Consider the following 115343-nt stretch of genomic DNA (forward strand, 5'->3'; position numbering starts at 1 on the left):
TTGATCGTCACGCACAACATCAACATCGCCCGGACCGTGCCGGACAACATCGGCATGCTGTTCCGCAAGCACCTGGTCATGTTCGGCCCCCGTGAGGTGCTGCTGACCTCGGATGAGCCGGTGGTCAAGCAGTTCCTCAACGGTCGCCGCATCGGTCCGATCGGCATGTCCGAGGAGAAGGACGAAGCGACGATGGCCGAAGAGGCCGCGCAGATCGAGGCCGGTCACCATGACGGTGGTGTCGAGGAAATCGAAGGTGTGCCGCCGCAGGTCACCCCGACGCCGGGGATGCCGTTCCGGGATGCGGTGCGGCGCCGTCAGGAACGCGTGCGCGGGATCCTGCACACCCTGCCACCGGCTGCGCAGGAAGCCATCCGCGACGATCTCGAAGGCACCCACAAGTACAAGGCTCACGAGCCGGGCTACGACGAGCCCAGCACGGCGCCGCAGCGCGTGCACGAGGAAGACGCTCCCACCGGAGCGATCCCCGCGCAGCGCGAGGCGTAAACAGCAACTCCGCTTTGTCACGGCGACGCCGCCGACCGCACTCACTTCCCGCGGTCGGCGGTTTTCGTTGTGTAGCACCCCAGAGTTGCGGCAACAGGGCCGTTCCGATGGACGCCCCCAGCAACACCGCACACCCGCAGCGCGCGGACATCTTGGTTACCTTTTCAAGTTCGTTGCTCCCGGTTCAGTTAGCTGATGTTGCCGACGTCCATCGGTGCCCATGGCGAACCGGGCACCCGTGAACTGGCCGAATAACGAAGACGCAGGCGCTTTTCGGCTGTGACGAAGTTGGCTACTTGATCTTTTAATTAATGAGTCAAGTAGCTGGCTATCCGTCGCCGACCGTGATTTGGTCGCCTGGTGAACTGGAATGGCAAATGGTGGCTGACCGCCGCGGTCGTGTCCGGCGGGGTGGGCCTGGCGTTGACGTTCGGAGCCGGCGCGGCGAGCGCCGAGACCAGAAAATCGGATACTGGCACGAGTTCGTCCTCGTCGACCTCATCGGAACGCTCCGATACGCCTCGTGCCGACCGACCCCGAACCTCGGCGCGTGATTCCGCGCCGAAGCGCGAGACGAGACCGACCCGCGCCGACGACGACACCACCGAGCGGTCGGCTGCGATGGCGCCCCGGCGTACGGCCGAGAGGACGGTCCTCGTCCAGCTCGCGCCGGCTGCCGAAGACGACAGGCGTGCGCGCGCGTCGGTCAGCGCGCGTGATGAGGAACGGCTCGCACGCGACACAGGCGGTGCTCCCGCCGCCGTGGCCGCGCCCGCCGTCACCGTCGGCACTTCCGATCTTCGGCTGACCGCGGGCGTGAACGTCAACGCCGATTGGTATTTCCCGACCGCCGGCACGGAACCCAGGGGCATCGTCTACCTCAACCACGGCAACTTCCGCACCAACAACAACATGGAGGCGTTGGCGAACGCGCTGGCCCGCGATACCAACAGCATCGTGGTCGCGCCCTCGGTGTCGACCAACGCCTTCAATTCGTATCGCATCACCGCACCGCGCACATTCAGCGCCGTCGCGGGACTCTTCGGCACGGACCGAACGGCCCTCACAACAAGCGCTGTCGCGGCCGGGTACACCGGAGGCAGCCTGCCGACGAACTTCGTGCTGGCCGGGCATTCCTTCGGCGGCAACCTGGTGACCGCCGCGGGCGGGATCATCGGGTCGAGCGCCACCCTGAAGGGCATCCTGCTGCTGGACGCGGTGAACAACGGCAGTGACATGGCCACCGGTCTGAGCAGACTGGGCGCCGGCGTGCCGGTCTACCAGATCGCCGCCGAGCCCCGCCTGATCAACGGATTCGGCTCCACCACAGCGCTGCTGGTCCGATCGCGGCCGGAGGAGTTCGTCGGGGTGCGCATTGCCGGCGGAAGCCACGTCGACGCCGAGGGCGCCAGCAGCGATCTGCTGGGCGGCCTCACCGGTGGATTCTCCAAAGCGCGCGACGCCGCTGCACTGCAGAGCATTGCGGCGGGCTGGGTGGTCGACATGTTCGACGAGACCGGTATCGGCAAGGGCTCCGGGTTGTATCCCTTCACGGGGCAGTCGGTCTCGGTGGGCGGCGCGGCGGTCGTCGGACTGGGGTGAGTGCCCGGCGTGCCCTGGGGAATTGTGCAAATATGTTGTCCCGCAGTTGAATACGTGACACCAATAATTCAAATTTGCCGAGGTCTTTCTGCGGAGAAACCATGCGGGCAACCGCGACGGGCCTACCGTTGTGAATGATCACAGTCGAGCGAATGCCCTTGTGGCTGACCGCGAGTGCGGGTGCGGCCAGCATCGGGGCGGCAATGTTCGTCGGCGGGGGCGTGGCGTCCGCCGACACCGAAACCAGTCCTGCGTCGGCCACGTCGCAGTCCTCGGAAAGTTCCGATACCTCACGGGATCAGTCGACGAAACCAGCTGCCGCTGAACAAGATCGAACGAATTCATCGAAGCGCGCAAAATCCGACGCAGTAAGCACCCGGGAGGAGCCGTCGAAGAAAACGCGACGGTTCGGCTCGGAACCCACCCGCCGCCAGCCAGCCCTGGATCCGATCGCAGGAACGGAGCGCATGCGCGAGGTCCCGGTGCGGGAGACCGTCCGGGTCGTCACTCCGTCGGACAAGGTGCCCGCCGCACCGCTGCGCGCACGCACTGCGCATGTGTCGCGCGAGAGCGTGCCGGCCTGGGAGCCGGCGGTGGCGCCACCTCCGGCCGAAACCCTGGCGGCCCAGGTGGTGTCCGCGGCTGCACTGCCCGCACCCGTGTCGGTGACGGTCAGGGACTCGTCCCTCAAGCTGGCCACCAACGTCACGGTCGATGCCGACTGGTTCATCCCGGCGGTGACCAACCCTGCCGGCGTCGTCTTCCTGCAGCACGGATACACACGCGACAACGTGGACATCAGCGCCCTGGCCAAGGCTGTGGCCAGCCAGACCGGCAGTCTTGTGGTGGCGCCCTTGATTTCGAGTTCCTCCAGCAATCCGTACTGGATCAGGGGTACCGCCGCCCCGGGGGCTATCGCTGCGTTGTTCGGCGCCAACATCGCCGCGCTCACCGCCAGCGCGGCAGCGGCCGGCTACACCCGGCCCTTGCCCTCGAAATTCGTGCTGGCCGGACATTCGGCGGGCGGGAATCTGGTGAGCCTGGCCGGTGGCGCGGCGGCGGCGAATACCGGTCTCAAGGGAGTTCTGCTGCTCGATGCATTCAACTACAACACCGATATGGTGACCGGGCTGAGCAAGATACCCAGTGCGGTGCCGGTGTACACGATCTCCGCCGAGCCCTGTCCATGCAACGGATCCGACTCCGGGACAAAGGCTTTGCTCCAGGTTCGGCGCGGTCAGTTCGTCGGGGTGCGGATGGTCCGTGGCGAACACATCGACGCCGAGGGCAGCAGCGGCGATCTGATCGGGAAGCTGGCGTGCGGGTTCCCCCGGTCCGGCTACCCGGCTGCGCTGCAGACCATCGCCGCCGGCTACGTCTTCGATATGTTCGCGGGTCTGGGACCCGACAGCCCCGGGAGGACGGGTATCTACCCCGCCCCGGGCGTCACGGTCCAAGTCGGCACGGCGCCCGTGGTGAGGCTGGGGTAACGCCTTGGCTCTGCGCTCACCGGGCCGACGTGTGACGCCGAGTCAACGCAAAAAGACCCGCCGGACCAGCGGTAGTGGTTACCGTCGTCGGGTGAACTCGGTCGGGCGGCTGCGGTGGTGGTTGTGCGCTGGGGCGGTGGCGGCCGGCGTCGGTCTGTTCGGTGGGGCTGGAGTGGCGGCTGCCGATACCACTGCGGACTCCGGCTCGGAATCCACCTCGGAATCCGCCGATCGGCCGTCGAAGTCGACGGAGCGGCAGTCCTATTCGAGCGAGCGCGCCGAGCGCAGGGCGGCGCGCACCGCCGAGCGCGAGGACACTCCGTCTCCTGACCCCACGGACGATTCGGCGGAAAAGTCCCGGGACGACGACACCCGAACGTCGGTCTCGACGAAGCGGGTCAAGTCCGATGAACCAGCGCGCCGATTCGGCGCAACAGTGCGCGAAACCGAACGCACCGAAGAACCCGAACGCACCCCGTCGCAGATCGTGCTGCGGGTGCTGCGCGATGTCGGGCTGTGGCGCAACACCGCGCCGGAGGCGGACGTCGTCGACGTTCCCGATCCGACCGAGCAGACCGCCACGGGCGTCATCACCGGTACCGACCGCGAAGGCGATGCACTGACCTACACCGTGGTGCGGCAGCCCGACGCCGGTACCGTCAACGTCGACTCCGTGAGCGGAGAGTTCACCTACACCCCGGGAAGCACAGGCGAGCAGGCGGATTCGTTCGCCGTCGGTGTCGACGACGGACTGGCCGGCGGTGTGCGGGTGATCGTGGTGAGCGTCAACCTGGCCAGCGCACCCATTGCCCGGAAAGTCGGCGTGACGGTCGGGCGCTCCAGTGTCGACATCCCGCGCGGTGACGGCAACCTCGTCGCGCCGGCCGACTGGTACTTCCCGACCAGCGACGAGCCGCCCAACGGCATCATCTGGCTACAGCACGGCTTCCTGCTCGACAAGGCGTTCTACCCGGCGCTGGCCACCACACTGGCCGAGCAGACCAACAGCATCGTCGTCTCACCCAGTTTCACGTCGAATTTCCTGATGCCCGACAACTATTGGCTCAACGGGCGGCCGCTGCAGAAGGCCGTCGCCGACCTGTTCACCGGTGACCGCACCGCCCTGGCCGCCAGCGCGGCCGCGGCAGGCTACACCGGAACCCTGCCGCAGGAGTTCGTCCTTGCCGGGCACTCGGCGGGCGGGGGCTTTGCGGCCACCGTCGCCGGATACACCGTCGACAACGGGGCCGCCCAACACCTCGCCGGAGTGGTGATGCTGGACGGGGTGGCACTCAACGAGGCCTTGCCCGACGCGCTGGCCAAGCTGGGCGACATCCCGGTGTATCAGATCGCGGCGCCGTCGCAGTTGTGGAATGCCTTCGACCGCGGCACCGATCAACTGCTGGCGGCGCGACCGGACCGGTTCAACGGGGTGGTGCTCGTCGGTGGATCGCACGCCGACGCCATGCTGGGGGTCAACCCGCTGTTCGACATCGCGGTGCAGCTGGTCACGCAGATCTCACCGCCGGGGCACACTCAGGCGGTCGGTACGGTGGCGGCCGGCTGGATCAACGACTTCTACACCGGCGAACAGCTGGGCTTGTACGGGACTCCCGGCCAAGAGCTGGTGGTGGACCACGTGACGGTGTCGGTTCTGGGCGCGCCCGGCGAACTGAACCAGTTCGAGTTGCTGCTCAAGACGGTCACCAATGTGGCGATGCGAATACTGTTCGACCGCGGCGGGGAAGAGCCGGCAGGTGTGCGCGTCGGCCACTCCGGTCTCGACCTCGCCGACGGCGTCTCGGTGAACGCCGACTGGTACTTCCCCGAGGGCGAGCCCACCGGCGTCATCTACCTGCAGCACGGCTTCTTCCGCAACAGCGGCAATGTCAGCGCCCTGGCCGCCGCTCTGGCGCGCCAGACCAACACCGTGGTCGTGGCACCCAGTTTGTCGTCGAATTTCCTAGGCTCTGACCCGTATTGGATCAACGGATCGGAGACCCAGGAGGCGGTGGCCGCCTTGTTCGCTGATCGCGCAGCGCTGAACGCCAGCGCTGCTGCCGCCGGATACACCGGAGAGTTGCCGCAGGACTACGTGCTGGCCGGGCATTCGGCCGGGGGCAATCTGGTGACCGCGGCCGGTGGCCTGCTCGGCGACGACCCCTATCTGAAGGGCATCGTCCTGCTCGACGCCGTGGACCGCGACGGCGACATGGCCGAAGGTTTGCAGAACCTGGACGGTGTGCCGGTGTACCAGATCGCCGCGGAACCTTGCCTGTGCAACAACTTCGGCTCGGGCACAACGGTTCTGGAGACGCAGCGGCCGGGCGAGTTCGTCGGTGTCCGCCTGGCCGCGGGAACTCACGTCGACGCTGAAGGCGTCAGTACCGATCTGCTGAGCAGCCTGGCGTGCGGGTTCTCCCAGCCGGGAAACCCCACCGCGGTGCAGCGGATCGCCGCCGGCTGGATCACGGACATGTTCGCGGGAACGGACGACGGTGTGTACCCGACGGCGGGGGAGTCGGTGCAGCTGGGGCGGGCGACGGCGGTCGGATTGGGCACGGTGAATGTTCCGCTGCACGTGGCACTGACGTAGGGAGTTGCGGGACCGTTTCCGTGCGGTGCAGGGACCTCGAGGGCTTGGTCCACTGACCGCACCGTGGCGCATCGTCAGAATCCAAGGGTGACAGGCCTGGCCTACAGGTATATATTTCATACCCTTAGACCTGGAGGTGGTCGCCATCACACACATTCCCACGCGGGCCGCGCTCGGAACGCCCGCGATCACCCTGCTTGTTGTGGCCGCCGCTGCGCCCCTGACCGTCATGGGCGGCGCCGTGCCGGTGGGCCTGCTGCTCGGCAACGGAATCGGCTTTCCGGCGATGTTCGTGGTGTCCGCCGCGATCCTGCTGCTCTTCGCGGTCGGCATGATCAAGATGAGTCGCGAAGTGCCCCACACCTCGTCGTTCTTCGGCTTCATCGCCCACGGATTGAGTGCCGCCGCGGGCACGGGTGCGGCCTGGCTGGCGGTCATGTGTTACTCCGCCGTGCAATTCGCCGTCTTCACCTACCTCGGTGACGCTGTCAGCGCGGCACTGGCGAGCGTCGGCGGGCCGAGTCTGCCGTGGTGGCTGTTCTCCCTGGCTGCCGTCGTGGCGGTCGGTCTGCTGAGTTACCGTCGGATCGAGTTCAGTTCCCGGGTGCTCGGCGTGGTGCTGATCGCGGAGATGGCCATCGTGGTGGCGCTGGCTGTCGCGGTGATCGCCCGGGGCGGCGCCGACGGGTTGTCCTTGGCTCCCTTTACGCCGGCCGAGATACTCAGCGGCTCACCCGCATTGGGGCTGATGTTTGCACTGGCGGGTTTCATCGGTTTCGAGTCCACCGTGGTGTTCCGCAGCGAGGCCAAGAACCCCGACCAGACCATCCGGCGCGCGACCATGGCCGCGGCCATGATCATCGGGCTGTTCTACGCCTTCGGTTCCTGGGCGATCGTGATGGCCTGGGGTACCAATTCGGTGATCGATGTCGCGGCCGAGGAACCCGCTCTGCTGCTGTCGCGCACCGCTGAGGACTACCTGGGGCCGGTGGGCTCGGTGCTGGTCACCGTCCTGCTCCTGGGCAGCATGTTCGCCTGTGTGCTGGGGCTCAACACGGTGGTGGCGCGGTATCTGAAGTCCATGTCCTCCAGCGGGCTGCTGCCCAAACAGCTTGCAGCACTGCACCCGCGGCACGGCGGACCCAGCATCGCCTCGACGGTCCAGGCGGCGGTGGCCGGTCTGCTCATCGTGATCGGCGCCCTGTCGGGAACCCCCGCCGCGCTGTTGTTCGCGTGGTTCGCCGGGGTGGGCACCCTGATCATCGTGGTCCTGATGGTGACCACCTCGGTGGCCGTGATGCGTTACTTCCTGGTGCACCGGCGGGGCGTGGTGGGGCCGGGGACCTACGTGTGCACGGTGGTGGCGGCGATCGCCCTCACGCTGTCAGCCGTGCTGATCGCCGCCAACTTCCCCCTGCTGGTCGGTGACGTCGACGACTCCGGCACACCGACATTCGGAATCCTCAGCGTCGCACTGCTGGTCATGATCGTGGTGGTGGGCATCGGCGGCATGGTGCAGGCGCTGGTCCTGAGATCGCGCCGGCCCGAGGCTTACCGGGCGATCACCCGGGCGCTCGACCTGAGCGCAGAGGATTCTGACCGGAGTTCAGCCACCCCGACCGGCTGAGTGCATTGGGTTGCCGTACGGTGCCCAGTGTTCTTGGAATGCCCGGCTTGGAGCGACGGTTCAGCGACGGGGGTGTCGCTGGGACGTCGCTGCCAGGCGGGCGGGTGGGTGAATGGTCTTGACGGGGTGAATGTCTCGACGAGTGCTCGCATGGCCTTGACGGGTACGTCGGTGTCTCGACGAGTCCTCAAACAGCCTTGACGGGTACGAGCGGCGTCGACACGGGCGCCGCGGTCTCAGTTGTCACGTCAGTCCCTGGGGATTTGTGTTGTTGCGGTGCCCGGCTTGGAGCGACGATTCAGCGACGGGCACCGTCTGTCGGAGGGCCATGCCATGGTCGGCCATGAGCAATTTACTGCCGGTCCGCGGCATCGAGCTACGTTATCTGCTGACCACGTACCTCTTCGACAACACACAGGCGACGGTGGAGGAACTCGTGGACTCACTGGCCGTGCAGGGTTTCGACGTGGGCGACCCTGCATCGAAAAGAGTATCCGACGCGTTGCGGTGGGAGGTGCAGCGCGGCAGAGTCTTTCGATCTGCACGAGGCGTCTATGTCAAGGGCCTCATGCCGCGCAGCACGGAGCGTCGCATCGATCAGCGCGTCCTGGATCTCAGGCGTCGAGTCGCTGAACTGTCGCGTGGAGGCGGGCACGCCGCCTAGCGATATCCGGGGAGACCGGCCGTGTCGGGTCGCAGTCGCTGGTTTGTCGCTGCAAGGCGGGCGGCGAGGTGTGCAGTTTTTCTGGTGTAAGGCGGGCGGCGAGGTGCGCAGAGGCTGGAAAAGCTGCGTCCGGAGTGTGCCCGGCGACGGTGCGCTACAGCGGCGGGCCCACGAGGTCGACGCCCGCCACTTGTTTCCCGGAATAGAACTGCAGGACGTCGCGGTCGCCGTGGCCGCCGATGCCGCTGAGCCCGAAAAAGCTCTGGGCGGACTCCTCGGACATGTCCAACACACTGGTGCCGTTGAGCTTGCACTCACCGCCGTACAGAGCGCCGGTGAGTGCCAGGCCGCGGTCGACGTCGCGGCTGAACACGTAGGCAGCCAGACCACCGGCGACCTGATTGGCCCGTGCCACCGCCTCGCGCTCGGACGGGCACGATTCCACCACCAGCATCGGGCCGAACACCTCCTCGCCGAGGTCCGCGCCGGCCCCGTCGAGGATTGTCGGGCCGAAGAAGGCGCCGGACGGGGGCACCCCGACCGTGGCGACGGCGCGGCGCCCCGATGTGACAAGTTGCGCGCGTTGACGTTCCAGCTCGGTACGGCGAGCAGGGTAAGCCATCGGGCCGACTGCCGTCGCCTCGTCCAGACTGGAGCCCACCGACATCTGTGACACCAGTGCCGACAGAGCTTCGACGAGATCGTGGTGCACGGACTGATCAACGAACACCGACCTGGGCGCCTCGCACCACTGCCCGTTGAGCTTGACCATGCCGTCGCAGAGACTCTGCGCGGCCAAGGCCAGATCGGCATCCGCGCACACCACCACCGGATTGGTGGACCCCAGCTCGAGGCGCAACCGGGTGAGATTGTCCGCGGCTGCCCGTGCGATCGCCCTGCCCGTGTTCGTCGCACCCGTCATCGAGATCGCCTTGATGCGGGGGTCGGCGCACAGTCGGGCCCCCAGTTCGCCGTCACCGAGCACCACACCCACTACACCGGGCGGCAGCGCCGCGGCTGCGGCCTCGGCGATCACCTGCGCGCTCCACGGCGCGAACGGCGACGGCTTCACGATCACGGGTGCGCCCGCCGCCAGAGCGAACGCCATCTTCTTCACCATGATCGCCGACGGCGCATTCCACGGAATGATCAACGCCGTTGGGCCCCAAGCCACCCGGCGCAGCCGCACCGGACCCTGCTGCGCGGGCAGAGCGACTTCATCACCGAGTTCGACCGCCAGTGCGGCCGCCTGCCGAACAGTGCCGGCCAAGGAGGCGCTGAACATCCGCGTCACGCTCACCGGCACGCCGGTGTTCACCGCATCGAGAACCGCGATGTTCTCGCATCGTTGGGCCAGGGCGTCGGCGAAACGTTCCAGCGCGCCGGCCCGCGCCGCCACCCCGCCGGTGCGCCACCAGCCGTCCCGGTGAACACCCTCGGCCACGGCGATGGCCCGGTCCAGCTGCTCGAAGGACGAGGCCTCCAGCCGCTGCAGGTCCTGGCCGGTGTTGGGATCGGCCAGCATTGTCTCGGTGGGCAGTGCACTCTGTTCGCCTAGGCCGTTGATCCAGGTGAGCTGGTCCGGCGGTGTGTACATGGTGGCTCAGATCCGATCGAAGTAGCGGTCGAGGTCCCAGCCACTGACCACACCGAGGAACGAGTCCCATTCGAAGTCGGTGAGGGTGGCGAAGTGATCGACGAGGGAATCGCCGAGCTGGGCGCGTAGGAACGCCGAATTACGCAGGGCCGCGGCGGCATCCCCGAGATGACGGGGGAAGGTGGGGTCGACGGCCGTGGCGTAACCGTTGCCGGTTGTCATCTCCGGCGGTTCGACCGAGTTCTGCACCCCGTCGCGCACCGACGCCAGGAGTGCGGCGAGGGTGAGATAGGGATTGGTATCGGCACCGGGCAGCCGGAACTCCAATCGCAGGTCCTGCGGGCGGCGTCCGACGATCCGCACCGACGTGGTGCGGTTGTCCATACCCCACGTCAGTCCCCAGCCCGCGACCTCGTGTGAGTTGATCCGCCGGTAGGAGTTCACCGTCGGCGCGTACCAGGCCATGTAGTCGGTGGTGTGGGCCAGCACCCCGCCGACGGCGTGGGTCATCGTCGGCGTCATGGACACCGGAGACGAACCATCGGAGAACACCGGTGTGCCGTCATCGTCTACCAGGGACAGGTGCACGTGACAGGACGACCCGGGCTGGCCGTTGAGCGGCCGCGCCATGAAAGTCGCACTCATCCCGGCCGCAGTGGCGTAGTCACGCACGGCCAGCTTGTACAGCAGGTGGCGGTCGGCCATCTCGAGGGGATCGCCGTAGCGGAACGTCATCTCCCATTGCCCTGTGCCCCACTCCGATTGGGCGGCTTCGACCTCGATGCCCGATTGGTACAGCGCGGTGCGCAGCCCCCGGAAGAACGGTTCGAAGGTGTTGCCTTCGTGGATCTGGAAATCCGCAGGAATGGCGGTGGTGGGCCGCAGGCCGGCGAACCCGGCGTCGCGCAGTTCGCGTGGCGCGTTGTGGAAGAGATAGAACTCGAGTTCGGTGCCGGTCTTGGCATGCAAACCCAGCTCTTTCAGCCGGGCGATCTCCTGCTTGAGGATGGTGCGCGGTGACAGCGGAAGGAACTCGTCGCTGCGTGGGTCATAGGGATCGGCAAGACACACCGCGACGCCGTCGAGCCAGGCGGCGCGGCGCAGGGTGGACAGATCCGGCTGGAAGGTGACGTCCGGAATGCCGTTGGCGGTGCTGCACATCTCCAGCACGTCGCTCTCGATGAGGTCAAGTCCTTGGGTGACGTCCCAGGCGTAGACGGCGGTGCAGACCTCGACGCCTTCCTCGGCGACCCGGTCGAAGGACTCGACGGGCACCCGCCGGCCCACCAGCCTGCCCTGCAGATCAGGGGAGCCGACGATGACCGTGTGGATACCATTGGCGCCCAGTTCTTTCGGGTCCAGTAGGTAGTCCTTCATCGGGTCAGCCATCCACCGTCGACCGGCAACTGGATGCCGGTGATGTAAGACGCCTGGTCGGAGAGCAGGAAGTTGGCCGCGTTGGCGATGTCGTCGGGCTGGCCGACCCGGCCGAGCAGCACCCGCTGCTTGAGGAACTCCAGGCCGGCCGCCGAGGTCACCAGGTCGTAGTCGAAGAAGTTGGTGGCGATGGGTCCGGGGGCGATGCAATTTACCCGAATGTTGTTGGGCGCCAACTCCAGTGCCATGGCCTTGGTCAGCATCGGCACACCGGCCTTGCTGGCGTTGTAGTGCGGCTGGGAGGTGCCGCCGGAGGTCACCACCACTGACGCCTCCACCGTCGAGAGGTTGACCACCGCGCCACCGCCGGAGTCGGCGATCCGGCGGGTGACCTCCTGAGACACCAGGAACTGGCCTTTGAGGTTGATGTCGAGCACCGTATCCCAGGCCTCCTCGGTCAGGTCCCAGAACGAATGGGGCGTGACCACTCCGGCGTTGTTGACGAGCAGGTGCAATGCGCCCCAGGTGCTGATCGCCAGGTCGGCGGCCGCACTGATCTCGGCGCGGTCCCGGACGTCGACCCGGGCGGGTACCGCCGCACCGCCGGCGTCGCGCAACAGGTCTGCGGTGGCTGTCGCCGCGTCGAGGTCGACGTCGGTGACCACCACCTTGGCGCCCTCGGCGGCCAGTCGCGTGGCGATGGCGCGGCCTATGCCCGAACCGGCGCCGGTCACGAACGCGACCTTGTCCTGGTGTGTGTTCATGCTGCATCCTGTCTGTCGGTGTTCTGGATCCGGCTGACGTCGACGAGCCAGCCGAAGGCCGGATCGACGTCGAAACATTCGGGGTGCCACTGCAATCCGAGGACGGGGGCGCCCTCGATTTCGATGGCCTCGACCACGCCGTCGGCGGCGCGGCCGGTGATGGCTATGCCGGTGCCGGCCCGGTCCACCGCCTGATGGTGAAACGAGTTGACCGCGATGCGAGGACCGTAGAGGCGGTGGCTCAGCGATCCGTCTTCGAACCGCACCTCGTGGCGACGATGGGTGCGCGGATAGGCGTAGGACGCGTGCGAGTCGCCCTGGCCGATGGTCAGGTCTGGCATCAGGGTGCCGCCGCATACGACGTTGATCAGCTGTGCGCCGCGGCAGATGCCCAGGACCGGTTTCTGCAGGGCCAGCGCCGCTTCCAGCAGCGCGATCTCGAACTCGTCGCGCGCCGGGTCGACGACGGTGGTGGCCGGGGTGATGGCACCGCCGTAGCGCACCGGGTCCACATCCTCGCCGCCGCTGAAGACGAAGCCGTCGCAGCGCTGCGCCAGCTCTCGCGGGTCGGCGGTCATCGGAGTGTGCACGGGCAGGCCGCCGGCGGCGGTCACCGACTGCGCGTACTCGCTGAAGTACGCGTCGATCGGGGCATCGGCCCAGCCGTGGGGGACACCGAGAACCAGCGCCGGCACCCGGCGTCCGGTCAGGCCGATGAGCGGCGGCGAGCTGTGGCCTCGCCGAGCGTCCTGCATGCGTCGAACCTCCTCGGTGGGAAACATCGGTGAAGTAGGTATGAAGTGTAGACCTATAGACCCTGGTGCGGAAGATACTAGAGTGCGGTCATGACGTCTCGGGTTCACGTGCCCACCGCCTACAGCGTGGTGCTCACGCATCTGCATCGCGAGATCCGGCTGGGTCGGCTGACCCCGGGGGAGCGGCTACCACCGGAACGCGAATACGCCGAACAACTCGGGGTGTCACGCGTGACGCTGCGCGAGGCGCTGCGCGTCCTCGAAGGCGAAGGCGCCATCGAGATCAGGCGGGGCCCAGGGGGCGGTGCCTTCGTCAAACGCCCGGAGCACGGAGCCCACTACCGGCCCAGCTTGAGTCACGAACAGGCGCTGGCGCTGCAGGAGTTTCGGATGGCGGTCGAACCGCTGGCCGCCCGGCGCGCGGCCAGCCGCATCTCGGCCGACGCCATGGCCGTACTGCAGGCCGATCTGGACCGTCTGACCGAGGTCAGCGACGTCGGGGCCTTCCGGTCCATCGACTCACGGTTTCACCTGACGCTGGCGGAGTGGGCCGACTGCCCACCACTGCTCGAAGCGGTGGAGAGCTCCCGGATCGCCATGTTCGACACCCTCGACCTGTTGAACTTCGAACTGGTGGTGCCCTCGACGCACTCCGGGCACGAAGCGGTGCTCAATGCCATTGCCGCAGCGGACCCCGACGGCGCCGAAGAGGCCATGCGCACGCATATCGCCACCGCTACCGGGGAGATCGACCACTTCTACGCGTCATTGGGCTGACGTCTCGACACCCAACTCCTGCAGCCGGGCCCGGTAACGCTCGACACTGCGCAGCTTGACGTCCTCGTAGCCGCGGATCAGGTCGGCGGCCTCCGCGATCGAGGTGGCCCGCTGGTAGGTGTCGGCGGTCAGCGTCGCGGCCGCCTCGGACAGCAACGACCGGTACTGCTCCAGCAGGGCCCGCTCGAGGCGCCGCATGCGGGTGTAACCGAACGGATCGAATGGTGTTCCGCGCAGCCGCTTTCCGTGCTTGAGCACCCGCAGTGCAACATGGGATCTGGGGCCGAATCCGACCTTGTGATCGCGGCCCAGCGCTTTGAGGGTGGGCGGGTGCAACTTGTAGGTGAGGTTCTGCGCCCCGGGAACCTCGGCCCGTACGGTGTCGAGGAAAGCCGGATCGGTCAACAGCCGGGCGACCTCGTACTCGTCTTTGTACGCGGCGAGTTTGTGCAGTCCACGAGCCGCCGCCTCACTGAAGGCCGTGGCATCGCCGACGGAACGCTCGGCACGCCAGACTTTTTCGACCTCACGCAGATAGTCGGCCGCCACGCGCCGGCCCTGGTAGGCGATGAGCTCGGCCGCGCGGCGAGCGGCCAGCACCGCCGTGTCGCCGGTCAACGGTGAGTTGCGCAGCAACGGGTGATCCGGTGCCAGCGTCCGCGGCGCCGCGACGGGTGTCGAGGTGGCCGCCGCGAAGGTGGTCGGGTCGGCCACCGCCACCCGTCCCCACTGGAATGCGGCGACGTTGGCGGCAACCGCGACGCCGTTGAATTCGATGGCGCCGATGATGAACTGTTCCGGAATCGGTAGCGCGCCAGCCTGATACGCGGCGCCGACCAACAGGAAGTTGGCCACCATGGTGTTGCCGAACAGTATCTCTGCCGCCGCGAGGGCGTCCATGGTGACAGTGTTGCGGGACACCGGCTCCAGCCGGCCGAGCAGTTCAGCGTCGGCGGGATAAGCGACGGTCGGGTCGTAGACCATGGCCCCCGTGGGGGTGCGGCTGGTCGAGACCACAGTGGTGGTGCGCTGCGCCGACGCCAGCGCCACGTTCTTGGGTTCCGCCGCGGTCAGCAGATCAAAAGCCAGCACACAATCCGCGGAGTCGAGACCGATACGGTTGGACGTCGGTGTCGGCGTCGGGCTGATCCGCAGGTGTGAGGTGACGGGCCCGGCTTTCTGGCTCAACCCGGTCTGATCGAGCCCCTGCACGTGCAGGCCGGCACGCAGCGCCGCGGTGCCCAGCACCTGGTTGACCGTGACGATGCCGGTGCCGCCGATTCCGGCCAGGAACACGTTGTAAGGCGAATGCACCTGCCGCAGTTCGGGTTCGGTGACGGTTGGCGGGGTGGGTGGAGTGCGCGTTGCCGAGACCGGCTCCTCGGGTACCTCGACGGTGACGAACGACGGGCACTCGCCGTCGAGGCAGCTGTAGTCGGTGTTGCAGCCGGTCTGATCGATGCGGGTCTTGCGGCCGAACTCGGTGTCGACGGGCTGCACCGACAGACAGTTGGACTTCACACCGCAGTCACCGCAGCCCTCGCAGACCGCTTCGTTGATGATCACCCGGGTGCGTCGCACCGGGAGTTTTCCGCGCTTGCGCTTGCGTCGGGCTTCCGCCGCACACTGCTGGTCATAGATCAACACGGTGACGCCGGGGACGTCGCGCAGAATGCGCTGGGCCTCGTCGAGGCGGTCCCGGTGCCAGAGCACCGTGCCTGCAGCAAACTGGGAGCCGGCATGGCGTTCCGGCTCGTCGGCGCAGACGATGATCTTCGCGACGCCCTCGGCGGTCAGCTTGTGGGTGAGGTCCGCGACGGGCAATCCGCCCTCGGCGTCCTGGGCGCCCGTCATCGCGACTGCGCTGTTGTAGAGGATCTTGTAGGTGATGTTCACCCCCGCGGCGATGCACGCTTGCACCGCCAGCTGGCCGGAGTGGAAATAAGTGCCGTCACCGACGTTCTGGAAGATGTGCCCGACATCGGTGAAGGGGGCCTGCCCGATCCACTGGCTGCCCTCACCGCCCATCTGGGTGAGCCCGGTGACCTGCGAATCGGTGCGCCCCGACATCGTCACCAGGGTGTGGCAGCCGATCCCGCCGCCGGCCAGCGAGCCGGCCGGAACCGCCGTCGACCTGTTGTGGGGACAGCCGGAGCAGAAGTACGGAGTGCGCGTGGTCGGCAGCACCGTCAGGGGGATCGGTCCGCGGGTGGCCGAGGGCAACTCGACGCGGCCGCGCAGGACCCGTCGCAGCGGCGCCATCAGGCGCGCGGCCGTCAGTTCACCGTCGGCGGGAACCAGGAGGCTGCCGTCGTGGTCGCGCTTGCCCAGCAGCGCGGGAGCGGATGCCGTCCCGTACAGGATGTCTTTGACCTGCGATTCGACGAATGCGGTCTTGTCCTCGACCACCAGCACCGTCTCCACTCCGCGGGCGAGCTCACGGATCTTGCGCCGACCCAGGGGGTAGGGCATGCCGACCCGCATGAGGCGGATACCGGCGGCCGCCAGGGTGTCCTCGTCGAGGCCCAGGTCGGCCAGCGCCCCGCGCAGCGCGTCGTGTGCGGTGCCCACGGCGACGATGCCCAACCAGGCGTGCGGCGGGTCGATCTCGATGCTGTCGAGATCGTTGGCGTCGTTGAACGCGTGCACCATCTCCCATCGGGGGCCGTACAGGTCGGCCTCGGCCAGCACGCTGTCGGGGGGCGAGGCCATGACCCGCTGCCGGTAGGTCCACGGCGTGCCCTGCCAGGTGATGGCGGGAACGGTGATGGGCAGTGCGCTGACATCGTGATCGAAGGTCCACAGTCCGTCGGCGACATCGGCCACCAGCTTCATCGCGACCGCGCAGCCCGACGCCCGCGACAGCGCGATGGCGTGCAACCCGAAGCTGACGACCTCTTCGGCGTTGCGCGGGAACACAATCGGCATGTTCAGCGCGGCCAGAGTCCGTTCGCTGGCGGCCGGAACGGTGGACGACTTGGCCGCAGGGTCGTCGCCCACCAGGGCCAGCACCCCACCCTTGGGGTGGATTCCGTAGGTGTTCATGTGCCGCATGGCATCACCGGCCCGGTCCAGACCCGGCCCCTTGCCGTACCAGACGCCGATGACGCCGTCGTGGGTGCAGTTCCCGGCCGGCAGCTCGAGCTGGCTGCCCCACACCGATGTCGCGGCCAACTCCTCGTTGAGACCGGGCACCATGCGGACGTCGTGATCGGTGCGCAGTGCCGGGATGCCGGCCAGCAGGGTGTCCAGGCCGGCCAGAGGGCTGCCCTGGTAGCCGGAGACGAAGGTGGCCGACCGCATGTCCTGCCTGCGGTCGCGCTCGTGCTGTTCGACGAGCAGTCGCGCGATCGCCTGGACGCCGGTCAGCAGCACCGGTCCGGAATCCGCGCGGTAGCGATGGTCGGCGTGCAGGGGCGCTCGCCTCACGTCATCGATGGTGCTCATGGGCCGCCAACCTCACATCCGAAACATCGAATTGCCGATTTGGACACTTCAACCCTCGCCGCGAGGAAAGATTTGTTCAACTATTGCGACTACAACTGTGCGAAATGATCAGTTAGTGATGTCCATCACGTTACGAGGTGACCGCAATGCTCAACATCGACCGGCTCGACGCGCGACTGCTGGAAGCGTTGTCACGCGACGCCCGGGTGGGCATCGGCGACTTGGCGTCGGCGCTCGGGGTGGCCCGCAACACCGTTCAGGCCCGGTTGCGGAGGCTGACCGAAGCGACGGTGCTGCGTGGATTCCAGCCCGACATCGATCTGGCCGCGGTGGGGGTCGCGGTCCAGGCGTTCGTGGCGCTCGAAGTCCGCCAGAGTGAACTGTCGGCGATCGCGCGCAGTATGGCCGACATCCCGGAAGTGCTGGAAGTGCACGCCACCACCGGCCGGGAGGATCTGCTGGTGCGGGTGGCCACCGTGAGTCAGGCCGACCTGCAACACCTGGTGGAGCAGATCGTGTCACTGCCCGGCGTCCGGCATTCCAGCACGACGCTGGCGCTGACGACGCCGCTGCCGTACCGGATCACTCCGTTGTTGCGGGCGCTGACGGAGCGCTCCGGGTGGGGCAGGGCCACGCCGGCGCCCGAGGTCTGATGTGCGCATGACGCGACAGTTGGTCTGCGGTGGTGGCATGGACACGGACGGCTCCGACACCGACCAACATGTTCCACGCAGTGGAGAAGTTCGTGGCCGAACACCTCGGCGGTCGACCATGGTCACGCCTCGATAAGGGTGTCCAAAGCCACTTCGATCATCGTGTCGAGAGTGTTCTGACGCTCGCCGGCATCGAGATCGATCTGGTGGTCCACCCCGTCGGTCACCGTCAACAAGGTCAGTGCGCGCGCACCGTGCGCCGCGGCCACCAGGTAGAGGGCCGCCGCTTCCATGTCCACGGCGAGCACTCCGTATTTCTCGAGCAGGGCAGTGACCTGCGGGTCACCGCCGTAGAAGTTGTCGGTGGAGTAGACGCTGCCGACGCGGGCCGGAACGGACAGTTCACGGCACCTGCGCCACGCCGTCTGCGCCAAGGCGAAATCTGCTGCCGGCGCGTAGTGAACGGGGCCGAAGATGTTGGCCGCCATGGCCGAATCGGTGTGGGCAGCGGTGCCGATGATGACTTCTCTGAGCGGCAGACCCGGTTGTATGGCACCGCAGGTGCCCACCCGAATGGCGGTTGTGACGCCGTAGTACCGGAACAATTCGGTGGCGTACAAGGCAATCGAGGGCATACCCATACCGGTGCCCTGCACCGATATCCGTTCCCCCCGATATACCCCGGTGAACCCGGACATGTTGCGCACCCGGTTGTAACAGCTCGCGTCGTCGAGGAAACGCTGCGCGATGTATTCGGCACGACGGGGATCCCCCGGCAGGAGCACGCGCTCCGAGATGGCACCGCGAACGGCTTCGATGTGAGCTGTCGGTGCGGCCATCACACCTCCTGGAACAGCCGGCCGGATACGGCGTCCTCCAGTGCGTGGAACTCGGGGCTGCGCAAGAGCTCTGGTGTCCTGGGGCGCGGCAGGTCTACGGGTATGACTGCATTGACGCGGCCGGGCCGCGCGGACATCACCACGATGGTGTCGGACAGGAACACCGCCTCACTGATGCCGTGGGTGACCAACAGCGTAGTCAGTTCACGCTCGGACCAGATGCGCATGAGTTCGAGGTTGAGCCGCCGGCGGGTGAGGTCGTCCAGAGCCCCGAAGGGCTCGTCGAGTAGCAAGGTTCGCGGCTCGGTGATCAGCGCCCGCGCAATTGCCACACGCTGTCGCATGCCACCGGAGAGCTGAGCGGGTTTGGCGGATTCGAACCCCGTCAATCCGACGAGATCGATGATGTCGGCGACGGCCGCCTTGTCTGTCTGCTTCCCGGTGATCTCCAGCGCCAAGGCGATGTTGGCGGTGACGCTGCGCCACGGCAGCAGCGCGGCGTCCTGGAACGCGATGGACAGGTGATGCCGCGCGCGTGCCTCCTCGGGTGCCTCACCGCCGACGAGGGCGCGTCCCGATGTCGGCGCCTCGAGGCCGCCCAGGATGCGCAGGGCGGTGGACTTGCCGCAGCCGGAGGGCCCCACCAGGGACACCAGTGACCCTGGTTTGACATGCACCGAAACATGGTCGAGCGCTACAATTTCCGACCCCTTAAGCCGGAACGTCTTGGTGACGTCTTCCAGGATCAAGCCGGTGTCTTCCACGGTGCTCACAACCGGTTCTGCCCGTCGTAGATCTCACTGAGCAGGTCTGTCGTCACGATGTCGGCGACCTGCACATCGAGCTTGGCCTGGTCGATCACCTGTTGTGAGGACTTGATGGATTCGTCGGACATCCACAACAGGCCGTGCTGGTCGGTGGTTGGTGTAGAGATGTACGGGATGAGCGCCTTGAGGCTCTCGGTTTGAGTGGCCAGATCCAAACCCAGGTTCTTGCCGTATTCGTTGACGGTGAGCGCCGCCCCTTCGTCGATGGCGTTGTTGTACACGACATCCTGCCAGCCAAGGATCTCGCCGCGCAGGAACGCGCTGACCTGTTCGCGCTGTGCCGGGTCCTCGAGTGACTCGGCGCGCACAACGTAGCCGGCCGACACCGGGTTGTAGCCGAAGTCGGCCAACAGCATCACCACCGGATCGACGCCGTGTGAACGCAGCGTGGTCAGCTCACCGCCTGCGTACCCCTGGAAACCGTCCACCTCCTCGGAGATCAACGGGGTGACGTCGAATTGGACGGGCACCTCCGTGATCGTCGCGCGGTCCACGCCGTTGAGATCCAGGAACAGCGACCAGGCGGGGTCGTTGGACGGGAACACGCCGATCCGCTTGCCTTCCAGGTCCTTCGGTGACCGGATCGGCATGTTCTGGCGGGAGAGAATGTTCAGACCGTTCTTCTGGAACAGCGCACCCACTACCTTGAGTGCGATGCCTTCTTCGGCAACCATCTTGGCGACATTGCTGACCTGGTCGCTGGCGATCATCGCCTGCCCGGCGGCCAGTGATTGCAGTGACTGGGTGGACGGTCCGCCGGCGAGCAGTTCCACCGTCAAGTCCTGGTCACGCCAATACCCTTTCGAGTCGGCGATGTAACTGCCCGCAAACTCGTAATCCTTGGTCCAGGACAGCTGATAGGGGAACGACGAGGTGGGCTGGGTGCCCTGCGACGCCGACGAGCAGGCGCTCAGAGCGGCCGCGGAACCGCCGAGCAGGGCCAGCCCGCCCGCCAGCCTGGCGGTGCCGGTGAGCACTTGTCGACGGGAAAGCTGTTTGTTCGCAACGGACTTCATGGTCGTACTCCTCACGATTGTGCGGTAGTGAAGGACTAGTCGGTGCGCAGGCGCTCGGGTGCGAATCTGCCCAGCGCGACGGTTTCGGCGGCGGTGACGAGGGCGTACCAGACCATGGTGAAGGCGGTCGTCAGCGCGACGGCAGCCCAGAGCTTGCTGTAACCGCCCACGCCGGCTGCCGCCCCGGTCATCAGATAGCCCAAACCGTTACCGGTCGCCAACCACTCGGAGACGATGGCCCCGAACATCGCGCTGGGCACGCTGACCCTGGTTGCGGCGAACAGGCTCGGCACCGCCGAGGGGATCCGCAGTCGCAGCAGGATCTGGGCGGGAGAAGCGTTGAGGCTGGCGAAGTAGTCGAGATGCGCCGATCGCGGGCTGCGCAGCCCCTGGGTAACCATGACGAACATCGGGAAGAACACTGCCAGCGTCGTGATCACGATCGTGACCACGAGTCCACGCCCGAGGATCAGGATGAACAGCGGCAGGACGGCCAGGATCGGCACCGCCTGAGTGAGCAGCAGCAGCGGAATCACGGGGCGTTGCAATGCCGGTACCGCCACCAGGGCCAGCGCCAACGCGATACCCACCGCAGTCCCGGCGGCGAAGCCGGCAACGGCGTGAAAAGCCGTCTGGCCCAGCGCCGTGGTCAGCTCGGCGCGGTGCTCCGCTGCCGCCGGCACGGTGAACAGGTAGGCGAGGACGTCGCCGGCGGACTTGGTGCCGAACGAATCGAGGCTCAATGCCCGGACGGTTATTTCCCACAGCAGGCCGATCAGCACGAACGTTGCTGCGAGCCAACCAAAGGTGCCGGCGATCTTGGCGGCAACCTGTGCTGCCACCGATGCACGGTTGTCGGCGACGGCCCCGGCGGCGGTCATGCCGGGTTCCGCGTGCTGTCGATGTACCACCGATTCACCAGGATGTTGAAGACGCCGACGGCCGCGTATCCGACCAACGTCAGGCACACGCAGACAACACAGGAGGCCCATACCCTGGCCGTGTTGAGGTAACCGAGTGCGTTGACCATGAACACTCCGAGGCCGACGTCGGCCCCCAGCCATTCGCTGGCGATCGCGCCCAGGAGAGCGCCGGGAACCGCCACCCGCATGCCGTCACACAGGTACGGAATTGACCATCGCAGGCGCACTTTCACCAGCGCGGTCCACCTCGAACCGCCCAGCGAACGCACCAGGTCGATGGTGTCGCGGCCGGGGGAGCGAAGGCCGGTGGTGACGCTGACGAGAGTCGGGAAGAACGCGACGAGCGCGGCGACGGTGATCTTCGTGTTCTCGGGTCCGAGCAGGAACGTCAGGATCGGTGCGAGCACGAGCGTGGGTAGGGCGTACAGGGCAACGGTGAACTGCGCGAGAACCCTCTCGGCGGTGCGGGACAGCACGAACACGATCGCCAGAGCGAAAGCCACCAGATTGCCGAGGGCGAAGCCGAGGACGGCGACTCGCACCGTCGCGACGGTGTTGGTGATCAGGAGCTGCCGGTCGTCCCACAGTGCCCGTGCCACGTCCTGCGGCGGTATGAGCGCAGGTGAATCGGGGAGAAGAAGCGTCGTGGTGAACTGCCACATCCCCAGCAACACAAGCACGGTCAGCAGCAAGCTACGTCCTGGCAGTGCGCCGAGGGCCCGGAGCAGGGTGCCCTTGCCCCGCCGCGACGGTGCGTCGCCGCGGCTGGCCCGTCGCTCGGATGCCGCGGCGGCAGGCTCACCGGCGTGGCCCATACGGGGACCTGATGCGGGGACGGCACGCGGCATGCTGAGTGCCCTTTCGCGAAAGAGGCGGTCCGGCGCCGATCGCTGGCGGACCACGGTGAGATTGTTCGACACTGTTGCGACAGCGCTGTTTGGCAACACTTTCGGTAGGTCGATGAAAACGAGTCAAGCAGCGGTGGTGCACTGCGTCAATCTGAGTAACACGATCGTCATGCAGGTCGATCATCTGTCACATTGCCGACGTTCGTGTCTGTCGTGTGATGCGGTGCAGGCAACACTCTGAGCTCGGGAATCGCCCTATGACGTCACGCTTCTGTTGTGTTCAGTGGTCTCACCAGTGGCCGGCGTGCAGGACCACCCGGGCGTAACGGACGATCTCGACGGCAGCTACGCCGGGCACCGCACATACCGCGAGGTAACTGGATCTGAGGTGGGCCTCATCGAAGCAGAGCAACTCCATGCGGAGGATCGCCGGACCCGTGGACTCCATGATGTAGGTGACGTGCGGGAGTCCGGCCAGTCGCTGCGCGGCGAGCGAGCTGTCGCAATCGATGAAGATGTTGAGGCGGATTGGCATAATCTTGTCGGACAAGGGATCTGGCCGGATACGGATCCGGGCGGTGCCGTTGGCCAACAGCTTCATCAGCCGCTGACGGGTGGCGGGGACCGAGAGCCCGACCCGCTCGGTCATCGCCGTCACCGTCATGCGCGCGTCGACCTCGAGGCATTCCAGTAGTCCGCGGTCGATGTCGTCGACGCACGCATAGTCGTCATTTCCGGCCCACGGTGCTTCTTCGCCGGAAGGCTCCGATGGCACCGGTATCGGCGAGCCTGCGTAAAGGAACGTCGGTGACCAGCTCCTCAGCTGGATCGAGCTGCAGATGGATCCGACCCCCGGTACGGGGCGGACCCGTTTGTTGAGCAACGTCACCAAGGTCGCGTTGCTTGCGGTGCTGAGCTGAGCGTAAATCGTCTGATAGTCCAAACCGATGGCCAACCAAGCGATTTCGTCGATGTTACGTAGCTCGTCCACCACCTGCTCTGCCTCGCCGGCGGTCCTGATCTCGAGGTGGCTGACCACCCCGCGGCCCAATCGCGCGGGATCGACAAGGGCCACCGCGCGGATGTAACCCTCTCTGGCCAGCCGCTCATGGCGCTGCCGCACCGTGGCCACCGCAGATCCCAGCGCCTGGGCCATCCGGGCGAAGGAGGCGCGACCGTCCCGCTGGAGCAGCGCGATGATCCGGAAGTCCAATTCGTCAAGCCCCGGCCATGTGGGGGTTACGATTGTGTTGCTCAAGTTGACGCTCGCAATCAATTCGCCAATACTCAAACCGTCGGTGATGGCCGTAATGTTGCCAGACTTTCGCGCCGACACAACTTCTGAACCGAATTTCCGGTCCCCTGAGGGCGTCCAGCAGGCGTCGTCATGTCGTGGCCGGGCCGAAAGGACGCCGGGATCGCATGATTCCTGTAATCGACATCCGTGACGCCATCACAGGGTCGGCAAAGCAGTCCACCGTCGACGCCATCCGGCATGCCGCCGTCGACGTGGGCTTCTTCCAGATCATCGGACATGGTGTGCCCGCCGACCTGATCAACGCTGCCTACCGCAGCGCCGACGAGCTGATGGCCCTACCCGAGGGCACCAAAACACAATGGACACACCCACATCCGTTTCGCGGCTGGGAACGCCGGCCCCGATCCGGTGACCTCGTGATCCAGCAGCGGCTGCAGGTGTGCGACATCGGCTCGGCCGAAGATGCCGCAGCCCGAGGCATCGACGCCAGATACCACGGGTACTTTCAGACCAATGTGTGGCCGGAGGTGCCGGGCCTGCGCGCCTCACTCGAAGCGCTGATCGAGGCGGAGAAACGCCTTGGGCTGACACTGATGTCGCTGTTCGCCCAAGCACTCGACCTGCCCGCCGACCACTTCACCCCGTTCTTCGAACACCAGGTCAGCACCTTTGCGATCAACCACTACGAAGGCGGACATATTCACGGCGACAACACAATTGCGCTGCGCGAGCACAAAGACTCGGGAACGCTGACCATCCTGCACCAGCGCGGTGAGTACGACGGACTGGAAGTGCTCCGCACGGACGGGCACTTCATGACCGTGCCCGTGCGCGACGACGCCTTCGTCATCAACATCGGTGAGCTGATGGAGAGGTGGACCAACGACCGCTTCATCGCCACCCGGCACCGGGTACTGCTGCCCGAACAGAAGGGGACCCGGCGTACCTCGCTCACGCTGTTCCAGGGGCCCTCCATCGACACCATCATCGAACCGCTCAGCACATGCACCGGCGGCGAACCTCCGCGCTATCCGCCCACCACGCCGTTCGAGTGGGAGTCCCAGTACTTCGCGAAGTACGACCTCGCGATCGAAGCCTGACCCAGACAGGAGGAACCGATGCCGTCCACCCGCGACCCCGGAGAAACCGAGGACCGCACCCCGATGGAGCCCGACGACGAACTACGCCTGCTCGCTCGTCGTGTGCCAAAAGCTGAGATGCACATGCACCACATGGGCTCGCTGTCGCCGGCCCAGATGGCGGCGTTGTCGGCACGCCGCGGCCGTCCGCAGACTGAGGCGGAACGTCGAAGCGCCTATGACAATCGCGGAGTCGGGAAGTTCTTCGACGACCTCGACAAAGCGGTCAGCCTGTGGGGCGACGCCGCCACGGTGACGCTCGGCGCGCTGCACATGATCGCGGCCGCCTACGACCGCGGCGTGCGCCACCTGGAACTGCTGTGCACGCCCGACCTGCACCGCCAGCAGATCGGCATGGAACCCGACGTGATGCTGCGGGCTGTCGGTGAAGCGTTCGCCACCGCCGCCGGCGAACTCGGGCTCACCGGCGGAATCATCGTCGAACTGCATCGGTTCGACGGCCCGGATGTCGCGATGCAGCTCGTCGAGCAGACCGTGGGCTTGCGCGAACAAGGTGTGCCGATCCTGGGCTACGGCAACGACGGCGACCATCGCAGCGTGCCTTTCGAAGCGCTGGCGCCGGCCTATCAGCGCGCTCGTGACGAGGGCTTTCTGCTCACCGGCCACGCCGACGTCATCGAAGACGTGACCGCTGCACTCGACATCGGGCTGGACCGGATCGACCACGGGTGGATGGCCGTCGACGACGGCGCGATCCTGTCGCGGCTGGCAGCGGCCGGGACGCCCCTGACCTTCACCCCGGACAGTTACGCGCTGGGTGGATTGCACGCCGGTATCCCATACACGCAGGCGTGGACGATGTTGAACGACGCGGGTGTGCCGATGGCGATCGGAACCGACGACCCGGAGCTCCATCACACCGATCTGGCGCAGTGCTACACCAACCTCGCGGCCAAGCTGAGCTGGTCCAAGCAGGATCTGGCGGCGGCCGCCAGGGCGTCCTTCGACATCGCCTGGCTGCCCGACGAGTCAGCCAGCACTGTCCGAGAATCCTGGTTCGCGGAGATCGATGCGCTGACCGCGGACCCACGCAGCCCGGTACGGGACGAGGTGGCGGCCCTGCGCTGACTGCCAGGTAGCCTCCGCAGATCTCGCAACCTCGGCGTCGAGCTGAGCCCGTTCGCGACAAACCCCGTGATCAGATCCGCACGGCGCTGTTGATCATCCAGGGCGCCAACGAGTCTCGCGTCCTCACACCTGAGTGGTGGCTGTGATGGCGGCGCAGAGAATGAGGTGGTCTCGCATTGCAAGGTGAGACTGCGCCGAGTGCCTCCGCCACGACCATCAGGCCGAACGGGTCCTGGTGATCCCTGGCGGCAGGCAAGAATCAGTCCGCAGCGTCGAGGGTCGGTTGCGATGTCTGAACAGGCCTACATCAGGCGCTCCCCGGTCCAGACGAGTCAGCGGTGTCTCGCAGGGGCAGAGAGTGCTGTCCTCCGGAGAGCTCACAAACCATAGGAAGGCATTGGTGTCCAGCAGCACGGCGGTGCCGCCGGTGTCTACGCCCGGCCTTCGCGCTCCGCCAGTTGCTCGTCCGGTGCAGGGTCGTCGAACGTCTCCAGAACCCGGAGGCCTTCGACTATCCGGCGGGTGAACCAGGTGCGGACGGTGGTGACATCGACGAGCTCGACGAACCGGTTCATCACCGGGGCGAACGCCGGGTCGTGGTCGCGCACCCGCTCCCAGGCCGCCCAGTCGCGCACGTGCATCACCTCCACGACGTCGGCGCGGCCGCCGTCGGGTGCCGAGGTGACGCGGTAGGCCTCAAACGACTCCACGACGTCGCACGCCAGGCACGTCGGCTGGTCGAGGTACACCGAGAAGCGGTCGAAGTCGGCCCAGTCGACACCGGGGCGCAGCGAGAACATGGTGATCGCCACCACGTCACCGTCAGGGGCACTCATGAGGCCAAGGATCGCAGCAGTGATGGCGTGCGGGTGGCGCTTAGCCAACGCGACACCGAACGCCGCGTAGCGCTGGCGTTTCGGGAACAACCGGTGTTCACGGCGGAATTCTCTGACACGCGCGTCACCTCTTGACGGAAACGGCTGAAGGGGTCACTCTGTTTCGCAGCATGTTTGCAACAGCGGATACGAGCGCCAGCCAGCGTTTGAATTACTTTGCATGGGCTAGTTGAGGAATGTGCGGTCGTGCGCTATCGTTGGACGTTGCGCTGGCTGCCTCCTGCCCACTCACCGCCTCCGACCGCAGTAACTAGCCTGAGTTCTGCTCAGTGATCTAGTCGCGTGCCGTGCGTCTGTGATCCGGACAGGCTGTCACCAGCCCAAACCGAAGCAGATAACGCGGCGAGAAACCCGGTCCAGGCCGGCCTCTGCTCGTCGCATGAGGTGCCTGGAAGGACGCATCTTGGCAGTCTCCCGCCAGAACATTAGCTCTAATTCCTCCGTACCCGGTGCTCCAAACCGCGTTTCTTTCGCCAAGCTCCGTGAGCCTCTCGAGGTTCCGGGGCTTCTCGACGTGCAAACGGCATCGTTCGAGTGGCTGGTCGGCTCCGACCAGTGGCGTGAGAAAGCGGTCGAGCGAGGCGAGCTGGATCCCAAGGGTGGCCTCGAAGAGGTCCTCGAGGAGCTCTCGCCCATCGAGGACTTCTCCGGCTCGATGTCGCTGTCCTTCTCGGACCCGCGCTTCGACGAGGTGAAGGCCCCGGTCGACGAGTGCAAAGACAAGGACATGACGTACGCGGCTCCGCTGTTCGTCACGGCCGAGTTCATCAACAACAACACCGGCGAGATCAAGAGCCAGACGGTCTTCATGGGTGACTTCCCGATGATGACCGAAAAGGGCACCTTCATCATCAACGGCACCGAGCGCGTCGTCGTGTCGCAGCTCGTCCGTTCGCCGGGTGTGTACTTCGACCACACCGTCGACAAGGGCACCGAGAAGGACCTGCACTCGGTCAAGGTCATCCCGGGCCGCGGCGCGTGGCTCGAGTTCGACGTCGACAAGCGCGACACCGTTGGTGTGCGTATCGACCGCAAGCGCCGCCAGCCCGTCACGGTGCTGCTGAAGGCGCTCGGCTGGACCAACGAGCAGATCACGGAGCGCTTCAACTTCTCCGAGATCATGATGTCGACGCTGGAGAAGGACAACACCGCCGGCACCGACGAGGCGCTGCTCGACATCTACCGCAAGCTGCGGCCGGGCGAGCCCCCCACCAAGGAATCCGCGCAGACCCTGCTGGAGAACCTGTTCTTCAAGGAGAAGCGCTACGACCTGGCCCGGGTGGGTCGCTACAAGGTGAACAAGAAGCTGGGCCTCAACGCGGGCCAGCCGATCACCAGCTCGACGCTGACCGAAGAGGACATCGTCGCGACCATCGAATACCTGGTGCGCCTGCACGAGGGCCAGACCACGATGACCGCCCCCGGCGGCGTCGAGGTCCCGGTCGAGGTCGACGACATCGATCACTTCGGCAACCGTCGTCTGCGCACCGTGGGTGAGCTGATCCAGAATCAGATCCGCGTCGGCCTCTCGCGTATGGAGCGCGTCGTCCGCGAGCGGATGACCACCCAGGACGTCGAGGCCATCACGCCGCAGACCCTGATCAACATCCGTCCCGTCGTGGCGGCGATCAAGGAGTTCTTCGGCACCTCGCAGCTGTCGCAGTTCATGGACCAGAACAACCCGCTGTCGGGTCTGACCCACAAGCGTCGCCTGTCGGCGCTGGGCCCCGGCGGTCTGTCCCGTGAGCGCGCCGGCCTCGAGGTCCGTGACGTGCACTCGTCGCACTACGGCCGCATGTGTCCGATCGAGACCCCTGAGGGCCCGAACATCGGTCTGATCGGCTCGCTGTCGGTGTACGCGCGGGTCAACCCGTTCGGTTTCATCGAGACGCCGTACCGCAAGGTCATCGATGGCAAGGTCACCGACCAGATCGATTACCTGACCGCCGACGAGGAGGACCGCCACGTCGTGGCGCAGGCCAACTCGCCGACCAACGACGACGGTGGCTTCACCGAGGACCGCATCCTGGTCCGTCGTAAAGGTGGCGAGGTCGAGTTCGTCTCGGCCACCGAGGTGGACTACATGGACGTCTCACCGCGCCAGATGGTGTCGGTGGCCACGGCCATGATCCCGTTCCTCGAGCACGACGACGCCAACCGTGCCCTGATGGGTGCCAACATGCAGCGCCAGGCGGTTCCGCTGGTGCGCAGCGAGGCACCGCTGGTGGGTACCGGTATGGAGCTGCGTGCGGCCATCGATGCCGGTGACGTCGCCGTCGCCGAGAAGGCCGGTGTCATCGAAGAGGTCTCCGCCGACTACGTGACGGTGATGGCCGACGACGGCACTCGCCAGACCTACCGGATGCGCAAGTTCGCCCGCTCCAACCACGGCACGTGCGCCAACCAGCGCCCGATCGTGGACGCCGGGCAGCGTGTCGAGGCCGGCCAGGTCATCGCCGACGGACCGTGCACCGAGAACGGTGAGATGGCCCTGGGCAAGAACCTGCTCGTGGCGATCATGCCGTGGGAGGGCCACAACTACGAGGACGCCATCATCCTCTCGCAGCGCCTGGTGGAGGAGGACGTCCTGACGTCCATCCACATCGAGGAGCACGAGATCGACGCCCGCGACACCAAGCTGGGCGCCGAGGAGATCACCCGGGACATCCCGAACGTCTCCGATGAGGTGCTGGCCGATCTCGACGAGCGCGGCATCATCCGCATCGGCGCCGAGGTCCGCGACGGCGACATCCTGGTCGGCAAGGTCACCCCGAAGGGCGAGACCGAGCTGACCCCGGAAGAGCGCCTGCTGCGTGCCATCTTCGGTGAGAAGGCCCGTGAGGTCCGCGACACCTCGCTGAAGGTGCCGCACGGTGAGTCCGGCAAGGTCATCGGCATCCGCGTGTTCTCTCGCGAGGATGACGACGAGCTGCCCGCCGGTGTCAACGAGCTGGTCCGCGTCTACGTGGCCCAGAAGCGCAAGATCTCCGACGGCGACAAGCTCGCCGGACGCCACGGCAACAAGGGCGTCATCGGCAAGATCCTGCCGATCGAGGACATGCCGTTCCTCCCGGACGGCACCCCGGTGGACATCATCCTGAACACCCACGGTGTGCCGCGTCGTATGAACATCGGCCAGATCCTGGAGACCCACCTCGGGTGGATCGCCAAGACCGGCTGGAACATCGACGTCGCCACAGGTGTCCCGGAATGGGCGAGCAACCTGCCCGAGGATCTCTACAGCGCGCCCGCCGACACGAACACGGCCACGCCGGTGTTCGACGGTGCCCGCGAAGGAGAGCTGTCGGGTCTGCTCGGCTCGACGCTGCCCAACCGTGACGGCGAAGTGATGGTCGACGCCGACGGCAAGGCCACCCTGTTCGACGGCCGCAGTGGCGAACCGTTCCCGTACCCGGTGACGGTCGGCTACATGTACATCCTGAAGCTGCACCACCTGGTGGACGACAAGATCCACGCCCGCTCAACCGGTCCGTACTCGATGATCACCCAGCAGCCGCTCGGTGGTAAGGCGCAGTTCGGTGGTCAGCGGTTCGGCGAGATGGAGTGCTGGGCCATGCAGGCCTACGGCGCCGCCTACACGCTGCAGGAGCTGCTCACCATCAAGTCCGACGACACGGTGGGTCGCGTCAAGGTGTACGAGGCCATCGTCAAGGGCGAGAACATCCCCGAACCCGGTATCCCCGAGTCGTTCAAGGTGCTTCTCAAAGAGCTGCAGTCGTTGTGCCTCAACGTTGAGGTGTTGTCTTCGGACGGCGCCGCGATCGAGATGCGTGACGGTGACGACGAGGATCTGGAGCGCGCTGCTGCCAACCTCGGAATCAACCTGTCGCGCAACGAATCCGCGTCTGTCGAAGATCTCGCCTAACTATCAGTTTCAACACCCGCAAGGGGAAAGGAAGTTTGCGTGCTAGACGTCAACTTCTTCGATGAACTCCGAATCGGTCTCGCGACCGCGGACGACATCCGTAATTGGTCCTACGGCGAGGTCAAGAAGCCGGAGACCATCAACTACCGCACGCTCAAGCCCGAGAAGGACGGCCTGTTCTGCGAGAAGATCTTCGGACCGACTCGCGACTGGGAGTGCTACTGCGGCAAGTACAAGCGCGTCCGGTTCAAGGGCATCATCTGCGAGCGCTGCGGCGTCGAGGTGACCCGTGCCAAGGTGCGTCGTGAGCGGATGGGCCACATCGAGCTGGCCGCGCCCGTCACGCACATCTGGTACTTCAAGGGTGTGCCGAGCCGTCTCGGCTACCTGCTGGACCTGGCGCCGAAGGATCTCGAGAAGATCATCTACTTCGCCGCCTACGTGATCACCAGCGTCGACGAAGAGATGCGTCACAACGAGCTCTCGACCCTCGAGGCCGAGATGGTCGTCGAGAAGAAGTCCGTCGCCGATCAGCGTGACGCCGACCTCGAGGCCCGCGCCCAGAAGCTGGAAGCGGACCTCAAGGAACTCGAGGAAGAGGGCGCCAAGTCCGACGTGCGCCGCAAGGTGCGCGACGGTGGCGAGCGCGAGATGCGTCAGCTCCGCGACCGGGCCCAGCGTGAGCTGGACCGGCTCGACGAGATCTGGACCACCTTCACCAAGCTGGCCGTCAAGCAGCTGATCGTCGACGAGAACCTCTACCGCGAGCTCGTCGACCGCTACGGCGAGTACTTCACCGGCGCCATGGGTGCGGAGTCGATCCAGAAGCTCATCGAGAACTTCGACATCGACGCCGAAGCCGAGTCGCTGCGCGACACCATCAAGAACGGCAAGGGCCAGAAGAAGCTGCGTGCGCTCAAGCGACTGAAGGTCGTCGCGGCGTTCCAGACCAACCGCAACTCGCCGATGGGCATGGTGCTCAACGCTGTTCCGGTGATCCCGCCGGAGCTGCGTCCGATGGTCCAGCTCGACGGTGGCCGCTTCGCCACCTCCGACCTGAACGACCTGTACCGCCGCGTCATCAACCGCAACAACCGGTTGAAGCGACTCATCGATCTGGGCGCGCCCGAGATCATCGTCAACAACGAGAAGCGCATGCTTCAGGAGTCCGTCGACGCGCTGTTCGACAACGGCCGCCGCGGCCGTCCGGTCACCGGACCGGGCAACCGTCCGCTGAAGTCGCTGTCTGATCTGCTCAAGGGCAAGCAGGGCCGGTTCCGTCAGAACCTGCTCGGCAAGCGCGTCGACTACTCCGGCCGTTCGGTCATCGTGGTCGGCCCGCAGCTCAAGCTGCACCAGTGCGGTCTGCCCAAGCTGATGGCACTCGAGCTGTTCAAGCCGTTCGTGATGAAGCGACTGGTGGACCTCAACCACGCGCAGAACATCAAGAGCGCCAAGCGCATGGTCGAGCGTCAGCGTCCGCAGGTGTGGGACGTCCTCGAAGAGGTCATCGGCGAGCACCCGGTGCTGCTGAACCGCGCACCCACGCTGCACCGCCTCGGTATCCAGGCCTTCGAGCCGCAGCTGGTCGAAGGCAAGGCCATCCAGCTGCACCCGCTGGTCTGCGAGGCGTTCAACGCGGACTTCGACGGTGACCAGATGGCCGTGCACCTTCCGCTGTCGGCGGAGGCGCAGGCCGAGGCCCGCATCCTGATGCTGTCGTCCAACAACATCCTGTCCCCGGCGTCGGGCCGGCCGCTGGCCATGCCCCGTCTGGACATGGTGACCGGTCTGTACTTCCTGACCACCGAGGTCCCCGGCGACAAGGGTGAGTTCACCCCCGCCGCAACCGACGCCCCGGAGACCGGTACGTACAGCTCGCCCGCCGAGGCCATCATGGCCATGGACCGCGGTGCGCTGAGTGTCCGCGCCAAGATCAAGGTCCGGATGACGCGTCTGCGTCCGCCGGCCGAGCTCGAGGCCGAGCTGTTCCCGGAGGGCTGGAAGCCGGGCGACGCCTGGACCGCGCACACCACGCTGGGCCGCGTGCTGTTCAACGAGCTGCTGCCGCAGGGCTATCCGTTCGTGGACAAGCAGATGCACAAGAAGGTGCAGGCCGCGATCATCAACGATCTGGCCGAGCGCTACCCGATGATCGTCGTCGCGCAGACCGTCGACAAGCTCAAGGACGCCGGCTTCTACTGGGCCACGCGTTCGGGCGTCACGGTCTCGATGGCCGACGTGCTGGTGCCGCCGCAGAAGGCTGCCATTCTCGACCGCTACGAAGGCGAAGCCGACGGCATCGAGAAGAAGTACCAGCGTGGTGCTCTGACGGCCGACGAGCGGCGTGAATCGCTGGTCAAGATCTGGCAGGAAGCCACCGATGAGGTCGGTAAGGCGCTGGAGGAGTACTACCCGGCGGACAACCCGATCACCTTGCTGCCCAAGTCGGGTGCCACCGGCAACATGACGCAGGTGCGCAACCTGGCCGGCATGAAGGGTCTGGTGACCAACCCGAAGGGTGAGTACATCCCGCGTCCCATCAAGTCCTCGTTCCGCGAGGGCCTGACGGTGTTGGAGTACTTCATCAACACCCACGGTGCCCGTAAGGGTCTGGCCGACACCGCCCTGCGTACCGCCGACTCGGGTTACCTGACCCGTCGTCTGGTGGACGTGTCGCAGGACGTCATCGTCCGCGAGACCGACTGCGGCACCGAGCGCGGCATCGTGGTGTCCATCGCCGAGAAGACCGACGACGGCGCCCTGATCCGGGATCCGCACGTGGAAACCTCCGCGTTCGCCCGGACGCTGGCCGCCGATGCGGTCGACGCCAACGGCAACGTGGTGGTCGAGCGTGGACATGACCTGGGCGACCCGGCCATCGACGCGCTGCTGGCTGCCGGCATCACCGACGTCAAGGTGCGTTCGGTGCTGACCTGCACCACCGGCACCGGCGTGTGCGCCACCTGCTACGGCCGCTCCATGGCCACCGGCAAGCTCGTCGACATCGGTGAGGCCGTCGGTATCGTGGCCGCGCAGTCGATCGGTGAGCCCGGTACGCAGCTGACCATGCGTACGTTCCACCAGGGTGGCGTCGGTGGCGACATCACCGGTGGTCTGCCCCGCGTGCAGGAGCTGTTCGAGGCCCGCATTCCGCGGAACCGGGCCCCGATCGCCGATGTCACCGGGCGGGTGCGCTTGGAGGAGACCGACAAGTTCTACAAGATCACCATCGTTCCCGACGATGGTGGCGAGGAAGTCGTCTACGACAAGCTGCCGCGTCGTCAGCGCCTGCGGGTGTTCAAGCACGAGGACGGATCCGAGCGTCCGTTGGCTGAGGGTGACCACATCGAGGTCGGCCAGCAGCTGATGGAAGGCTCGGCCGACCCGCACGAGGTTCTTCGTGTCCAGGGTCCGCGTCAGGTCCAGGTGCACCTCGTCAACGAGGTGCAAGAGGTCTACCGCGCCCAGGGTGTGTCGATCCACGACAAGCACATCGAGGTGATCGTCCGGCAGATGCTGCGCCGCGTGACCATCATCGATTCCGGCGCAACGGAATTCCTGCCCGGATCGCTGACCGAGCGCAGCGAGTTCGAGTCGGAGAACCGTCGGGTTGTCGCGGAGGGCAACGAGCCCGCCGCCGGCCGTCCGGTGCTGATGGGTATCACCAAGGCGTCGTTGGCCACCGATTCGTGGCTGTCGGCGGCGTCGTTCCAGGAGACCACTCGCGTGCTCACCGATGCGGCGATCAACTGCCGCAGCGACAAGCTGCAGGGTCTGAAGGAGAACGTGATCATCGGCAAGCTGATCCCGGCCGGTACCGGTATCAACCGCTACCGCAACATCCAGGTGCAGCCCACCGAAGAAGCTCGCGCTGCGGCGTACACGATCCCGTCCTACGAGGATCAGTACTACAGCCCGGACTTCGGCCAGGCGACCGGTGCTGCGGTGCCGCTGGACGATTACGGCTACAGCGACTACCGGTAGTTCGACGACCGATGCGGGGTGAGGTACGAGCCCGCTGAGGAGCCGGCAGTAGTTCGCTTTGACGGGAAGGGCCCTCGCTTTCGAGCGGGGGCCCTTTTCGTATGTCTTGGCTTCGTATGTCTTGGCGCTGTTTTTGGCGACATATATGTGCTGGGCGCCGCGACACGCCGTGATGCGGTAGTGGGGGACATATATGTGGGCGCGGTGGGGCCTGGCCGCCGGCACATATATGTGCTGAGAGCCGCGACACGCCGTGACACGGTAGTGGTGGACATATATGTGGGCGCGGCGGGGGCCCTGTGGATAGTGGACATCGTGGCGCCGCGGAAACCGCCAGAGTTCAGGGATGGAGCCGTTCTTGGCAGCGGAGGCGGTGGCCGCTGGAGAGCTGACGTTCCGCGAGCTCGAGCGGAACTTCGTGGAGGTCTTCCCCGGTGTATTCGTGGATGTCTGCGCGGACCTGTCCATGGTCGGGTACAGCAAGGCTGGGTGGCTGTGGTCGCGGCGCAAGGCAATTCTGGCCGGCCTGTCGGCTGCAGCGGCGTTGGGCTCCAAGTGGATTGACGCAAACACACCTGTCGAGTTGATCCACTCCAACCGCCGGCAGCCCGTGGGAGTAGTCATCCATGCAGACAGCCTGCTGCCCGGTGAGACGACGATCGCGAAAGGTCTGCCCGTCACCACTGCCGCTCGTACGGCTTATGACCTCGGCCGTCGACTCGACCTCGAGAACGGGGTCCTGCGCATCGACGCACTGATGAACGCCACCGATGTCAAGGTTCTCGACGTCGAGGCAATCGCGCGTCGGCACCCGCGGGCACGAGGACTCGTTCAGCTCCGGGATACGTTGGCGCTGGTCGACGGAGGAGCGGAGTCGCCGTACGAATCGCGGACACGGCTGTTGTTGGTGCAGAACAACTTTCCGGTACCCGAAACGCAGCTCACGGTGCTCGATGGCAGCGGGTTCGTCGTCGCGCGCATCGACATGGGGTGGCGCGAATACAAGGTCGGCGTCGACTTCGAAGGAGCGCAGCACTGGACCGAGCCGAAGCAGTTCAGCAAGGACGTCGAGCGGTACGCGGTACTGCCGGAGTTGGGTTGGACCGACATCCGATTGACCAGTGGAATACTGCACAACCGTCCGCAGGTGTTTCTGGGCAGGGTCAGCGATGCGCTGACTTCTCGCGGTTGCCCGCGGACGTGGCCGAGAGACGGCGAGTGGGTTCTGCCAGACACGCTCATCGGCGACGCGCGGGGGTGAGGTGATCGTGTTGCCCCCTTTTCCGGCACATATATGTCCACGGCTACGCCGCAACGGCGTGTCGCGTCCCTCCGCACATATATGTCCCCGAAAAGGGGCCAACCGGTGAAGTCAGGCGACGTACACCTTCCGCAGGGTCTCGGTGACGGTCCACGTCGTCTCCGATCCGGCCGCCAGACGCACCACGTCGCCGGGACCGAGCTGCAGAGAGGGGCTGCCGTCGGCGAATTCGACTGTCGCTGAACCGGAGAGCACCACGAAAAGCTCGTCGGCTTCGACGTCGGTCATCACGCCGACGCTCATCTCCCAGACACCGACCTCGAAGCCGCTGAATTCGCCCACCGCGGTGGTGCCGGTGGTGGGCGAGCCGCCGACGGATTGGTCGGCCGGTACGGACTCGTGGGTCAGATCGACGGTGGCGGCATGGACGACGGTGTTGGGTTCCATGCAATCAGTATCAGGTAGTGATTTACTCATGCCTTAAGCGAGGACGCGAACCTACGCTCCTGCGCATGACCACCATCACGGACCGTCCACCGACCGCACTGGTTCGGCCCGTCGGCGGCCCGGTGTGGGTGGCGTGGCGGGAGGGCACCCTGACGCGGGCTTACGAACTCGAGACCCTGTGCGATTGGTTGGTGTCCACGGACTCCGGTGGTGACCAGGGGGCGCTCGCCAAGGCGGTCCGGTGCCATCTGAACGCGGCGCGGCAAGCGGCGCGGGCCGACAAGACCAATCCTCGCCGACGATTTGTGATGCTGCGTAACGGCTCGCTCATCGAAAGGGCGACGAGCAATCTCGATGCCGCAGAGGCGCAACTGCTGAACCTCGCGCCGCCCAGATATGTTCTCGGGCAGATGCCGTCGTTGCTGCGGCACGTGCAGCGGCACTTGCGACCGACCGACCCCGGACGTCAGGAATTCGAGCGGATCGCCCGCAGCGTGGGCATCGCGAATCCGGATTCTGCCGGCCTGGTGAACGGCGAGCAGAAGCGGGCCGTGGACACCGTCGATCAGGAACGCGGCAAGATCGTCACCACCGTGCGGGCCGCCAGTTCGGAAGCGCTGCGAGAACACGTGCGGCTACGCAGTTTCCGCAACATCGTCGTCATCACGACCGTCCTGCTGGGGCTGCTCGTGGCGGGCGTGGGCCTGACCGGGTTCTTCCGCCCGGCGTTGGTCCCGTTGTGCTTCGCGCCCGAGGGCTCGGGCCGGATGACGGTGGTGTGCCCGATCAATCAGGAGGAGTTCACACCGGCGCAGGGGATCGGCCAACCGCTGGCGCAGGACATCGACGACGTGGTGGCCCGGACCGTCACGGGGTGGGATCTCATCGTGGTGGAACTCGTCGGTTTGACCGCCGCGGCCATTGCGGCGGCGACGGCGATCAGGCGCATCAAGGGTTCCTCGGAGCGGCACGGGATACCTGTCGCGCTCGCGGCGCTCAAGCTACCGACCGGCGCTCTGACGGCGTTCCTGGGCTTGATGCTCATGCGCGGCCAGTTCGTGCCCGGTCTCAGCGCACTGGACACCTCGGCGCAGATCTTGGCGTGGGCCTTGGTGTTCGGCTACGCCCAGGAGTTGTTCACCCGCCTCGTTGATCAACAGGGGCAGAGCGTGCTCAACAGCGTGCGGTCTGCCGATCAGCCACCCGCGAAGTAGTATTACGACTATTGTGCGACTGTCGTGAAACTGTAATATGGCGATCATGTCCGACACGCATGTCGTCACCAACCAGGTGCCACCCCTGGAGAACCACAACCCCGCGACCTCCCCGGTGCTGATCGAGGCGCTGATCCGCGAGGGCGGCGAGTGGGGCCTCGATGAAGTGACCGAGCTCGGCGCGCTGTCGGGTACCCGGCAGGCGCAACGGTGGGGCGAGTTGGCCGACCGCAACGTGCCGATCTTGCACACCCATGACCGCTACGGCCACCGCGTCGACGAGGTCGAGTACGACCCCGCCTATCACGAGCTGATGACCGTCGCCGTGGGCCACGGTCTGCACGCCGCGCCCTGGGCTGACGACCGGGCGGGTTCGCATGTGGTCCGGGCCGCGAAGAACTCGGTGTGGACACCCGAGCCGGGACATATATGTCCCATTTCGATGACGTACGCGGTGGTGCCCGCGCTGCGTGCCAATCCTGACCTGGCGGCGATCTACGAACCGCTGCTGACCAGCCGCGTCTACGACCCCGAACTGAAAGTGCCGTCCGCCAAAGCCGGTATAACCGCGGGGATGTCGATGACCGAGAAGCAGGGCGGCTCCGACGTCCGCGCAGGCACCACCCAGGCCACCCCCAATGGGGACGGAACCTACCGGCTGACCGGGCACAAGTGGTTCACCTCGGCACCGATGAGCGATATCTTCCTGGTGCTCGCGCAGGCGCCCGGCGGGCTCAGCTGTTTCTTCCTGCCCCGAGTACTGCCGGACGGCACTCGCAACCGGATGTTCCTGCAGCGGCTCAAAGACAAGCTGGGCAACCACGCCAACGCCTCCAGCGAGGTTGAATACGACAGCGCCACAGCGTGGTTGGTGGGCGAGGAAGGTCGCGGCGTCCCGACCATCATCGAGATGGTGAACCTGACCCGCCTGGACTGCACGCTGGGCAGCGCCACCAGCATGCGTACCGGGCTGACCCGCGCCATCCACCATGCCCAGCACCGAAAGGCGTTCGGGGAGTATCTGATCGACCAGCCGCTGATGCGTAACGTGCTGGCCGACCTGGCGGTGGAGTCCGAGGCCGCCACCATGGTGGCCATGCGGATGGCCGGCGCCACCGACAAGGCGGTGCGCGGCGATCAGCGCGAGGCGATGCTGCGGCGCATCGGGTTGGCGGCCAGTAAGTACTGGGTGTGCAAGCGCGCCACCGGTCATGCGGCCGAGGCGATGGAATGCCTGGGCGGCAACGGCTACGCCGAGGAATCCGGCATGCCGCGGCTCTACCGTGAGGCGCCGCTGATGGGCATCTGGGAAGGATCGGGCAACGTCAGCGCACTGGACACGTTGCGCGCCAAGGCAACTCGGCCGGAGTGCGTCGAGGTGCTGTTCGACGAACTTTCGCAGACCGCCGAGCCCCGGTTGGATGCCCACGTCGCCGGATTGAAGGCGCAGCTGAGCGATCTGGACAACATCCAGTACCGCGCCCGCCAGATCGCCGAGGACATCGGCCTGGCGCTGCAGGGCTCGCTGCTGGTGCGACACGGTCATCCGGCGGTGGCCGAGGCGTTCCTGGCCACCCGGATGGAAGGACGGTGGGGCGGCGCGTACGGCACCCTGCCGACGGGCCTGGACCTGGCGCCGATCATCGAGCGGGCGCTGGTCAAGGGATGAGTTCCATCGACGAGCGCGCGCAAATGACCGGAATCGCCCGGTGTGTTGTGTACAGACACGCGCGCTCGGCAGAGGTGGGGGTGGCGCGGTGACGCACGCCATCAGGCCCGTCGACTTCGACGACCTCAAGACCATGACCTACGAGGTCACCGACCGGGTTGCCCGCATCACGTTCAACCGGCCGGAAAAGGGCAACGCGATTGTCGCCGACACCCCACTGGAACTTTCGGCGCTGGTCGAGCGCGCCGACCTCGACCCGAACGTCCACGTCATCCTGATCTCGGGTAGGGGAGAAGGGTTCTGCGCCGGGTTCGACCTGTCCGCCTATGCCGAAGGTTCGTCGTCGGCCGGTGGCGGCAGCCCCTACCGCGACACGGTGTTGTCCGGGAAAACCCAAGCCATCAACCATCTTCCGGATCAGCCCTGGGATCCGATGATCGATTACCAGATGATGAGCCGCTTCGTGCGCGGCTTCTCCAGCCTGATGCGCGCCGACAAGCCCACGGTGGTCAAGATCCACGGCTACTGCGTGGCCGGCGGCACCGACATCGCGCTGCATGCCGACCAGATCATCACCGCCGCCGACGCGAAGATCGGGTACCCGCCGATGCGGGTGTGGGGAGTGCCCGCGGCCGGGCTGTGGGCCCACCGTCTCGGTGACCAGCGGGCCAAGCGGTTGCTGTTCACCGGCGATTGCATCAGCGGAAAGCAGGCCGCCGAGTGGGGCCTGGCCGTCGAGGCGCCCGAACCCGAGGATCTCGACGAGCGCACCGAACGGCTGGTGCAGCGTATCGCCTCGATGCCGGTGAACCAGCTCATCATGGCGAAGCTGGCGCTGAATTCGGCTCTGCTGCAACAGGGTGTCGCCACCAGTCAGATGGTGAGCACGATCTTCGACGGCGTGGCCCGGCATACCCCGGAAGGGCATGCGTTCGTGGCCGAAGCCCGCGAACACGGTTTCCGCGAGGCGGTGCGCCGCCGCGACGAACCGCGCGGTGACCACGGACGTCGAACCTCGGACGTATGAAACCGCTGACCGCCAGATCGGTGGTGTTGTCGGTATTGCTGGGCGCGCACCCCGCCTGGGCCACCGCCGCCGAACTGATCCGGCTGACGGCCGACTTCGGCATCAACGACAATGCCCTGCGGGTTGCACTCACCCGGATGGTCTCCGCCGGGGACCTGGTCCGCTCTGCCGACGGGTACCGCCTCTCCGACCGCCTGCTGGTGCGACAACGCCGTCAGGACGACGCGTTGACGCCGCGGGTGCAGGAGTGGAACGGCGGTTGGGTGACACTGGTGATCACCACGGTGGGGATCGACGCCCGAACCCGGTCATTGCTGCGGAAGCTACTGCAGGAGAACAGGTTCGGTGAGCTTCGTGAAGGTGTGTGGTTGCGGCCGGACAACCTGGGCCTCGAACTGCCCGCCGATGTCACCGACCGGGTGCGGATCTTGCGCTGTCGTGACGACGCGCCGGTGGAGCTGGCCGGGCAGTTGTGGGACCTGCCGACGTGGAGTGCGACGGGTCATCGCCTGCTCGACGAGATGGCCACCGCCGACGGGGTGCCGGGCCGGTTCGTTGCCGCTGCGGGCATGGTGCGGCACCTGTTGACCGACCCGCTGCTGCCGGGGGAGTTGCTGCCGCCGGGGTGGCCAGGCGACGACGTACGGTCGGCGTATTCCGACTTCGCGGCCGAACTGATCGGCCGCCGAGATCGCGTGGAGGCGACATGAGTGGCGGAGTACGAGTCGAACGCAGTGGGCCGGTGACCACGGTGATCATGAACCGGCCCCAGGCCCGCAACGCGGTCAACGGACCTGCGGCCGCGGAGCTATACGAGGCGTTCGACGAGTTCGACCGTGATGACACCGCCTCGGTGGCGGTGCTGTGGGGCGACAACGGAACCTTCTGCGCCGGAGCCGATCTCAAAGCGTTCGGAACCCCGGACGCCAACAAGGTGCATCGCAGCGGCCCCGGCCCGATGGGCCCGACCCGGATGAGGCTGGCCAAACCGGTGATCGCGGCGGTCAGCGGTTACGCCGTCGCCGGTGGGCTGGAGCTGGCGTTGTGGTGCGATCTGCGGGTCGCCGAGGAGGACGCGGTGTTCGGGGTGTTCTGCCGGCGGTGGGGGGTTCCGTTGATCGACGGCGGCACCGTGCGGTTACCGCGGCTGATCGGCCACAGCCGGGCCATGGACTTGATCCTCACCGGCCGGGCCGTCGACGCCGCCGAGGCGTTGCAGATCGGGCTGGTCAACCGCGTGGTACCGAACGGGCAGGCGCGGGAGAAGGCCGAGGAACTGGCGGCTGAGCTCGCGGCGTTACCGCAACAGTGTCTCCGCGCCGACCGGCTCTCGGCCCTGCATCAATGGGGTGTCTCCGAGGAAGAGGCCATGGACGTCGAGTTCGGCAGCATGGCGCGCGTCAAACACGAATCACTCTCGGGCGCACGACGTTTCGCCGACGGTGCGGGGCGGCACGGCCAGAAGGCCTGACTAGGGCTGAGCGCACGAGTTGGTACGAGACACGCCGGACCACAGCGTACAAACACGCGCGGTCGCGCTGGTGGGGGGCAGCGGGAAGGGTCAGCCCTTCTCGATCTTGTTGCCGGAGCCGAGGTTGTCCACCTTGGGGTCACCGGCGACGTAGGTGACGGTGTTGTTGATACCGACGACGGAGAGCTCCTTGTCGATGGTGTCGAACGTGATCCGGTTGTCGGCACCGCCGACGTTCACCGACGCGCAGACACCCGTGACGGTCAAGGTGTTGTTGGAGCCACCCACATTGAGGGATTTGCCGTCGGCGCAGTCGATCTCGGCGGTGGTGCCGAACGACCCGTAGTTGATGGTGTTGCCCACCTCCACCTGCGCGCCGGATGTCCCGGCGGTCACGGTGGGGCTGGTGGTGTCCGAGCTCTCCGAACCGCATCCCACCACACCGGCAGCAGCGGCGGCGGCGAACAGGACGAGCCAACGACGGCTGAGCATGAGTTCTCGATCCTCCGGAATCAGGCGGGAACGCGGGCGATGCGGTTGGTCATCCCCAGTTCGCGGCCACGGTCGATGATGGCCGGCGCGCCGTTCTTGAAGTAGGCCGTCTGTTCGAATCCGTACACGGTGATGTCGTTGACGACGTTGTCGGCCACCACGGTGTTGTAGGACCCCTGCATGGTGATGGCCCAGCAGTTGCCCAGCGCGGTGATCATGTTGTTGGAGCCGTTGATCAACAGCAGCGAGTCGTTGCAGTCCACGGTCTGGGTGACGCCGACACCGGTGATGTGGGTGTCGCCGTTCTTGGCTCCCGCCGCCGGCGCACCGGCAAGCAGGCCGGCCGACAGCACGGCACAGCCGAGCAGGGCGCTGATCCCAGACGTCCGATTCACTGTGACCCTCTCACTCGGAGCGCTCATCTGTGAGTCCTGAGCCTACGTGTATCGCAGGCGGTGCTGAGGGTATTCGAATCACCATGTCGAGTTGGCTCGCCGCGAGCCAGGCGGATCAGTACGGTGATGGGCGGTGAAAAGGCACGTTTTGTTGATGGCAGTCGCCGCTGGGCTAGCGGTGACCGGGTGTTCGCATACCGTCGAGGGCACCGCGCAGTTGGCCGAGACGCAGCCGGAGGAGTCCGGCCGCAACTTCGGGTACATCGACAACAGCTGCGGCAGGCTGGCCGACACGACCGTGCAGGAGACCGTCGAAGCCGATGAGGTGGTCCGCCCGTACAGCGGCGCGGTGTGTCAGTACGTCCTGAGCCGCGGTGACACGACCATCGACGCCACCTTCTCCTGGTTCGACACCGGCACCATCGAGCGCGAACGGTCCGTGGCCGAAGAACGCGGCGCGGAGATCACCGACAAGGTGGTCCAGCGGTATCCGGCCTTCTTCGCCCGCACGTCGACCATCGGTGTCGCGTGCTCGGCGACCACCTCAGCCAACCCCGGCGTTCTCAGCTGGTGGGTGCAGTACCGCAACGAGCAGGATGGTGATCCGTGCGCGGACGCCGAGAAGCTGCTGGCCGCCACCCTGTCGTCGGAGATGTAGTCAGAGATGTTCAAGGCTCGTTCGGTACTCGTGTTGTTGGCCGCTGCCCTCACGGCGTGTGGCTCCCCGTCGGAACCCGCCCCGACGTCGGCGGAACCGCCACCGGGGGGTTTCCGCAGCGGCGAGTGCAATAGCGTCACCGACGACGAAGTGGAGGAGGCCGCCGGGACGGCGATCTTCCAGAAGGTGCTCGACAGCGAGACCGGCTGCTTCTGGCAGGAACAGACCATGCTGGGGTCTGTCGGCGCAGGCATGGGCATCTCCACCTGGTGGTACCGCGGCAGCGACCTGGACGTCGAGCGCCAGCTCGAGCAGGAGGCAGGCCGCACCATCACCGAACTCGAGATGTCGGGCAACCAGGGCTTCAAAGCCGAGGACGTCAACGCGTGCAGCATCTACATCGACAAGGGTGACGACGTGATCGCCTGGTCGATCCAGACGCTCAACCCGGCCAGCCTGCCCGATCTGTGCGGAATCACCGAAGAGCTGGCGCAGTTGTCGCAGGACCGCGTCAACTAGAGTTCTTCGGCGAGCCGAATTCGGTTCTAGAACATTCGAGGGGCATTCTCATGGCATCACGGCCTGACCCGTCATCGACGGGTGTGCGGCCGCGCGCAGGTGCCCGGCCCGCCAAACTCAGCCGGGAGATCATCGTCAACGCGGCGTTGAATTTCCTGGACCGCGAGGGTTGGGACGCGCTGACCATCAACGCGCTGGCCAACCACCTCGGCACCAAGGGCCCGTCGCTCTACAACCACGTCGACAGCCTCGAAGACCTGCGGCGCACGGTCCGGATGCGGGTGATCGGCGACATCATCGGCATGCTCAACACCGTCGGCGAGGGGCGGGTGCGTGAGGACGCGGTGCTGGTGATGGCCGGCGCCTACCGCAGTTACGCCCACCACCACCCGGGGCGGTACTCGGCGTTCACCCGGATGCCGTTCGGGGGGGACGACCCGGAGTACTCGGCGGCCACCAAAGAAGCCGCCGGGCCGGTGATCAACGTGCTGATGTCCTACGGCCTGGAAGGGGAGGACGCCTACTACGCCGCCCTGGAGTTCTGGTCGGCGCTGCACGGGTTCGTGCTCCTGGAGATGACGGGCGTGATGGACGACATCGACCAGGACGCGGTGTTCTCCGACATGGTGCTGCGGCTGACCACCGGCCTGGAACGTCGCGAGTAGGGAAAAACGCCCGGTAGGCTGAGCCGGTAAGGCCCTGCGCGCCTGCTTCCGGCGGTTTTGTCGGTATGGCCGCCCCTGGTATCGTGGTAGCTCGTGCCTGGCCCAGATGGGCGCATGCGGCCGCTTCGACGGTAGGTGTGCGCGCACGCCGGGCCAATTCGCATGTCTACAGGCATCGGGTGATCGCAAGATCGTCACTTGTGCTGAGCGCGTGCGACACGCCCGGCCGCGGGGTAACGAGGCTGGACGAAACCGCAGTACAGAGACTTAAAGAGACGCTGAAGAACACGTCAGCAACAAACGAAGAGCAACACAGCACTACATAGGAAGCCGGTAAATGCCAACCATTCAGCAGCTGGTCCGCAAGGGTCGCCGCGACAAGATCGCCAAGGTCAAGACCGCGGCCCTCAAGGGCAGCCCGCAGCGCCGCGGCGTGTGCACCCGCGTGTACACGACCACCCCGAAGAAGCCGAACTCGGCGCTTCGCAAGGTGGCGCGCGTGCGGCTGACCAGCGCGGTTGAGGTCACCGCCTACATCCCGGGTGAAGGCCACAACCTGCAGGAGCACTCGATGGTGCTGGTGCGCGGCGGTCGTGTGAAGGACCTCCCCGGTGTGCGTTACAAGATCATCCGCGGCTCGCTGGACACCCAGGGTGTCAAGAACCGCAAGCAGGCCCGCAGCCGTTACGGCGCGAAGAAGGAGAAGAGCTGATGCCGCGCAAGGGTCCCGCGCCGAAGCGCCCGTTGGTCAACGATCCGGTCTACGGATCCCAGCTGGTCACCCAGCTGGTCAACAAAGTCCTGCTGGACGGGAAGAAATCGCTGGCTGAACGCATTGTTTATGGTGCGCTCGAACAGGCCCGCGACAAGACCGGCACCGATCCGGTCGTCACCCTCAAGCGCGCCCTCGACAACGTGAAGCCGGCCCTCGAGGTCCGCAGCCGTCGCGTCGGTGGCGCCACCTACCAGGTGCCCGTCGAGGTTCGTCCCGATCGTTCGGTCACCCTGGCGCTGCGCTGGCTGGTCAGCTTCTCCAAGGCCCGCCGCGAAAAGACCATGGTCGAGCGTCTGGCCAACGAGATCCTCGATGCCAGCAATGGCCTGGGTGCTGCCGTCAAGCGACGGGAAGACACCCACAAGATGGCCGAGGCGAACCGGGCCTTCGCGCACTACCGCTGGTGATGTCACGCCGGCGGGGCGTGCTGACCGCCGGGCGCACCGAATACACCTTTAGCAAGCGAAAGTTGGGAATCTAGCCGTGGCACAGGACGTGCTCACCGACCTCACCAAGGTCCGCAACATCGGCATCATGGCGCACATCGATGCCGGCAAGACGACGACCACCGAACGCATCCTCTTCTACACCGGTATCAGCTACAAGATCGGTGAGGTGCACGACGGTGCCGCCACGATGGACTGGATGGAGCAGGAGCAGGAGCGGGGTATCACCATCACCTCGGCTGCCACCACCTGCTTCTGGAACAACAACCAGATCAACATCATCGACACCCCCGGCCACGTCGACTTCACCGTCGAGGTGGAGCGCAGCCTGCGCGTGCTCGATGGCGCCGTCGCCGTGTTCGACGGCAAGGAAGGCGTGGAGCCGCAGTCCGAGCAGGTCTGGCGGCAGGCCGACAAGTACGACGTGCCCCGCATCTGCTTCGTCAACAAGATGGACAAGCTGGGCGCCGACTTCTACTTCTCGGTGCAGACCATGAAGGACCGCCTCGGCGCCAACGTCATCCCGATCCAGCTTCCGATCGGCTCCGAAGGTGACTTCGAAGGCGTCGTCGACCTGGTCGAGATGAAGGCCAAGGTGTGGCGCGGCGAGACCAAGCTCGGCGAGAAGTACGACGTCGTCGACATCCCGGCCGACCTGCAGGAAAAGGCCGAGGAATACCGCACCGCCATGATCGAGGCCGTCGCCGAGGCCGACGACGAACTCATGGAGAAGTACCTGGGCGGCGAAGAGCTGACGATCGAGGAGATCAAGTCAGGCCTGCGCAAGCTGACCGTCAGCAGCACGGCCTACCCGGTGCTGTGCGGTAGCGCGTTCAAGAACAAGGGCGTGCAGCCCATGCTCGACGCGGTCATCGACTACCTGCCGACCCCGCTGGACGTCGCGGCCGCCGAAGGCCACGTCCCGGGCAAGGAAGACGAGATCATCTCTCGTAAGCCGTCGGCCGACGAGCCCTTCTCCGGCTTGGCGTTCAAGGTGGCCACGCACCCGTTCTTCGGCAAGCTGACCTACGTCCGCGTCTACTCCGGCAAGGTCGATTCCGGCTCGCAGGTGATCAACTCGACCAAGGGCAAGAAGGAGCGGCTGGGCAAGCTGTTCCAGATGCACTCCAACAAGGAGAACCCGGTCGAGACCGCTTCCGCCGGCCACATCTACGCGGTCATCGGCCTGAAGGACACCACCACCGGTGACACCCTCAGCGATCCGAACCAGCAGATCGTGCTCGAGTCGATGACCTTCCCCGATCCCGTGATCGAGGTGGCCATCGAGCCCAAGACCAAGAGCGACCAGGAGAAGCTGGGCACCGCCATCCAGAAGCTGGCGGAAGAGGACCCGACCTTCAAGGTGCACCTGGACCAGGAGACCGGCCAGACCGTCATCGGCGGCATGGGCGAGCTTCACCTGGACATCCTGGTGGACCGCATGCGTCGCGAGTTCAAGGTCGAGGCGAACGTCGGCAAGCCGCAGGTGGCCTACCGCGAGACCATCCGCCGGGCCGTCAACAACGTCGAGTTCACCCACAAGAAGCAGACCGGTGGCTCCGGCCAGTTCGCGAAGGTCATCATCAACCTCGAGCCGTTCGTCGGCGAGGACGGTGCGACCTACGAGTTCGAGAACAAGGTCACCGGTGGACGCATCCCCCGCGAGTACATCCCGTCGGTGGACGCCGGCGCCCAGGACGCCATGCAGTACGGCGTGCTGGCCGGCTACCCGCTGGTGAATGTGAAGGTCACGCTGCTCGACGGCGCCTACCACGACGTCGACTCGTCGGAAATGGCCTTCAAGATCGCCGGTTCCCAGGTGCTGAAGAAGGCTGCCGGACAGGCCCAGCCGGCCATCCTGGAACCGATCATGGCCGTCGAAGTCACCACCCCTGAGGACTACATGGGTGACGTGATCGGCGACCTGAACTCCCGCCGTGGTCAGATCCAGGCCATGGAGGAGCGCAGTGGTGCCCGTGTCGTCAAGGCGCAGGTTCCGCTGTCGGAGATGTTCGGCTACGTCGGCGACCTCCGGTCGAAGACCCAGGGCCGGGCGAACTACTCCATGGTGTTCGACTCGTACGCTGAAGTTCCGGCGAACGTGTCGAAGGAGATCATCGCGAAGGCGACGGGCGAGTGAGCGCCAGCGAGCGAGCACGGAGCCGAGCGCTCAGCAGCGCGAAGGCGACCGGAGAATAAGTTTCCGGTCCCTTCGGACCACACAACTGAATTGTCAACACTGCTTTAACCGAAGCACCAACAAGTCCAGGAGGACACAGAAGTGGCGAAGGCGAAGTTCGAGCGGACGAAGCCGCACGTCAACATCGGGACCATCGGTCACGTTGACCACGGCAAGACCACGCTGACTGCAGCAATCACCAAGGTTCTGCACGACAAGTACCCCGATTTGAACGAGTCGCGCGCATTCGACCAGATCGACAATGCGCCCGAAGAGCGTCAGCGTGGTATCACCATCAACATCTCCCACGTGGAGTACCAGACCGACAAGCGTCACTACGCACACGTCGACGCCCCCGGTCACGCTGACTACATCAAGAACATGATCACCGGTGCCGCCCAGATGGACGGCGCAATCCTGGTGGTCGCCGCCACCGATGGCCCCATGCCGCAGACTCGCGAGCACGTGCTGCTCGCCCGCCAGGTCGGCGTGCCCTACATCCTGGTTGCCCTGAACAAGGCCGATATGGTCGACGACGAGGAGCTCATCGAGCTCGTCGAGATGGAGGTCCGCGAACTGCTGGCCGCCCAGGACTTCGACGAGGAAGCCCCCGTCATCAAGGTGTCGGCGCTCAAGGCTCTCGAGGGCGACGAGAAGTGGGTCAAGTCCGTCGAGGAACTCATGGAGGCCGTCGACGAGTCCATCCCGGACCCGGTTCGCGAGACCGACAAGCCGTTCCTGATGCCCGTCGAGGACGTCTTCACGATCACCGGTCGTGGCACCGTCGTCACCGGTCGTGTCGAGCGTGGCGTGATCAATGTGAACGAGGAAGTCGAGATCGTCGGCATCCGTCCCGGCACCACCAAGACCACGGTCACCGGTGTCGAGATGTTCCGCAAGCTGCTCGACCAGGGCCAGGCCGGCGACAACGTTGGTCTGCTGGTCCGCGGTGTGAAGCGTGAGGACGTCGAGCGTGGCCAGGTTGTGGTCAAGCCCGGCACCACCACCCCGCACACCGACTTCGAGGGCAGCGTCTACATCCTGTCCAAGGACGAGGGCGGCCGCCACACGCCGTTCTTCAACAACTACCGCCCGCAGTTCTACTTCCGTACCACGGACGTGACCGGCGTGGTGACCCTCCCCGAGGGCACCGAGATGGTGATGCCCGGTGACAACACCGACATCTCCGTCAAGCTGATCCAGCCGGTGGCCATGGACGAAGGCCTGCGCTTCGCGATCCGCGAGGGTGGCCGTACCGTCGGCGCCGGCCGCGTCACCAAGATCCTGAAGTGATTTCGATCCTCCAGTGATCTAGCTTCTGACGCTCGACAGCGGCGCTCACCCGAAAGGGTGGGCGCCGCTTTCGTATTGGGGGCCGGACGCCACCGGGGGCGTTAGTCTGACATTCGCTGTTCAGGACCGAGGAGCCGGCGCATGGTGTGGCGTTACGTGAAAGCTCAACTGTGGGTGTTGCTGTGCGGCGGCCTGGTCGGGCCGATCTTCCTGGCGGTGTTCTTCGGCACCGGACGGGATCCGTTGCTCAAGTGGATGTTCTGGGCCGGGCTGGTGGTGACGGCCGTCGACGTGCTGATCGCGTTGGCGATGGCCGGCTACGGCGCCCGAGCGGCCGCCAGGTCGCAATATCTCGAGCACCAGGGCGTGCTGGCGGTGGCCGAGGTGACCGGGATCCAGGAAAGCGGCGCCCGGGTCAACGACCAGCCGCTGGTGACCCTCGACCTGCGCATCTCCGGGGAGGGCATCGCTCCGTTCACCGCCCAGGACCGGGTGCTGGCGTCGATGGAACGGACCCCGATGATCATGGCGCGCAAGCTCGTCGCGATCGTCGACCCGTCCACGCATTCGTTCGAAATCGACTGGAACAGAAGCGCTTTGATCAACGGCATGGCGCCGGCCCAGTTCACCCTCGACGAGGACAACCGGACTTACGACCTCTCCGGTCAGGTCGAGCCGTTGATGGCGATCATGCGGATCCTCAAGACCAACAATGTGCCGTTGTCGGGGGTCATCGACATCCGATCCAATCCGGCGCTGCGCCAGCAGGTGATGAACGTGGTGCGCCGCGCCGCAGCCACCCCGGCCCCACCGCAGCCGGAGACCGTGCCGTCGTTCATGCCGGTGGCTCCTGCGCCGTCGACGGCCGCCCGGCTGCAGGAACTCGAGACGCTGCGCGCCACCGGTGCCATCACCGAGGCCGAATACACCGCCAAACGACAGCAGATCATCGCCGAGCTGTAACTCCCGGCCGGCCCCGCGCGATGTACCAGGCAACGTTCGCGTGAAGGGTGCAAGGGTCTTGGTTTCTCGTCATTTCGCTGCGGCGGCCTGTGCCGTTGCCGTCGGTGCAGCTGCGTTGGTCAGCGGGACGGGCACGGCGGCGGCCGAGCCGATGTGCCCCGACCTGCACTGGATCGGCGCTGCCGGCTCCGGTGAGCGGGGCCCGGAGGCGTCTTTGAACGGTGGCATGGGCAAGGTGATGTACCAGTCGTACCTGGCCTTCCAGCAGCAAGCCGCCCGCAACGGTGAGACCGTGACGGCCGAGGCCGTGATCTATCCCGCCACCGAGGTGCCGCTGGACGGCGGCATCCTGGACTGGGCCGGTTTCATCGGCAGTGTCGACCAGGGCACCGGTGCGCTGGCCAACCAGTACGCCAATTTCGTCCGGCAGTGCCCGTCGACGAAGGTGGTGCTGGCCGGGTACTCGCAGGGCGCCATGGTGGTGCACCGCAATCTGCAGGCACTCGAGGCCAGCCCCAATCTGTCCACCGCTCTGCTGATCGCCGACGGCGATCGCCGGCCCGAAGACCCCACATTGAATCTGGGTACCGCGTCGGGGGTCCCCGGCGAGCGTCTGGGAGTGGCGCAGGACTGGCCGATCCTGGCGCATGCGCCGGCCCCGTTGTCGCCTGTGATCGGTAGCCGCACCATCAGCGTCTGCGATTACGGCGACGCCGTGTGTGACTATGACCCCGACGCCGATGAGGACGAGGTGAGCGCGCAGGCGGTCGCCGTCCACACCAGCTACGCCAAGGGCAGCTACAACTGGGTGTCGCCGCTCTACGAGCTCGCGCAGATGGCCCCCGCTCCAGTGGTGGCGCCCGTGCCTGCGCCCGCGCCCGCACCCGTGGCCTGACCGTCCGGTTTACTAGAACACGTTCCAGTTCTACTGCTAGCCTGACGCGAGCGCGCATCGTTGTACGCGGAAGGCCGCGTGTCGCTGTACAGACACGCGCGCTCGCGCTCGAGGGAGAGGACGGGACAGATGGCCGGCGGATCGTTGGAAGGTCGGGTTGCTCTCGTGACGGGAGCCGCGCGTGGCCAGGGCCGCGCGCATGCCGTCCGGTTGGCCGGCGACGGCGCCGACATCATCGCGATCGACATCTGCGGCCCGGTGACCGACTCCATCACCTACCCGCCGGCCACCTCGGAGGATCTCGCCGAGACGGTGCGCCAGGTCGAAGCGACGGGCCGCAAGGTGCTGGCCCGTGAGGTCGACGTTCGCGACCTGGCTGCCCAGCAGCAGGTGGTGGCCGACGGTATCGAACAGTTCGGCCGCCTCGACGTGCTGGTGGTCAATGCCGGAATCCTGAGCTGGGGCCGGCTGTTCGAGATGTCAGAAGAGCAGTGGGACAGCGTGATCCAGACCAACCTGTCCGGTGCCTGGCGCACGGTGCGAGCCGCGGTGCCGGCGATGATCGAGGCCGGCAACGGCGGGTCGATCATCATGGTCAGCTCGTCGGCCGGCCTGAAAGCCACCCCCGGCAACGGTCACTACTCCGCGTCCAAACACGGCGTCGTCGCCATCACCAACGCGCTGGCGCTCGAGGTGGGGGAGTTCGGCATCCGGGTCAACTCCATCCACCCGTACTCCATCGACACCCCGATGGTGGAACGTGACGCCATGATGGAGGTGTTCTCCCAGCACCCCAGTTTCCTGCACAGCTTCGCGCCGATGCCGCTGCACCCGGTGAATCACGCGGGCAAGAAGGGCCTGCAGGAGTTCATGTCGCCCGAGGAAGTGTCCAACGTGGTGGCCTGGCTGGCCTCCGACGAGTCGATGGCGATCTCAGGTTCGCAGATCGCCGTCGACCGCGGCGTCATGAAGTACTGACGCGAACTGGTCCACCATCCAATCGATTTCGTCGTCGGTGATCACCAGCGGCGGGGCGAAGCGCAACGTCGAGCCGTGGGTGTCCTTGACCAGCACACCGCGCTCGGCGAGCAGCAGGCTGATGTGCTTGCCGGTGCCCAGCGCCGGGTCGATGTCCACACCGGCCCACATCCCCAGTCCACGCACTTCGGTGACACCGTGGCCGAGCAGGCCCCGCAGCCTGGCCTGTAACTTCCGCCCCGAAACGGTTGCTCTGGTTTGGAATTCGCCGGTGGAAAGCAGGTCCACGACGGCGCTGCCGATCGCGGCCGCCAGGGGATTGCCGCCGAAGGTCGATCCGTGCTCACCGGGGTGCAGCACACCGAGGATGTCGGCGTCGGCGACCACCGCCGACAGCGGCATGACGCCACCGCCCAACGCCTTGCCGAGCAGGTACACATCGGGCACGACACCCCAGTGGTCGCACGCGAATGTCCGTCCGGTGCGTGCCAACCCGGACTGGATCTCGTCGGCGATCATCAGAACACCGCGCCTGCTGCAGATCTCACGCACCCGCGGCAGGTAATCGGCGGGCGGCACGATGACGCCCGCCTCACCCTGGATCGGCTCCAGCAGGACAGCGACGGTGTTCTCGTCGATGGCATTTTCGACCGCATGCGCATCACCGAAGGGCACGGTGCGGAAGCCCGGGGTGAACGGGGCGAAGCCGTTGCGCGCCGAGTCGTCGGAGGAGAAACTGACAATACTGATGGTGCGGCCGTGAAAGTTGTTCTCCGCCACCACGATATTGGCCAGTCCCGCGGGAACGCCCTTGACGTCGGTACCCCACTTGCGGGCCACCTTGATACCGCTTTCGACGGCTTCGGCGCCGCTGTTCATCGGCAGCACCATGTCTTTGCCGCACAACTGCGCCAGGGCGGCGCAGAACGGGCCGAGCCGGTCGGAGTGGAATGCGCGGCTCACCAAGGTGACGGCATCCAGTTGTGCGTGTGCCGCCGCGATGATCGCGGGGTGGCGATGCCCGAAATTCACCGCCGAGTACGCCGCCAGGCAGTCCAGGTAGCGGCGGCCGTCGATATCGGTGATCCACGCGCCTTCGGCACTGGCGGCGACCACGGGTAGCGGCGAGTAATTGTGAGCGGCGTAGCGGTCTTCCAGCAGAAGCGCGCTCGGCATCTCAACGGCGGTCACGGTACACCTCCAGCGTGCAGCATTTCACCGACCCACCGCCCTTGAGCAGTTCGGAGAGGTCGACGCCGATCGGCTCGAATCCGTGCGACGCCAACTGCTGGGCGAAGCCGTGAGCAGCCGCCGGCAGCACGACGTGTCGTCCGTCGGACACCACGTTGAGTCCGAGGACGTAGGCGTCGGCTGAGGCCACCTCGATGGCGCCGGGGAACAGGCGTTCCAGGGTGGCGCGGGATTCGTCGGTGAAGGCCGGCGGGTAGTAGGCAATGGTGGTGTCGTCCAGCACCGCCAGCGCGGTGTCGAGATGGTAGAAGCGCGGATCGGTGAGGTGCAGCGTGACCACCGGCATCGCGGTGAGCTCGGCGACCTCGGCGTGGGCGGCCTCGTCGGTGCGGAAACCCGTGCCCGCCAGGATCATCGAGCCGACGACCAGGAGATCGCCCTGGCCCTCGTTGAGGTGTGTGGTGAAGCGGGGGGTGTAACCGGCTGCGGCCATCCACGCCGCGTACGCATCGGCTTCGCCGGCGCGTTCGGGATGCTTGAAGCGGGCGACGATCGCGGTGTCACCGATGACCAGACCGCCGTTGGCGGCGTACACCATGTCCGGTAGGCCCGGTTCGGGGGACACCAGGTCGACCGCGTGACCCAGGCTCAGGTAGGTCTGCCGTAGGTCCTCCCACTGGGCCAGTGCCAGCGCGGGATCGACGGGGGTGGAGGTGTCCATCCACGGGTTGATGGCGTATTCGACCGTGAAGTGGGTGGGTGCCGTCATGGCGTAGTGGCGCAGAGAGGCGGTTCGCTGCGCAGCGGCAGCGGTGGCGATGTCGGAGATCGTCATGGTCAGAAGGATATTTTCAGCGCCTGACGCAATCAATCTCCACTCATTGCGTGTTGAGGTATGATCCGTTGCGCAGATTCGAAGTATTCGGTGTTTTGTTGCGTCGCGATGAGGTGAGCTCGATGAATCGGCTGGATGAGACCGACGAGCTGATAGTCGCCGAGTTGGCCGAGCACGCGCGCGCGACGTTCGCCGAGATCGGGGAGAAGGTCAATCTGTCTGCGCCTGCGGTCAAACGGCGCGTCGACCGCCTGCTGGACAACGGCGTCATCCGCGGTTTCACCACCGTGATCGACCGGCAGGCACTGGGCTGGACCACCGAGGCCTACGTCCAGGTCTACTGCCACGGCACCATCTCGCCGGATCAGCTGCGGGCCGCCTGGGTCAACATGCCCGAGGTGGTGTCCGCGGCCACGGTGACCGGTACCTCCGATGCGATCCTGCACGTCTTGGCGCGGGATATGCGCCATCTGGAGTCGACGTTGGAGCAGATCCGGTCCAGCGGCGACATCGAACGCAGCGAGAGCATCGTGGTGTTGTCGAACCTGATCGACCGGTCGCCGCCGGCGTAACCCAGCCGGGCTCCCTCACCAGCCTTGGACTCCGGCTGTTGCTTTCGTAGCCGGAGCTCCTTCACCTGGCTCGTCCCTCACCAGCCTCGGACTCCGGCTGTTGAGCACCCGCACAGAGGGTGGTCCGCCGCGGCGCGCCACCATCGTGTAAACACTTTTTGTGGGAATTGTCATTGTGGGTGGTGGGCTGGCCGCGACGCGGGTCGCTGAACAGCTGCGCCGCGCGGAGTACACCGGCCCGGTCACCATCGTCAGCGACGAGGTGCATCTGCCGTACGACCGGCCGCCGCTGTCGAAGGAAGTGCTGCGCGCTCAGGTCGACGATGTGACGCTCAAGCCGCTGGAGTTCTACGACGAGAATGACATCACGCTGCTGCTGGGATCGGCAGCGGTATCGATCGACAACGACGCCAAGACGGTGCGGCTGGCCAATGATGCGGTGCTGCAGTACGACGACCTGATCATCGCCACCGGCCTGGTGCCCCGGCGTATCCCGTCCTTCCCGGACCTGGAGGGCGTGCGGGTGCTGCGCACCTTCGACGAGAGCCTGGCGCTGCGCAAGCATGCCGGCGAGGCGCACCGCGCCGTCGTCATCGGTGCCGGTTTCATCGGCTGTGAGGTGGCCGCGAGCCTGCGCGGTCTGGGCGTCGACGTGGTGATGGTCGAGCCGCAGCCCGCCCCACTGGCGTCGGTGCTGGGCACCCAGATCGGAGATCTGGTGTCGCGGCTGCACCGCGGAGAAGGTGTCGACGTACGCACCGGCGTCGGGGTGGCCGAGATCGTCGGGCAGTCGCATGTCGAGAAGGTGGTGCTGTCCGACGGCACCGAGGTCGACGCCGATCTGGTGGTGGTGGGCATCGGTTCCCGGCCGGCGACCGACTGGCTCGAAGGCAGCGGCGTCGCGGTGGACAACGGGATCATCTGCGACAACGTCGGCCGCACCACGGTGCCGCACATCTGGGCCCTCGGCGACGTGGCGTCCTGGCAGGACGCCCAAGGACATCAAGCGCGCGTGGAGCACTGGAGCAACGTCGCCGAGCAGGCCCGCGTGCTGGTGCCGTCACTGCTCGGCAATCAGCCGCCGGAAGCCGTTGTGGTGCCGTACTTCTGGAGCGATCAGTACGACGTGAAGATCCAGTGCCTCGGTGAGCCGGAGGCCGACGACGTCGTGCACCTGGTCGAAGACGACGGCCGCAAGTTCCTGGCGTATTACGAGCGCGAGGGCGCGCTCGTCGGTGTGGTCGGCGGCGGCGTGCCGGGCAAAGTCATGAAGGCCAGGGCGAAGATCGCCGCGGGCGCGGCGATCTCCGAAGTGCTGGGCTAAACCGTGCGATTTGGGCGCGCTGGTAACCGCTGAGCGGTTACCAGCGCGCCCAAATCCCTACTGGCCGGTGACGGAGATGTTGGTGATATCGGCGCCGTTACCCAGCGACTGCCAGGTCCAGTTGGACACCCGATCCGACGTCGGTACCGACTTGACCCGCTCGATCAACGGGAACCAGGCCAGATCCTTGGTGGCGATCTCGTTGGCGGTCTTCCAATCGGCGGTCGGATCCTCGGCCGCGAACGCCCGGTTCACCGCGGCATTGAGGTCCGGGTTGTCATAGGTGACGCCGTTCCAGGTGCCACCGGGAGCGAACTCCGAATCCAGCCAGCCGCCCAGCGTCATCCGGGCGCTGTTGCCCTGCCAGTCCGGGGTCCAGTTGGTGATCGCCAGATCCCATTCGCCGAGCTTGGTCTTGTCGCCGAGGAACGAGCTGAAGGTGCCCCAGCTCTCGCCCGGAATGGGGGTCAGCCGGACCGTGATGCCGGAGCGCTGCACCGAGTTCTGCACCGAGGTGGCGATCTTCTCGAACTCCGGAGTGTTGCGGTAGGCGATGTTGACGGTCAGATCGGATTGGCCCGCCTCGGCCAGCAGCGCCTTGGCCTTCTCCGGGTCACCCTTGTCTTCCGGTGTCGGGTAAGGGTTTTCGTCGTTGAAGCCGACGATGGTGGAGGTCAGGATCTCGTTGCTGGGGATCGCCGAATCCGGACCACCCAACCCCCGCACCACATCCGCGCGGTCCAGCGAGTAGTTGAAGGCCTGCCGCACCCGGAGGTCTTTCAGTGCCGCCTGCGCCGGGGTGGCCGGCTGCTCGGGGTTGTTCCAGCTGAGGAACACCGCCGACCCACTGGCCGACTTGTGCAGGTGATCGGGATCGGCCTGCTTGTACTGGGCGATCACATTGGCCGGGTAGGCGCGGATGTACAACCCGATGTCGGCGGTGCCGGTCTGCAGCTGCTGGGAGGCCGCATCCGCGGAGGCCACCGTGGTGTCGAAGACGATCTCGTCGGCGTACGCCTTGCGCGGGTCGCCTTCGGCGTTGTAGTTCTCCACCTTCTTCAAGGTGAGTTGCTTGCCCTGATCGTAGGAGTCGATGTAGTACGGCCCGGAGGAGACGTAGTTCTGCCGGAACTCCAGGCTGTCGGCGAAGTACTTCGACACCACCTCCTCGGGCAGCGGGCTGACGAAGTTGAGGGTGAGGATGTCGAGGATGTCGCTGGCCGGCCGGGTCAGCTTGATCTCCAGTGTCTTGTCGTCGAGAGCCTTGACCCCGCGGATGTCGTGGGTGTCGATGAACTGCTTCACGGCGTTCAGGTCGCCGGTCGGCACCTTGGCGAATTCGTCGGCGTACTCGGTGAATCCGTCGAACAGCGCGTTGTAGTAGGTGATGGCGCTGACCTGGCCGTTGGGATCGGGGAATCGCTTGATCGCATACACGAAGTCCTGTGCCGTGATCGGTCGGTCACTGGCACCGGAGAACGTGATGCCGTCGCGCAGGTGGAACGTGTAGGTCAGCTTGTCCGGGCTGATGTCCCAGCTCTCCGCGAGATCGGGTACCACCTCGGTGTCCTCGCCGATGCTCTCCTTGTTGCCGGCGTAGGTGACCAGCTGCCGGGTCGTGGCGCGGATGACCTGCCACGATTCGGCGGAGTAGGCGATCAGCGGATCGAGTGCGTCGATGTCACCGACGGATGCCACCTTCAGGGTGCCGCCGTACAGCGACGACGGGTCCGCCGAGGACGCCTCCTCGGAAGTGGTGCTGCTGCCGCAGGCGCCCACCACGAGGGTGGCCGTGAGCAGGGCAGCGATGCGCCAGGGGACTTTCATTGAGATTCTCCTTGATGATGAGGGGTGGAGCACAGGTCATTTGCCGCTGCGGGCGTGGGTGATGAGGTCGATGGCAAACGTGGACACCACGAAGATGACGGCGCCCAGCAGTGTGCAGCCGATCACCACGGGGGCATCACCGGAGTTGGCGGCGCTGACCGCCAGCCGGCCCACCCCGTCGAGACCGAACAGTTGCTCGGTGATGATGGCGCCGCCGAGGATGGTGGCGAACTCGATGGCGCCGAGGGTGAGAATCGGGTTCAAGGCGGCCGACAGGGCGTGGTCGAAGTACACCCGTTGCGGCCCAACTCCTTTGGCCCGGGCGGTGCGGATGTAGTCCTTGTTCGCGACTTCCAGTACCGACGCGCGCACCACCCGCTGGAACAGTGCGACCTCGGCCAGCACCAGGGTGAGCCAGGGCAGCAGAAGATGTCGGGCCCACTCCACCGGCGACTCGGTCAGCGGTACATAACCCCCGCCGGGGAAGAACTTCACCCCGGCCAGGGACAGCTTGAAGTACAGCAGGTACAGCAGCGCCACGCCGGTGACAAACGTCGGGATCGACAGGAACACATACGAAATGCCCGCGGTGGCGGTGTCGAACCACCCGCCGGGGCGCCGCGCGGCGTACACCCCGAGCAGTATCGACAACGCTCCCCACAGCACGAGCGCGCCCACCGCCAGACTGACGGTGACCGGGATCTTCTCCAGGATCAGTTCGGTGACCGGCCGTTGCTGCCGGTACGAATAGCCCAGACTGGGCGGCCAGTTCAGCAAGCCGGTCGGGGTGCCCTTGATCTCGGGGCCGCGCACGGCGTAGTGCCACAGCTGCACCCACCACGGATCATCGAGCCGAAGGCTGCGGGCGATCGCGTCGACGGTCTCCTGAGATGCGTTCTCCGGAGCCAGCATCCGGGCCGGGTTCTGGTAGGCGACGCGGGTGAGGCCGAAGGTGATCAGCACGACCACCGAGACGGTGAACACCATGCGGCTGGTGCGCCACAGCGCGAAGCGCGTCATCGCCGCGCCAACGGGTCGAACCGGCTGCGCAGCCGCGTGCTCAGGATGTTGAAGCCCAACACGGTGACGAACAACGCGAATGCCGGCGCGATCAACAGCCAGGGCTGGGTCTGATACAGCGCGGACTGCTGAGCGTTGGCGATCATGGTGCCCCAACTCGGGGTCGGCGCCTTGATGCCGACGCCCAGATACGACAACGAGGCCTCGGCGACGATGTTCGCCGGCAGTTGCACCGACCAGTAGATGATGACCGTCGGCGCGATGATCGGCAGGATCTCGCGCAGCAGTACCCGCCAGTGAGAGCTTCCGGCGCCGATCGCCGCCAGCACAAACGGTTTGGCCTTCACCTCGATCACGGCGTTGCGGACCAGCCGCGCGAAATAGGTCCACGAGAACAGCGCGATGATGCCGATCACCACGAAGATCGGATCGATCAGATTGGTGCCCGCGGTACCGCGGTTGAGCGTCACCACCGACAGCGCCGTCACCAGGAACGGAAACGCCAAGGCGATGTTGGTCAGCTCCGACAGCGCCGCATCCACGCGCCCTCCGAAGTAGCCGCCGAGCAGGCCGACGATCACACCGATCAGCATGGCCAGCGTGGTCGCCGGGATGCCGATGCCCAGCGACACCCGGGCGCCGTAGAGCGTGCGCACGAAGACGTCGCGGCCGTTGCCGTCGGCGCCGAGCAGGAACCCGTTGCCCCCGGTGATGGGAAGCCCCGCGGCGTCCAGGGTGTCGTCGGGGAACTGGTCATTGGGACCGTGACCCACGACGGCGGCCACCAGCGGTGCTGCCAGCGCGGCGATGACCACCAGCAGCACCAGCGCCGACCCGATCACCAGCCCGGGGTCGGAGAGAAAGCGGCGCAGACGATTCCGGGGTGTCAGCGTGTCGAGATCAGCACCCGCTGCCTGCGGCAACAGGACTTGACTCATGTCACCAACTCTTCGTCCACGTTTGGTACCGCATCCAGAAGCGCGCGGGTGTAAGCGGATTGCGGATCGGTGAACACCGTGGCGGTGTCACCGGACTCCGCGACTCCGTCCGGGCCCAGCACGATCACCTGATCGGCGATCGACGACACCACACCCAGGTCGTGGGTGATGAACAGGAATGCCGTGCCCTGTTCACGTACCAGTGTCTGGACCAACTCGATGATCTCGCTGCCGGTGGTGACATCCAGTGAGGACAATGCCTCGTCGGCGACGATCAACGCCGGCCGCAACACCAGCGCCCGCGCGATCGCCACCCGTTGGCGTTGCCCGCCGGACAGTTCGGCGGGATAGCGGTTGAGCAAGGCGGCGGGCAGTCGTGCGGCATCGGCGGCCTCGTGCACCCGCCTGCTGATCGCGGCGGCCTCGACGCGCTGGACCTGCAACGGCGCGGCCAGGGACGCGGCGACCGTGCGCCGCGGGTTGAGGCTCGAATACGGGTCCTGGAAGACCATCTGCACCGCCCGCCGGGTGGCCGGGGCCAGGGCGGGCACACCGTCGCTGAGTGAGGTGGGGAACTGCTCACCGGCCAGCCGGATGTCGCCGCCGTCGGCGTACTGCAGCCCGGCGACGATGCGTCCGACAGTGGACTTCCCCGAACCGGATTCGCCGACCAGACCGACGATCTGACCGCGGTCGATGGTGAGGTCGAAGTCTTCGACGACCGTCCTGCGCTGCCCGCGGGTCCTGGTGCGGTAGGACTTACGCAGGCCGCGGACGGTGAGCACCGTTTCGGCATCGGCCGGCGGCACACGGGTGGCCGGGGCGCGCAGACTGTGCAACCGGGAAGCGCGCAGCAGATCCCGGGTGTACTGCTCGCGTGGGGCGCGGTACAGCTCGGCGCGGGTGCCGGTTTCGACCACCCGGCCGTCCTTGACCACCACGACGGTGTCGGCGATCTGGTGCACCACCGCCAGGTCGTGGCTGACGAAGACGATCGCGGTGCCGTGTTCGCGCTGGAGCCGGCCCAACAGCGCCAGGATTCCGGCCTGGACACTCACGTCCAGAGCGGTGGTGGGTTCGTCGGCGATGATCAACGCCGGATTCAGCGCGATGGCGATGGCGATCATCACCCGTTGCCGCATGCCGCCGGAGAACTCGGCGGGGTAGTGGGCATAGGCGGTGTGCGGGTCGGCGATTCCCACCTCACCGAGCAGTTCTTCGACCCGGCTGCGGCGCTGCCGTTTCGATCCGCCGGAGTGCATCCGCAGCACCTCGCCGATCTGGTCGCCGACGGTCTTGAACGGATGCAGATTGCTCTGCGGATCCTGGAAGACGAACCCGATCTGCTTGCCCAGGATCCGGCGCAGCTGACGCGGTGCGACGGTCAGCAGGTCCTGCCCGTCGAACCGCACCGTTCCGGTGACGTCGGCGTCGAGCCCGAGCAGCCTGGTGGCGGCCAGCAGCGAAACGCTCTTGCCGGAACCGGATTCACCGACCACCGCCAGCGTCTGCCCGGGGTCCACCGAGAAGCTGAACGACTCCACCGCCCGGACCGCCCGTCGTCCCGAGGCGCGATCTCCGGTGTGGATGGTGACGGAGAGATCTTCGACCTCAAGCAGTGACATGACTGCTTTTCACGGGGGATCCCCACTGCCACAACAACACACGGACATCGTGGACGTCGCCGGGCGCGGGAGCACGGGTTTGGCTCAGTGGGAAATTAACGCCGGGTTACACGCGCGCCGATCAAAAGTAGAACCCGGCGAAAGGAGCCAGGGGCACCGCGAACAACCGGTCGGCAACCTCCAGAGCCTCCGGGTCGGCGACGGCCACAAGTCCGGCCAGCGCCGCAGTGCGCCAGGACGTCCCACCCAGCAGGACGGCCGCCAACGTCGCCACGTCCACCGTCAACTGCGGCGGTCGTGATGTCGGTACCACGCCCCGGGCGGTCAGGGCGAAGGTGCCGGCATTGTCGGGCAACACACGATCCTGCACGGCGATCACCAACTCGGTGGCATCCGCGTAGCGGCGCCCAGCCAGCGCCCGGTGGGTGTCGAGCACCCGCAGCCAGGTCTCGTCACGCTCACCGACCACCTGTACCGCGCGCCGGTCGGTCAGCAGCCACGGCAGCGGGTCGTCCACGGGAGACAACGTGAACACCAGCCGGTCCACCAGGTCGAGGTCGAGCAGGTACCGCACCAGGCCCAGGTAGGCGGAGTCGGTGGGGGCGAAGAAATCGTCGACGACCACCGTCCTTTCGTTCTGGACGAACCAGCGGTCGGTGTTCTCCGGCCGGTACCGGACGAAACCATCCTCGGCGCCTGGTTCCCCGTGCACTGCAACATAACTCGGGGCCGACGAGGTGGCGGCCCGGAACTGCTGGTTCTGCCACCACACCGCGGGCCGGCCGATACCGCCCGGGCGGGTGGGCCGGGCGCGGCTGTAGATGGCGGGCAGCAGGTCCCACGCCGAGCCCGGCTCCACCAGCCGGACCGGCCCGCCCTCACCGACTCCGCGACGCAGCACCGCCTCGGCGGTTCGTACCTCCAGCGTGTGCGTGGAACTGGCGACCGAGTACCCGAACCGCTCATAGATGGTGGCCTCGGAGGCGCGCAGTGTGGCCACCACCTCGCCGCGGTTGCGCAGATCACGCAATTGGTGATGCATCAGCGCGGTGGCCACGCCGCGGCGGGTGGCCGTGGGCAGCACGCCGACATGGGTGACCGCGGCGTGCGGCACCTGGTTTCCTCCCGGCAGGATGAGCGTGCTGGCGGCCGAATCGGTGGTCCCGACGAGCACGCCGTCGACGAAGGCGCCGAGAGTGCGTCCTGGCTCGAGCAGTTTGGTGATGGTCCCCGCGGGAAGATCGACCAGCTTGGGAAAGCCGACCATCGCGGCCCGAAAGACGTTGGTAGCGGCGATCAGCTCCGCTTCGTCGTCCAGGACGCGGATCTCGGGCGCGCTCATGCGGTAACCCGCTGGTGCCGCCCCTGGGTGCTCATCGGGCGCCCGCCCGCGCCCGGTACCGCGACGCCGGGTGATCGTCGCGGACCCCGTTGCGGCCCGACAACCGGGCCCGCAAGGTGGTGGCAGTCTGCGGGCGGGGCCGGATCCGGCCGCGGCGGGACAGTTCGGGAACCACCAATTCGGCGAAGTCGCGGTAGCTGTCCGGGTTGACGATGTGGATCAGGTTGAAGCCCTCGGTATCGGTGTCGGCCAGCCACCGCTCCAAGGCGTCGGCCACCGATGGGGGAGTTCCGACGAACGTCGGCGTGCGGCCGAACCCGTGCGACGGTGCCAGCGCCTGGCGCAGTGTCCAGGTGCGGTCGGCGTCGGCGAACATGCTCAGCAGTGAACGGTTGGAATCTGTTCGGTGACTGCCGATCACACTGTCGAGGTCCCGGCCGGAGAAGTCCACCCCGGTACTGGCCGAGTAATGGGACAACGCCCCCTCGACGTCGAAGTAGGACTGGTAGTCGGCCAGCTTGGCTCGTGCCCCCTCGTCGGTGTCGTCCACCACCACTGCGACGGCGCTGACGAAGCGCAGCGTCGACGGGTCGCGCCCGAAGCCCTCGGCCAGCTCGCGGATGGTCGTGACGGTGCGCCGCAGGCCGGCGGCATCGGCGCCGGCGACGAAGACGACCTCGGCGTGCTTGGCGGCGAACTGTTGCCCACGGGGTGACCCGCCGGCCTGGAACAGCACCGGGGTGCGCTGCGGGCTCGGCTCGGACAGGTGGGCGCCGGGGACGCGGAAGTAGTTGCCGGAGTGCCCGATTGGGTGCACTCGGCTGGGGTCGGTGTACACCCGCTGATCGCGGTCTCGCACCACCGCGCCGTCCTCCCAGGAGGATTCCCAGAGCTTGTACACCACGTCGAGGAACTCGTCGGCCCGCTCGTAACGCTCGTCGTGCGGCACTTGACGGTCCAGCCCGAGATTGCGTGCCGCGCTCTCCAATTGGGAGGTGACGATGTTCCACGCCACCCGGCCACGGGTCAGGTGGTCCAGCGTGGTGAACTTGCGGGCCAACAGATACGGATGCTCGTAGGTGGTGGACACCGTGACCCCGAAGCCCAGATGCGTGGTGGCCGCCGCCATGGCCGACACCAGCAGCAGCGGATCGCTGACCGGCGACTGGGTACCGGTGCGTAGGGACGCCTCGGCATCCCCGGCGTAGGTGTCCAGCAGCCCGAGCGCGTCGGCCAGGAACAGGGCGTCGAAACCGCCGCGGTCCAGGGTCTGAGCCAGCTCGGTCCAGTACTCGATCGTGTTGTACCGGTACGTCTGATCGCGGGGATGGCGCCACAGTCCGTAGTTGACGTGTGACACCGAGTTCATCGAGAACGCATGCAGGATGATGGGTTCCGGGTCCGTCATCGCCGTCAGTCTCCTTGGCCGCCGCGGCCGCGGGAGGCCAGATCCGGCACCGGATCCTTTCCGTTGACCAACCAGTCACCGAGAATCCGGGCCTTGTAGACCCGCGGATTGTGCGACGCCAGGGTGCGCGCGTTGCGCCAGTGTCGGTCCAGCCCCAGCTCCTCGGAGACCCCGGACGCCCCGAGCGCGTCGAACACGGTGGTGGTGGCCTCCAGCGCAGCCGCGATGATCACCAGCTGCGCCTGGGTGACGGCCACCTCGGCGTCGATCAGCCTCTGGCGGTGCCGATCCGCAGCGCCGGTGATCCGGCCGCGCACCACGTCGTCGAGCGTGCGGGCGGCGGCGGCCAATGCGGACTGCGCGGCGAACACCTCCGCGGACACCTGACCGATGACCTGCAGCAGTTGCGCGTCGTCACGGGCCACCGGGGTGAGGCCCTGAGGATAGTTGCGTTCGCGGGCCACCAGCGCGGTGTGGCCGTCGCGCAGGGTGGCCCTGGTGATTCCGGTGAGCACCGACAGCATGGCCGTCTGATAGAAGTGCGGTTGGTAGGAGAAGCGGTCGGCGGCGGGGAACACATCACCGGCTTCGGCGCGCACCCGGTCGTAGCGCGCCGACCCGCTGGCAGTGGTGCGCTGCCCGAAACCACGCCAGTCGTCGATCAGGGTGACCCCCGGATCATCGGCCCGCACCAGGGCGGTCCAGAGTTCGCCGTCGTCGCCGCGGCCGATGACGTCGAGCCAGTCCGCGTAAAGGCTGCCGGTGGCATAGTATTTCGCGCCGCTGACCACCCAGTGGTCGTCCTCGGTGGTGACGGTGGTGGCGATCTTCGCCAGCGTGAGATTGTTGGCCTCGGTCCAGCCGCCGCCGACGAACGCGCCGGCGAGGAAGCGTTTGAGCCAGATGTCACCGGAATCGGATCGTGGTGCGTTCAGCCGGTCCTCGACGAACGCAAGGTGGTTACGAAAGATGTGCGCGACGTTGGGGTCGGCCTCGCCGAGATCGGCCAGCAGCAGAAAGGTCTGCTCCAGTGAGGCGCCCAGCCCGCCGTACTCGACGGGGATGCGCAGCGTGCCGAATCCGGCGTCGCCCAGCTGACGGACCTGATCGTGCGGAAACACCCGGCCGCGTTCGCGTTCGAGGTTGCCGGCCGCGATGTCGGCGAAGTGCGGTGCGAACCGCGCCCGCAGCTCGTCGAGATCCGCGGTGGGTGGCTGCAGGTAGGTGGCTGAGGACATGGTGCTTCTTTCAGTGAGTGCGGTGGGGAGGGACGGCGAGGCCGAGATGGTGGCGCAGTGTGCTGCCCGAGTACTCGTGGCGGAACAGGCTGCGCTTGCGCAGCAGCGGGACCACCTGTTCGACGAAGGTGTCGAACTGGCCGGGCAGTCCCGAGTCCATCAGCACGAAGCCGTCGGAAGCCTTTGTGGTGAACCAGCTCTCGATCTCGTCCGCGATCTGTTCCGGTGTGCCGGCGACGCTTGCGCCCCAGCCGTTCACGGTGCGGTACAGGAATTCCCGGACCGTGGGGTTGCCGTCCTTGGCCAGCGCCCGATAGCCCGCCAGCGCCGTCTGATGGGTTTCGGTGCTGTCGGGGAACGCGGAGTCCGGCACCGGGCCGTCCAGATCGGCGCCGGTGACGTCGACGTCGACCTCCAGCAGCCAGCCGGCCTGGTACTCGGGGCTGAAGTACTCGTAGGCGGTGCGCTCGATGCGGGCCACCTCGTCCTCGGTGGAGCCGACGATGAAGCGCAGCGACGGGGTGATCAACGGCGCGGCGGCGCGGCCCTGGGCCCGCGACTCGGCCTGGATCTGCCGGTAGAACTCCTGGGCCCGGGTGCGGTTGCCCTGGCCGGTGAAGATCACCTCGGCGTGCCGGGCGGCGAAGCCGCGGCCCGTCGCCGACGACCCGGCCTGGAACAGCACCGGCCGGCCCTGCGGGGAGCGGGCCGCGCCGATGGGTCCTCGCACGTCGAAGTAGCGACCGTGGTGGTTGGCGACGTGGATCTTGGTGACATCGTTGAAGATTCCGCTGCGCCGGTCTTCGACGATGGTGTCGTCGGCCCAGCCGTCCCAGAGTTTCTGGACGACGTCGAGTGCTTCTTCGGCCACCCGGTAGCGCTCGTCGTGGTCGACGACGCCGCGGGCGCTGAAGTTGTCGGCGGCGGCCTGGGCGAAGCTGGTCACCAGGTTCCAGCCGGCGCGGCCGCCGCTGAGATGGTCGAGGGACAGCAGCTGCCGGGCCAGGTGGTAGGGGTGCTGCAGAGTGGCCGAGCCGGTGACCACCAGGCCGATGTGGTCGGTGACCGACGACAGGGCCGCGGTGGTGGTCAAGGGCTCGAAATCTTCGGTGGTCTTGTACGGCCAAGTGGCCGGCGGGCCGAAGTTCAGGCCGTCGGCGAAGAACACCGCGTCGAAGGTCCCGGCCTCCGCGGTCTGGGCCCGTCGCACCAGGCGGCGCCGCACTGCTGCGGTGCTGTTGTCGATTTCGGGATGCCGCCACGGGCCCGCCGAGCGGGTGTTGCCGTAGGCCAGCAGATGCAATTGTCGCGACACAAACGGCAAGCTATCGAGCCCCCGCGGATTACGCGCCGGTTAAATTTGTCGAGAGTTCAAATTGCCGACTCAGAACTCGCCCAGGTAGAACCGGCCGCCCTGGTCGTCGCTGCACTCGGCCATGCGCCCGTAGGGCTGCCGGCTCGGCTCCTGCAGCACGGTCCCACCGGCGTGCCGGACACGTGCCACCGCGTCGTCGACATCGGCGACCGTCCACATCGGCACGGTGACGGTTCGGGCACTGCCGCCTGCCACACCGGCCATCGGATGCGAGCCTTGAACTTGCCAGCCGTCGTCCACCCGTCCCGGCTCGAATGTCCAGAAGAGGAACCCGCTGTAGAACGCACGGAATGCGGCGGCGTCGCCCACTTCGTATGTGATGTACGAGAGTTCGCCCGGCCCAGCGCCATTCAGCGCGGGCCGGGGAGTTCCCGGTGCCGGTACGAAGACCGCGAACGGGGTGCCCTGCGGATCGGTGGCGTCGAGCACCGAGCCGAAATCGAACTGCGTGACGGTGCCGGGGCGGCCACCGCCGCGTGCGATCGACTGCCGGGCACCCTCCAGGTCGGTCACCGCATAGCAGCAGAACAGCGTGTTCACGCCCACGCTGTAGATGCCGATGCGCTGGTCGGTGTTGACGACCTGGTGCGTGGCCGGGTCGAATTCCCAACCGAGGACGCGGCCGTAGAACGCGGCGGCCCGGGCTACGTCGACGGTCCACAGCGAGACGTACCCGACGTCGCCGTGCTGAATCGGCGTCGTGGCGCCGGTGACGGGGCCGGTCAACATCCACCGGTGTCCGAACGGGTCAATGACGGTGGCGTTGCGTGAGCCGTGAGCCTCGTAGGGTTCGCGCTCGACGTGCCCGCCGGTGTCGCGAGCCTTGCGCAGGGCCGCGTCGGTGTCGGGTACCGCCAGCATCAGGCTCACCGACGTGGCGCCGGCGACCGGTGCGGTCAGGCCCAGCTCCGGATACTCGTCGGCCAGGTAGAGCACGCCGCCCGCCAGGATCAGCTCCGCGTGCCCTATTCTGTTGTCGTCCATGACAATCGGCTGACCCTGCACCCGGGCGCCGAAGGTATCGGAGTACCAGGAGATGGCGGCGCGGGCGTCGGCCACCGTCAGATACGGCAGAGCGGCCGGGCGGGGGAGGGTGGTTCGGGTCAATTCCGTCAGGGCGGTATCGGTGCCGCTCATGATCACTCCTTCGGGCATCGTCAGGGCCGACTCGAGACGGCGCCGAAGGCGGGCCGCGAAGCCGGGGTCGGGCTGGACCGGAAGGTCGTCGCTGTGCAGCACGTGCAGGGGGTCGGTCATGACGTTCCTCCTTCCGGGTACTGCTGTCTGAAGGCCCGGCGGGCCCGGACCAGGAGCGCCTCGGTGGCATGGACGGTCCGTCCGATCAACGCCGCGCATTCGGGCACCGAATGGTCGTCCATGTAGCGCAACACCAGCACGCTGCGGTGCGGCTCGGCCAGCCTGTTGAGCACGCTCTCGGCGACCATGCGGTCCAGTTCGGCGTCCCACGCACCGGTGTCGGGCCCGGGCTCTGGCAGTTCGGCCATCGGGATGAGGTGCCTACGCCGGTAATGATCGGCGAGTTTGTGCCGCGCCACCCCGAGTAGCCAAGGCACCGTGACCGGGGGTGGATCCGGTTTCCTGGCGGCGTCCATGGCCGCCAGGAAGGTCTCCGAGGTCAGGTCCTCGGCGGTGCCGCGGTCGCCGCAGCGCCTGACGAAGTAGCCGTACACGATCGGCAGGGCTTCGTCGTACAGCGTCAGCAGCGATTCGGCGCTCACACCCCTATCGTCGTGATCCGACGCCGGACTCCGTCACCTTTCTCGTGATCTGTGGGTCGCGCCCCGCACCACTAGAGGCCGGAGGCGACGACATCGAAGGCCTGGCCGAGTGCCTCGGTGAGTGACACCGAGGCGTCCGCGAGCCAGTGTTCGTAGGCGGACAGTGCCACGCCCAGCATCATCCAGCCGACGGCCTGGGGGCCGATGTCGGCGGCAAGCTGTCCGCGCCGGTGGGCGACGAATTCGGCGATCACCTCACGCCACCCCGCATACATCGTCATCGAATATGCCTGCAGCTCAGCAGTTTCCAGGATCAATCGCATACGCTCACGGTGTCGCGCGGCTTCCATGTCGTCGAAGGTGTTGAAGGCCAGCAACCCCGACCGCAGCGCGTCGCGCAGTGGCACCTGTTCGTCGAAGCCGCCGAACAGTTCTCGCAGCTGGGCCAGATGCACGTCGAAGTCGCCCCAGGGCAGCGCGCTCTTGGAGGGGTAGTAGCGGAACAGGGTGCGACGGGCGATGCCCGCGGCCTGGGCCACGTCGTCGACGCTCACCGAGTCGAACCCCCGCGCGCAGAACAGGTCGATGGCCACGTCGGCGATGTGGTCGCGCGTGGTGGATCGTTTTCGTCCCAGTTGGGGCTTTTCAGAAGCCACCGCTGCTCCTCTTCCATTTAGGCACTCGATGCCATATTGTGGTCCGCACCCGACGTTGTGTCGAGTGTCACATCAAGAAAGGCTGGTTTTATGGAACACGATCCGCAGGTCGCCTCCGAGGCCGAACTGGTCACCGAGACGCTGGTCGAAGAGGTGTCCATCGACGGGATGTGCGGGGTCTACTGATCATGAGCAGCGCGCCGACGGTGACGTCGTTCGATCCGGATTGTGGATGGCGTCTGCATCCGCAGGTGGCGGTGCGGCCGGAGCCGTTCGGCGCGCTGCTGTACCACTTCGGTACTCGCAAACTGTCATTTCTGAAGAATCGCACCATCCTGGCCATGGTCGAGACGTTGGGCGAGTACCCCGATGCCCGGTCGGCGTGCCGCGCCGCGGGCGTCGACGAGGACGCCCAGGAGCCGTACCTGCGCGCATTGGCCACGCTGGCGGCGTCGAACATGCTTGTCTCGAAGGAGAATTCATGACTGCCGTAGCCCCCGTCCCCCGTCTTGTCGATCAGTTCGAGCGCGGTCTGGACGCCCCGATCTGTTTGACCTGGGAACTGACCTACGCCTGCAATCTCGCATGTGTGCACTGCCTGTCGGCATCAGGCAAACGTGACCCGCGTGAGCTGAGCACCGAGCAGTGCAAGGCGATCATCGATGAGCTGGAACGCATGCAGGTGTTCTACGTCAACATCGGCGGTGGTGAGCCCACGGTGCGCCCGGATTTCTGGGAGCTGGTCGACTACGCCACCGCACACCATGTGGGCGTGAAGTTCTCCACCAACGGGGTGCGGATCAATGAGGCGGTGGCGGCCAAGCTGGCCGCCAGCGATTACGTCGACGTGCAGATCTCCCTCGACGGCGCCACCGCCGAGATCAACGATGCGGTGCGCGGAAAAGGCTCGTTCGACATGGCGATCCGGGCTCTGGAGAACCTGAAGAACGCCGGTTTCAAAGACGCCAAGATCTCGGTGGTGGTGACCCGCCACAACGTCGACCAACTCGATGACTTCAAGGCCCTGGCCGACCGGTTCGGCGCCACCTTGCGCATCACCCGGCTGCGGCCCTCGGGCCGCGGGGCCGATGTGTGGGATGAACTGCATCCCACCGCCGCCCAACAGGTGCAGCTCTACGACTGGCTGGTGCTCCACGGTGAGCGGGTGCTCACCGGTGACTCCTTCTTCCACCTCTCCGGGCTCGGTGAACCAGGAGCCCTGGCCGGGCTGAACCTGTGCGGCGCCGGGCGCGTGGTGTGCCTGATCGACCCGATCGGCGACGTCTACGCCTGCCCGTTTGCCATCCACGACAAGTTCCTGGCCGGAAACCTGGTGTCCGACGGCGGCTTTGACAATGTATGGAAGAACGCGCCGCTGTTCCGGGAGCTGCGTGAGCCGACCTCGGCCGGCGCCTGCGGGTCCTGCAACCACTACGACGCCTGCCGCGGTGGTTGTATGGCGGCGAAGTTCTTCACCGGCCTGCCGCTGGACGGTCCGGATCCGGAATGCGTCCAAGGCTACGGCGAACCCGCCCTGGCACTGGAGCGCACCAAACCCAAGCCCAGCGGCGACCATTCCCACACCGGCAAACGCAAGAATGCGCCGGTGATGCTCACCTTGAGCGCTCCTCCCAAGAAATTCTGCAACGAAAGTCCTGTGTAGAAAATGGCTCGTGACACGTGGTTCGAAACCGTTTCCATCGCCCAGCAGCTGGCCAAGAAACGGCTGCCCAAATCCGCCTACTCAGCTTTGCTGGGCGCCAGCGAGAAGGGTGTGACGATCTCCGACAATGTCGAGTCGTTCTCCGAACTCGGCTTCGCTCCGCATGTGGTGGGCGCGGCCGCCAAGCGTGATCTGGCCACAACCGTGATGGGCCAGGACATTTCGATGCCGGTGATGATCTCACCCACCGGGGTGCAGGCTGTCGACCCCGACGGCGAAGTCGCCGTCGCCCGGGCCGCGGCCGCCCGGGGTACCGCAATGGGTCTGTCGTCCTTCGCTTCCAAGCCGATCGAAGAGGTCATCGCGGTCAACGGCAAGATCTTCTTCCAGATCTACTGGCTGGGCGGCCGCGACGCCATCCTCGAGCGGGTGCAGCGCGCCAAGGAGGCCGGCGCGGTGGGGCTGATCGCCACCACCGACTGGAGCTTCTCGCACGGCCGGGACTGGGGCAGTCCGAAGATCCCGGAGCAGATGAATCTCAAGACCATGGTGAAGATGGCCCCTGAGGTGATCACCAAACCGCGCTGGCTGTGGAACTTCGGCAAGACCATGAGCCCGCCGGATCTGCGGGTGCCCAACCAGGGCCGCAAAGGTGAAGCGGGTCCGCCTTTCTTCCAGGCCTACGGCGAATGGATGGGCACCCCGCCGCCCACGTGGGAGGACATCGCCTGGCTGCGCTCCCAGTGGGCCGATGCCCCGTTCATGCTGAAGGGCATCGTCCGGGTTGACGATGCCAAACGTGCTGTGGACGCCGGGGTTTCAGCAATCTCGGTGTCCAACCACGGCGGCAACAACCTCGACGGCACCCCAGCGGCCATCCGCTGCCTGCCTGCCATCGCCGATACCGTCGGCGACCAGGTGGAGGTATTGCTCGACGGTGGGATCCGCCGCGGCAGCGATGTCGTCAAGGCCGTCGCCCTCGGCGCACGCGCAGTGATGATCGGCCGCGCCTACCTGTGGGGACTGGCCGCCAACGGCCAGGCTGGTGTGGAGAACGTCCTCGACATCCTGCGCGGCGGCATCGACTCCGCCCTCATGGGCCTCGGCAAGGCCTCCATTCACGACCTCACCCCCGACGACATTCTCATCCCGGACGGTTTCACCCGCACCCTGGGCGCCTGAACCGCACGCTGATACGGGCGTGGCTCACGGGGCTGAGGTGACCCGATGGGCCCGCCCGTCCCGGCGGCGGTGAAAGAAATCGAAAGACTGCGCCAACAATCGAGGCGCGCCAGGTGAATTCGGCCTACCATCGGCAAGTGCCTGTCCCCACCGAATTCGGAGCCAGTGATCTGGGGAACCGCACCTCATTCCAGCTGCACGGCACCTCGGCCGTGGTGGTGGTGCCCGTCGGCTCATGCGAACAGCACGGCCCGCACCTGCCACTGGACACCGACACGCGGATTGCCACCGCCGTCGCCCGCGAACTGGCCGGGCGGCTCGGGCCTGATCACCTGCTCGCGCCACCGGTGGCCTACGGGGCCAGCGGCGAGCACGAGGCGTTCCCCGGCACCATCTCGATCGGCGAGGACGCCTTGGAGCGGTTACTGGTCGAGTTCGGCCGGTCCGCGTGCCGGTGGGCGCCACGGGTGGTTTTCGTCAACGGTCACGGGGGCAATGTCGGGGCTTTGCGGGCGGCCACCCGTTTGTTGCGCTACGAAGGCCGCGACGTGGTGTGGTGTTCGTGTCTGGTCCGAGGCGGCGATGCTCATGCCGGCCACACCGAAACGTCGGTATTGCTGTATCTTTCGCCGTCTGATGTCCTGATCGAGGAGTCCTGTCCGGGAAACAGTGCGCCACTGGCGGAGTTGATGCCCAGGATGCGGAGCGGGGGAGTAGCTGCAGTGAGTGAGGTGGGAGTGTTGGGGGATCCGACCACTGCGACGGCGGTTGCGGGCGAACGGTTGTTCGAGGAGATGGTGGCCGGCTGCGTCGACCGGGTGGCCCGGTGGGCACCCCGAGACGACGGAATGTTGTCATGATGTCCGGCACCGAAACCGACACCGACACCGACATGGTGCGGGAGACCGCCGAACCTGCCGCCCAGACCCGCCTTCCGGACGGGTTCGCGGTCCAGATAGACCGGCGGGTCAAAGTGCTGGGGTCCGGATCTGCGCTGCTGGGCGGGTCGCCGGCCCGGTTGCTGCGGTTGGCGCCGGCCGCGCAGGTGATGCTGGACGGGGGCCGGCTCGAGGTGCGCGACGCCACCAGTGCTCAGCTGGCTCGTACCCTGCTGGATGCCACCGTCGCCCATCCCCGGCCCGCCGGAGGGCCCTCCCACCGCGACGTGACGGTCGTTATTCCCGTGCGCGACAATACTTTAGGAGTGCGGCGCCTGGTCGCTGCGATGCGCGGGTTGCGCGTTCTGGTGGTCGACGACGGCTCGGAGATTCCGGTGGCCCCGAGCGATTTCGCGGACGCCCACTGTGAGATCGAAGTGCTGCGGCATTCCGTGAGCCGCGGGCCCGCCGCCGCCCGCAACACCGGGCTGGCGGCCAGTACCACCGACTTCGTGGCCTTCCTCGACTCCGATGTGGTGCCCCGACGGGGCTGGCTGGAAGCGCTGCTCGGCCATTTCTGCGACCCGGCGGTGGCGCTCGTGGCGCCGAGGATCGTCGGGCTGTCGCAGACCGACAACGTGGTGAGCCGCTACGAAGCCATCCGGTCGTCCCTGGATCTGGGGCACCGCGAAGCCCCGGTGGTGCCCTACACCACGGTGTCGTACGTGCCCAGCGCGGCGATCATCTGCCGACGCCGCACCGTGGCCGAACTGGGCGGATTCGACGAGAGCATGCACTCGGGTGAAGATGTGGACCTGTGCTGGCGCCTCGTCGAAGCAGGTGCGCGCCTGCGGTATGAGCCCATCGCCCTGGTTGCTCATGAGCACCGCACCAAGATGCGGGACTGGTTGTCGCGCAGGGCGTTTTACGGCACATCGGCCGCACCGTTGTCGGCCCGGCATCCGGACAAGACGGCGCCCATGGTGATCTCGACCCCCACGATGGTGGTCTGGCTGCTCCTGGCCGCCGGCACCCGGCTCAGCTACCTGGCGTCGCTGGTGGCCGTGGCCGTGACGGGACGACGGGTCGCCACCGCGATGCAGGCTCCGGAGACGGGGGCCAGTGACGTGGCCGCGGTGACCGGCCGCTGGCTGGGTTCGGCGGTACTGCAACTCGCCTCGGCCATCTGCCGGCACTACTGGCCGGTGGCGCTGCTGGCGGCGTCGCTGTCGCGGCGCTGCCGGCGCATCGTGCTGGTCGCGGCCGTGGTCGACGGGGTGGTGGACTGGCTGGCCCGCCGAAGGCACGCCGAAGACGACGCCAGGCCGCTGGGACTGATGTGTTACCTGGTGCTCAAGCGCCTCGACGACGTGGCCTACGGGACCGGGTTGTGGACCGGCGTGGTGCGGGAACGTAACCTCGGCCCGCTGAAACCGCAGTTCCGGAGCTGACTGTCCGCCTTGTCCGTCTCCTCGCACAGCGATGTCCTGATCATCGGTGCCGGTAGCGCCGGATCCATACTGGCCGAGCGACTTTCGGCGGATGGCAGCCGTTCGGTGACCGTGGTGGAAGCCGGGCCCGGCCCACAGCAACCCGGTGTCACCGCCCTGACACGCAACGGTCTGCAGTTGCCGATCGGCGCGGCGAGCCCACTGGTGGCGCGATTCCAGACCGAACTGACCGCCGACCCACAACGGGTTGCGCAGATCGTGCGGGGGGCCACGGTGGGCGGCTCCGGAGCGGTCAACGGGGGCTACTTCTGCCGGGCCACGCCTGCGGACATCGGAGGCTGGGATTTGCCGGGGTGGAGTTGGGGCGACGTGCTGGCAAGCTACCGGGCCATCGAGACCGATCTGGACTTCGGCGCCCACCCCGAGCACGGAGACCGCGGACCGATCCGCATCCGGCGCACCAGCGACCTGGCAGGCAGCACCGCGGCCTTCGTCACCGCGGCCGAGCGGGCGGGTTTTGCGTGGCTGCCCGACCTGAATGGCACCGACGCCATGACCGGCGCAGTGGACGGTATCGGCGCGGTGCCGCTGAACATCGTCGACGGTGTCCGTACCGGGCCCGGCGCGGCGTTCCTGGAGCCGGCGTTGAGCAGAGCAAACCTCGTCCTGCGGACCGGTACCCGAGCGCACCGGGTGCGGATCGAGGCCGGCCGGGCAACCGGCGTCGAGGTCGTGGGGCCGGACGGCCCGGCCACCCTGACCGCCGACCGAATCGTGCTGTCCTGCGGGGCAATCGGCTCAGCACACCTGCTGATGCTCTCCGGAGTCGGCGACGAGACGCAGCTGCGTGAGGCCGGAGTGACGGTCACCGTGCCCGCCCCGGTGGGCCGTCGCTGCGCCGACCACCCCGAATGGGTGTTGCCCACCGACTGGGCGGTCGTCGCCAGCAGGCCCGTTCTCGAGGTGGTGTTGAGCCTGCGCAACCAGATCGAGATACGGCCCTACACAGGTGGTTTCGTTGCCATGGTCGGCGACGGGATCGGTGGGCGCCCGGATTGGCCGCACCTCGGGGTGGCTTTGATGCAGCCCCGCTCACGGGGGCGCGTGACGCTGGTGTCCGCCGACCCGGCGGTACCGCTTCGCATCGAGCACCACTACGACCGCGATCCCGCGGATGTCGAGGCTTTGCAGCGCGGTACCGGGATCGCCCGGGAATTGGCAGGCGCAGCAACCGAAATCGGGGAACCCGCGTGGGCCACCTCCCAGCATTTGTGCGCGACGGCGCCGATGGGTCTCGACGGGGACCCGGCTGCGGTGACGGATCCGCAGTGCCGGGTCCTGGGTGTGGACGGCCTCTGGGTGGTCGACGGGTCGGTGCTGCCTGCCGTGCCGAGCCGCGGCCCGCACGCCACCATCGCGATGCTCGCCTACCGGGCGGCGGCCTTCGTGTGATTTCGGCGCGTTTCCAACCGCTGAGCGGTTACCAGCGCGCCCAAATCCCAAAGGTCAGGCCAGCGGAGCCAGCGCTTCGGCCAGCAAGGTCGCGGCCACCACGCCGTCGATCACCGGCACCCCGAGCTGCTGGCGCAGGGGTTCGGCGAAGCGGGCCATGGCGGCGCAACCCAGCACGATCGACCGGCTGCCGTCGGCCTGCAAAGCATGCGCGCACAACCGGCCGATGGGCTCGATGGTGGTGGGGTCGGAGTCGATCTGCAGCACCGGGATGTCGCTGGCGTACACGCCCAGACAGGCGGCCGGGGTGTAGGTCTTGGCCAGCTCCCAACCTCGCGGCACCGTCGACGACATCGAGGTGACCACCGAGAACGTGCCTGCGGCCAGGGCGGCGGCGTGCATGGCGGCCTGGGCGATGCCGAGCACCGGCTCCGTGACCAGCTTGCGCGCCTCCTCCAAACCCGGGTCGCCGAAGCAGGCGATCACGTACGCGTCCGGCCGGGTTTCCACGGGCCGATGTGCTGCGGCGCTGAGCTGATCCAGTAAGCCTGGCACACAACGTCGTTCGTCGTCGTCACTTTCGATGCTCGCCGGCCCGAACGCAGGGTTCACAGCCTCCACGACGGTGGCCGGGCGCGCCACGGACGCCGCGGTGGCCTCGATGGCCGATGTCATGGACGCGGTGGTGTTCGGGTTGACCAGCAGGAGCCGCACGTTTGCAGCCTAGTGCCGGCGCCGGTGCTGTGCCCGTCGGAAGTGCAACTGCCAGTGCCGCAGCCGATCTCGTCAGGAGCGGTGGCGGCCGATCGATTTGCGGCGGCGACGGGTGAGCAGCAACCGCACCGCCCGCAGCTGCCTGCCGTCGCGTCCCGGCGCCCAGATTCCGACGAACACCGCGGCCACGCCGAGTACCACCGCCAGCGCCAGCAGGGAGGAGTCCATCGCGTCCAGGAACGCGGTGCGGGCCATGTCGGCGAGTCCGGCGCCCGACGGGCCCAGCTGGTCAGCCACCGCAATGGCTTCGGCGAGCGAACTCAGCGCCGGTTCACGGGCCGGTTCCGGCAGCTCGGTCAGCTCCGGTGCCAGCATCTGGCCGTAGCGGGCCGCCAACAGCGAACCGGCGACGGCGATGCCCAGCGCAGCGCCCAACTCGCGGGTGGTGTCGTTGACCGCGGAGGCCACACCCTGCTTCTCGTCGGGTGCCGAGCCCATGATCGCGGACGTGGTGGGAGCGGTGCACAACCCGATACCGGTGCTCATGATCAGCAGCGGCCACGCGAGATCGACATACGGCGAGTCGACCTCGAGCAGCAGCATGCACAGCAGTCCGGCGGCGATCAGCAGCAGGCCGACGAACAACACCACGCGCAGGCCCACCCTCGGCAGATACCAGCCGTTGGCGGCGCTGAGCAGCAGCACCGGACCCATCAGCGGAACCAGGGCGGCGGCGGTCATGAGCGGGCTGTAGCCCATCACCAACTGGATGTACTGGATGCCGACGAAGAAGAAGCCGAAGTTCGCGAAGAACAACAACGTGATGCCGACGGCGCCGGTGGCGAACGACGGATTGCCGAACAGCCGGACGTCGAGCATCGGCTTCCCGACCTTCAGCTCGACCAGCGCGAATGCCGCGGCCAGCGCCAGTCCGCCCGCCATACAGCCGACCACCAGCAGGTCGGTCCAGCCGCGTGCCGGGGCCTCCATGACGCCGAAGACGAACACCGCGACCGCGGCGGCGATCAGCGCCGCGCCCCTCCAGTCCAGTGAGGTGGCGTCCTCGTCGCGGGAGGACCGCACGGTGCAGGTCAGCACGAACATCGTCAGCCCGGCCGCAGCGAACGCCCAGAAGATGGATTGCCAGGACCAGAAGTGCAGCAGGACACCGGATCCCAGGAAGCCGAAGACGGCCCCGGAGCCGACGACACCGGCCCAGATGCCAACGGCCTTGTTGCGCTCGGCCTTTGGATAGGCCGCCGTCAACAGTGAGAGCGTCGCCGGCATGATGAATGCCGCACCCGCACCGGCCACCGCCCGCGCGGCGATCAGCTGGCCGGCATCGGAGAACAGCAACGGCGCGGCGGAGGCGATGGTGAACACGGCCAGGCCGATCAGCAGCGCGCCGCGGCGGCCATACCGGTCGCCGATCGCTCCGGCGGGCAGCAGCAGGCACGCCATCACCAGGGTGTAGCCGTCGACCACCCAGGTGAGCTGTGTCTGGGTGGCCGACGTCTGCACGGCGATGTCACCGAGGGCGGTGTTCAGCGCGATCATCGACGACACGACGATGCTGACGTCCAGGCACGCGACGATCAGCAGCCACACGCGAGCGCGCGTTGACATCTCCGCCAGGGCGGGGTCGGTAGGCTTGTCGGGCCGAGCGAGGGTGTCGACCATGATGGCGCTCCTCTTCGGTGGACGTACTTTCGAGACTAACAGTCTTGTACAGGGACGCACAGTCTCGCCGGTGAAGAAGGAGCCTGCGATGACCGCCGGGCGCAGCGACCCGCGGCCGGCACGATCACGTGCCCGTCTACTCGAGTCCGCCACGGCGCTGTTGCGTAGCGGTGGCCCCAACGCCGTCACCGTCGACGCGGTGCTGCGCGGTGCCAACGTGGCCCGGGCAACGCTCTACCGGCATTTCCCCAGCGGTCACGACCTGGTGGCCGCCGCTTTCCACGCACTCATCCCGCCGGCGCCCACACCGCCCGACGAGGGTTCGCTGCGGGACCGGCTGATCGCCCTGGTGCAGGCGCAGGCCGAGTTGATCGCCGAAGCGCCGGTGAGCCTGACCGCCATGTCCTGGCTGTCCCTCGGCGGCGACATGGAACAGTATCCGTCCTCTGATGACAGCGCCGAGGTGCGCACGCTGCGGGAACGGGTGGCCGAACAGTACGCGGCGCCGTTCGACGCCATCCTCGACAGTCCGGACGCCGTAGCCGAACTGGGCGAGGTCGATCATGTCGAGGCCGCCGCACTGCTACTGGGGCCGATCGCGCTGGGCAAACTCAGCACGCTGCCCGACGTCGACTACCGCCGGCTGGCGGTGCTGGCGGTGGATGGCTTCTTGGCCACCCACGCCGGCTCCAAGGCTCACCTCACGGAATAGCGGATCGGCAGATGCTTGAGCCCGCCCACGAACGTCGTCGCTGACAGTTCGGGTTCGCCGGCCAGTTCGATCGACTGGAGCCGGGGGAGCAGCTCGGTGAACAGGCTGTTCATCTCCATCCGGGCCAGCGCGGCGCCCAGGCAGAAATGCACTCCGTAGCCGAACGCCACGTGCCGGTTCGGGTCGCGGGCGACGTCGAACCGGAACGGATCGGTGAAGACCTCCTCGTCGCGGTTGCCCGACACATAGGCCAGGTACACCGATTCCCCTTCGGCGATGCGCACGCCACGCACTTCGGTGTCGGCGGTGGCAGTGCGCATGAACTCCTTGACCGGGGTGCTCCAGCGGATCATCTCCTCCACCGCAGTCGGCATCAGGCTCAGGTCGTTGCGCAACCGGTCCAGCTCGCCGGGGTTGTCGATCAGGGCGCGCAGGCCCCCGGAGATGGCGTCCTTGGTGGTGTCATGACCAGCGCTGGCGACGATCACGTAGTAGGACGCGGTGTCGACATCGGACAGCGGCTCGCCGTTGATGCGCCCGTTGGCGATGGCCGAGGCCAGGTCGTCGGTAGGGCTCTCGCGCCGCGACGCGGTGAGGGTGGAGAAGTAGGCGAAGAAGTCCAGCAGCACCGCCATCTGCTCCTCGGGTGTGGTGCCGCGCTTGTACTCGTCGTCGTCGCCGCCGAACATCTCCTGGGTGAGGGTGTGCATGCGGCCGTAGTCCTCCTCGGGGAGCCCGAGCAGCGACATGATGACGTACAGCGGGAACTGGACGGCGATGTCGGTGACAAAATCGCATTCCGGGCCGATGTCTCGCATCTGGTCGACATAACGTCTGGCCAGCTCGTCCACCCGGACCTTCAGCGCGCGCATGGCTTTCGGGCGGAACCAGTCGGCGCCGATGGCCCGGACATCGCGGTGGTGCGGGTCATCCATGTGGATGAGCGTGCGCAGCCCCATCCCGGCCTCCAGCTGTGCCTTGGCCAGGTCGTCGGCCTGGGCGGTGCTGAGCAAGGGGCGCGGCTCGCTGATGAACAGGTTGTTCTCGCGCTCGATGGCCATGATGTCGGCGTGCTTGGTGATGGCCCAGAACGGCCGATACGGAGACTTGTCCACCCAGGCGACGGGTTCGTGGGCCCGCAGATGAGTCAGCGCCGCATGTAGCCGATTGTCGTCGGCGTAGGCGGTGGGGTCGGCCAGTACCTGGCCTTCCAGGCTGGTTCGGCGGTCCTGGGTGGGTGTGCTCATGCGGCGACTCCTAATTGACGGGTGTCAGGTTTCCAGTGTGGAGGAACCTCGGAGCGGGCGGGAGGGATTTGCGGCTAAAGTCCCGATTACTTTGGACTCTTTCAATCGACGGCCCATCCGACGAGGGTGGGTGGCCCTGCTGGCGGTTCTCGTGCTGCTGATCGCCTGCGGATGTAGCGGTGGCGGCAGTCAAGCCTCGGGCGACGACCAGGTGCCGACACCCGATCCAACCCTCGGTTCCGGCGTGGTGCGTACCGACTCGGGATCGGTGCGTGGGCTTGTGGCCCCCGATCATGTTCTCTTCCAAGGCATTCCGTACGCCGCACCACCTGTCGGCGAACGACGCTGGCAGCCGCCCGCCCCGCCGGCGCCCCGGCCGGAGATGTTCGATGCCAGCAAGCCGGGGCCCCGTTGCGTCCAGGACACCAGCCTCGATCCCGACTTCGGTCGAATCGCCAGCGAAGACTGCCTGTCGCTCAACGTGTGGTCACCCACCGGTGCGGTCGGACTGCCGGTGATGGTGTGGATCCACGGCGGCGCGTTCGTCAACGGCAGCGCCGACCTCTACAACGCGCAGTGGCTGGCCGCCAAGGGCCGCATGGTCGTCGTCACCGTCAACTACCGGCTCGGCGCTCTCGGGTTCCTGGCGCACCCGGCGCTGGGACCTCCGGAACAGCTGGGCAACTACGGATTGGCCGATCAGCAGGCGGCGCTGCGATGGGTCCGCGACAACATCGCAGCGTTCGGCGGCGACCCGAAGAAGGTGACCGTGGCGGGGGAGTCGGCCGGCGCGATGTCGGTGTGTGACCACCTGGTGGCCCCCGAATCGGCGGGATTGTTCCGGGCCGCCATCCTGATGAGCGGGCCCTGCCAGGCGCAACTCGATGTCGCCGCAGCCCGCCAGCCCAGCCTCGAGTACGCGGCGACGGTGGGCTGCCCGGACCCGGTGACTGCGCCGGCCTGCCTGCGCGCCCTACCCCCGGCGGCTCTGGAGCAGCCGGTCTACTTCGGCAGGATCGGCGACGACGCACTGTCGGGGCCGGTCACCGGCACCTCGATGCTGCCGGTGGACCCGGTGAAGGCGATGGCCGAGGGCAAGGCATTGAAGGTGCCGGTGTTGATCGGCACCACCCGTGACGAGTTCACCCTGTTCATGGCCCTGCAGTATCTGCGGGAGAACCGGGAGCCGGAGCCGGCCGACTATCCGCGGCTGCTCGCCGACACATTCGGCCCGCACGCCGCCGCCGTCGAACAGCGGTACCCGCTGGCGGCCTACGGAGACAATGTCTCGTCGGCGTATTCGGCGGCCGTCACCGACGGTGCCTTCGCCTGTGTGGCCGACCGGATGGGCGACGACATGGCCAAGACGGGTGCGGCGGTGTACGCCTATGAGTTCAACGACCGCACCGCCCCCGCACCCGAACCGCTGCGGCAGGTGCCGTTTCCGGTGGGCGCCAGCCACTCGCTGGAACTGCGCTACCTGTTCGACGTGGGCGGCGCACCCGCACTCGACCCGGTGCAGCAGAAGCTCTCCGACCAGATGATCGGTTACTTCAGCCGGTTCGTCACCGACGGTGTGCCCGCCGCCGCGGACGCCCCGGGGTGGCCACGCCGCGGGGGGGACACCAAGGCGTGGATGTCGTTCGACGCGGACGGCAGCCGCGTTGTCACCGGCTTCGAGCAGGAGCATCAGTGTGATTTCTGGGCCAGCACGGTCCAGCGATAGGAGAGCCATACCGACACCGGACCCGCGTCGCTTCGCCCAGCAGTGGGTGGATGCCTGGAACGCGCACGACATCGAGGCGGTACTGGCCCACTTTCACGACGACGTGCTGTTCACCTCGCCGGTGGCCGCCCGGGTGCTCCCCGAGACCGGGGGCGTGGTCAGGGGTAAGGAAGCCTTGCGTGCGTACTGGGTTTCTGCGCTGCCGCTGATCCCGGACCTGCACTTCGACATCGTCGGCGTGTACGCGGGGGAGTCGACGCTGGTGCTGCACTACCGCAACCAGGCCGGCGGCCTGGTCAACGAGGTGCTCACGTTCGACGGCGACCTGGTGCGCGAGGGGCACGGCACGTATCTGGTCGAGGTGTAGCGCGGCCGATTCCTGCGCTACGGTCGTGATGCGTCCGTAATCGCGGCCCGTGTGCAGAAATCGGCGGCGGAGCAGCGGCAACCGGCCCTGATCAGGGATTTGGATCGGGCCCGGATCTAGGGCATACTGTTCGGGTTGCCTTGAGCCGGGTACGCCCCTTGCGGGCCGGATCCGGTACGGGCATACGACCTGCGCCCTACGGGCGCGTCCGGTCCAACCAACGAGTGTGTACGAGAAATCGAACGCGTTCGAGGCTGCGTGAGGGCGACACACCCGACCGCGGGGGCCGGTGAACCAGAGACAGGTAAACAGCGGCGGCATTTCGCGCGGGCATCGCGCGGGACGACGACAGTTGGGGGCTCCAAGAGGAGCCCCGTGAGTAGTGAGGTAGGAGAAGCGTGGCGGGACAAAAGATCCGCATCAGGCTCAAGGCCTACGACCACGAGGCCATTGACGCCTCTGCGCGCAAGATCGTCGAGACGGTCACCCGTACGGGCGCAAGCGTGGTCGGGCCGGTGCCGCTGCCGACCGAGAAGAACGTGTACTGCGTCATTCGGTCCCCGCACAAGTACAAGGACTCGCGGGAACACTTCGAGATGCGTACGCACAAGCGGCTGATCGACATCCTCGACCCGACGCCGAAGACCGTTGACGCCCTGATGCGCATCGATCTGCCGGCCAGCGTCGACGTGAACATCCAGTAGAAGCCCCCAGGAGACTTACAGAAATGGCACGTAAAGGCATTCTGGGCACCAAGCTGGGCATGACACAGGTGTTCGACGAGAACAACAAGGTCGTTCCGGTGACGGTCGTCAAGGCCGGACCCAACGTGGTGACCCGTATCCGCACCCAGGAGACCGACGGCTACAGCGCCGTCCAGCTCGCCTACGGCGAGATCAGCCCCCGCAAGGTGAACAAGCCGGTCACCGGTCAGTTCGCCGCCGCAGGCATCAACCCCCGCCGCCACCTCGCCGAGCTCCGTCTCGACGACGAGGCCGCCGCCGCTGAGTACGAGATCGGCCAGGAACTGACCGCCGAGATCTTCGCCGACGGCGCGTACGTCGACGTCACCGGCACCAGCAAGGGCAAGGGCTTCGCCGGCACCATGAAGCGGCACGGCTTCCGCGGCCAGGGCGCCAGCCACGGCGCGCAGGCTGTGCACCGCCGGCCCGGCTCGATCGGTGGCTGCGCCACCCCGGGTCGCGTCTTCAAGGGCACCCGCATGTCCGGCCGGATGGGCAATGACAAGGTCACCACGCAGAACCTGAAGGTGCACAAGGTCGACGCCGAGAACGGCGTCATCCTGATCAAGGGCGCCATCCCCGGCCGCAACGGCGGGCTCGTCATGGTTCGCAGCGCGATCAAACGAGGTGAGAAGTAATGGCTAGCAAGATCGACGTTCGTACCCCGGACGGCAAGAAGGCCGACAGCATCGAGCTGCCCGCCGAACTGTTCGACGTCGAGGCGAACATCGCGCTGTTGCACCAGGTGGTCACCGCGCAGTTGGCCGCCAAGCGTCAGGGCACGCACTCCACCAAGACCCGCGGTGAGGTCTCCGGCGGCGGCAAGAAGCCGTACCGGCAGAAGGGCACCGGTCGCGCCCGTCAGGGTTCGACCCGCGCACCGCAGTTCACCGGTGGTGGCATCGTGCACGGCCCCAAGCCGCGCGACTACAGCCAGCGCACCCCCAAGAAGATGATCGCCGCCGCGCTGCGAGGCGCTCTGAGCGACCGCGCGCGTAACGAGCGCATCCACGCCGTCACCGAGCTGGTGACCGGTCAGGCTCCGTCGACCAAGAGCGCCAAGGCGTTCCTGGGGACGCTGACCGAGAACAAGAAGGTGCTGATCGTGATCGGCCGCGCCGACGAGGTGAGCATCAAGAGCGTGCGCAATCTGCCTGGCGTGCATGTGATCTCGCCGGACCAGCTCAACACCTACGACGTGCTCAACGCTGACGACGTGGTGTTCTCGGTGGAGGCCTTGAACGCCTACATCAGCGCCAACACCAAAGAGGAGGTGTCTGCCTGATGGCTACCATCGCTGACCCCCGCGACATCATCCTGGCCCCGGTCATCTCGGAGAAGTCGTACGGGCTGATCGAGGACAACGTGTACACGTTCGTCGTGCACCCGGATTCGAACAAGACCCAGATCAAGATCGCCATCGAGAAGATCTTCAAGGTCAAGGTCGATTCGGTGAACACCCAGAACCGTCAGGGCAAGCGCAAGCGCACCCGCGCCGGCTACGGCCAGCGCAAGAGCACCAAGCGCGCGCTGGTGACCCTGGCCCCCGGTAGCAAGCCGATCGATCTGTTCGGAGCACCGGCCTGACGGCCGGGAGTTAAGGATTAACTAATGGCTATTCGCAAGTACAAGCCGACGACCCCCGGTCGCCGCGGTGCCAGCGTCTCCGATTTCGCCGAGATCACTCGCGATCATCCGGAGAAGTCGCTGGTACGTCCGCTGCACGGCAAGGGTGGACGCAACGCGCACGGCCGCATCACCACGCGGCACAAGGGTGGCGGGCACAAGCGTGCCTACCGTCTGATCGACTTCCGTCGCCACGACAAGGACGGCGTCGACGCCAAGGTCGCTCACATCGAGTACGACCCCAACCGCACCGCGAACATCGCGCTGCTGCACTTCGTGGACGGCGAGAAGCGCTACATCATCGCCCCCGAAGGCCTCAAGCAGGGTGCCATCGTGGAGTCCGGCGCCAACGCCGACATCAAGCCGGGTAACAACCTGCCGCTGCGCAACATCCCCGCCGGTACCGTCATCCACGCCGTGGAGCTGCGGCCCGGTGGCGGTGCCAAGCTGGCCCGCTCGGCCGGTGTCAGCATCCAGCTGCTGGGTAAGGAAGGCTCCTACGCCTCCCTGCGTATGCCCTCGGGTGAGATCCGCCGCGTCGACGTGCGCTGCCGCGCCACCGTCGGCGAGGTGGGCAATGCCGAGCAGGCCAACATCAACTGGGGCAAGGCCGGCCGTATGCGGTGGAAGGGCAAGCGCCCCACCGTCCGCGGTGTCGTGATGAACCCGGTCGACCACCCGCACGGTGGTGGTGAAGGCAAGACCTCCGGTGGTCGCCACCCGGTCAGCCCGTGGGGTAAGCCTGAAGGCCGTACCCGCAAGCCCAACAAGCCGAGCGACAAGCTCATCGTCCGCCGCCGGCGCACCGGCAAGAAGCGCTAGGCCGGAAAGGATCAAGCGATGCCACGCAGCCTGAAGAAGGGCCCGTTCGTCGACGACCATCTGCTCAAGAAGGTCGACGTCCAGAACGAGAAGAACACCAAGCAGGTCATCAAGACCTGGTCCCGTCGGTCCACCATCCTCCCCGACTTCATCGGCCACACCTTCGCCGTCCACGACGGTCGCAAGCACGTGCCGGTGTTCGTCACCGAGGCGATGGTCGGGCACAAGCTGGGCGAGTTCGCCCCCACCCGCACCTTCAAGGGTCACATCAAGGATGACCGGAAGAGCAAGAGGCGATGACTACTGCAATCGAATATCCGTCCGCGACCGCCAAGGCGCGCTTCGTGCGCGTCTCGGCGACCAAAGCGCGCCGGGTCATCGACCTGGTGCGTGGTAAGTCGGTCGCCGAAGCGCTCGACATCCTGCGCTGGGCGCCGCAGAGCGCCAGCGAGCCCGTCGCCAAGGTGATCGCCAGCGCCGCGGCCAACGCGCAGAACAACGAGGGTCTGGACCCCGACTCGCTGGTGGTCGCCACCGTCTTCGCCGACGAAGGCCCCACCGCCAAGCGCATCCGTCCCCGCGCGCAGGGCCGTGCCTACCGGATCCGCAAGCGCACCAGCCACATCACCGTGATCGTGGAGTCGCGTCCGCGCAAGGACGGAGGCGCCAAGGGTGCCTCCAACGCGCGCTCGCGGCGTGCGCAGGCCAGCAAGGCCGCTTCTGCGAAAGCCACGGAAGCCACGGCCACCGATTCGAAGGAGGGCTCGGAGTAGTGGGCCAGAAGATCAATCCCCACGGCTTCCGCCTCGGTATCACCACCGACTGGAAGTCCCGGTGGTACGCCGACAAGCAGTACGCCGACTACGTCAAGGAAGACGTCGCGATCCGCCGTCTGCTGGCCACCGGCCTGGAGCGCGCCGGCATCGCCGATGTGGAGATCGAACGCACCCGTGACCGGGTGCGCGTCGACATCCACACCGCGCGCCCCGGCATCGTGATCGGCCGTCGCGGCACCGAAGCCGACCGCATCCGCGCCGACCTGGAGAAGCTGACCAAGAAGCAGGTCCAGCTGAACATCCTCGAGGTGAAGAACCCCGAGAGCCAGGCGCAGCTCGTGGCCCAGGGTGTCGCCGAGCAGCTGAGCAACCGCGTGGCGTTCCGCCGCGCGATGCGCAAGGCCATCCAGTCGGCGATGCGTCAGCCCAACGTGAAGGGCATCCGGGTGCAGTGCTCGGGCCGTCTCGGCGGCGCCGAGATGAGCCGCTCGGAGTTCTACCGCGAAGGCCGGGTGCCGCTGCACACGCTGCGCGCCGACATCGACTACGGCCTGTACGAAGCCAAGACCACCTTCGGCCGCATCGGCGTGAAGGTCTGGATCTACAAGGGCGACATCGTGGGTGGCAAGCGTGAGCTGGCCGCCGCAGCCCCGGCCGCTGACCGGCCGCGTCGCGAGCGCCCGTCGGGCACTCGCCCGCGTCGCAGCGGTGCGTCGGGCACCACCGCCACCAGCACTGACGCCGGCCGGGCCGCCACGGAGGCCCCCGCGGTCGCCGAAGCGACCCAAGGCACCGAGGCCGCGGCAGGCGCGACAGAGACTACGGAGAGCTAGACATGCTTATCCCTCGCAGGGTCAAGCACCGCAAGCAGCACCACCCCCGCCAGCGCGGTATCGCCAGCGGCGGTACTTCGGTGAGCTTCGGTGACTACGGTATCCAGGCGCTGGAGCACACGTATCTGACCAACCGTCAGATCGAGTCCGCTCGTATCGCCATCAACCGGCACATCAAGCGTGGCGGCAAGGTGTGGATCAACATCTTCCCGGACCGCCCGCTGACCAAGAAGCCCGCCGAGACCCGCATGGGTTCCGGTAAGGGTTCGCCGGAGTGGTGGGTCGCCAACGTCAAGCCGGGCCGCGTGCTCTTCGAGCTCAGCTACCCGGATGAGAAGACCGCGCGCGAGGCACTGACCCGCGCGATCCACAAGCTGCCGATCAAGGCACGCATCATCACTCGAGAGGAGCAGTTCTGATGGCAGTTGGAGTGTCGCCGGGCGAACTGCGTGAGCTCACCGAGGAAGAGCTGACCGATCGTCTGCGCGAGTCGAAGGAAGAGCTGTTCAATCTGCGCTTCCAGATGGCTACCGGACAGCTGGACAACAACCGCCGGCTCCGCACGGTGCGGCGGGAAATCGCACGCATCTACACGGTGCTGCGGGAACGTGAACTGGGTCTGACGTCCGGGCCCGATGGTGGTGAGGAATCCTGATGGCAGAGAACGAAAAGGGCGCTAAGCACACGCCCCGCACCGAGAAGCCGCGTGGCCGTCGCAAGACCGCCATCGGCTACGTCGTGAGCGACAAGATGCAGAAGACCATCGTCGTCGAGCTGGAAGACCGCAAGAGTCACCCGCTGTACGGCAAGATCATCCGCACCACCACCAAGGTGAAGGCGCACGACGAGAACGGCGATGCCGGTATCGGCGATCGCGTTTCGCTGATGGAAACCCGTCCGCTGTCGGCTTCCAAGCGCTGGCGTCTGGTCGAGGTCCTGGAAAAGGCCAAGTAGCAGGCGAATTGCTGCGTTTCGCAGGAAGTGCCCGTCGCGAGCAATCGCGACGGGCACTTTTTGTTTTTCTCCGATGTGTTTGCGGGCGGGATAAAATCTGCTTACCCTTTTGCTGTGTGCCCCGGCTATAGCTCGCGTTTTGTCCTGGTGATGCCCCGTGCGCACGTCTCACGCCCTCTGTCGGACACTCGGTTGGCGGGCTGAGACGCAGATGACCCCTCGACCCGCTCTCGTCGATGCGTCGACGACAACGCGACTACGCATCAGCGAAGCGCTGCGCGCCCAAGAATCATCGGGCCAGCCCCGGTTCCGGGTGCCCTTCGGGGATCGCGCCGACACCTTCGTCAAAACCGTCACCATGGTGGGCGACTTCGTTTTTGCGGCGATCGCGGTGGCAGTGGCGTGGTGGTGGCTGACGAGGGTCGGCGAGTACATTCCCTTCGCGCTCCTGGCCCTCTTCGTGCCGATATTGATAGGGCTGATGAGCCTGCGAAATCTCTATCGGTCAGATCTCAACCGTCGGACCATCGATGACATCGGACCGATCCAGGTCGCGATTGTGCTCGCGTTGTCTTTGCATCTGGCCGTACTCGTGTTGTTCGGAAACCTGAACCTGTACAAGGTCGAAGGTTCGCGCAGCGAGATCTGGCTCACGACCTGGGCGTGCGCAGCAATTGCCATTCCGCTGGGGCGGATCGTCGTTCTCCTGGGGAGCCGTGTGCTACGGCTTCCGCGCCGCATCGCCGTCCCCACACTTATCGTGGGCAATGGCCGTGTGGCACACCAGATTGTCGAGCGGTTGCGGGTCTCGCCAGAGTACGGGCTCCGGCCCATCGGACTGCTCGACGTCGAGGCGCCGCAGTCGGGTAATGACGCGGCGCCGGACTTCTTGATTCCGTATGTCGGTGCACCCGAGCACCTCGAAGCCGTGGTGGAGGCCACGGGTGCACAGAACATCGTCATCGCGTTCTCGCGAAGTCGCGACGAAGTGCTCACCGACGTCATCCACATCGCTCACCGACTCGGACTACGGGTGTGGGTGGTGCCGCGCATGTTCGACACCATCGGCGCACGCGCACACATCGACCACATCGGCGGGCTGCCGTTGTTGGCCCTGGCCTACACCAACCCCAACGGGTGGCAGTTCGCCGCCAAACACCTCTCCGACCGCGTGATCGCCGGCCTTGGGCTACTGGCGATCTCGCCGTTGTTCTTGACGCTCATGCTGTTGGTCCGCCTGAGCTCCCCTGGACCGATCTTCTTCGGCCAGGACCGGGTGGGACGCGATGGTCGGGTGTTCGAATGTCTGAAGTTCCGGTCGATGCGTCCCCCGCGCGCTTCGGATGCGCAGTTCGAGCTCCAAACCGGTGCTGCGCCAGGCGGTGTCGAGGGGGTGGACCGCCGGACGAAGATCGGCAAGTTCATGCGCGCCACCTCGCTGGACGAACTGCCGCAGTTGATCAACGTGCTGCGGGGCGACATGAGCCTGGTGGGCCCGCGGCCCGAACGGCCGGAGTTCGTCGAACTCTTCGAGATGCAGATCCGGCGCTACGGTGAGCGACATCGGGTGAAAGCCGGCGTCACCGGCTGGGCGCAGGTGCACGGCCTCCGTGGCCAGACCTCGATCGCCGATCGCGCCGAATGGGACAACTACTACATCGAGAACTGGTCGCTGGTGCTGGATCTCAAGATCCTGGCGCTCACGGTGGCGGCGGTTCTTCGCGGCTCGGAGTAATTGCGCAGGCTGGTTCGTCGGGCCTGAGCTCCTTCGCCTGGCTCGTCCCGCCCCCGCAAGCGGGAGGTACCCCCGGCCAGCCTCGGACTCAGGCTGTTTCGTCGGGCCTGAGCTCCTTCGCCTGGCTCGTCCCTCGCCAGCCTCGGACTCAGGCTGTCACCTATTGATGACGTTCGACTCGTGGTAGTGCCGTTCGGTGTTCACCTGCCACGGGTCCACATCCTCGCCGAAGTACCGGGCGACACTGCGCATGGCGCTCAGCATCGCATGGTCCTGATTGTCGTAGCGGTGCATACCGTTACGACCGATCGGGTGCAGGGTCGGATGAGCCCGATACAGGTAGTCGCGGATCGCTGCGACGTTGGCATCGCGCGCCGAGTCGTAGATCGGATATGCAGACAGTGAGCGCACGACCGCGACGTGGTCGATCGCAGATTCGTCGAAACCCAATGCCCGGAGGTCCTGTTCGACGATGGTGCCAAGACTCTCGTTGATCATGATCCACAGATCATCGTCGGGGAGGGTGAAGTACTCCAGGCCCAGATACGTGCCGTCGAAGCCTTCCGGCGCCAGCGAATCCGACCAGCGGCAGTAGTTCTGCACCCGGCCGACGCGAAACTCCCTGCTGGGCGTGTACACCCAATTGAAGGGAATCTCATAACGTTTGTTGAGGGCGACGGCGACGGTGATCAGAGCCCGGTGCTTGAGCGCGGCGGCGGCGGCCCGAATATGCTGCGGTGGCTCCGGTTCCAGGATGTCCACCAATTGGCGCAGCGGCATACTCGAAAAAACCGCATCACCGGAGGCGGTTTGGCCGTTCTGCAGCTCGATCACCCAGCCATCGCCGTCGGAGCGGATGCAGGCCACGGGGGAGTTGAGGGCAATGACCGCGCCGGCCTGGACCGACGCCGCTGCTGCGGCTTCCCACAGCTGCCCCGGTCCGAGCCGCGGATAACGAAAGGTGTCTTGGCTCTTGGGCCCTCGGCCACCCAGCAGGTGCCAGGCGATCGGTTTTATCCGTTGACTGGCCCAATCACTGGCTATCGCCCCGGGATCGGCCAACCACGTTTTGCGGACGTAGCCGTCGAAGAACATCGTGTACCAGTAGCGACCGAACTCGTGTGTGCCCCATTCGCGGAAACTCGCCGAGTGGCCGGGGCGTCGGCCGCGGCGACGGATCCGAGACCACAACAGGCTGCCCATACCGTGCAGACCCTGTCGAAACCCCATTTCGGTCAACAGATCACGCCCGATCAGCGGATACTGCACGTAGGTGCCGTTGACCAGCATGGCGGAGCTTCGCGGCACCGAGATCCACTGATCGGCCGGCAGCAGAGAGTTCCAGAGGTCCAACACCTCTTCGTCTTTGGTGAAGAATCGGTGACCGCCCGGGTCCACCCGCCAGGGGCCGGCCGTGGGGGTGCGGGCCAAGCCGCCGACGGTGCCCGTGCCTTCGTAGATCCGGGCCGCCACGCCACGTTCTGCGAGCTTCAGCGCTGCGGTGAGCCCAGCCGGGCCCGCACCGACGATCAGCGGGTCACGGCGAGAGACCATGTCGGACTAACGGCCCCGGCGCTGCGGGAAGAGCCGGTAGTCCGCGATGAGGTCGTCGAGGTCGCCTGGCTGGAGATCGTTGAGCGCCGTCGTCAGGAATCGCAGCTGGGCGTACTGGCTCTGTATCGGCAGGAAGCCACTCAGCAGAGGCTCGGGGGAGCTGCGGATGACCAGATCCACCTGGCCGATCTCGAAGGCTTCGCTGATATCGCAAGCGTCTCGCTCCGCCAGCAGATGAGCGGCCCGCAATTCATCCATCGCGTCATAGGCAGCAAGGATGTTGATATGGAAATCGTCGCCGTGCATGGCATTTTCCAAGCCCTCCGCCGCGGCCAGAAAATCACCCGGGAGCAAACGTCGATCACCGTGTAGCCGCACACTGCACTCGGCCGGATCGAAATGTGCCGGGATCAGCGTGGTGAAGAAGTGGATCGAGGCGGCGTACACGGCGCTCAGCTCGAGGTTGGGTCGCGCCAGGTTGGCCTGGCTGAGGTTGTACACCGAAACGGTTCGTACCTGGTGTCGTTGGAGTGCAACAAGTATCTCGGTCACCTTTTCGGCGCCACGAAGATACGCATCGTCGAGTGAGCAGTTGTTGGCGCTGGCCCACCGTCGCAGGCCGTCGGGTATCAGACCGACATGAGTCGGTTCATGCTGCATCCGTCACCCCCTTTGCAACGTGACTGGATAGCAAACGTACTACACGCAGCATTGCGGCAACACCGGACAGCAAATGAAATGTCGATGCCAGTGTCGCTCAGCAAACGCACAGCTAGCGGTGCGCCTTTGCTGGAAAACCGTTATTCAGGCATTCAAGCCGGGGCCGGGGCCAGGGCCGAAGATGCGGTCGGTCGCTATCTTCGCCAGATCGCTCAGAACCTGGAGGTGCCCGGATCCCCACTGCCGGGGCTTGACGTCGAACACGCACAGCGTCCCGATGGCGTTGTCGTCATGATCGATCAGCGGGATGCCGAGATACGCCGCCACGGTTCCGTCGACGACCGCGGGGTGATCCTTGAAGGCCGGGTCGGCCCGCATGTCTTCGAGGACCAACGGCGCACCCGAGGCCACGGCGTACTGACAGACGGACCGCTCCAGCGGTGTCTCACGGAATGCCGGGTCTGGCAGATCCATGCCCACCGAGCTCTTGAAGTACTGCCGGTCGGCATCGATGAGTGTCATCGAGGACAGCGGAGCGTCGAGGGCTGCCGCGGCCGCACGCGTGATCCGGTCGTACACCTCCTCGGGGGCGGAGTCGAGGAGTCCGGTGGCATACAGCGCACGCAGTCGGGCGGGGTCACTGATGGTGGCCGAGATTTCCGATGGCCCAGCGGCAGAAGGCACTCCGGCAGCCAACAGGCGGCTGGCCGCCTCCTCGACGGACGGGCTGTCGGCAGCTCTCAGGTCGGCCAGCATCTTCTCGGCCACGGCATGAGCAACGTAGGTCTCCACGTCCAGGCCGGCGACTTGTGCGCACTCTTCGAGCTTGCGGTTGAGCCAATCATCGAACCGCGGCACCGTGCTGCTCATTCGCAACACGCTAGTCGAATCGGCGGCATTCGGTTGCCGGTGGAGTGGATCGCCGTCATTTCGACGACACGCGCGTTCAATCGTCCAGTACGCCGGCCCGAACGGGTCGGCGTCTCTTGGTCCACAGCATTGCCGCGACGATGGCAATGACGGCGACGACGGCCGCACCCACGCCCAGTGGAATCCACCGCTGCAACGACTTCGGCGCCGTCGCCGCAGAGGTGTCGACGGCCTCGGCATCGGCTCGTATCGCGACGTTGGTGGGGATACCGCCCGCACCTGCGGCCAGCACATCTCCGGTCAGTGCCGACCAACCGCCTTCGAGCCCCTCGATGTAGCCGAAGAGCGGATCCACCAATCCCCATTCGTCGGTGGTCGTGACGAGGACGACGGAACGGTTGCGTGGCCGGTCGGCGAAGACCTGGATCGAACCCAGTCCCTCGTCGATGTTCGCGCGGAGCTCGGTGGGCAGTCCGAGGTCCACCGTGGCGCCGTCACCGCCGACCGGCGGGTTCAATGAGGTGTCCGCCAGCGCTGCGGATTCGGCGACAATCAGGGCGCCCGAGTTGGCGTCGACGGCGGTCTTCACATCGACCACCTGTGGTGCCAGCGGCGCGCCGGTGAGACGCGCGATCGCCGAGACTGTCCGGGCGGCGTAGGAGAGTTGATTCGGGCTGGTGCCGTCCAGAGCCACCAGGAAACTGGGGCTGAACTCCGACGGCACGGCGCCGAAGCCGTTGAGCGGGGGACCACCGCGGTGCAGGGTCAACGTCGATTGTGGATCGATCTGGAAGGTGATGGGGGCGATGAAGGGCCCGCATGATTCGTTCGGTGTGTAGGTGAGCGCAAGATCCAAGTTGATCCACTGACCGAAGGCCTGGTTGTTCACGTCGAAGGTGGCGTCGAGTCGCCCACTGTCGTTGAGCGGGGCCCGGTACACCACAACATCATTGGAGCGAACCACGACACTGGCCGAATCGTCCCCGGGGACGGGTGTGTAATCGGCGAGCAGATGCACCTGCACACCGTCGACACGACCGCCGCCCAGCGCCGCCCGATCCACCCCGACCCGCAGGTTTCCGGTGCGGAGCACGTCCGTCCTACCGGTGACGTTCAGCTCGCCGAACGTCAGGGTGTCCGCACTGGGCGGGACGACGGATCCGGCTTGCTCGACGCGAGTGGCGGCCGTCTGGACCAGTGACTGCAGCTGGTTGACGAGCAGCGACACCTGCGTCGAGAGTTCGTCCCCCTGGCCGGACACCCGCAGATAAGCGCTTGGTGCCCCGGCATTTTCGACGCTCAGGCTGGCGGGACCACCCGACTCGACGACGATCGCCCGAGTCAATTGACCGGCCGGTGGCGGATTCGCACCACGAGGCTGATTGACAACTCTTGTCTCCAAGGGCTGAGGATGGTAAAGCCGGGTGAGCGTGGAGACGAGGGTCAGCACCGACTGCTGCTCAGCGGCGTCGGCGTCGGTGGGCGCATAGATCGTGACGCGCTCGAGCACCGGCGGGAAGAAGTTCGAGATCGTGGTCGCCGGCGATTCGGTCCCGGTGAAAACCGTTGCCAGATCACTGACTGTCAATTGCTGCAGCGGTCCACAGAACCGGTCGGCGTTGTCGAGTGGACGGACGGTGAGCGAGAGGTCGAGCGTGGATGCCCGGATTCGAGCGCCCGAGATGTCGACGTCCAACGGGGTCACCGCCTGCGCCGATGACGCGGCGGGTAGATCGATCGCCGCGAGGAACCTGCCGTCGCCGTCCGCGATCTCGAGGTACCCGGCGTCGATGTTCATGGGCGCGTGGATCAGGCCCTGCAATCGCCCGGCGGTCAGCCCGGTGGGCACCGGCACCGAGAAATCGGTCTTGCTGTTGGCGCTGAGGAACGTCTCGGGTTCCAGCCCGAGGGTGGGCCAGGCCAGCCGCACTCCGGCAGAATCCACAGTGTCGGCAGCATCGCTGGGTTCGGCATGCGCTGGGCCTGCGACCGACCCCGCGAGCATCGTCGGCATGATGAGCACCGTCGCGACGATCAGCGCGCGCAGTGCGCCACCTCGACTCGCATTGCTGTTCATCGCCGCCAGGAGTGAACTAACCGGGTGCACGCGGTTCTACTTTCGACTGTTCGAGCTCAGAAATGCCAACAGGTTTCGGACTATACCGGCGGGCCCAGGGGCCTGGCGCGTTGTTGCTGGCGGAAAGGGCCGATGTCGCGCGCGAGGGGGCGTTAATCTACATTCTGGGATAGCGTGTGACGACTTGTGCGCTTGCCGGCTGGCGCAACGAGCGGGTCTGACGAGGGTGAGCATCGGTGATGAAGGGTCGCACTTGACTGTTCAGGACTTCGCGCGGATCTTGCGCACCCGGTGGAAGATCATCTGCGCCACAACAGTTGTCGCCGTTCTGGGGGCGCTCGCGTACTCGTTCGTCATCACTCCCCAGTACGAGGCCTCGACACGGCTGTTCGTCTCGACGACCTCCGACGGCACCAACAGCCAGACCTATGATGGCGGCCTCTTCGCGGAACGCCGGGTGCTCTCCTACACCGAACTGCTGATGGGCGAGATCCTGGCACAGCGCACCATCGACAAGCTCGGGCTCGACATGAGCGCCGATGAACTGCAGGAAGAAGTCGAAGCGAGTGCACCGACCGGCACCGTGCTGATCGACGTCGTGGTGTTGGACTCCTCACCGGTACGCGCCCGCGATATCGCCAACACGCTGGCCGACGAGTTCGTCGTCATGGCGGCGGGACTGGAAACCCCCGAACTGGGCGCTGAGCCCAACGCACGGGTGATCGTGCAACAACGCGCGGAGATCCCCGACAACCCGGTCAATCAGAAGACGGTTCGCACTCTGGCAATCGCCACCGTGATGGGCGCACTACTCGGAATCGTGCTGGCCCTGTTCCGCGACCGTGTCAACGATTCGGTCCATGGTCCGGAAGACCTGGAAAAGGCCACGGGAGTAGGGCTGCTCGCCGAAATCCCCTTCGACGGTCAGCGCCGGGAAAAGCCGCTCATCCCCTTCGACAGCGACCGGTCACCGGTGGCCGAAGCGTTCCGCGACCTGCGAATCAATCTGCGATTCCTCGAAGTCACCGACGGCCCCCGCGTGCTGCTGGTCGCCAGCTGCATGCCCGACGAGGGCAGAACCATGACGGCCGTCAACCTGGCTTTGGCGTTGGCCGAAGCCAAACACGATGTGGTGCTCGTCGACGGCGATCTACGGCGGCCCAAGGTCGCGTCGTGTTTCGACCCGGCCGGTCAAACGGGTTTGAGCACCGTGCTCGCCGGCGCGGCGTCTCTGGAGGAGGCGCTGCAACCGTCAGGCCACGCCCGACTGACCGTGGTGACCTCAGGTGCCATTCCGTCCAACCCCACGGAGCTGCTCGAATCCCGGGTGGCCAAAGATGTTCTGAGCCAACTGAGCCGACAGTTCGATTACGTGGTGGTCGATTCCCCGTCACTTCTGGTACCGGATGCCGCTCTGTTGGCCACCAATTCCCAAGGCGTGCTGCTGGTCGCGCAGTTCGGCAGGACCAGACGAAAGCAACTGGCCGATGCTATCCACACACTCCGGCGAGCCGGGGCACCGCTGCTCGGTGCGGTTCTGACGATGACACCGGCCAAGAAGCGATCTCAGCGCGAAGACCATTACGGCACGCACCGCACGTCGCAGGAGCAGCGCGGACGTTGGCGCCGCAGCTCGCAGAAGAACTGACAGATCGATGGATCGCTACGAATTCGAACGACACCGCACCCAAACCACATTCGTAGCCGCCGCGCCCAAACCGAACCGCCGGGAAGCAATTACGGCAACCGGTCCCGCAACGTCGTTCGGGACCTATCTCGCGGCGATTCCCCGCATTCTTGCATCGACGGCAACCGATGAGCGACGCCGGAACACGGCTTTTGCGTTGCTGATCGTCGGGGCCATCGCACTGGTGGTCACGCCGGACCTGATCACGTATCTGAGCGTGGAGCACTCGCCGATCCTGCCGCCGGGGGAGGCCGCCGCTTCGGCGGACCTGCCCCTGGCCCAGCTGGCCAGTCTCGGCGGCTCAGCACTTCTGCTTGCCCTGAGCGCCCTGGTGGCACTGATGGGCGGTCATCCCAACCGGGACATCACCGGCCTGCTGATCGTCCTGCTCGCAGTCAATCTGCCGTTTCTGTTCAGTCCGGAAATGCCACCCACGGCTGATCTTCCGAAGATCGCGCTGGCGAATCTTTTTGTGTTGGCCTTGTGGAACACCGGAGCCCCGATCGCGGGCCTGAAGTGGCTACCGATGACCGTTGCCGCGATCGCGGTGTACTCGCTCATCGGCGGGTTGATCATCCCGGAGTTCATGATGTACAACGCCGAGTCCCAGAAGGCGATCATCGCCGGGTGGGAACTGGCCGGCCCATTCGGCCACGCCAACGTCCTGGGAATGTACTGCGCCCTGGCCTTCGCGTTCGTGCCGCTGATCACCGAGACCCGGTGGCGGCTTGTCACCGCGGCGATCCTGATCGTCACGTTGCTGGCAGCGGCGTCCAGGACAGCGCTGATCGCAGCGGGGTTGATCTCGTTGTGGTGGGTGCTCTGCTGGTTCCGGTCCATGATCTCGGTCCGGATCGCCGGTACCGCTCTGGCCGTTTCGGCCGCCAGCGTCATGTTCGTGGTCCCGTTCGTGAAGTGGGATCCGTCCGCCTTCACCGATCGCGCCCACGTATGGGCGGAAAGCATCAAAGTGTGGCAGGACTCTCCCGTGGCCGGCATGGGCCTCAACTGGTTTCTCAACGAAGCGCAGGAATCGGGGAACATCGCAAAGTGGGCGTTCGTGGGAACCGGCCACAACATGGTTGTCGACACGTTGGTCAAATCGGGTCTGCTGGGCCTGGTTGTCCTGGTGCCACTGTTGGTCGCTGCGATAGTGTCGGCAGGCGCCTTGCCTGCCACCAATCAGCAGATCGCGTGCTTCGGTTTTCTCATGGCGTTCTTCATCGCCGCGACCACCGAGGCCGTCTGGGCTCTCCTGCCGAATCTGCAACTGTTTCCGATCAGCGGCCTGGTTTTCGCGGTGCTGATCCTGACCAGACATGACACACCCGTGGGGGAGGGGCTGCGACATGGGTTCTGACGTGACAGTGAGCGTGGTCATTCCGACGATCGGACGACCCAGCCTGGTGAAAGCGGTCGAGTCCGCGCTGCAACAGACCTCACCGCCGAGCGAGGTCATCGTCGTGCTGGACGCCGACTGTCAGCCCGATCTGCCGCCCTCGCCGGCGGTCCGGGTGCTGAAGACACCGGGGGGCGTGGGGGCCAGTGCCGCGAAGCACATCGGCGTCCAAGCGGCCACCGGCACCGTCGTCGCGCTCCTCGATGACGACGACACTTGGCGCCCAGACAAACTCGAGAAGCAGCTGGCTGCCGCGCCGCCAGGAGACCGCTGGATCATCTCCTCGCGATTCACCGTCCACATCGACGGACGCCAGCCGGTCATCGGGCCCAAGAACCTGATCAGCAGCCACGAACCCATCGCCCCGTACCTGTTCGAGCTCCGGACGCCACAAGCGTTCAACATGGTCCAGACATCCACCCTGGTGTTCCCGCGGACGCTGGCCGACACGGTGCCGCTGTCGGTGGCGGCCGGCTCGATACACGACGATCCCAAGTGGCTCATCGAAGTTCGGCGCGCCTATCCCGACCTGCCCATCATCCAGGTGGCTGAGCCACTGGTGGACATCGTGTGGACCGCGGCGTCGCTGTCGCGCTCCGGGGTCGATCGAAGTCAAGACCTGATCGACTGGGGCGTCCGCGAACTCGCGGGAGAATCCGATCGGGTGCGCGGCGACTACCTGTTGACCTCTCCGGTCGGGTCGGCGCTGGGAGCCGGATCGCTGCGCGGCGTCGCGACGTCGGTCGCGGCCGCAGTCAAGCACGGACGGCCGGGCCGGCTGGCGTGGGCGAGCGCCGCCAAGTCGGTGCTGCGGCTCGGTGCGGGACGGCTGAAGAAACTCCGGCGCTGATGTCGCCGTCATTCGCTCGCAACACCCTGCTCGGGTTCTCCTCCGGTGCCGCAGTCGCTCTCGCGGGATTCATCGGAAATGCCATCACCGCACGGTTACTCGGCCCCGACAATCTCGGTGTCTTCGCCTACGTGGTGTTCTGCGTGACCATCGGATCGATGATCGCCGGGCTCGGCATCGGCACAGTGCAGCAGCGGTTCATCCCGAATCTGCGTGCCGAAGGCCGCGACGACGAAGCCGACGGTCTCATCGGGGCGACCACCCGGTTGTCCACCGTCGCCGCGATCGTCGGCGCCGTCGCGCTGCTCGCCTATCTGTACTGGCCGGGTCGAGGTGCCATCGAGGGACCTTCCGAGACCACCCGCAACGTGGTGATCGGACTGGCTCTGGTTTGGTTCATCAGCTGGCGGATGGCCGAGGTCTACCAGTTCTACCTGCGCGGCGAGCAACGATTCGGTGAGCTCGCCCGGTTGTCCGCCTACTCCGCCTTGATCAAACTCGCGGTGATGGCGCTGGGGGCGTGGCTGTTCGGGATACCCGGCGCGCTCGCCGGTTTCATCGCCGCCAACCTCCTGCCGGCGAGCCGGATCTTTCGCTTGTTACGCGTCAAACCTCATGTCGGGCAGGAACTTCGGGGTCAGGTCACCAAGTTCGCGCTGGCCAGCTGGGCCACCGCGGTGCTCGGCGGCCTGGTGTTCGGCCGAACGGAGATCCTGTTTCTCGAGCATTACACCGATCTGGGCGCTGTCGGCTTGTTCGCCGCCGCGGTGACGGTGGCCGAGATGGCGGTACAGCTGCCACCCCTGTTGCTCTCGGCGCTGCTGCCGCGGTTCAGCGAGCAGCACGGCCTCGGGGCCCAAGACGAGATGCACAAGCTGTACCGGACGATGACGGCACTCATCGCGATGCTGATCGTGCCGCTCTGTTTCGGGCTCGCGGCGATTGCACCCGTTCTGGTGCCGATGTTGTTCGGCACGGAATTCGCCGATGCCGCCGCCGTCGCCTCGGTGCTGCTCATCGCGGCCGCGGTGAGCAGCCTGGGCGTCACGACGTTCTATCTGCTGCAGAGCATCGGCAAGACCGGGTTCCTGCTGATGTCCAACGGCATCGGTCTCATCGGCACGATCGCGCTGGGGTTTCTACTGGTACCCCGCTTCGGTTTGATCGGCGCGGCCTGGTCGCGGGGCATCGTGCAGGTGACGGTGGTACTCATCGAAACCTGGTACGTGACAAGACGGCTGAAGATTTCACCCCCTTACCGGGCACTGGGGGCGATAGCGCTGGCCGCAGTGGCGCAGGCGGCGGTGGCGTATTTCGCCGTGATGGAACTGGGCGGTGCGGTCTCGCTGCTGGTCGCGATACCGGCCGCCATCGTGGTGTACCTGATCGGTCTGAAGGTGCTGAGGGTCTCGTCGATGGTGGACCCAGGACTGATCGAGCGGCTGGTCGCCCGGATGCCGGGCCGGGTCAGGCCGCTGCTACGCCGTCTCGTGTAGGGCTCAGCCGGCACCGTCGCCCATCAGCGCCAACGCTGCGGCCTTCGGCGACAGGTCTTCCCGGAGCAACCCGAAATTCTGCTCGGTGTCATCGGTGTCTGAGCCGCCGTCGACCAGTTCGTAGTAGATCAGCGGGCCGGCCCAGTCCCACTGCTGAACCTGATCGCGGGCCTGCAACAGCGCCGCCGCTTGATCCTCCTCCGACACCGCATACGGTCCGGTCCCGGTGGGTGCGCCGAACTCGGTGATCCACACCCGCTTTCGGGTATCACCGTTTCTCTCCATCACCGCACGCACGTCGGGCAGGTGGTAGAAGCCGCCGTCGGTCCGCGGGCTAGGGTCCATGGGCCACGCGGGAAAACTGTAGGGGTGAACCGCGATTCCGTCGGCGAGTTGCGCCGTACCGTTGGCGTACAACTGCTCGAGGTAGACAACGGGGGCGATCTCGGATTCCGGCTCCTCGAATTTCGGGCTCAGCCCCCCGATGAGGAGCGTGGATTCGGGCGACACCCCGCGAATCGCGTCCACGGCCAGCCGGAACACGTCGGCGTACTCGTCGGCGTCGGGACGTGGCGGCCAGAACTTCCTGGTGTTGGGCTCGTTCCAGATCTCCCAGGTGCGCACGCCGCGCGGCGCGTACCGCTCGGCGGCGATACGCGCGAAATCGGCGTAATCCGACAACTGGTCAGGACGGGAATGCCGTTCGGTTGTGGGATCGCCGGTGGTGGTCGTTCGTGACCAGTCCGGGCTGAACGCCACGACGGCCAGCACGTTGATCCCGTGGGCCGCGGCTTCGTCGACAACCAGATCGGGATAGGACCAATCGAACCGGCCGCGTTGGCTTTCCACCGCCGACCAGTCGATGTCCACCCTGACCCAGGCCGCGTTCATCTCCGTCATCAGGTCGAACTGCCGCTTGACGCCGGCTGGGTCCGCGTTCCGCGGATGCACCGTCATCCCGATCTCGACCGCGGGGGCCGGCGCGCGGCACGAGAGCGCGGCCGTGCCGATCAGGAGGATCGACAGCAGCAGCACCAGGCCGCGCGCGGTGTCACCGCACGATCGCCTGATGGTCCGTACCTCTGGAGAGTGGCCTGCCCAGCAGGCCTTCGGTTCGCCCGATCAACAGCGCCAACGCATCCCGCGGGGTGTACTTTCCGGGATTGCGAAGCGGTTGCAACACCGCCGCCAGCAGATGGGCCATTTTGTACCAGAGCGGGTAACGCCACGTGCGCAACACATTGCCCGCGCCGCGCCCGTAGTTGCGCAGTTTGCGTTGACGCTCTTCCGGGGGCAGGTGGGCGAACTCGGTTTGCGCGCGGACCACGATGTCGTTGATCCACTCGATCGAGAAATCGTCGCGTTCGGCCATCCGGAGGAGGAGATCGGTGCCCTCGCCGGCCTGCCATGGACTGTTGGCTCCCGAACCGCGCTCGGTGTCGAAGCCGCCGACTGCCATGAACTGTTCGCGTCTGAACACCGTGGCGGGTTCGATGACCCCCCACACATTGCGTCGTGTCATCGGCGAGCCGCGTTCGGGGAGAGGGTTTCTTGGGCCCTCCCGGTCAGCCAGCTGCAACGCGAGAACCGTTCTGGGCGCCACGCAGTGCGGTGCGACGCGTTCGAAGAAATCGGCGTCGATCCGGCTGGTGTCATTCGGGAACCAGAGCCAGTCCACGTCGGCGAGAACCCGTGCCGCGGCATTGCGACCGTTGGAGACACCGCGCGGGCTGGCCAGCGTGCGAATCTCGAGCACTCCACGAAACCGTTCCACCAGCTCGTCGAGCGCCGGTGGGTTGCCGCCGTCACCGTGGTGGGCGATGGCAACGGCGTGTGGTGGACGTGACTGGCCGGCCAGGTCGTCGAGCAGGAGGGACAGCTCCTCCCAGCGTCCCACCGTTGTCAGGCCGACACCGAATGTCAGGGTGGGAGTCCCGGTGCCGCTCACACGGAGGAACGCTCGCGCAGCGCCGCCGACAGATCGGGGTCGGCCCAGGTGCGCTGCAGGGTCTCGTCCAACTCGTGTACCGGCTTCCAGCCGAACACCTCGGCGATACGTGAGATATCGGCGCCGAGGTAAGGCCGGTCAACCGCCCGCATGCGCTTCGGGTCCTGTTGCACGGTGAATTCGAGGTTCAACGCCGACCGCATGCGGGTGAGAATCTCGTCGACGGAGTACTGCTGTCCGCTACCGAGATTGACCACCTCGCACGCGACGCCGTCGGAGTTGGTGCCGAGCGCGGCGGCGGCGAACCCGTTGGCAGCGTCCTGCACGTCGATGTAATCGCGCTTGGGCCAGGTGTTCCCGAGGTTGATGGTGTCTGTGCCCTGGCGCAGCTGGGTCACGATCGCCGGCAGCAGGTGCGGATTGGTCTCGCCGGGGCCGATGACGTTGAAGAGCCGGACGATGGCCGCGTTGATACCGCGTTCCTCGGCGAAGATCCGGACATACTGTTCGCCCTGCAGTTTGGTCAGACCGTAGATGTCGGCCGGCGCGAGCACGGACTCGTACTCCCGGTGCGGCGCCTCATCAGGTGCGTAGACTGCGCCGCTGCTGGCGAAGACGAACCGGACTCCGGGCGGGCAGGCCGCCAACACGTTCATCGTCCCCGTGACGTTCGTGGCCACCGCGTTCGCCGGGTCCGAATCACATTCGGGGATGTAGTGAATGGCCGCAAGGTGGACGATCACGTCCGGCTGGAAGTACGCCACCAGCGACCGCGTGGCGGCGGCGTCGCGGATGTCGAGCCGGTGGAATCTGAATCCGGGCGCATCACGCGTCAACCACTCGGGGGCGCCGTACCGCAACAGATCGGCCACCAGCACATCAGCTTTCGGGCCGAGGGCGCGAACCAGCTCCCGTCCGACGAAGCCTGCACCACCAGTCACCATCACTCGCACGAGCGTCTCCTCCGCTTCCTTGGGCTATGACTCAGGACTTCTTGTCGACTTGTGTCTGATGTCGCGGCTCCTCAGCGGGGCTCGTGCCTCGCCCCGCATCGGTCGCCGCGGGGGTCTGATGTCGCGGCTCCTCAGCGGGGCTCGTGCCTCGCCCCGCATCGGTCGCCGCGGGGGTCTGATGTCGCGGCTCCTCAGCGGGGCTCGTGCCTCGCCCCGCATCGGTCGCCGCGGGGGTCTGATTGCGCGGCTCCTCAGCGGGGCTCGTACCTCGCCCCGCGGTCGCGCGCAGTTCCAGCGCCCGCGCAATACCCGACCAATCCAGAGATTTCGCGCCGACCAGCCCCGCTTGAGAAAACACGTCCCACTGAGCTTCCGCTGCCAGCAGCGCCTCGGCGAAGGCGTCCGGCGAGGTACCGCACACCACACCGGCCCCGTATTGCGCTACAACGTCTTTGGCGCCGTTCTCGGGGAATTCGGCCGTGACCACCGGGAGACCACTGGCCATGGCCTCGGCGATGACTCTGGGGAAACCCTCGCGCTGACTGGGCATTCCCAGCACGGCAGCCTGAGACAGCAGGTCGATCTTCTCCGCCTCGCTGACCGAACCCGGCACCCGCACCCGCGAGGCGACAGATGAGCGTCGGGCGTACTCCTCGATCTCGGCGCGGGCCGGACCCGCACCGGCGATCACCAGCTCACCGGCGAATCCTCTGGCGCTGGCCAACTCGAAAGCGTCGATGAGGAGCGGAAGGTTCTTGTGCGGCGCCAGCCGTCCCACATACACCGCTCCCGAACGTCGGCTACGGTCTGCCGTTCGGTACCGGCTGAGTTCGATGCCACTGGGCAGAACCGAACACGGCCGGCCCGACTGTTCCGTGATCGCCTCGGCCACCGCGTTGCTGACCGCGAAGTTCGACCCGGTCAGCAGCGGTAAACGCTTCTGAGCCTGGCTCAGGATCGGATCCTCACGGATCTCGCACCAGTGAATGCCCGCGCGCGAGCGGATGTTTCGGGGTAGGGCGGGGACATGCAGCAGCGGCCACTGGTTCAGCAGATGAAAGTCGTACTGCTGCGACACCACGTGCCGGCGTACCCAGGTGCTGTACCGCAGCACGTTTCCCCAATTTCGCCGAAGGGCAGGCACCCGCGGTTTCGTGTAGGTGGTGCTGAGTGGGTGCCGCCGTACGCGGACACCGTTGATCACCTCGTCGGTGGCGAGATCGGTGTCGTGGCCGATGCAGAACACGTCGACCGTGTGACCGCGCCGCACCATCGCTTCGGCGAGCTCCTGGAAGAACACTTCTTGGCCGCCGACATGCGGAAAGTAGAGCTCGGTCAGGAAAGCGAAACGCATCGGTGCGACTGTGCCGTCGCTGATATGCGCCTGGACCACACGCATGCCCCTGTCATGTGCCAGTTGGGTGATCGGACTTTGCTGCGATGCCTTGAGAGTGTAGCGCACGCCGGGCCGAGAGGTGCCGCGGATCGGTCCGGGGCGACCGCCGCGACGCAACAGGTGCAGCAAACTTCTTGACGAGTCGCGCGGCGCCGGCTGGCAACCACCGCAGGATCTCCTTCGGCGCCGCGAAACCGGCCTGACCAGGCGACAGGGCCACGAAACCGGCCGCGGTGGCGGCACCGCGCCGTCCGCGTACCGCACACTGTCGTGCACTGCGGGCAAGGCTCGGTGAGCGAACGCTGCCGAGGACGGGGCTGACTGGTCTGTGATGGTGGTCGACAGCGACGTCCGGGGGTCAGCGGCCCCGCTCGTCGAGTTTTGCGGCGATGTGGTCGGCGGCCGCCGTCATCGGGATACTCGATTGACGCTGCCGCACGTGGGCCCATCCTCTGGCGGCCAGCTCCGCTCGGGCCGCATCGTCGGTGCAGTAGGTCAGCAGCAGCCGCGCCAGCTCCTGGTGGTCGTGCGGGTCGAAGTATGCCGCACCGTCGCCGCACGTCTCCTGCAGTGAAGGAATCGCAGAACACAACACGGCGGTATGGGAAGCCATCGCCTCCAGGGGCGGCAGGCCGGCTCCTTCGTTGAACGAGGGCATCACCAGCAGGGCCGCGCCCGCGACAAGTGAGCGCAGCACCTCGAAGTCGACCCGGCCGATCATCCGCACCCGGTCACCCAGGCCGGCGGCCTGCATCTGGATGCGCTCGTCGAGTTGACGCACCGATGCCCCGCTGCCCGCGATCACCAAGGTGTGCGGAATCTTGTTCTGCACTTGGGAGTAGGCCGCCAGCAGTGCCGACAGATTCTTGTGCCGCTTCACATTCCCGAGATAGAGGAGATACGGGCCTTGTACCGGGGACAATTCGGGGCCGACCGGTGCCAGCCAGCTGTCGTCGAGCGGGATCGGTGTCACGACGAACTGTGCCTTGGGGACGAACTCGGCGAGCGCATCGGCGGCGGCGCGTGACGGAGTGAAGATCGTGCTCGACTTCCGGGCGTCGATCTCGAGCATCGCCCGAGCGTAGGCCCTGCGGGCGCGGCCCTGGCCGCTGATGTGTTCCGGCAGCAGATGATTGTCGTCGTGGACCGTGGCGAAGCTCAGAATCCTTCTGTTCCCCGGCCGTAGGAGCGTGAACGGAAAAGGGTAGTGCGGCAGCCACAGGGCTTTGGGACGCACGGTCCGGATGGCGTGATCCCAGGCGCGTTGCTCCTGGATCGAGTACATGGGAGCGGACGGAGGCACCGAGAACACGACCGTGGTGGTGTCGCGCACCGCGGGCACGTTGGTACGGTCGGCCAGCAGGGCCAGTGTGCGCCCGTGCTGTTCGAGCACGTCTTCCAGGACCGGTACTTGAGCGGCCATATACGTTCCTATGCCGCTTTGGTCGATGTGCCTGACGTCGAACAACAGATCCACGGATCGGCTGGCTCCGTTGGTCATTCAGCAATCCATGTTCTGTCGTGGTGCCGGCATCGACTGCCCCTTTGCCTTCGTCGCTGTCGCCCCGAAGGTTACCGTCGCCGACGGCGCGGGGCGCGGTGTTGACGTTCGCCACGCGAGTTGCGCACGCGGAGAGGCTGTTCCGGCTCGGACCAATGAGCGCACCGACGGCCGTCGGCGAACCGGTCGGTATCCAGCGGCGCCGCGGAGGGACCGAAGCCGAGGTGTCGCCGGTGCGGACCGCGAAGACGGCGGAGTTCAACTGACGCATGTGTCAAATTCGCTCCGATGCGGGCTACCGTGGCCGTGCCGCAGGTAGCAATTCTCCCGATGTGTTTGCGGGCGCCTGCCTTCGTGTCTACCATTTTGCGGTGATTGCGGGTCGGTATGGCGGTGTTCGTGCACTTGCAGCGGTAACTGGAGCGGCGCTGCTCGTTGGCTTGTGCGCGCCGCCGGCCGGCGCCGAACCCGAGGACGGCGGCTTGATCGCCGAAGCGCCGATACTGAGTCTCGCCGATCTGGGGTCACAGCCCACCATCCCGTTCTACGGCGCTCAAGGCGAGACATCCTTGACCCTTCCGGTTCCGCAGGGGCTTCTACCTGCATCTTTGGACGTTCTGGTGGAGTTGCCGGTCAACGTGGCGACCGGCACCCTGATTGTCACGCAAGAGGGTCGCACGTTGTCGCGGGTGCCGCTGCCGAACACCGATCGAGTGCCGGTGTCGCTGCCACTGGCCGGCGCCGAAGTCGCCGACAACGCCGTCACCGTGACCCTGCGGAGTTATCTGGTGCCGATCGAGGGCTACTGCCTGGACCCGTCGAATCCGCTTCGTCTCGTCGACGCCAATATTCGCTACGGCGGCACGGAACGCGCACCGGGCACCGTTGCGGAGTTCTTGCCGCCGGTATTGCAGCAACTCAATCTCTTCCTGCCAGAAGAGCCGACCCGCGCCGAGACCGATGCCGCGATCAGGCTTTCGACCGCGGTCGTCGCCCGCTACGGGCAACAGAACACGGTGGTGACGGTCGCACCGTTGGCCGACGGGCAAGAGGTGCCACCGGGCGCGTCGTTGCCGTTCCAGAGGCGGGTGGTGATCCGCGAAGGCGACGAGGTGGGAGTACGGCTAACCGACGGCCCGGGAGTTCCGTCATTGCTGATCGGCGGTCCTGCCGCAGAGCTGACCAATCAGACCCGGCTGTTGTCGAGTGACATCAGCCGGCTGGCATTGAGTTCGAAGGCCGTCGTCGGGCCCTTGCGGTCGAATCCGCAACTGCCGCCGGATGTCACGTCGCTGCGCGACCTCGGCCAGCCCGGGGTGACCGCGACCGCGCTGACGCCGCAGGTGAACATCGCGCTCGACCAGACCCGGCTCGGGCGCCCCGCACACGACATCCGGGTTCAGCTGAAAGGCTCCTACACGCCGCTGCCGCCGTCGGTCGGCGGGCAGCTGATCGCCTCGATCGGCGGCGAGACGATCGACCGGTGGACGGTGGACGACACCGGCGTCATCGACCGCTGGATCGAGGTGCCGGATCGGCTGCTGCAGCGCTACACCAACCTGGGCGTCGCGCTGAACATCTCAGGCAACGTCGGCCAGTGCGGTGAATTCCAGCCGATCACGTTGACCATCGACGGAGACAGCCCGGTCGAGAGCACCCGCGCCCATCCGCCGGTGCCCGGCGGCTTCCAGTCTCTGCCCCAGGCCCTGATGCCGCGCGTGGAAGTCGGCATCGCCGACGGGTTCGACGACACCCGTCGCGCGGTGGGCATCATGGTGGGCCTGCAACGGCTGAGCTCACTGCCCGTCGACACCGCGGTGGTGTCGGTGGAAGAGGCGCTGGCATCGAGCAACCCGGCGGTGGTGGTCGAGGCGACCAGCTGGACCCACGACGACGTGACGTTGCCGGTCGCGGGGAACGCCGACGGCGAGCTGACGGTGCAGAACGCCGGCGGCGACGGAGAATCCGCCACGCTGCAACTCAACCCGTCAACGACTTTCGGGTCGCTGCAGGCAGTGCACTCCGGTGATCGGACACTGCTGGTGGCAACCTCCAATGGCGCGCCCTCACAGCTGGACATCCTGTTGAACTGGCTGGACAGCGATCCGCAGCGCTGGGCCCGGCTCAGTGGCGATGCGCTGCTGTCGGTGCCGCCGCTGCAGGGGGCACCGCAGTCGCCGCCACTGGTGATGGACACCGCAGAGCAGGACGCACCCCCGGCCACCGCCGAAGACCAGGAGCAGAGTTTCCCGTTGGTCTGGGTGGGTGTCGGCGTGACCATCCTCATTGCGGTGGCACTGGTGCTGGCCGCCGTGGTGAACGCGCGCCGCAGGAAAACCTGAACCCCATGACCGTCAGCACGCCCGAGGCGGAACCCAAATCCTCGGCGCCGGAGAACTTCTCCGCGAGGATGGGCACCTGGTACTACGGACTCAATCCGAATTACCGGGTGGCCTTGCGCTGGCTGCTCATCCTCGCGAGCACCCTCGTCGCGTTCTACCCGAGCATCGTCAGCCTGGTGCACACCACCACCGCGGGGGGCATCGGCGGCTACGTCTGGACCGTACCCGTGGTGGCGCTGCTGGTGGCGGTGGCGGTGGCCCGGCGCAAACGCAACGAACTCCCGATCCATGATCGGCAGACCGACATGATCGTCGGGATCATGGGCCTGGTGCTGGCGGTGCTGGTGCAGGCCGTGCTGGTGCCGCGTTTTGCGATGTACTTCCACCTGTTGCGACTCGACCTGGTGGCCATGTGGCTGTTCCTGCTCAGTTCGTGTGTGGTGCTGTTCGGGCTGCGGCCGGTGTCGCGCTTCGGCTGGGTCTGGGCGCTGCTGTTCATGGTGTTCTCCCTGCCGTACTACCTGGTGGTGGTCGTCGCCGGGGGTGGCCGGGGCGCGGCCGGTGCGGCGACCCTGCTGATCTCGTCGTTCGGCACCGCTATCGCGGTGGGCCGCACCTTCCGGCGCGCGGTCCTCGGGTTCGCGGCCGCCTGGGTGGTGGGTGTCGCCCTGCTCTTCGCGCTGGGCACGCTCTACCGCGACGCCCCGATGCGGCTGTATCAAGGCCTGCCCGCGGTGGGATCGCTGCTGTTGGTCGGCGGAGCCATGTATCTGCGGTCCCACAAGGGCCCCATCCGGGTGCTCGACCGCAAGGTCGAACCGCTGGCCGCCAAGCAGGTGTGGTCAGGTGTCCCGCTCGTCGTCGGGGTGGCGGTGGTGTTGACCTTCATCCCGCTCCCGGCGCAGGCGGACACCTCCGCGGTGCATCGGGCCGCACCGGGGCCCATGGCGTTCGGTCAGCCGCTGGTCGCACCACGAGGCTGGGAGACGGTGGCACGGCGGAATTTTCGCGAAGTGGCCCGTCTGTACAGCAACGACGCGGTGCTGGTGCGACAGCAGATGACCGCGCTCGATGGAGACCCACGCTTCGACAAGCTCTCGCGGCCACGGACATTGATGGTCGACAGCGTCGTCAGCCAGCGACCGTCCTCGTTCAGCGTTTTTCCCTCGCGCGCGGTCTACGACATGACCGGGGCCAGGATGAGCCCGCTCCACACCGTCGATCTGGGCTACGGAGTCAACGGCCAGATTCTGTCCGTGGTGGATGACAACCTCCTGGTCACGTGGAACGCACTCCGCTTCGAGTGGGGCGACGAGGATCTCGCGCAACGGGTCACCATCTTCGGCGTGGACAACCACGAACCGGATGCCCCGTTCCCGCAACCCGCCTCGACCACGGTATCCACGCTGCGCACCCTGTTCACCCTGCTGTTCCGGGGCAATTCGGTGCTCGACCAGCAGACGCCGACCTTCAAGGACGAAGAACTGCTCACCGACTTCGGCCGTCGCCTGGTGGCCGCCCAGTTCACTCCATCGGGGGAGGCGGGATGACCTCCGAACCCGAATTGGACCGGCAGCAGCGCATTCTCGACATGCACAACGAGGAGGACCGCCAATACGCGCTGAACCGGGCGATCAACCGGCTGCGCGATGACGATCCGGTGGCCTCGGCGGCCAACCCGGTGCTGGGCTGGCAACGTATCGTGCTCTACGCGCTGCTGGTGATCGTCGTCGTGTGCCTGGTCTGGCAGCCGCTGCACACCACTGTGGTGCTGATCGGCCTGTGCACGGCGGGCTACCTGCTGACGATGTTCGACCGGGTGTTGATCTTCCGGCAGGGGCTGGCCGCCAGTGCCATCAAGATCACCGACGAGGAAGCCCGGGAGATCCCCGACGAGGACCTGCCGCTCTACACCATCCTGGTGCCCGCCTACAACGAGCCGGAAGTGGTGGGCGACCTCATCGGTGCGATGGCGGCGCTGGAATACCCCTCCGCGAAACTGCAGATCCTGTTGCTTCTCGAAGAGGACGACGACGTCACCATCAATGCGGCCAAGGAGTGCGCCGAGTCGGACGCGATCACCATTTGCCTTGTGCCGGCGGCGGATCCACGTACCAAGCCGAAAGCGTGCAACTACGGCTTGCACTTCGCCGCCGGCGAGATCATCACCATCTACGATGCCGAGGATCTGCCCGAGCCGCTGCAGCTGCGCCGCGTCGTGACCGCGTTCCGCAGCCTGCCCGAGACCGTGGCCTGTGTGCAGGCCAAACTGGTCTACCACAACGGGCACCAGAACATCCTCACCGGCTGGTTCACCGCCGAGTACGGATTGTGGTTCGGGTACCTGCTGCCGGGGTTCATGAGGACCAGTTCGCCGATTCCGTTGGGCGGCACGTCCAATCACCTGCGCCGTGACGTGCTCGACCCGATCGGTGCCTGGGACCCGTTCAACGTCACCGAGGACGCCGATCTGGGTATGCGGATCGCCTCGTCCGGATTCCACACCGCCGTAATCGATTCCACCACGCTCGAGGAAGCCAACAGTGACGGCATCAACTGGATCCGGCAGCGATCGCGGTGGTACAAGGGCTATCTGCAGAGCTGGCTCGTGCAGATCCGCCGGCCGGTCCGGCTGTACCGCACCATCGGTTTCCGCAACTTCGTCCGGTTCAACCTGGTGCTGGCGGGCACCCCGATCATCGCGGTGCTCAACCTGGCCTTCTGGCTGATCACCATGTTGTGGTTCCTCGGCCAGCCGCAGCTGGTCGAAGAGGTGTTCCCGATGTACATCTACTTCCCGGCCCTGGTGGCACTGGTACTGGGCAACGCCGCCACCCTCTACATGAACCTGATCGCACTGCGCGAAGACGACCGGTCCGATCTGCTGGTGGCCGCCCTCACGGTGCCGGTGTTCTGGCTGATGATGAGCATCGCCGCCACCAAGGGCGTGTACCAGATGATCCGCCAACCCTCCTACTGGGAGAAGACGTTCCACGGGCTGGCCGACAAACCCGGCGAGACCGCCGAGGCAGAACCGGCAGCCACCGGATGATAGCCCGCTGGACCAACGGCAGACTCAAGACCGTCTTCTTCCTCGGCACCTTCGCCGTCTACCTGATCGTCGGTTACTGGCTGCAGGTGCACAACGGCTTCATCATCGGCGACGCGCTGTCGCGGGTTGCGGCAGCGCAGTCGGTGTTGTTCAGCCGAGACCCGCACCTGGCGGCCATCGGCTTCATCTTCACCCCGCTGACCGCACTGGTGCAGATCCCGGCGATCGCGATGAGCCCGCTGTGGCCGGAGATGGCCGAGCGCGCGTTCTCCGGCACCATCATGTCGGCACTCTTCATGGCCGCCGCGGTTGTCCAGATCCTCAGCATGGGCACCGATCGTGGTCTGCCGCGCGGTTATTCGATGACCATCACGGCGTTGTTCGCGCTCAACCCGATGATCATCTTCTACGGCTCCAACGGGATGAGCGAGGCGCCGTTCATCTTCTTCATGTCGTGGGCGGTGCGCCGGTTGATCATGTGGATGATCAACGACGACGTCCACCACCTGGTGGTGGCGGGTGCCATCGCAATGGGGCTGGCCTACCTGACGCGGTACGACGCGGTGGCGTGCATCGCGGCGGCCGGCATCCTGGTGGGCGCCACCACCTATCTGCGCGCCAGATCGGCACCGCGGATACGCCGGGCACTGCTGGACCTGCTGATGGTGAGCCTGCCCGGATTCGCGGCATTCCTGGGCTGGGCGGTGGTGAGCTGGCTGATCACGGGGGAGGCCTTCGCGCAGTTCACCTCCCAGTACGGCAACAGCGCCATCCTGGAACAGTCCGGCACCACCACACCCGCATTCCTCGACGGACTTTCGTTCGCCGCGGTGTCCATCACCTTGCTGGCTCCGACGTTGTTGCCGCTGGCCGGCTGGGCCGTGTGGCGGCGCTGGGGCAGACCGCACTGGCCGACGCTGCTGGTGCCGATCGCCATCTACGGTGGCGCCCTGGTGTTCCAGAGTTACGCCTACGCATCCGGGACGACATTCGGGTTCCTGCGCTTCTACATCATCGCGATCCCGTTCGCGGCCAGTCTTGCGCTACTGGCAGTCCCCGACGGGGTGATCCTGCCGACGAAGCGGCCAGGCAGATTCGCCCCCGCGGTGCTGGTCGATCCGGGTGCCTCGTTTCGCGGCCCGCACTCACGGCTGGTCTATGTGACGGTGGCCCTGGTGTTCGCGCTGTCGGTGCCGATGACGGCGTGGGGGATGGGCAAGCCGAAGTACGCCCCGCAGGAGTACGCCCTCGGCGCCGTGCTGGCTCCGCAGCCGGACAGCCTGACCGAGCAGAAAGCCCACGAGCACCGCATCGCCAACACCTTCGCCACCGAGCGGGAGATCGCGCACTACCTCGACGGTCTCGGGTTGCCCGACGGATCGGTGATCACCGACACGGTGTACGGGTTCGCGGTGCTGGCTGCCTCGGAGAACCCGAGACTGTATGTGATTCCGTCGGATCCGGATTTCACCGCCAAGCTCAACGACCCGGTGGACAACGAACTGAAATACATGCTGGCCGTACCTCCCACCGGCCGCGGTACCTCCGATGCACTGAACCTGCGCTACCCGACGCTCTACGACACCGGCGCCGACATCGCCACGCTCGAGCTCGAGGTGCCCAACTCCGGCGACGGACAACCGGACTGGCGGCTCTACCGGGTGAACGAGGCGGTGCCGGCGAGCTGACCCAGGATGTCGGTGAACGGAGGCTGAACACACGCTCGGCAAACCGACTTGGGTGTACTGTGCGGTCGAGGTCCGGGGTCGAGCAGACTGCCCCGGTGCGACGGAGACGAGACGAACGATGGCAAAGGAATTCAACGGCAGGATCGAAGTCGACATCCGTGATTCCGAGCCGGACTGGGGACCCTTTGCCGCGCCGACGGCCCCCGAGGGCGCGCCCAATGTGCTGTACCTGGTCTGGGACGACACCGGTATCGCCACCTGGGACTGCTTCGGCGGCCTGGTCGAGATGCCCGCCATGAATCGGATCGCCGAGCGCGGGGTGCGACTGTCGCAGTTCCACACCACGGCGCTGTGTTCACCGACGCGGGCGGCGCTGCTGACCGGCCGTAACCCCACTACGGTGGGGATGGCCACCATCGAGGAGTTCACCGACGGTTTTCCCAACTGCAGCGGCCGGATCCCCTACGAGACCGCCTTGCTGCCGGAGGTGCTGGCCGAACAGGGCTGGAACACCTACTGCGTGGGCAAGTGGCATCTGACTCCGCTCGAAGAGTCCAATCTTGCGTCCACGAAACGACATTGGCCGTTGTCGCGGGGGTTCGAGCGGTTCTACGGCTTCATGGGCGGAGAAACCGACCAGTGGTATCCCGAACTCGTCTACGACAACCACCCCGTCGCGCCGCCGGCCACCCCGGAAGACGGTTACCACCTGTCGAAGGATCTCGCGGACAAGACGATCGAGTTCATTCGCGATGCCAAGGTGATCGCACCCGACAAGCCGTGGTTCTCCTACGTCTGCCCGGGCGCCGGGCACGCGCCGCACCATGTCTTCACCGAGTGGGCCGACAAGTACGCCGGACGTTTCGACATGGGCTACGAGGCCTATCGCGAGATCGTGCTGGCAAACCAGAAGCGGCTGGGCATCGTCCCCGCGGACACCGAACTGTCACCGGTGAACCCGTACGCCCAGACGCAGGGCCCCAACGGTGAGCCGTGGCCGCTGCAGGACACCGTACGTCCGTGGGACTCGTTGAGTGACGAAGAGAAGCGACTGTTCACCCGGATGGCCGAAGTGTTCGCCGGGTTCCTGTCCTACACCGATGCCCAGATCGGCCGAGTCCTGGACTATCTCGAGGAATCGGGGCAGTTGGACAACACCATCATCGTGGTGATCTCCGACAACGGTGCCAGCGGTGAAGGCGGGCCCAACGGATCGGTCAACGAGGTGAAATTCTTCAACGGCTACATCGACACCGTCGAAGAGAGTATGCGGTTCTTCGACCGACTCGGCGGACCGGACACCTACAACCACTATCCGATCGGCTGGGCGATGGCCTTCAACACGCCCTACAAACTGTTCAAGCGCTACGCCTCACACGAAGGCGGTATCGCCGACCCGGCAATCATTTCCTGGCCCAAGGGAATTGCCGCACACGGTGAGGTTCGCGACACCTACATCAGCGTCAGCGACATCACCCCGACGGTGTACGACCTGCTCGGCGTCACACCTCCGGCCACGGTGGGCGGCGTCGCGCAGAAACCGCTCGACGGGGTGAGTTTCGCTGCCGCGCTGAAGGATCCGGACCTGCCGACCGGCAAGGACACCCAGTTCTACACGATGCTTGGCACCCGCGGCATCTGGCACAAGGGGTGGTTCGCCAACACCGTGCACGCCGCCAGTCCGGCCGGCTGGGGCAACTTCGACCAGGACCGCTGGGAGCTGTTCCACATCGAGCGCGACCGCAGCCAGTGCCACGACCTCGCTGGCGACCACCCCGAAAAGCTCGAGGAGCTGAAGGCACTGTGGTTCGCTGAAGCCGACAAGTACAACGGCTTACCGCTGGGCGATCTCAACATGCTGGAGACACTGGGCCGGTTCCGGCCGTCGATGTCGACCGGACGCACGAACTTCGAGTACTACCCCGGAACCGCCGAAGTGGGAATCGGAGCGTCGGTCGAACTGCGCGGCCAGTCGTACTCTGTGCTCGCGGATCTGACGGTGGAGTCCAGCGGGGCCGAGGGGGTGTTGTTCAAGCACGGCGCCGGCCATGGCGGGCACGCCATGTACATCCAGGACGGGCGGCTGCACTACGTCTACAACTTCATGGGCGAAGACGAACAGGTGGTGTCCTCGCCTGAGTCAATTCCATTGGGAAAGCATGTTTTCGGGGTCAGATACGACAGGACGGGCACAGTCGAGGGCAGCCACACGCCGCTCGGGGTGGTGTCGTTGTACGTCGATGACACAGTGGTGGCCACCCGGGCGGACGTCCGGACACATCCCGGGGTGTTCGGACTGGCCGGCGGC

At 66.5% G+C, this 115343-nt stretch carries 99 protein-coding genes and 2 pseudogenes (1 of these 101 running past the window's edge); 61 read left to right on the plus strand and 40 right to left on the minus strand.

Annotated elements, in window-relative coordinates:
* The 6 genes and pseudogenes from AC3A6P_RS08215 to AC3A6P_RS08240 all read left to right on the plus strand — a co-directional run.
* Positions 1-507 (plus strand): annotated as a pseudogene (locus AC3A6P_RS08215) (ABC transporter ATP-binding protein); the annotation flags it as partial.
* 360 nt (positions 508-867) lie between these two features.
* Positions 868-2109, plus strand: coding sequence for a hypothetical protein (locus AC3A6P_RS08220; RefSeq protein WP_487690635.1), 1242 nt, complete (start codon positions 868-870; stop codon positions 2107-2109).
* A 467-nt stretch (positions 2110-2576) separates the two neighbouring features.
* Positions 2577-3599, plus strand: coding sequence for a hypothetical protein (locus tag AC3A6P_RS08225; protein WP_487690636.1), 1023 nt, complete (start codon positions 2577-2579; stop codon positions 3597-3599).
* A gap of 91 nt (positions 3600-3690) precedes the next feature.
* Complete coding sequence (locus tag AC3A6P_RS08230; protein WP_487690637.1) at positions 3691-6195, plus strand: Ig-like domain-containing protein; 2505 nt, start codon at positions 3691-3693, stop codon at positions 6193-6195.
* Between the two features lie 136 nt (positions 6196-6331).
* The gene (locus tag AC3A6P_RS08235; protein ID WP_487690639.1) at positions 6332-7822 is read left to right on the plus strand and encodes an APC family permease; all 1491 of its coding nucleotides are present in this window, start codon (positions 6332-6334) and stop codon (positions 7820-7822) included.
* A gap of 343 nt (positions 7823-8165) precedes the next feature.
* Positions 8166-8486: a hypothetical protein gene (locus AC3A6P_RS08240; protein ID WP_487690641.1), complete on the plus strand. Its 321-nt coding sequence runs from the start codon at positions 8166-8168 to the stop codon at positions 8484-8486.
* 154 nt (positions 8487-8640) lie between these two features.
* Here AC3A6P_RS08240 and AC3A6P_RS08245 read toward each other — a convergent pair whose 3' ends face one another.
* Genes AC3A6P_RS08245 through AC3A6P_RS08260 form a run of 4 tightly spaced genes read right to left on the minus strand, consistent with a single transcriptional unit; the run spans position 8641 to position 12979 of the window.
* The gene (locus AC3A6P_RS08245; RefSeq protein ID WP_487690643.1) at positions 8641-10083 is read right to left on the minus strand and encodes an aldehyde dehydrogenase family protein; all 1443 of its coding nucleotides are present in this window, start codon (positions 10081-10083) and stop codon (positions 8641-8643) included.
* 6 nt (positions 10084-10089) lie between these two features.
* Positions 10090-11472 carry a glutamine synthetase family protein gene (locus tag AC3A6P_RS08250; RefSeq protein WP_487690645.1) on the minus strand — a complete coding sequence of 461 codons (1383 nt, stop codon included), beginning with the start codon at positions 11470-11472 and terminating at the stop codon, positions 10090-10092.
* On the minus strand, positions 11457-12224 hold the full coding sequence (locus tag AC3A6P_RS08255) for an SDR family NAD(P)-dependent oxidoreductase (protein WP_487690647.1): 768 nt from the start codon (positions 12222-12224) through the stop codon (positions 11457-11459). Before AC3A6P_RS08255 ends, AC3A6P_RS08250 begins: the two co-directional genes overlap by 16 nt.
* A complete protein-coding gene (locus tag AC3A6P_RS08260) occupies positions 12221-12979 on the minus strand; it encodes a gamma-glutamyl-gamma-aminobutyrate hydrolase family protein (RefSeq protein WP_487690649.1) in 759 nt (252 codons plus the stop codon). The genes AC3A6P_RS08255 and AC3A6P_RS08260 overlap by 4 nt, the downstream gene beginning before the upstream one ends.
* 90 nt (positions 12980-13069) lie before the next feature.
* On the opposite strand from AC3A6P_RS08260, the gene AC3A6P_RS08265 reads away from it, so the two are divergent.
* Complete coding sequence (locus AC3A6P_RS08265; RefSeq protein WP_487690651.1) at positions 13070-13756, plus strand: FadR/GntR family transcriptional regulator; 687 nt, start codon at positions 13070-13072, stop codon at positions 13754-13756.
* Here the strand turns inward: AC3A6P_RS08265 and AC3A6P_RS08270 are convergent.
* Positions 13745-17203, minus strand: coding sequence for an indolepyruvate ferredoxin oxidoreductase family protein (locus AC3A6P_RS08270; RefSeq protein WP_487690653.1), 3459 nt, complete (start codon positions 17201-17203; stop codon positions 13745-13747). The genes AC3A6P_RS08265 and AC3A6P_RS08270 overlap by 12 nt on opposite strands.
* A 146-nt stretch (positions 17204-17349) precedes the next feature.
* Here AC3A6P_RS08270 and AC3A6P_RS08275 point away from each other — a divergent pair, with 146 nt between their 5' ends.
* Positions 17350-17856: an Lrp/AsnC family transcriptional regulator gene (locus AC3A6P_RS08275; RefSeq protein WP_487690655.1), complete on the plus strand. Its 507-nt coding sequence runs from the start codon at positions 17350-17352 to the stop codon at positions 17854-17856.
* Positions 17857-17978: 122 nt separating this feature from the next.
* On the opposite strand, the gene deoD is transcribed toward AC3A6P_RS08275, so the two are convergent.
* From deoD to AC3A6P_RS08305, 6 genes are all read right to left on the minus strand, one after another.
* Positions 17979-18695, minus strand: coding sequence for a purine-nucleoside phosphorylase (gene deoD / locus AC3A6P_RS08280; protein WP_487690657.1), 717 nt, complete (start codon positions 18693-18695; stop codon positions 17979-17981).
* The gene (locus tag AC3A6P_RS08285; protein ID WP_487690658.1) at positions 18695-19468 is read right to left on the minus strand and encodes an ABC transporter ATP-binding protein; all 774 of its coding nucleotides are present in this window, start codon (positions 19466-19468) and stop codon (positions 18695-18697) included. Before AC3A6P_RS08285 ends, deoD begins: the two co-directional genes overlap by 1 nt.
* Positions 19465-20538, minus strand: a complete 1074-nt coding sequence (locus AC3A6P_RS08290) for an ABC transporter substrate-binding protein (protein ID WP_487690660.1) — start codon at positions 20536-20538, stop codon at positions 19465-19467. The genes AC3A6P_RS08285 and AC3A6P_RS08290 overlap by 4 nt, the downstream gene beginning before the upstream one ends.
* Before the next feature lie 35 nt (positions 20539-20573).
* The gene (locus tag AC3A6P_RS08295) at positions 20574-21419 is read right to left on the minus strand and encodes an ABC transporter permease (protein ID WP_487690662.1); all 846 of its coding nucleotides are present in this window, start codon (positions 21417-21419) and stop codon (positions 20574-20576) included.
* Positions 21416-22276, minus strand: a complete 861-nt coding sequence (locus AC3A6P_RS08300; RefSeq protein WP_487690664.1) for an ABC transporter permease — start codon at positions 22274-22276, stop codon at positions 21416-21418. Before AC3A6P_RS08300 ends, AC3A6P_RS08295 begins: the two co-directional genes overlap by 4 nt.
* Positions 22277-22598: 322 nt before the next feature.
* Positions 22599-23645, minus strand: a complete 1047-nt coding sequence (locus tag AC3A6P_RS08305) for an Lrp/AsnC family transcriptional regulator (protein WP_487690666.1) — start codon at positions 23643-23645, stop codon at positions 22599-22601.
* Between the two features lie 86 nt (positions 23646-23731).
* On the opposite strand from AC3A6P_RS08305, the gene AC3A6P_RS08310 reads away from it, so the two are divergent.
* Positions 23732-24667, plus strand: a complete 936-nt coding sequence (locus AC3A6P_RS08310) for an isopenicillin N synthase family dioxygenase (RefSeq protein ID WP_487690668.1) — start codon at positions 23732-23734, stop codon at positions 24665-24667.
* 18 nt (positions 24668-24685) lie between these two features.
* Entirely contained in the window at positions 24686-25795 is a 1110-nt protein-coding gene (locus AC3A6P_RS08315) for an adenosine deaminase family protein (RefSeq protein WP_487690669.1), read from the plus strand.
* 431 nt (positions 25796-26226) lie between these two features.
* On the opposite strand, the gene AC3A6P_RS08320 is transcribed toward AC3A6P_RS08315, so the two are convergent.
* Positions 26227-26631, minus strand: coding sequence for a hypothetical protein (locus AC3A6P_RS08320; protein WP_487690670.1), 405 nt, complete (start codon positions 26629-26631; stop codon positions 26227-26229).
* Positions 26632-27070: 439 nt separating this feature from the next.
* Between AC3A6P_RS08320 and rpoB the strand changes: the two genes are divergently transcribed.
* The 3 genes from rpoB to AC3A6P_RS08335 all read left to right on the plus strand — a co-directional run bounded on the left by rpoB (position 27071) and on the right by AC3A6P_RS08335 (position 35825).
* Positions 27071-30577: a DNA-directed RNA polymerase subunit beta gene (gene rpoB, locus AC3A6P_RS08325; RefSeq protein ID WP_487690672.1), complete on the plus strand. Its 3507-nt coding sequence runs from the start codon at positions 27071-27073 to the stop codon at positions 30575-30577.
* 39 nt (positions 30578-30616) lie between these two features.
* Positions 30617-34564 carry a DNA-directed RNA polymerase subunit beta' gene (locus AC3A6P_RS08330; protein ID WP_487690674.1) on the plus strand — a complete coding sequence of 1316 codons (3948 nt, stop codon included), beginning with the start codon at positions 30617-30619 and terminating at the stop codon, positions 34562-34564.
* Positions 34565-34910: 346 nt separating this feature from the next.
* Positions 34911-35825: a hypothetical protein gene (locus AC3A6P_RS08335; protein ID WP_487690676.1), complete on the plus strand. Its 915-nt coding sequence runs from the start codon at positions 34911-34913 to the stop codon at positions 35823-35825.
* Positions 35826-35936: 111 nt separating this feature from the next.
* On the opposite strand, the gene AC3A6P_RS08340 is transcribed toward AC3A6P_RS08335, so the two are convergent.
* Positions 35937-36272 carry a cupin domain-containing protein gene (locus AC3A6P_RS08340; protein WP_487690678.1) on the minus strand — a complete coding sequence of 112 codons (336 nt, stop codon included), beginning with the start codon at positions 36270-36272 and terminating at the stop codon, positions 35937-35939.
* Between the two features lie 65 nt (positions 36273-36337).
* On the opposite strand from AC3A6P_RS08340, the gene AC3A6P_RS08345 reads away from it, so the two are divergent.
* The 5 genes from AC3A6P_RS08345 (at position 36338) to AC3A6P_RS08365 (ending at position 41653) form a co-directional block, all read left to right on the plus strand.
* On the plus strand, positions 36338-37486 hold the full coding sequence (locus AC3A6P_RS08345) for a hypothetical protein (RefSeq protein WP_487690680.1): 1149 nt from the start codon (positions 36338-36340) through the stop codon (positions 37484-37486).
* A 46-nt stretch (positions 37487-37532) separates the two neighbouring features.
* Positions 37533-39155 (plus strand): acyl-CoA dehydrogenase family protein, encoded by a 1623-nt coding sequence (locus tag AC3A6P_RS08350; RefSeq protein ID WP_487690682.1) that lies wholly within the window; start codon positions 37533-37535, stop codon positions 39153-39155.
* Positions 39156-39243: 88 nt separating this feature from the next.
* Positions 39244-40182 carry a crotonase/enoyl-CoA hydratase family protein gene (locus AC3A6P_RS08355; protein WP_487690684.1) on the plus strand — a complete coding sequence of 313 codons (939 nt, stop codon included), beginning with the start codon at positions 39244-39246 and terminating at the stop codon, positions 40180-40182.
* Entirely contained in the window at positions 40179-40892 is a 714-nt protein-coding gene (locus tag AC3A6P_RS08360; RefSeq protein WP_487690685.1) for a PaaX family transcriptional regulator C-terminal domain-containing protein, read from the plus strand. The genes AC3A6P_RS08355 and AC3A6P_RS08360 overlap by 4 nt, the downstream gene beginning before the upstream one ends.
* Positions 40889-41653 carry a crotonase/enoyl-CoA hydratase family protein gene (locus AC3A6P_RS08365; RefSeq protein WP_487690686.1) on the plus strand — a complete coding sequence of 255 codons (765 nt, stop codon included), beginning with the start codon at positions 40889-40891 and terminating at the stop codon, positions 41651-41653. Before AC3A6P_RS08360 ends, AC3A6P_RS08365 begins: the two co-directional genes overlap by 4 nt.
* Before the next feature lie 90 nt (positions 41654-41743).
* Here AC3A6P_RS08365 and AC3A6P_RS08370 read toward each other — a convergent pair whose 3' ends face one another.
* A complete protein-coding gene (locus tag AC3A6P_RS08370) occupies positions 41744-42145 on the minus strand; it encodes a DUF3060 domain-containing protein (protein ID WP_487690688.1) in 402 nt (133 codons plus the stop codon).
* A 20-nt stretch (positions 42146-42165) separates the two neighbouring features.
* Positions 42166-42522 carry a DUF3060 domain-containing protein gene (locus AC3A6P_RS08375; protein WP_487691437.1) on the minus strand — a complete coding sequence of 119 codons (357 nt, stop codon included), beginning with the start codon at positions 42520-42522 and terminating at the stop codon, positions 42166-42168.
* 172 nt (positions 42523-42694) lie between these two features.
* Here AC3A6P_RS08375 and AC3A6P_RS08380 point away from each other — a divergent pair, with 172 nt between their 5' ends.
* The 10 genes from AC3A6P_RS08380 (at position 42695) to AC3A6P_RS08425 (ending at position 51911) form a co-directional block, all read left to right on the plus strand.
* On the plus strand, positions 42695-43198 hold the full coding sequence (locus AC3A6P_RS08380; RefSeq protein ID WP_487690690.1) for a DUF3558 domain-containing protein: 504 nt from the start codon (positions 42695-42697) through the stop codon (positions 43196-43198).
* Positions 43199-43204: 6 nt separating this feature from the next.
* Positions 43205-43717: a DUF3558 domain-containing protein gene (locus AC3A6P_RS08385; RefSeq protein WP_487690692.1), complete on the plus strand. Its 513-nt coding sequence runs from the start codon at positions 43205-43207 to the stop codon at positions 43715-43717.
* 50 nt (positions 43718-43767) lie between these two features.
* Positions 43768-44382, plus strand: a complete 615-nt coding sequence (locus AC3A6P_RS08390; protein ID WP_487690694.1) for a TetR/AcrR family transcriptional regulator — start codon at positions 43768-43770, stop codon at positions 44380-44382.
* Between the two features lie 337 nt (positions 44383-44719).
* Positions 44720-45094, plus strand: coding sequence for a 30S ribosomal protein S12 (rpsL, locus tag AC3A6P_RS08395; protein WP_068915583.1), 375 nt, complete (start codon positions 44720-44722; stop codon positions 45092-45094).
* Entirely contained in the window at positions 45094-45564 is a 471-nt protein-coding gene (gene rpsG / locus AC3A6P_RS08400) for a 30S ribosomal protein S7 (protein WP_011558402.1), read from the plus strand. The genes rpsL and rpsG overlap by 1 nt, the downstream gene beginning before the upstream one ends.
* A gap of 76 nt (positions 45565-45640) precedes the next feature.
* Positions 45641-47743: an elongation factor G gene (gene fusA / locus AC3A6P_RS08405; protein ID WP_487690697.1), complete on the plus strand. Its 2103-nt coding sequence runs from the start codon at positions 45641-45643 to the stop codon at positions 47741-47743.
* A gap of 141 nt (positions 47744-47884) precedes the next feature.
* Positions 47885-49075, plus strand: a complete 1191-nt coding sequence (gene tuf, locus AC3A6P_RS08410) for an elongation factor Tu (RefSeq protein WP_487690699.1) — start codon at positions 47885-47887, stop codon at positions 49073-49075.
* 141 nt (positions 49076-49216) lie between these two features.
* Positions 49217-50038, plus strand: a complete 822-nt coding sequence (locus tag AC3A6P_RS08415; RefSeq protein ID WP_487690701.1) for an SHOCT domain-containing protein — start codon at positions 49217-49219, stop codon at positions 50036-50038.
* Between the two features lie 58 nt (positions 50039-50096).
* Positions 50097-50933 (plus strand): cutinase family protein, encoded by an 837-nt coding sequence (locus AC3A6P_RS08420; protein ID WP_487690703.1) that lies wholly within the window; start codon positions 50097-50099, stop codon positions 50931-50933.
* Between the two features lie 129 nt (positions 50934-51062).
* Positions 51063-51911: a mycofactocin-coupled SDR family oxidoreductase gene (locus tag AC3A6P_RS08425; protein ID WP_487690705.1), complete on the plus strand. Its 849-nt coding sequence runs from the start codon at positions 51063-51065 to the stop codon at positions 51909-51911.
* Here AC3A6P_RS08425 and rocD read toward each other — a convergent pair.
* Together rocD and ddaH are read right to left on the minus strand one after the other, a co-directional pair.
* On the minus strand, positions 51867-53087 hold the full coding sequence (gene rocD, locus AC3A6P_RS08430) for an ornithine--oxo-acid transaminase (RefSeq protein ID WP_487691438.1): 1221 nt from the start codon (positions 53085-53087) through the stop codon (positions 51867-51869). The genes AC3A6P_RS08425 and rocD overlap by 45 nt on opposite strands.
* 1 nt (position 53088) lies before the next feature.
* Positions 53089-53937, minus strand: a complete 849-nt coding sequence (gene ddaH / locus AC3A6P_RS08435) for a dimethylargininase (protein ID WP_487690707.1) — start codon at positions 53935-53937, stop codon at positions 53089-53091.
* A gap of 122 nt (positions 53938-54059) precedes the next feature.
* Here ddaH and AC3A6P_RS08440 point away from each other — a divergent pair, with 122 nt between their 5' ends.
* Together AC3A6P_RS08440 and AC3A6P_RS08445 are read left to right on the plus strand one after the other, a co-directional pair.
* Positions 54060-54509 (plus strand): Rv2324 family transcriptional regulator, encoded by a 450-nt coding sequence (locus AC3A6P_RS08440; protein ID WP_487690709.1) that lies wholly within the window; start codon positions 54060-54062, stop codon positions 54507-54509.
* Positions 54510-54669: 160 nt separating this feature from the next.
* Positions 54670-55833 (plus strand): NAD(P)/FAD-dependent oxidoreductase, encoded by a 1164-nt coding sequence (locus tag AC3A6P_RS08445; RefSeq protein WP_487690711.1) that lies wholly within the window; start codon positions 54670-54672, stop codon positions 55831-55833.
* A 57-nt stretch (positions 55834-55890) separates the two neighbouring features.
* Here AC3A6P_RS08445 and AC3A6P_RS08450 read toward each other — a convergent pair whose 3' ends face one another.
* The 11 genes from AC3A6P_RS08450 to mftR form a co-directional block, all read right to left on the minus strand.
* Positions 55891-57660: an ABC transporter substrate-binding protein gene (locus AC3A6P_RS08450; RefSeq protein WP_487690712.1), complete on the minus strand. Its 1770-nt coding sequence runs from the start codon at positions 57658-57660 to the stop codon at positions 55891-55893.
* Positions 57661-57696: 36 nt separating this feature from the next.
* On the minus strand, positions 57697-58680 hold the full coding sequence (locus tag AC3A6P_RS08455; RefSeq protein WP_487690714.1) for an ABC transporter permease: 984 nt from the start codon (positions 58678-58680) through the stop codon (positions 57697-57699).
* Positions 58677-59618 carry an ABC transporter permease gene (locus AC3A6P_RS08460; protein ID WP_487690716.1) on the minus strand — a complete coding sequence of 314 codons (942 nt, stop codon included), beginning with the start codon at positions 59616-59618 and terminating at the stop codon, positions 58677-58679. Before AC3A6P_RS08460 ends, AC3A6P_RS08455 begins: the two co-directional genes overlap by 4 nt.
* Positions 59615-61243 carry a dipeptide ABC transporter ATP-binding protein gene (locus tag AC3A6P_RS08465; RefSeq protein ID WP_487690718.1) on the minus strand — a complete coding sequence of 543 codons (1629 nt, stop codon included), beginning with the start codon at positions 61241-61243 and terminating at the stop codon, positions 59615-59617. The genes AC3A6P_RS08460 and AC3A6P_RS08465 overlap by 4 nt, the downstream gene beginning before the upstream one ends.
* A gap of 121 nt (positions 61244-61364) precedes the next feature.
* Positions 61365-62585, minus strand: coding sequence for a GNAT family N-acetyltransferase (locus tag AC3A6P_RS08470; RefSeq protein ID WP_487690720.1), 1221 nt, complete (start codon positions 62583-62585; stop codon positions 61365-61367).
* 31 nt (positions 62586-62616) lie between these two features.
* Entirely contained in the window at positions 62617-63993 is a 1377-nt protein-coding gene (locus AC3A6P_RS08475) for an LLM class flavin-dependent oxidoreductase (RefSeq protein WP_487690722.1), read from the minus strand.
* A 5-nt stretch (positions 63994-63998) separates the two neighbouring features.
* A complete protein-coding gene (locus AC3A6P_RS08480; RefSeq protein ID WP_487690724.1) occupies positions 63999-65231 on the minus strand; it encodes an acyl-CoA dehydrogenase family protein in 1233 nt (410 codons plus the stop codon).
* Positions 65232-65241: 10 nt separating this feature from the next.
* Positions 65242-66546, minus strand: a complete 1305-nt coding sequence (locus AC3A6P_RS08485) for an NtaA/DmoA family FMN-dependent monooxygenase (RefSeq protein ID WP_487690726.1) — start codon at positions 66544-66546, stop codon at positions 65242-65244.
* Positions 66547-66615: 69 nt separating this feature from the next.
* A complete protein-coding gene (locus AC3A6P_RS08490; protein ID WP_487690728.1) occupies positions 66616-67863 on the minus strand; it encodes a VOC family protein in 1248 nt (415 codons plus the stop codon).
* The gene (locus AC3A6P_RS08495) at positions 67860-68345 is read right to left on the minus strand and encodes an RNA polymerase sigma factor (protein ID WP_487690730.1); all 486 of its coding nucleotides are present in this window, start codon (positions 68343-68345) and stop codon (positions 67860-67862) included. Before AC3A6P_RS08495 ends, AC3A6P_RS08490 begins: the two co-directional genes overlap by 4 nt.
* Positions 68346-68416: 71 nt before the next feature.
* Entirely contained in the window at positions 68417-69001 is a 585-nt protein-coding gene (mftR, locus tag AC3A6P_RS08500; protein ID WP_487690732.1) for a mycofactocin system transcriptional regulator MftR, read from the minus strand.
* 90 nt (positions 69002-69091) lie between these two features.
* Between mftR and mftA the strand changes: the two genes are divergently transcribed.
* The 7 genes from mftA to mftG all read left to right on the plus strand — a co-directional run bounded on the left by mftA (position 69092) and on the right by mftG (position 75627).
* Positions 69092-69187 carry a mycofactocin precursor MftA gene (gene mftA / locus AC3A6P_RS08505; protein ID WP_487690734.1) on the plus strand — a complete coding sequence of 32 codons (96 nt, stop codon included), beginning with the start codon at positions 69092-69094 and terminating at the stop codon, positions 69185-69187.
* 2 nt (positions 69188-69189) lie between these two features.
* Entirely contained in the window at positions 69190-69486 is a 297-nt protein-coding gene (gene mftB / locus AC3A6P_RS08510) for a mycofactocin biosynthesis chaperone MftB (protein WP_487690736.1), read from the plus strand.
* Positions 69483-70664 (plus strand): mycofactocin radical SAM maturase, encoded by a 1182-nt coding sequence (mftC, locus tag AC3A6P_RS08515; RefSeq protein ID WP_487690738.1) that lies wholly within the window; start codon positions 69483-69485, stop codon positions 70662-70664. Before mftB ends, mftC begins: the two co-directional genes overlap by 4 nt.
* A 3-nt stretch (positions 70665-70667) precedes the next feature.
* Positions 70668-71846 carry a pre-mycofactocin synthase MftD gene (gene mftD, locus AC3A6P_RS08520; RefSeq protein ID WP_487690740.1) on the plus strand — a complete coding sequence of 393 codons (1179 nt, stop codon included), beginning with the start codon at positions 70668-70670 and terminating at the stop codon, positions 71844-71846.
* A 113-nt stretch (positions 71847-71959) separates the two neighbouring features.
* Positions 71960-72706: a mycofactocin biosynthesis peptidyl-dipeptidase MftE gene (mftE, locus tag AC3A6P_RS08525; RefSeq protein ID WP_487690741.1), complete on the plus strand. Its 747-nt coding sequence runs from the start codon at positions 71960-71962 to the stop codon at positions 72704-72706.
* 32 nt (positions 72707-72738) lie between these two features.
* The gene (gene mftF / locus AC3A6P_RS08530) at positions 72739-74175 is read left to right on the plus strand and encodes a mycofactocin biosynthesis glycosyltransferase MftF (protein WP_487691439.1); all 1437 of its coding nucleotides are present in this window, start codon (positions 72739-72741) and stop codon (positions 74173-74175) included.
* A 9-nt stretch (positions 74176-74184) separates the two neighbouring features.
* On the plus strand, positions 74185-75627 hold the full coding sequence (gene mftG / locus AC3A6P_RS08535; RefSeq protein ID WP_487690742.1) for a mycofactocin dehydrogenase MftG: 1443 nt from the start codon (positions 74185-74187) through the stop codon (positions 75625-75627).
* A 54-nt stretch (positions 75628-75681) separates the two neighbouring features.
* On the opposite strand, the gene AC3A6P_RS08540 is transcribed toward mftG, so the two are convergent.
* Entirely contained in the window at positions 75682-76341 is a 660-nt protein-coding gene (locus tag AC3A6P_RS08540) for an aspartate/glutamate racemase family protein (protein WP_487690743.1), read from the minus strand.
* A gap of 72 nt (positions 76342-76413) precedes the next feature.
* Complete coding sequence (locus tag AC3A6P_RS08545; protein WP_487690744.1) at positions 76414-78021, minus strand: MFS transporter; 1608 nt, start codon at positions 78019-78021, stop codon at positions 76414-76416.
* Positions 78022-78109: 88 nt separating this feature from the next.
* Here AC3A6P_RS08545 and AC3A6P_RS08550 point away from each other — a divergent pair, with 88 nt between their 5' ends.
* Positions 78110-78733, plus strand: coding sequence for a TetR/AcrR family transcriptional regulator (locus AC3A6P_RS08550; protein WP_487691440.1), 624 nt, complete (start codon positions 78110-78112; stop codon positions 78731-78733).
* Here the strand turns inward: AC3A6P_RS08550 and AC3A6P_RS08555 are convergent.
* Positions 78718-79980 (minus strand): cytochrome P450, encoded by a 1263-nt coding sequence (locus AC3A6P_RS08555; protein ID WP_487690746.1) that lies wholly within the window; start codon positions 79978-79980, stop codon positions 78718-78720. The genes AC3A6P_RS08550 and AC3A6P_RS08555 overlap by 16 nt on opposite strands.
* Positions 79981-80110: 130 nt before the next feature.
* On the opposite strand from AC3A6P_RS08555, the gene AC3A6P_RS08560 reads away from it, so the two are divergent.
* The 14 genes and pseudogenes from AC3A6P_RS08560 to AC3A6P_RS08625 all read left to right on the plus strand — a co-directional run bounded on the left by AC3A6P_RS08560 (position 80111) and on the right by AC3A6P_RS08625 (position 89562).
* Positions 80111-81706 (plus strand): carboxylesterase/lipase family protein, encoded by a 1596-nt coding sequence (locus tag AC3A6P_RS08560; RefSeq protein WP_487690748.1) that lies wholly within the window; start codon positions 80111-80113, stop codon positions 81704-81706.
* A gap of 7 nt (positions 81707-81713) precedes the next feature.
* Positions 81714-82073: a nuclear transport factor 2 family protein gene (locus tag AC3A6P_RS08565; RefSeq protein WP_487691441.1), complete on the plus strand. Its 360-nt coding sequence runs from the start codon at positions 81714-81716 to the stop codon at positions 82071-82073.
* Positions 82074-82471: 398 nt separating this feature from the next.
* Positions 82472-82777 (plus strand): 30S ribosomal protein S10, encoded by a 306-nt coding sequence (gene rpsJ, locus AC3A6P_RS08570; RefSeq protein ID WP_003883485.1) that lies wholly within the window; start codon positions 82472-82474, stop codon positions 82775-82777.
* 23 nt (positions 82778-82800) lie between these two features.
* Positions 82801-83454, plus strand: coding sequence for a 50S ribosomal protein L3 (gene rplC / locus AC3A6P_RS08575; RefSeq protein ID WP_487690761.1), 654 nt, complete (start codon positions 82801-82803; stop codon positions 83452-83454).
* Complete coding sequence (gene rplD, locus AC3A6P_RS08580; RefSeq protein ID WP_487690763.1) at positions 83454-84101, plus strand: 50S ribosomal protein L4; 648 nt, start codon at positions 83454-83456, stop codon at positions 84099-84101. Before rplC ends, rplD begins: the two co-directional genes overlap by 1 nt.
* The gene (gene rplW, locus AC3A6P_RS08585) at positions 84101-84403 is read left to right on the plus strand and encodes a 50S ribosomal protein L23 (RefSeq protein WP_487690764.1); all 303 of its coding nucleotides are present in this window, start codon (positions 84101-84103) and stop codon (positions 84401-84403) included. Before rplD ends, rplW begins: the two co-directional genes overlap by 1 nt.
* A gap of 24 nt (positions 84404-84427) precedes the next feature.
* A complete protein-coding gene (rplB, locus tag AC3A6P_RS08590) occupies positions 84428-85264 on the plus strand; it encodes a 50S ribosomal protein L2 (RefSeq protein ID WP_487690765.1) in 837 nt (278 codons plus the stop codon).
* Positions 85265-85282: 18 nt separating this feature from the next.
* Positions 85283-85564, plus strand: a complete 282-nt coding sequence (gene rpsS, locus AC3A6P_RS08595) for a 30S ribosomal protein S19 (protein WP_003883480.1) — start codon at positions 85283-85285, stop codon at positions 85562-85564.
* Positions 85561-86010 (plus strand): annotated as a pseudogene (gene rplV, locus AC3A6P_RS08600) (50S ribosomal protein L22); the annotation flags it as partial. The gene rpsS and the pseudogene rplV, both read left to right, overlap by 4 nt.
* A 26-nt stretch (positions 86011-86036) precedes the next feature.
* Complete coding sequence (gene rpsC, locus AC3A6P_RS08605; RefSeq protein WP_487690768.1) at positions 86037-86873, plus strand: 30S ribosomal protein S3; 837 nt, start codon at positions 86037-86039, stop codon at positions 86871-86873.
* 2 nt (positions 86874-86875) lie between these two features.
* Positions 86876-87292, plus strand: a complete 417-nt coding sequence (gene rplP, locus AC3A6P_RS08610) for a 50S ribosomal protein L16 (RefSeq protein WP_083736073.1) — start codon at positions 86876-86878, stop codon at positions 87290-87292.
* Positions 87292-87528: a 50S ribosomal protein L29 gene (rpmC, locus tag AC3A6P_RS08615; protein WP_487690770.1), complete on the plus strand. Its 237-nt coding sequence runs from the start codon at positions 87292-87294 to the stop codon at positions 87526-87528. The genes rplP and rpmC overlap by 1 nt, the downstream gene beginning before the upstream one ends.
* Entirely contained in the window at positions 87528-87827 is a 300-nt protein-coding gene (gene rpsQ, locus AC3A6P_RS08620) for a 30S ribosomal protein S17 (RefSeq protein ID WP_487690772.1), read from the plus strand. The genes rpmC and rpsQ overlap by 1 nt, the downstream gene beginning before the upstream one ends.
* 211 nt (positions 87828-88038) lie before the next feature.
* The gene (locus AC3A6P_RS08625; protein WP_487690774.1) at positions 88039-89562 is read left to right on the plus strand and encodes a sugar transferase; all 1524 of its coding nucleotides are present in this window, start codon (positions 88039-88041) and stop codon (positions 89560-89562) included.
* A 156-nt stretch (positions 89563-89718) separates the two neighbouring features.
* Here the strand turns inward: AC3A6P_RS08625 and AC3A6P_RS08630 are convergent, their stop codons facing one another.
* The 4 genes from AC3A6P_RS08630 to AC3A6P_RS08645 all read right to left on the minus strand — a co-directional run bounded on the left by AC3A6P_RS08630 (position 89719) and on the right by AC3A6P_RS08645 (position 94723).
* Positions 89719-91116, minus strand: coding sequence for an FAD-dependent oxidoreductase (locus AC3A6P_RS08630; RefSeq protein WP_487690776.1), 1398 nt, complete (start codon positions 91114-91116; stop codon positions 89719-89721).
* 6 nt (positions 91117-91122) lie between these two features.
* Positions 91123-91776, minus strand: coding sequence for an undecaprenyl diphosphate synthase family protein (locus tag AC3A6P_RS08635; protein WP_487690778.1), 654 nt, complete (start codon positions 91774-91776; stop codon positions 91123-91125).
* A 144-nt stretch (positions 91777-91920) separates the two neighbouring features.
* Positions 91921-92646 (minus strand): GAF domain-containing protein, encoded by a 726-nt coding sequence (locus AC3A6P_RS08640; protein WP_487690780.1) that lies wholly within the window; start codon positions 92644-92646, stop codon positions 91921-91923.
* Between the two features lie 76 nt (positions 92647-92722).
* Positions 92723-94723: a hypothetical protein gene (locus tag AC3A6P_RS08645; protein ID WP_487690781.1), complete on the minus strand. Its 2001-nt coding sequence runs from the start codon at positions 94721-94723 to the stop codon at positions 92723-92725.
* A gap of 253 nt (positions 94724-94976) precedes the next feature.
* On the opposite strand from AC3A6P_RS08645, the gene AC3A6P_RS08650 reads away from it, so the two are divergent.
* Genes AC3A6P_RS08650 through AC3A6P_RS08665 form a run of 4 tightly spaced genes read left to right on the plus strand, consistent with a single transcriptional unit; the run spans position 94977 to position 100155 of the window.
* Positions 94977-96371 carry a tyrosine-protein kinase domain-containing protein gene (locus tag AC3A6P_RS08650; protein ID WP_487690783.1) on the plus strand — a complete coding sequence of 465 codons (1395 nt, stop codon included), beginning with the start codon at positions 94977-94979 and terminating at the stop codon, positions 96369-96371.
* Between the two features lie 7 nt (positions 96372-96378).
* A complete protein-coding gene (locus tag AC3A6P_RS08655; RefSeq protein WP_487690785.1) occupies positions 96379-97770 on the plus strand; it encodes an O-antigen ligase family protein in 1392 nt (463 codons plus the stop codon).
* Positions 97760-98659, plus strand: a complete 900-nt coding sequence (locus AC3A6P_RS08660; RefSeq protein ID WP_487690787.1) for a glycosyltransferase family 2 protein — start codon at positions 97760-97762, stop codon at positions 98657-98659. The genes AC3A6P_RS08655 and AC3A6P_RS08660 overlap by 11 nt, the downstream gene beginning before the upstream one ends.
* Entirely contained in the window at positions 98659-100155 is a 1497-nt protein-coding gene (locus AC3A6P_RS08665; RefSeq protein ID WP_487690788.1) for a lipopolysaccharide biosynthesis protein, read from the plus strand. The genes AC3A6P_RS08660 and AC3A6P_RS08665 overlap by 1 nt, the downstream gene beginning before the upstream one ends.
* 3 nt (positions 100156-100158) lie before the next feature.
* Here AC3A6P_RS08665 and AC3A6P_RS08670 read toward each other — a convergent pair whose 3' ends face one another.
* The 5 genes from AC3A6P_RS08670 to AC3A6P_RS08690 all read right to left on the minus strand — a co-directional run bounded on the left by AC3A6P_RS08670 (position 100159) and on the right by AC3A6P_RS08690 (position 105953).
* The gene (locus AC3A6P_RS08670; RefSeq protein ID WP_487690790.1) at positions 100159-101190 is read right to left on the minus strand and encodes a cellulase family glycosylhydrolase; all 1032 of its coding nucleotides are present in this window, start codon (positions 101188-101190) and stop codon (positions 100159-100161) included.
* A gap of 16 nt (positions 101191-101206) precedes the next feature.
* A complete protein-coding gene (locus AC3A6P_RS08675; RefSeq protein ID WP_487690792.1) occupies positions 101207-102103 on the minus strand; it encodes a glycosyltransferase family 2 protein in 897 nt (298 codons plus the stop codon).
* Positions 102100-103047, minus strand: coding sequence for an NAD-dependent epimerase/dehydratase family protein (locus AC3A6P_RS08680; protein WP_487691442.1), 948 nt, complete (start codon positions 103045-103047; stop codon positions 102100-102102). The genes AC3A6P_RS08675 and AC3A6P_RS08680 overlap by 4 nt, the downstream gene beginning before the upstream one ends.
* 40 nt (positions 103048-103087) lie before the next feature.
* Positions 103088-104410 (minus strand): glycosyltransferase family 4 protein, encoded by a 1323-nt coding sequence (locus AC3A6P_RS08685; RefSeq protein WP_487690793.1) that lies wholly within the window; start codon positions 104408-104410, stop codon positions 103088-103090.
* Between the two features lie 400 nt (positions 104411-104810).
* The gene (locus AC3A6P_RS08690; RefSeq protein WP_487690795.1) at positions 104811-105953 is read right to left on the minus strand and encodes a glycosyltransferase family 4 protein; all 1143 of its coding nucleotides are present in this window, start codon (positions 105951-105953) and stop codon (positions 104811-104813) included.
* 371 nt (positions 105954-106324) lie between these two features.
* Between AC3A6P_RS08690 and AC3A6P_RS08695 the strand changes: the two genes are divergently transcribed.
* From AC3A6P_RS08695 to AC3A6P_RS08715, 5 genes are all read left to right on the plus strand, one after another.
* A complete protein-coding gene (locus AC3A6P_RS08695) occupies positions 106325-108295 on the plus strand; it encodes a hypothetical protein (protein WP_487690797.1) in 1971 nt (656 codons plus the stop codon).
* A 5-nt stretch (positions 108296-108300) separates the two neighbouring features.
* The gene (locus AC3A6P_RS08700) at positions 108301-109845 is read left to right on the plus strand and encodes a hypothetical protein (protein WP_487690799.1); all 1545 of its coding nucleotides are present in this window, start codon (positions 108301-108303) and stop codon (positions 109843-109845) included.
* Positions 109842-111347: a glycosyltransferase gene (locus AC3A6P_RS08705; RefSeq protein ID WP_487690801.1), complete on the plus strand. Its 1506-nt coding sequence runs from the start codon at positions 109842-109844 to the stop codon at positions 111345-111347. The genes AC3A6P_RS08700 and AC3A6P_RS08705 overlap by 4 nt, the downstream gene beginning before the upstream one ends.
* The gene (locus AC3A6P_RS08710; protein WP_487690803.1) at positions 111344-113035 is read left to right on the plus strand and encodes an ABC transporter; all 1692 of its coding nucleotides are present in this window, start codon (positions 111344-111346) and stop codon (positions 113033-113035) included. Before AC3A6P_RS08705 ends, AC3A6P_RS08710 begins: the two co-directional genes overlap by 4 nt.
* Positions 113036-113153: 118 nt before the next feature.
* Positions 113154-115343, plus strand: partial view of an arylsulfatase gene (locus AC3A6P_RS08715; RefSeq protein WP_487690804.1) — the 5' portion only. Its footprint extends 162 nt past the window's final position; the window shows 2190 of its 2352 coding nt (coding positions 1-2190); its start codon is at positions 113154-113156; its stop codon lies beyond the right edge, outside the window.

The organism is Mycobacterium sp. Soil_C_30, from assembly GCF_057656995.1.

Bases quoted from the DNA above. Each gene is read 5' to 3' on its own strand.
- AC3A6P_RS08260 (WP_487690649.1), bottom strand. From the start codon at position 12,979: ATGCAGGACGCTCGGCGAGGCCACAGCTCGCCGCCGCTCATCGGCCTG.
- mftC (WP_487690738.1), top strand. From the start codon at position 69,483: ATGACTGCCGTAGCCCCCGTCCCCCGTCTTGTCGATCAGTTCGAGCGC.
- AC3A6P_RS08425 (WP_487690705.1), top strand. From the start codon at position 51,063: ATGGCCGGCGGATCGTTGGAAGGTCGGGTTGCTCTCGTGACGGGAGCC.
- AC3A6P_RS08245 (WP_487690643.1), bottom strand. From the start codon at position 10,083: ATGTACACACCGCCGGACCAGCTCACCTGGATCAACGGCCTAGGCGAA.
- AC3A6P_RS08335 (WP_487690676.1), top strand. From the start codon at position 34,911: ATGGAGCCGTTCTTGGCAGCGGAGGCGGTGGCCGCTGGAGAGCTGACG.
- AC3A6P_RS08310 (WP_487690668.1), top strand. From the start codon at position 23,732: ATGATTCCTGTAATCGACATCCGTGACGCCATCACAGGGTCGGCAAAG.
- AC3A6P_RS08415 (WP_487690701.1), top strand. From the start codon at position 49,217: ATGGTGTGGCGTTACGTGAAAGCTCAACTGTGGGTGTTGCTGTGCGGC.
- AC3A6P_RS08645 (WP_487690781.1), bottom strand. From the start codon at position 94,723: ATGAACAGCAATGCGAGTCGAGGTGGCGCACTGCGCGCGCTGATCGTC.
- AC3A6P_RS08700 (WP_487690799.1), top strand. From the start codon at position 108,301: ATGACCGTCAGCACGCCCGAGGCGGAACCCAAATCCTCGGCGCCGGAG.
- AC3A6P_RS08450 (WP_487690712.1), bottom strand. From the start codon at position 57,660: ATGAAAGTCCCCTGGCGCATCGCTGCCCTGCTCACGGCCACCCTCGTG.
- AC3A6P_RS08390 (WP_487690694.1), top strand. From the start codon at position 43,768: ATGGCATCACGGCCTGACCCGTCATCGACGGGTGTGCGGCCGCGCGCA.
- AC3A6P_RS08315 (WP_487690669.1), top strand. From the start codon at position 24,686: ATGCCGTCCACCCGCGACCCCGGAGAAACCGAGGACCGCACCCCGATG.
- AC3A6P_RS08690 (WP_487690795.1), bottom strand. From the start codon at position 105,953: ATGACCAACGGAGCCAGCCGATCCGTGGATCTGTTGTTCGACGTCAGG.
- AC3A6P_RS08665 (WP_487690788.1), top strand. From the start codon at position 98,659: ATGTCGCCGTCATTCGCTCGCAACACCCTGCTCGGGTTCTCCTCCGGT.
- AC3A6P_RS08470 (WP_487690720.1), bottom strand. From the start codon at position 62,585: ATGAGCGCGCCCGAGATCCGCGTCCTGGACGACGAAGCGGAGCTGATC.
- AC3A6P_RS08255 (WP_487690647.1), bottom strand. From the start codon at position 12,224: ATGAACACACACCAGGACAAGGTCGCGTTCGTGACCGGCGCCGGTTCG.
- AC3A6P_RS08275 (WP_487690655.1), top strand. From the start codon at position 17,350: ATGCTCAACATCGACCGGCTCGACGCGCGACTGCTGGAAGCGTTGTCA.
- mftB (WP_487690736.1), top strand. From the start codon at position 69,190: ATGAGCAGCGCGCCGACGGTGACGTCGTTCGATCCGGATTGTGGATGG.
- rpoB (WP_487690672.1), top strand. From the start codon at position 27,071: ATGAGGTGCCTGGAAGGACGCATCTTGGCAGTCTCCCGCCAGAACATT.
- AC3A6P_RS08655 (WP_487690785.1), top strand. From the start codon at position 96,379: ATGGATCGCTACGAATTCGAACGACACCGCACCCAAACCACATTCGTA.
- AC3A6P_RS08460 (WP_487690716.1), bottom strand. From the start codon at position 59,618: ATGAGTCAAGTCCTGTTGCCGCAGGCAGCGGGTGCTGATCTCGACACG.
- rplP (WP_083736073.1), top strand. From the start codon at position 86,876: ATGCTTATCCCTCGCAGGGTCAAGCACCGCAAGCAGCACCACCCCCGC.
- AC3A6P_RS08685 (WP_487690793.1), bottom strand. From the start codon at position 104,410: ATGCGTTTCGCTTTCCTGACCGAGCTCTACTTTCCGCATGTCGGCGGC.
- AC3A6P_RS08380 (WP_487690690.1), top strand. From the start codon at position 42,695: ATGGCAGTCGCCGCTGGGCTAGCGGTGACCGGGTGTTCGCATACCGTC.
- AC3A6P_RS08545 (WP_487690744.1), bottom strand. From the start codon at position 78,021: ATGGTCGACACCCTCGCTCGGCCCGACAAGCCTACCGACCCCGCCCTG.
- AC3A6P_RS08370 (WP_487690688.1), bottom strand. From the start codon at position 42,145: ATGCTCAGCCGTCGTTGGCTCGTCCTGTTCGCCGCCGCCGCTGCTGCC.
- AC3A6P_RS08490 (WP_487690728.1), bottom strand. From the start codon at position 67,863: ATGACCGACCCCCTGCACGTGCTGCACAGCGACGACCTTCCGGTCCAG.
- AC3A6P_RS08320 (WP_487690670.1), bottom strand. From the start codon at position 26,631: ATGAGTGCCCCTGACGGTGACGTGGTGGCGATCACCATGTTCTCGCTG.
- AC3A6P_RS08365 (WP_487690686.1), top strand. From the start codon at position 40,889: ATGAGTGGCGGAGTACGAGTCGAACGCAGTGGGCCGGTGACCACGGTG.
- AC3A6P_RS08555 (WP_487690746.1), bottom strand. From the start codon at position 79,980: ATGAGCACACCCACCCAGGACCGCCGAACCAGCCTGGAAGGCCAGGTA.
- ddaH (WP_487690707.1), bottom strand. From the start codon at position 53,937: ATGACGATCTCCGACATCGCCACCGCTGCCGCTGCGCAGCGAACCGCC.
- AC3A6P_RS08385 (WP_487690692.1), top strand. From the start codon at position 43,205: ATGTTCAAGGCTCGTTCGGTACTCGTGTTGTTGGCCGCTGCCCTCACG.
- AC3A6P_RS08270 (WP_487690653.1), bottom strand. From the start codon at position 17,203: ATGAGCACCATCGATGACGTGAGGCGAGCGCCCCTGCACGCCGACCAT.
- rpsQ (WP_487690772.1), top strand. From the start codon at position 87,528: ATGGCAGAGAACGAAAAGGGCGCTAAGCACACGCCCCGCACCGAGAAG.
- AC3A6P_RS08465 (WP_487690718.1), bottom strand. From the start codon at position 61,243: ATGTCACTGCTTGAGGTCGAAGATCTCTCCGTCACCATCCACACCGGA.
- rplD (WP_487690763.1), top strand. From the start codon at position 83,454: ATGGCTAGCAAGATCGACGTTCGTACCCCGGACGGCAAGAAGGCCGAC.
- AC3A6P_RS08340 (WP_487690678.1), bottom strand. From the start codon at position 36,272: ATGGAACCCAACACCGTCGTCCATGCCGCCACCGTCGATCTGACCCAC.
- mftD (WP_487690740.1), top strand. From the start codon at position 70,668: ATGGCTCGTGACACGTGGTTCGAAACCGTTTCCATCGCCCAGCAGCTG.
- AC3A6P_RS08265 (WP_487690651.1), top strand. From the start codon at position 13,070: ATGACGTCTCGGGTTCACGTGCCCACCGCCTACAGCGTGGTGCTCACG.
- AC3A6P_RS08290 (WP_487690660.1), bottom strand. From the start codon at position 20,538: ATGAAGTCCGTTGCGAACAAACAGCTTTCCCGTCGACAAGTGCTCACC.
- rocD (WP_487691438.1), bottom strand. From the start codon at position 53,087: ATGCCGAGCGCGCTTCTGCTGGAAGACCGCTACGCCGCTCACAATTAC.
- AC3A6P_RS08350 (WP_487690682.1), top strand. From the start codon at position 37,533: ATGTCCGACACGCATGTCGTCACCAACCAGGTGCCACCCCTGGAGAAC.
- AC3A6P_RS08345 (WP_487690680.1), top strand. From the start codon at position 36,338: ATGACCACCATCACGGACCGTCCACCGACCGCACTGGTTCGGCCCGTC.
- AC3A6P_RS08250 (WP_487690645.1), bottom strand. From the start codon at position 11,472: ATGGCTGACCCGATGAAGGACTACCTACTGGACCCGAAAGAACTGGGC.
- mftA (WP_487690734.1), top strand. From the start codon at position 69,092: ATGGAACACGATCCGCAGGTCGCCTCCGAGGCCGAACTGGTCACCGAG.
- rpmC (WP_487690770.1), top strand. From the start codon at position 87,292: ATGGCAGTTGGAGTGTCGCCGGGCGAACTGCGTGAGCTCACCGAGGAA.
- rplC (WP_487690761.1), top strand. From the start codon at position 82,801: ATGGCACGTAAAGGCATTCTGGGCACCAAGCTGGGCATGACACAGGTG.
- AC3A6P_RS08630 (WP_487690776.1), bottom strand. From the start codon at position 91,116: ATGGTCTCTCGCCGTGACCCGCTGATCGTCGGTGCGGGCCCGGCTGGG.
- deoD (WP_487690657.1), bottom strand. From the start codon at position 18,695: ATGGCCGCACCGACAGCTCACATCGAAGCCGTTCGCGGTGCCATCTCG.
- rplW (WP_487690764.1), top strand. From the start codon at position 84,101: ATGGCTACCATCGCTGACCCCCGCGACATCATCCTGGCCCCGGTCATC.
- AC3A6P_RS08550 (WP_487691440.1), top strand. From the start codon at position 78,110: ATGACCGCCGGGCGCAGCGACCCGCGGCCGGCACGATCACGTGCCCGT.
- AC3A6P_RS08475 (WP_487690722.1), bottom strand. From the start codon at position 63,993: ATGACGGACCCGGAACCCATCATCCTGCATGCGTTCTCGATGAACTCG.
- AC3A6P_RS08640 (WP_487690780.1), bottom strand. From the start codon at position 92,646: ATGAGCAGCACGGTGCCGCGGTTCGATGATTGGCTCAACCGCAAGCTC.
- AC3A6P_RS08440 (WP_487690709.1), top strand. From the start codon at position 54,060: ATGAATCGGCTGGATGAGACCGACGAGCTGATAGTCGCCGAGTTGGCC.
- AC3A6P_RS08710 (WP_487690803.1), top strand. From the start codon at position 111,344: ATGATAGCCCGCTGGACCAACGGCAGACTCAAGACCGTCTTCTTCCTC.
- AC3A6P_RS08660 (WP_487690787.1), top strand. From the start codon at position 97,760: ATGGGTTCTGACGTGACAGTGAGCGTGGTCATTCCGACGATCGGACGA.
- AC3A6P_RS08360 (WP_487690685.1), top strand. From the start codon at position 40,179: ATGAAACCGCTGACCGCCAGATCGGTGGTGTTGTCGGTATTGCTGGGC.
- AC3A6P_RS08680 (WP_487691442.1), bottom strand. From the start codon at position 103,047: ATGGTGACTGGTGGTGCAGGCTTCGTCGGACGGGAGCTGGTTCGCGCC.
- AC3A6P_RS08635 (WP_487690778.1), bottom strand. From the start codon at position 91,776: ATGCAGCATGAACCGACTCATGTCGGTCTGATACCCGACGGCCTGCGA.
- AC3A6P_RS08300 (WP_487690664.1), bottom strand. From the start codon at position 22,276: ATGGGCCACGCCGGTGAGCCTGCCGCCGCGGCATCCGAGCGACGGGCC.
- mftF (WP_487691439.1), top strand. From the start codon at position 72,739: ATGGTGCGGGAGACCGCCGAACCTGCCGCCCAGACCCGCCTTCCGGAC.
- rplB (WP_487690765.1), top strand. From the start codon at position 84,428: ATGGCTATTCGCAAGTACAAGCCGACGACCCCCGGTCGCCGCGGTGCC.
- rpsS (WP_003883480.1), top strand. From the start codon at position 85,283: ATGCCACGCAGCCTGAAGAAGGGCCCGTTCGTCGACGACCATCTGCTC.
- rpsL (WP_068915583.1), top strand. From the start codon at position 44,720: ATGCCAACCATTCAGCAGCTGGTCCGCAAGGGTCGCCGCGACAAGATC.
- AC3A6P_RS08705 (WP_487690801.1), top strand. From the start codon at position 109,842: ATGACCTCCGAACCCGAATTGGACCGGCAGCAGCGCATTCTCGACATG.
- rpsG (WP_011558402.1), top strand. From the start codon at position 45,094: ATGCCGCGCAAGGGTCCCGCGCCGAAGCGCCCGTTGGTCAACGATCCG.
- AC3A6P_RS08480 (WP_487690724.1), bottom strand. From the start codon at position 65,231: ATGTCCTCAGCCACCTACCTGCAGCCACCCACCGCGGATCTCGACGAG.
- AC3A6P_RS08295 (WP_487690662.1), bottom strand. From the start codon at position 21,419: ATGACCGCCGCCGGGGCCGTCGCCGACAACCGTGCATCGGTGGCAGCA.
- AC3A6P_RS08240 (WP_487690641.1), top strand. From the start codon at position 8,166: ATGAGCAATTTACTGCCGGTCCGCGGCATCGAGCTACGTTATCTGCTG.
- AC3A6P_RS08625 (WP_487690774.1), top strand. From the start codon at position 88,039: ATGACCCCTCGACCCGCTCTCGTCGATGCGTCGACGACAACGCGACTA.
- AC3A6P_RS08455 (WP_487690714.1), bottom strand. From the start codon at position 58,680: ATGACGCGCTTCGCGCTGTGGCGCACCAGCCGCATGGTGTTCACCGTC.
- AC3A6P_RS08225 (WP_487690636.1), top strand. From the start codon at position 2,577: ATGCGCGAGGTCCCGGTGCGGGAGACCGTCCGGGTCGTCACTCCGTCG.